The sequence below is a fragment of the Celeribacter sp. genome (assembly GCF_048270365.1).
Lineage (GTDB): Bacteria > Pseudomonadota > Alphaproteobacteria > Rhodobacterales > Rhodobacteraceae > Celeribacter.
In genome coordinates this window covers 111,070-222,863 of sequence record NZ_JBLWTA010000003.1, presented here as the reverse complement: position 1 = coordinate 222,863, position 111,794 = coordinate 111,070, and the positions used below count along the sequence as shown (strand labels likewise).

General features: G+C 59.8%; 106 protein-coding genes, 1 tRNA gene and 4 pseudogenes (2 of these 111 only partly in view). 63 read left to right on the top strand and 48 right to left on the bottom strand.

The window, feature by feature from the left end; translation table 11 throughout:
* Positions 1 to 918, top strand: the 3' portion of a protein-coding gene (ispG, locus tag ACN0X0_RS05845) for a flavodoxin-dependent (E)-4-hydroxy-3-methylbut-2-enyl-diphosphate synthase (RefSeq protein ID WP_417278388.1). The gene continues 210 nt to the left of window position 1, outside the view; only the last 918 of its 1,128 coding nucleotides appear in the window; the start codon falls outside the window, past its left edge; it ends in the stop codon at positions 916 to 918.
* Between the two features lie 90 nt (positions 919 to 1,008).
* Here ispG and ACN0X0_RS05840 read toward each other — a convergent pair whose 3' ends face one another.
* On the bottom strand, positions 1,009 to 1,803 hold the full coding sequence (locus ACN0X0_RS05840) for a DsbA family protein (protein ID WP_226553423.1): 795 nt from the start codon (positions 1,801 to 1,803) through the stop codon (positions 1,009 to 1,011).
* Between the two features lie 213 nt (positions 1,804 to 2,016).
* Here ACN0X0_RS05840 and ACN0X0_RS05835 point away from each other — a divergent pair, with 213 nt between their 5' ends.
* Both ACN0X0_RS05835 and ACN0X0_RS05830 read left to right on the top strand, forming a co-directional pair.
* The gene (locus tag ACN0X0_RS05835) at positions 2,017 to 3,156 is read left to right on the top strand and encodes a pyridoxal phosphate-dependent aminotransferase (RefSeq protein WP_417260958.1); all 1,140 of its coding nucleotides are present in this window, start codon (positions 2,017 to 2,019) and stop codon (positions 3,154 to 3,156) included.
* Positions 3,157 to 3,249: 93 nt separating this feature from the next.
* A complete protein-coding gene (locus ACN0X0_RS05830) occupies positions 3,250 to 4,491 on the top strand; it encodes an N-acetylmuramoyl-L-alanine amidase (RefSeq protein ID WP_417278387.1) in 1,242 nt (413 codons plus the stop codon).
* 36 nt (positions 4,492 to 4,527) lie between these two features.
* Here the strand turns inward: ACN0X0_RS05830 and ACN0X0_RS05825 are convergent, their stop codons facing one another.
* Entirely contained in the window at positions 4,528 to 5,199 is a 672-nt protein-coding gene (locus tag ACN0X0_RS05825; RefSeq protein WP_417278386.1) for a ZinT family metal-binding protein, read from the bottom strand.
* 162 nt (positions 5,200 to 5,361) lie between these two features.
* Complete coding sequence (locus tag ACN0X0_RS05820) at positions 5,362 to 5,970, bottom strand: class I SAM-dependent methyltransferase (RefSeq protein WP_167602928.1); 609 nt, start codon at positions 5,968 to 5,970, stop codon at positions 5,362 to 5,364.
* Between the two features lie 203 nt (positions 5,971 to 6,173).
* On the opposite strand from ACN0X0_RS05820, the gene ACN0X0_RS05815 reads away from it, so the two are divergent.
* Positions 6,174 to 8,681, top strand: coding sequence for a penicillin-binding protein 1A (locus tag ACN0X0_RS05815; RefSeq protein WP_417260961.1), 2,508 nt, complete (start codon positions 6,174 to 6,176; stop codon positions 8,679 to 8,681).
* A gap of 60 nt (positions 8,682 to 8,741) precedes the next feature.
* On the opposite strand, the gene ACN0X0_RS05810 is transcribed toward ACN0X0_RS05815, so the two are convergent.
* A complete protein-coding gene (locus ACN0X0_RS05810) occupies positions 8,742 to 9,218 on the bottom strand; it encodes a GNAT family N-acetyltransferase (protein ID WP_417278385.1) in 477 nt (158 codons plus the stop codon).
* 152 nt (positions 9,219 to 9,370) lie between these two features.
* On the opposite strand from ACN0X0_RS05810, the gene prfB reads away from it, so the two are divergent.
* The 7 genes from prfB (at position 9,371) to ACN0X0_RS05775 (ending at position 16,656) form a co-directional block, all read left to right on the top strand.
* Positions 9,371 to 10,492, top strand: coding sequence for a peptide chain release factor 2 (gene prfB / locus ACN0X0_RS05805; RefSeq protein WP_417260963.1), 1,122 nt, complete (start codon positions 9,371 to 9,373; stop codon positions 10,490 to 10,492).
* Between the two features lie 271 nt (positions 10,493 to 10,763).
* Positions 10,764 to 11,213: a YeeE/YedE family protein gene (locus tag ACN0X0_RS05800; RefSeq protein WP_417278384.1), complete on the top strand. Its 450-nt coding sequence runs from the start codon at positions 10,764 to 10,766 to the stop codon at positions 11,211 to 11,213.
* A 1-nt stretch (position 11,214) separates the two neighbouring features.
* Positions 11,215 to 11,658, top strand: a complete 444-nt coding sequence (locus tag ACN0X0_RS05795) for a DUF6691 family protein (RefSeq protein ID WP_417278383.1) — start codon at positions 11,215 to 11,217, stop codon at positions 11,656 to 11,658.
* A gap of 34 nt (positions 11,659 to 11,692) precedes the next feature.
* Positions 11,693 to 12,583, top strand: a complete 891-nt coding sequence (locus ACN0X0_RS05790; RefSeq protein ID WP_417278382.1) for an MBL fold metallo-hydrolase — start codon at positions 11,693 to 11,695, stop codon at positions 12,581 to 12,583.
* Positions 12,584 to 12,637: 54 nt separating this feature from the next.
* Positions 12,638 to 13,051, top strand: coding sequence for a TIGR01244 family sulfur transferase (locus ACN0X0_RS05785; RefSeq protein ID WP_417278381.1), 414 nt, complete (start codon positions 12,638 to 12,640; stop codon positions 13,049 to 13,051).
* A 99-nt stretch (positions 13,052 to 13,150) separates the two neighbouring features.
* Complete coding sequence (locus ACN0X0_RS05780) at positions 13,151 to 14,827, top strand: TIGR01244 family sulfur transferase (protein WP_417278380.1); 1,677 nt, start codon at positions 13,151 to 13,153, stop codon at positions 14,825 to 14,827.
* 62 nt (positions 14,828 to 14,889) lie between these two features.
* The gene (locus ACN0X0_RS05775) at positions 14,890 to 16,656 is read left to right on the top strand and encodes a SulP family inorganic anion transporter (protein WP_417278379.1); all 1,767 of its coding nucleotides are present in this window, start codon (positions 14,890 to 14,892) and stop codon (positions 16,654 to 16,656) included.
* A gap of 34 nt (positions 16,657 to 16,690) precedes the next feature.
* Here the strand turns inward: ACN0X0_RS05775 and ACN0X0_RS05770 are convergent, their stop codons facing one another.
* Positions 16,691 to 17,584, bottom strand: a complete 894-nt coding sequence (locus ACN0X0_RS05770; protein ID WP_417278378.1) for a DMT family transporter — start codon at positions 17,582 to 17,584, stop codon at positions 16,691 to 16,693.
* Between the two features lie 81 nt (positions 17,585 to 17,665).
* Here ACN0X0_RS05770 and ACN0X0_RS05765 point away from each other — a divergent pair, with 81 nt between their 5' ends.
* Entirely contained in the window at positions 17,666 to 18,157 is a 492-nt protein-coding gene (locus ACN0X0_RS05765) for a MarR family winged helix-turn-helix transcriptional regulator (protein WP_417278377.1), read from the top strand.
* On the opposite strand, the gene ACN0X0_RS05760 is transcribed toward ACN0X0_RS05765, so the two are convergent.
* The 3 genes from ACN0X0_RS05760 to ACN0X0_RS05750 are packed head-to-tail and all read right to left on the bottom strand — an operon-like array spanning position 18,154 to position 20,710.
* Complete coding sequence (locus ACN0X0_RS05760; RefSeq protein ID WP_417278376.1) at positions 18,154 to 18,867, bottom strand: phosphotransferase; 714 nt, start codon at positions 18,865 to 18,867, stop codon at positions 18,154 to 18,156. The genes ACN0X0_RS05765 and ACN0X0_RS05760 overlap by 4 nt on opposite strands.
* The gene (locus tag ACN0X0_RS05755) at positions 18,867 to 20,189 is read right to left on the bottom strand and encodes a TRAP transporter large permease (protein WP_417278375.1); all 1,323 of its coding nucleotides are present in this window, start codon (positions 20,187 to 20,189) and stop codon (positions 18,867 to 18,869) included. Before ACN0X0_RS05755 ends, ACN0X0_RS05760 begins: the two co-directional genes overlap by 1 nt.
* Positions 20,186 to 20,710 (bottom strand): TRAP transporter small permease, encoded by a 525-nt coding sequence (locus ACN0X0_RS05750; RefSeq protein ID WP_417278374.1) that lies wholly within the window; start codon positions 20,708 to 20,710, stop codon positions 20,186 to 20,188. The genes ACN0X0_RS05755 and ACN0X0_RS05750 overlap by 4 nt, the downstream gene beginning before the upstream one ends.
* 194 nt (positions 20,711 to 20,904) lie before the next feature.
* Here ACN0X0_RS05750 and ACN0X0_RS05745 point away from each other — a divergent pair.
* The 3 genes and pseudogenes from ACN0X0_RS05745 to ACN0X0_RS05735 all read left to right on the top strand — a co-directional run.
* Positions 20,905 to 21,003: pseudogene (locus ACN0X0_RS05745) on the top strand (D-lyxose/D-mannose family sugar isomerase); the annotation flags it as partial.
* A 64-nt stretch (positions 21,004 to 21,067) separates the two neighbouring features.
* A complete protein-coding gene (locus ACN0X0_RS05740; RefSeq protein WP_417278373.1) occupies positions 21,068 to 21,901 on the top strand; it encodes a TolB family protein in 834 nt (277 codons plus the stop codon).
* Positions 21,891 to 23,258 carry a cytochrome-c peroxidase gene (locus tag ACN0X0_RS05735; RefSeq protein ID WP_417278502.1) on the top strand — a complete coding sequence of 456 codons (1,368 nt, stop codon included), beginning with the start codon at positions 21,891 to 21,893 and terminating at the stop codon, positions 23,256 to 23,258. Before ACN0X0_RS05740 ends, ACN0X0_RS05735 begins: the two co-directional genes overlap by 11 nt.
* A gap of 2 nt (positions 23,259 to 23,260) precedes the next feature.
* Here ACN0X0_RS05735 and ACN0X0_RS05730 read toward each other — a convergent pair whose 3' ends face one another.
* The 3 genes from ACN0X0_RS05730 to ACN0X0_RS05720 all read right to left on the bottom strand — a co-directional run bounded on the left by ACN0X0_RS05730 (position 23,261) and on the right by ACN0X0_RS05720 (position 26,280).
* Positions 23,261 to 24,790, bottom strand: a complete 1,530-nt coding sequence (locus tag ACN0X0_RS05730) for a CRTAC1 family protein (RefSeq protein ID WP_417278372.1) — start codon at positions 24,788 to 24,790, stop codon at positions 23,261 to 23,263.
* Positions 24,787 to 26,025 carry an ROK family protein gene (locus ACN0X0_RS05725; RefSeq protein WP_417260979.1) on the bottom strand — a complete coding sequence of 413 codons (1,239 nt, stop codon included), beginning with the start codon at positions 26,023 to 26,025 and terminating at the stop codon, positions 24,787 to 24,789. The genes ACN0X0_RS05730 and ACN0X0_RS05725 overlap by 4 nt, the downstream gene beginning before the upstream one ends.
* A 78-nt stretch (positions 26,026 to 26,103) precedes the next feature.
* Positions 26,104 to 26,280: a hypothetical protein gene (locus ACN0X0_RS05720; RefSeq protein WP_226553447.1), complete on the bottom strand. Its 177-nt coding sequence runs from the start codon at positions 26,278 to 26,280 to the stop codon at positions 26,104 to 26,106.
* Between ACN0X0_RS05720 and xylF the strand changes: the two genes are divergently transcribed.
* The 5 genes from xylF (at position 26,279) to xylA (ending at position 32,228) form a co-directional block, all read left to right on the top strand.
* Complete coding sequence (xylF, locus tag ACN0X0_RS05715; RefSeq protein ID WP_417260981.1) at positions 26,279 to 27,307, top strand: D-xylose ABC transporter substrate-binding protein; 1,029 nt, start codon at positions 26,279 to 26,281, stop codon at positions 27,305 to 27,307. The genes ACN0X0_RS05720 and xylF overlap by 2 nt on opposite strands.
* Before the next feature lie 80 nt (positions 27,308 to 27,387).
* Entirely contained in the window at positions 27,388 to 28,695 is a 1,308-nt protein-coding gene (locus ACN0X0_RS05710; RefSeq protein WP_417278371.1) for a sugar ABC transporter permease, read from the top strand.
* Between the two features lie 12 nt (positions 28,696 to 28,707).
* Entirely contained in the window at positions 28,708 to 29,475 is a 768-nt protein-coding gene (locus ACN0X0_RS05705; protein WP_417278370.1) for an ATP-binding cassette domain-containing protein, read from the top strand.
* A 12-nt stretch (positions 29,476 to 29,487) separates the two neighbouring features.
* Positions 29,488 to 30,927, top strand: a complete 1,440-nt coding sequence (xylB, locus tag ACN0X0_RS05700) for a xylulokinase (RefSeq protein WP_417278369.1) — start codon at positions 29,488 to 29,490, stop codon at positions 30,925 to 30,927.
* On the top strand, positions 30,924 to 32,228 hold the full coding sequence (xylA, locus tag ACN0X0_RS05695; RefSeq protein WP_417278368.1) for a xylose isomerase: 1,305 nt from the start codon (positions 30,924 to 30,926) through the stop codon (positions 32,226 to 32,228). The genes xylB and xylA overlap by 4 nt, the downstream gene beginning before the upstream one ends.
* 291 nt (positions 32,229 to 32,519) lie before the next feature.
* Here xylA and ACN0X0_RS05690 read toward each other — a convergent pair.
* Positions 32,520 to 32,666, bottom strand: a pseudogene (locus ACN0X0_RS05690) (FAD-dependent oxidoreductase); the annotation flags it as partial.
* Positions 32,667 to 32,911: 245 nt separating this feature from the next.
* On the opposite strand from ACN0X0_RS05690, the gene ACN0X0_RS05685 reads away from it, so the two are divergent.
* The 3 genes from ACN0X0_RS05685 to ACN0X0_RS05675 all read left to right on the top strand — a co-directional run bounded on the left by ACN0X0_RS05685 (position 32,912) and on the right by ACN0X0_RS05675 (position 35,992).
* A complete protein-coding gene (locus tag ACN0X0_RS05685; RefSeq protein ID WP_417278367.1) occupies positions 32,912 to 33,901 on the top strand; it encodes an NAD(P)-dependent oxidoreductase in 990 nt (329 codons plus the stop codon).
* Between the two features lie 23 nt (positions 33,902 to 33,924).
* A complete protein-coding gene (gene ade, locus ACN0X0_RS05680) occupies positions 33,925 to 35,619 on the top strand; it encodes an adenine deaminase (protein ID WP_417278366.1) in 1,695 nt (564 codons plus the stop codon).
* Between the two features lie 178 nt (positions 35,620 to 35,797).
* Positions 35,798 to 35,992, top strand: coding sequence for a hypothetical protein (locus ACN0X0_RS05675; RefSeq protein WP_417260989.1), 195 nt, complete (start codon positions 35,798 to 35,800; stop codon positions 35,990 to 35,992).
* Positions 35,993 to 35,995: 3 nt separating this feature from the next.
* Here ACN0X0_RS05675 and ACN0X0_RS05670 read toward each other — a convergent pair whose 3' ends face one another.
* From ACN0X0_RS05670 to ACN0X0_RS05655, 4 genes are all read right to left on the bottom strand, one after another.
* The gene (locus ACN0X0_RS05670) at positions 35,996 to 36,937 is read right to left on the bottom strand and encodes an NAD(P)-dependent oxidoreductase (RefSeq protein WP_417278365.1); all 942 of its coding nucleotides are present in this window, start codon (positions 36,935 to 36,937) and stop codon (positions 35,996 to 35,998) included.
* Between the two features lie 65 nt (positions 36,938 to 37,002).
* Positions 37,003 to 37,689: an anti-sigma factor domain-containing protein gene (locus ACN0X0_RS05665; protein WP_417278364.1), complete on the bottom strand. Its 687-nt coding sequence runs from the start codon at positions 37,687 to 37,689 to the stop codon at positions 37,003 to 37,005.
* A 40-nt stretch (positions 37,690 to 37,729) separates the two neighbouring features.
* Positions 37,730 to 38,278 carry a sigma-70 family RNA polymerase sigma factor gene (locus ACN0X0_RS05660; RefSeq protein ID WP_417278363.1) on the bottom strand — a complete coding sequence of 183 codons (549 nt, stop codon included), beginning with the start codon at positions 38,276 to 38,278 and terminating at the stop codon, positions 37,730 to 37,732.
* 107 nt (positions 38,279 to 38,385) lie between these two features.
* Complete coding sequence (locus ACN0X0_RS05655) at positions 38,386 to 38,808, bottom strand: hypothetical protein (protein WP_417278362.1); 423 nt, start codon at positions 38,806 to 38,808, stop codon at positions 38,386 to 38,388.
* A gap of 256 nt (positions 38,809 to 39,064) precedes the next feature.
* Here ACN0X0_RS05655 and ACN0X0_RS05650 point away from each other — a divergent pair, with 256 nt between their 5' ends.
* Together ACN0X0_RS05650 and ACN0X0_RS05645 are read left to right on the top strand one after the other, a co-directional pair.
* Positions 39,065 to 40,723, top strand: coding sequence for a tetrathionate reductase family octaheme c-type cytochrome (locus tag ACN0X0_RS05650; protein ID WP_417278361.1), 1,659 nt, complete (start codon positions 39,065 to 39,067; stop codon positions 40,721 to 40,723).
* Positions 40,720 to 41,391, top strand: coding sequence for a cytochrome b/b6 domain-containing protein (locus ACN0X0_RS05645; protein WP_417278360.1), 672 nt, complete (start codon positions 40,720 to 40,722; stop codon positions 41,389 to 41,391). The genes ACN0X0_RS05650 and ACN0X0_RS05645 overlap by 4 nt, the downstream gene beginning before the upstream one ends.
* 118 nt (positions 41,392 to 41,509) lie before the next feature.
* Here the strand turns inward: ACN0X0_RS05645 and ACN0X0_RS05640 are convergent, their stop codons facing one another.
* Complete coding sequence (locus ACN0X0_RS05640) at positions 41,510 to 42,079, bottom strand: YcbK family protein (RefSeq protein WP_417278359.1); 570 nt, start codon at positions 42,077 to 42,079, stop codon at positions 41,510 to 41,512.
* A gap of 730 nt (positions 42,080 to 42,809) precedes the next feature.
* Here ACN0X0_RS05640 and ACN0X0_RS05635 point away from each other — a divergent pair.
* The 4 genes from ACN0X0_RS05635 (at position 42,810) to ACN0X0_RS05620 (ending at position 47,277) form a co-directional block, all read left to right on the top strand.
* Complete coding sequence (locus ACN0X0_RS05635) at positions 42,810 to 44,495, top strand: L,D-transpeptidase family protein (RefSeq protein ID WP_417278358.1); 1,686 nt, start codon at positions 42,810 to 42,812, stop codon at positions 44,493 to 44,495.
* A 130-nt stretch (positions 44,496 to 44,625) separates the two neighbouring features.
* Positions 44,626 to 45,687 carry a UDP-3-O-(3-hydroxymyristoyl)glucosamine N-acyltransferase gene (gene lpxD, locus ACN0X0_RS05630; protein ID WP_417278357.1) on the top strand — a complete coding sequence of 354 codons (1,062 nt, stop codon included), beginning with the start codon at positions 44,626 to 44,628 and terminating at the stop codon, positions 45,685 to 45,687.
* 118 nt (positions 45,688 to 45,805) lie between these two features.
* Positions 45,806 to 46,069: an acyl carrier protein gene (locus ACN0X0_RS05625; RefSeq protein WP_167602966.1), complete on the top strand. Its 264-nt coding sequence runs from the start codon at positions 45,806 to 45,808 to the stop codon at positions 46,067 to 46,069.
* Entirely contained in the window at positions 46,066 to 47,277 is a 1,212-nt protein-coding gene (locus ACN0X0_RS05620; protein WP_417278356.1) for a beta-ketoacyl-[acyl-carrier-protein] synthase family protein, read from the top strand. The genes ACN0X0_RS05625 and ACN0X0_RS05620 overlap by 4 nt, the downstream gene beginning before the upstream one ends.
* Before the next feature lie 75 nt (positions 47,278 to 47,352).
* On the opposite strand, the gene ACN0X0_RS05615 is transcribed toward ACN0X0_RS05620, so the two are convergent.
* Complete coding sequence (locus ACN0X0_RS05615) at positions 47,353 to 48,009, bottom strand: invasion associated locus B family protein (RefSeq protein WP_417278355.1); 657 nt, start codon at positions 48,007 to 48,009, stop codon at positions 47,353 to 47,355.
* A gap of 636 nt (positions 48,010 to 48,645) precedes the next feature.
* Between ACN0X0_RS05615 and ACN0X0_RS05610 the strand changes: the two genes are divergently transcribed.
* Positions 48,646 to 50,220 carry a helicase HerA-like domain-containing protein gene (locus ACN0X0_RS05610; protein ID WP_417278354.1) on the top strand — a complete coding sequence of 525 codons (1,575 nt, stop codon included), beginning with the start codon at positions 48,646 to 48,648 and terminating at the stop codon, positions 50,218 to 50,220.
* A gap of 54 nt (positions 50,221 to 50,274) precedes the next feature.
* Here ACN0X0_RS05610 and ACN0X0_RS05605 read toward each other — a convergent pair whose 3' ends face one another.
* The 6 genes from ACN0X0_RS05605 to ACN0X0_RS05580 all read right to left on the bottom strand — a co-directional run bounded on the left by ACN0X0_RS05605 (position 50,275) and on the right by ACN0X0_RS05580 (position 56,596).
* Entirely contained in the window at positions 50,275 to 51,570 is a 1,296-nt protein-coding gene (locus ACN0X0_RS05605) for a calcium-binding protein (RefSeq protein WP_417278353.1), read from the bottom strand.
* A 176-nt stretch (positions 51,571 to 51,746) separates the two neighbouring features.
* Positions 51,747 to 52,538: a 23S rRNA (adenine(2030)-N(6))-methyltransferase RlmJ gene (gene rlmJ / locus ACN0X0_RS05600; protein WP_417278352.1), complete on the bottom strand. Its 792-nt coding sequence runs from the start codon at positions 52,536 to 52,538 to the stop codon at positions 51,747 to 51,749.
* On the bottom strand, positions 52,538 to 53,863 hold the full coding sequence (locus ACN0X0_RS05595) for an HlyC/CorC family transporter (protein ID WP_417278351.1): 1,326 nt from the start codon (positions 53,861 to 53,863) through the stop codon (positions 52,538 to 52,540). The genes rlmJ and ACN0X0_RS05595 overlap by 1 nt, the downstream gene beginning before the upstream one ends.
* Positions 53,864 to 53,955: 92 nt before the next feature.
* Positions 53,956 to 54,885: a site-specific tyrosine recombinase XerD gene (locus ACN0X0_RS05590; RefSeq protein WP_417261005.1), complete on the bottom strand. Its 930-nt coding sequence runs from the start codon at positions 54,883 to 54,885 to the stop codon at positions 53,956 to 53,958.
* Complete coding sequence (locus ACN0X0_RS05585; protein WP_417278350.1) at positions 54,882 to 56,408, bottom strand: hypothetical protein; 1,527 nt, start codon at positions 56,406 to 56,408, stop codon at positions 54,882 to 54,884. Before ACN0X0_RS05585 ends, ACN0X0_RS05590 begins: the two co-directional genes overlap by 4 nt.
* Before the next feature lie 50 nt (positions 56,409 to 56,458).
* Positions 56,459 to 56,596, bottom strand: a complete 138-nt coding sequence (locus ACN0X0_RS05580; protein ID WP_167602974.1) for a hypothetical protein — start codon at positions 56,594 to 56,596, stop codon at positions 56,459 to 56,461.
* 248 nt (positions 56,597 to 56,844) lie between these two features.
* Between ACN0X0_RS05580 and ACN0X0_RS05575 the strand changes: the two genes are divergently transcribed.
* From ACN0X0_RS05575 to ACN0X0_RS05565, 3 genes are all read left to right on the top strand, one after another.
* Positions 56,845 to 57,411, top strand: a complete 567-nt coding sequence (locus tag ACN0X0_RS05575; RefSeq protein WP_417278501.1) for a shikimate kinase — start codon at positions 56,845 to 56,847, stop codon at positions 57,409 to 57,411.
* Positions 57,408 to 58,529 (top strand): 3-dehydroquinate synthase, encoded by a 1,122-nt coding sequence (gene aroB, locus ACN0X0_RS05570; protein ID WP_417278349.1) that lies wholly within the window; start codon positions 57,408 to 57,410, stop codon positions 58,527 to 58,529. Before ACN0X0_RS05575 ends, aroB begins: the two co-directional genes overlap by 4 nt.
* A 208-nt stretch (positions 58,530 to 58,737) precedes the next feature.
* On the top strand, positions 58,738 to 59,787 hold the full coding sequence (locus tag ACN0X0_RS05565; RefSeq protein WP_417278348.1) for a GGDEF domain-containing protein: 1,050 nt from the start codon (positions 58,738 to 58,740) through the stop codon (positions 59,785 to 59,787).
* Here the strand turns inward: ACN0X0_RS05565 and ACN0X0_RS05560 are convergent.
* Together ACN0X0_RS05560 and ssb are read right to left on the bottom strand one after the other, a co-directional pair.
* A complete protein-coding gene (locus ACN0X0_RS05560; RefSeq protein ID WP_417261009.1) occupies positions 59,732 to 60,559 on the bottom strand; it encodes a universal stress protein in 828 nt (275 codons plus the stop codon). The genes ACN0X0_RS05565 and ACN0X0_RS05560 overlap by 56 nt on opposite strands.
* Positions 60,560 to 60,763: 204 nt before the next feature.
* On the bottom strand, positions 60,764 to 61,297 hold the full coding sequence (gene ssb, locus ACN0X0_RS05555; RefSeq protein WP_417278347.1) for a single-stranded DNA-binding protein: 534 nt from the start codon (positions 61,295 to 61,297) through the stop codon (positions 60,764 to 60,766).
* 250 nt (positions 61,298 to 61,547) lie between these two features.
* Here ssb and ACN0X0_RS05550 point away from each other — a divergent pair, with 250 nt between their 5' ends.
* Both ACN0X0_RS05550 and ACN0X0_RS05545 read left to right on the top strand, forming a co-directional pair.
* Positions 61,548 to 62,132 carry a lytic transglycosylase domain-containing protein gene (locus ACN0X0_RS05550; protein ID WP_417278500.1) on the top strand — a complete coding sequence of 195 codons (585 nt, stop codon included), beginning with the start codon at positions 61,548 to 61,550 and terminating at the stop codon, positions 62,130 to 62,132.
* A gap of 96 nt (positions 62,133 to 62,228) precedes the next feature.
* Positions 62,229 to 62,783, top strand: a complete 555-nt coding sequence (locus ACN0X0_RS05545) for a hypothetical protein (protein WP_417261012.1) — start codon at positions 62,229 to 62,231, stop codon at positions 62,781 to 62,783.
* 54 nt (positions 62,784 to 62,837) lie between these two features.
* On the opposite strand, the gene ACN0X0_RS05540 is transcribed toward ACN0X0_RS05545, so the two are convergent.
* Both ACN0X0_RS05540 and miaA read right to left on the bottom strand, forming a co-directional pair.
* On the bottom strand, positions 62,838 to 63,806 hold the full coding sequence (locus tag ACN0X0_RS05540; RefSeq protein WP_417261013.1) for a helix-turn-helix domain-containing protein: 969 nt from the start codon (positions 63,804 to 63,806) through the stop codon (positions 62,838 to 62,840).
* A 124-nt stretch (positions 63,807 to 63,930) separates the two neighbouring features.
* Complete coding sequence (gene miaA / locus ACN0X0_RS05535; RefSeq protein ID WP_417278346.1) at positions 63,931 to 64,818, bottom strand: tRNA (adenosine(37)-N6)-dimethylallyltransferase MiaA; 888 nt, start codon at positions 64,816 to 64,818, stop codon at positions 63,931 to 63,933.
* Between the two features lie 131 nt (positions 64,819 to 64,949).
* Here miaA and pyrH point away from each other — a divergent pair, with 131 nt between their 5' ends.
* The 15 genes from pyrH (at position 64,950) to ACN0X0_RS05460 (ending at position 78,519) form a co-directional block, all read left to right on the top strand.
* The gene (gene pyrH, locus ACN0X0_RS05530) at positions 64,950 to 65,711 is read left to right on the top strand and encodes a UMP kinase (RefSeq protein ID WP_417278345.1); all 762 of its coding nucleotides are present in this window, start codon (positions 64,950 to 64,952) and stop codon (positions 65,709 to 65,711) included.
* Complete coding sequence (locus tag ACN0X0_RS05525; RefSeq protein WP_417278344.1) at positions 65,711 to 66,502, top strand: hypothetical protein; 792 nt, start codon at positions 65,711 to 65,713, stop codon at positions 66,500 to 66,502. Before pyrH ends, ACN0X0_RS05525 begins: the two co-directional genes overlap by 1 nt.
* 79 nt (positions 66,503 to 66,581) lie before the next feature.
* On the top strand, positions 66,582 to 67,142 hold the full coding sequence (gene frr, locus ACN0X0_RS05520; RefSeq protein WP_167602984.1) for a ribosome recycling factor: 561 nt from the start codon (positions 66,582 to 66,584) through the stop codon (positions 67,140 to 67,142).
* A 111-nt stretch (positions 67,143 to 67,253) separates the two neighbouring features.
* Positions 67,254 to 67,997 carry an isoprenyl transferase gene (locus tag ACN0X0_RS05515; RefSeq protein WP_417261017.1) on the top strand — a complete coding sequence of 248 codons (744 nt, stop codon included), beginning with the start codon at positions 67,254 to 67,256 and terminating at the stop codon, positions 67,995 to 67,997.
* A complete protein-coding gene (locus ACN0X0_RS05510; protein WP_417278343.1) occupies positions 67,994 to 68,686 on the top strand; it encodes a phosphatidate cytidylyltransferase in 693 nt (230 codons plus the stop codon). Before ACN0X0_RS05515 ends, ACN0X0_RS05510 begins: the two co-directional genes overlap by 4 nt.
* A gap of 7 nt (positions 68,687 to 68,693) precedes the next feature.
* Entirely contained in the window at positions 68,694 to 69,860 is a 1,167-nt protein-coding gene (gene dxr, locus ACN0X0_RS05505; protein WP_417278342.1) for a 1-deoxy-D-xylulose-5-phosphate reductoisomerase, read from the top strand.
* Positions 69,861 to 69,872: 12 nt separating this feature from the next.
* On the top strand, positions 69,873 to 71,231 hold the full coding sequence (gene rseP, locus ACN0X0_RS05500; RefSeq protein WP_417278341.1) for an RIP metalloprotease RseP: 1,359 nt from the start codon (positions 69,873 to 69,875) through the stop codon (positions 71,229 to 71,231).
* A gap of 192 nt (positions 71,232 to 71,423) precedes the next feature.
* Complete coding sequence (locus ACN0X0_RS05495; protein WP_417261021.1) at positions 71,424 to 71,555, top strand: hypothetical protein; 132 nt, start codon at positions 71,424 to 71,426, stop codon at positions 71,553 to 71,555.
* Between the two features lie 263 nt (positions 71,556 to 71,818).
* Positions 71,819 to 74,173, top strand: a complete 2,355-nt coding sequence (bamA, locus tag ACN0X0_RS05490) for an outer membrane protein assembly factor BamA (RefSeq protein ID WP_417278340.1) — start codon at positions 71,819 to 71,821, stop codon at positions 74,171 to 74,173.
* A gap of 1 nt (position 74,174) precedes the next feature.
* The gene (locus ACN0X0_RS05485) at positions 74,175 to 74,837 is read left to right on the top strand and encodes an OmpH family outer membrane protein (RefSeq protein ID WP_417278339.1); all 663 of its coding nucleotides are present in this window, start codon (positions 74,175 to 74,177) and stop codon (positions 74,835 to 74,837) included.
* A gap of 151 nt (positions 74,838 to 74,988) precedes the next feature.
* A complete protein-coding gene (gene fabZ / locus ACN0X0_RS05480; RefSeq protein WP_226553489.1) occupies positions 74,989 to 75,456 on the top strand; it encodes a 3-hydroxyacyl-ACP dehydratase FabZ in 468 nt (155 codons plus the stop codon).
* 13 nt (positions 75,457 to 75,469) lie between these two features.
* Positions 75,470 to 76,270 (top strand): acyl-ACP--UDP-N-acetylglucosamine O-acyltransferase, encoded by an 801-nt coding sequence (gene lpxA / locus ACN0X0_RS05475; RefSeq protein WP_417278338.1) that lies wholly within the window; start codon positions 75,470 to 75,472, stop codon positions 76,268 to 76,270.
* A gap of 4 nt (positions 76,271 to 76,274) precedes the next feature.
* A complete protein-coding gene (locus ACN0X0_RS05470; protein ID WP_417278337.1) occupies positions 76,275 to 77,057 on the top strand; it encodes an LpxI family protein in 783 nt (260 codons plus the stop codon).
* Positions 77,054 to 78,211, top strand: coding sequence for a lipid-A-disaccharide synthase (lpxB, locus tag ACN0X0_RS05465; protein ID WP_417278336.1), 1,158 nt, complete (start codon positions 77,054 to 77,056; stop codon positions 78,209 to 78,211). The genes ACN0X0_RS05470 and lpxB overlap by 4 nt, the downstream gene beginning before the upstream one ends.
* Positions 78,208 to 78,519, top strand: coding sequence for a hypothetical protein (locus tag ACN0X0_RS05460; RefSeq protein WP_417278335.1), 312 nt, complete (start codon positions 78,208 to 78,210; stop codon positions 78,517 to 78,519). The genes lpxB and ACN0X0_RS05460 overlap by 4 nt, the downstream gene beginning before the upstream one ends.
* Here the strand turns inward: ACN0X0_RS05460 and ACN0X0_RS05455 are convergent.
* Both ACN0X0_RS05455 and mnmA read right to left on the bottom strand, forming a co-directional pair.
* Positions 78,507 to 78,908 carry a lysozyme inhibitor LprI family protein gene (locus ACN0X0_RS05455; RefSeq protein WP_417278334.1) on the bottom strand — a complete coding sequence of 134 codons (402 nt, stop codon included), beginning with the start codon at positions 78,906 to 78,908 and terminating at the stop codon, positions 78,507 to 78,509. The genes ACN0X0_RS05460 and ACN0X0_RS05455 overlap by 13 nt on opposite strands.
* A gap of 1 nt (position 78,909) precedes the next feature.
* Complete coding sequence (gene mnmA / locus ACN0X0_RS05450) at positions 78,910 to 80,055, bottom strand: tRNA 2-thiouridine(34) synthase MnmA (protein ID WP_417278333.1); 1,146 nt, start codon at positions 80,053 to 80,055, stop codon at positions 78,910 to 78,912.
* A gap of 126 nt (positions 80,056 to 80,181) precedes the next feature.
* On the opposite strand from mnmA, the gene ACN0X0_RS05445 reads away from it, so the two are divergent.
* From ACN0X0_RS05445 to ACN0X0_RS05425, 5 genes are all read left to right on the top strand, one after another.
* On the top strand, positions 80,182 to 80,460 hold the full coding sequence (locus ACN0X0_RS05445; protein ID WP_167602997.1) for a DUF1153 domain-containing protein: 279 nt from the start codon (positions 80,182 to 80,184) through the stop codon (positions 80,458 to 80,460).
* 117 nt (positions 80,461 to 80,577) lie between these two features.
* Positions 80,578 to 81,297 (top strand): response regulator transcription factor CtrA, encoded by a 720-nt coding sequence (gene ctrA, locus ACN0X0_RS05440; protein ID WP_167602998.1) that lies wholly within the window; start codon positions 80,578 to 80,580, stop codon positions 81,295 to 81,297.
* Positions 81,298 to 81,461: 164 nt separating this feature from the next.
* Positions 81,462 to 83,600 (top strand): NAD-dependent DNA ligase LigA, encoded by a 2,139-nt coding sequence (gene ligA, locus ACN0X0_RS05435; RefSeq protein ID WP_417278332.1) that lies wholly within the window; start codon positions 81,462 to 81,464, stop codon positions 83,598 to 83,600.
* A 4-nt stretch (positions 83,601 to 83,604) separates the two neighbouring features.
* Positions 83,605 to 85,698, top strand: coding sequence for an ATP-dependent DNA helicase RecG (gene recG / locus ACN0X0_RS05430; protein WP_417278331.1), 2,094 nt, complete (start codon positions 83,605 to 83,607; stop codon positions 85,696 to 85,698).
* A gap of 121 nt (positions 85,699 to 85,819) precedes the next feature.
* Complete coding sequence (locus tag ACN0X0_RS05425) at positions 85,820 to 85,942, top strand: hypothetical protein (protein WP_303048550.1); 123 nt, start codon at positions 85,820 to 85,822, stop codon at positions 85,940 to 85,942.
* Positions 85,943 to 86,135: 193 nt separating this feature from the next.
* Here ACN0X0_RS05425 and ACN0X0_RS05420 read toward each other — a convergent pair whose 3' ends face one another.
* Entirely contained in the window at positions 86,136 to 87,494 is a 1,359-nt protein-coding gene (locus ACN0X0_RS05420) for a methyl-accepting chemotaxis protein (RefSeq protein ID WP_417278330.1), read from the bottom strand.
* 122 nt (positions 87,495 to 87,616) lie between these two features.
* Entirely contained in the window at positions 87,617 to 88,084 is a 468-nt protein-coding gene (locus tag ACN0X0_RS05415; protein ID WP_417278329.1) for an iron-sulfur cluster assembly scaffold protein, read from the bottom strand.
* 64 nt (positions 88,085 to 88,148) lie between these two features.
* On the opposite strand from ACN0X0_RS05415, the gene hisI reads away from it, so the two are divergent.
* The gene (gene hisI, locus ACN0X0_RS05410; RefSeq protein ID WP_417278328.1) at positions 88,149 to 88,529 is read left to right on the top strand and encodes a phosphoribosyl-AMP cyclohydrolase; all 381 of its coding nucleotides are present in this window, start codon (positions 88,149 to 88,151) and stop codon (positions 88,527 to 88,529) included.
* Positions 88,530 to 88,591: 62 nt separating this feature from the next.
* Here the strand turns inward: hisI and gluQRS are convergent, their stop codons facing one another.
* Both gluQRS and trmFO read right to left on the bottom strand, forming a co-directional pair.
* Positions 88,592 to 89,446 (bottom strand): tRNA glutamyl-Q(34) synthetase GluQRS, encoded by an 855-nt coding sequence (gluQRS, locus tag ACN0X0_RS05405; RefSeq protein WP_417278327.1) that lies wholly within the window; start codon positions 89,444 to 89,446, stop codon positions 88,592 to 88,594.
* Positions 89,446 to 90,792 (bottom strand): methylenetetrahydrofolate--tRNA-(uracil(54)-C(5))-methyltransferase (FADH(2)-oxidizing) TrmFO, encoded by a 1,347-nt coding sequence (gene trmFO, locus ACN0X0_RS05400; protein WP_417278326.1) that lies wholly within the window; start codon positions 90,790 to 90,792, stop codon positions 89,446 to 89,448. The genes gluQRS and trmFO overlap by 1 nt, the downstream gene beginning before the upstream one ends.
* 388 nt (positions 90,793 to 91,180) lie before the next feature.
* Here trmFO and ACN0X0_RS05395 point away from each other — a divergent pair, with 388 nt between their 5' ends.
* Both ACN0X0_RS05395 and ACN0X0_RS05390 read left to right on the top strand, forming a co-directional pair.
* The gene (locus ACN0X0_RS05395) at positions 91,181 to 92,029 is read left to right on the top strand and encodes a LysR family transcriptional regulator (RefSeq protein ID WP_417278325.1); all 849 of its coding nucleotides are present in this window, start codon (positions 91,181 to 91,183) and stop codon (positions 92,027 to 92,029) included.
* Positions 92,030 to 92,209: 180 nt separating this feature from the next.
* Positions 92,210 to 92,650: a hypothetical protein gene (locus ACN0X0_RS05390; RefSeq protein WP_417278324.1), complete on the top strand. Its 441-nt coding sequence runs from the start codon at positions 92,210 to 92,212 to the stop codon at positions 92,648 to 92,650.
* 104 nt (positions 92,651 to 92,754) lie between these two features.
* On the opposite strand, the gene ACN0X0_RS05385 is transcribed toward ACN0X0_RS05390, so the two are convergent.
* Positions 92,755 to 93,633, bottom strand: a complete 879-nt coding sequence (locus ACN0X0_RS05385; RefSeq protein ID WP_417278323.1) for a hypothetical protein — start codon at positions 93,631 to 93,633, stop codon at positions 92,755 to 92,757.
* A 218-nt stretch (positions 93,634 to 93,851) separates the two neighbouring features.
* Positions 93,852 to 96,593 carry a DNA gyrase subunit A gene (gene gyrA / locus ACN0X0_RS05380; RefSeq protein WP_417278322.1) on the bottom strand — a complete coding sequence of 914 codons (2,742 nt, stop codon included), beginning with the start codon at positions 96,591 to 96,593 and terminating at the stop codon, positions 93,852 to 93,854.
* Between the two features lie 232 nt (positions 96,594 to 96,825).
* On the opposite strand from gyrA, the gene ACN0X0_RS05375 reads away from it, so the two are divergent.
* The gene (locus ACN0X0_RS05375) at positions 96,826 to 97,113 is read left to right on the top strand and encodes an usg protein (protein WP_226553508.1); all 288 of its coding nucleotides are present in this window, start codon (positions 96,826 to 96,828) and stop codon (positions 97,111 to 97,113) included.
* Positions 97,114 to 97,119: 6 nt separating this feature from the next.
* On the opposite strand, the gene ACN0X0_RS05370 is transcribed toward ACN0X0_RS05375, so the two are convergent.
* Genes ACN0X0_RS05370 through ACN0X0_RS05360 form a run of 3 tightly spaced genes read right to left on the bottom strand, consistent with a single transcriptional unit; the run spans position 97,120 to position 98,426 of the window.
* Entirely contained in the window at positions 97,120 to 97,305 is a 186-nt protein-coding gene (locus ACN0X0_RS05370; protein WP_417278321.1) for a hypothetical protein, read from the bottom strand.
* Positions 97,306 to 97,347: 42 nt separating this feature from the next.
* Positions 97,348 to 97,851, bottom strand: coding sequence for a disulfide bond formation protein B (locus tag ACN0X0_RS05365; protein WP_417278320.1), 504 nt, complete (start codon positions 97,849 to 97,851; stop codon positions 97,348 to 97,350).
* Positions 97,848 to 98,426 (bottom strand): YqaA family protein, encoded by a 579-nt coding sequence (locus ACN0X0_RS05360; RefSeq protein WP_417278319.1) that lies wholly within the window; start codon positions 98,424 to 98,426, stop codon positions 97,848 to 97,850. Before ACN0X0_RS05360 ends, ACN0X0_RS05365 begins: the two co-directional genes overlap by 4 nt.
* 156 nt (positions 98,427 to 98,582) lie before the next feature.
* Between ACN0X0_RS05360 and ACN0X0_RS05355 the strand changes: the two genes are divergently transcribed.
* The 3 genes and pseudogenes from ACN0X0_RS05355 to ACN0X0_RS05345 all read left to right on the top strand — a co-directional run.
* Positions 98,583 to 99,446, top strand: coding sequence for a neutral zinc metallopeptidase (locus tag ACN0X0_RS05355; protein WP_417278499.1), 864 nt, complete (start codon positions 98,583 to 98,585; stop codon positions 99,444 to 99,446).
* Between the two features lie 133 nt (positions 99,447 to 99,579).
* Positions 99,580 to 99,666: transfer RNA gene (locus tag ACN0X0_RS05350), tRNA-Leu, on the top strand.
* Positions 99,667 to 99,956: 290 nt separating this feature from the next.
* Positions 99,957 to 100,286 (top strand): annotated as a pseudogene (locus tag ACN0X0_RS05345) (helix-turn-helix domain-containing protein); the annotation flags it as partial.
* On the opposite strand, the pseudogene ACN0X0_RS05340 reads toward ACN0X0_RS05345, so the two are convergent.
* Positions 100,285 to 100,597: pseudogene (locus ACN0X0_RS05340) on the bottom strand (transposase); the annotation flags it as partial. The pseudogenes ACN0X0_RS05345 and ACN0X0_RS05340 sit on opposite strands and share 2 nt — an antisense overlap.
* A gap of 42 nt (positions 100,598 to 100,639) precedes the next feature.
* Entirely contained in the window at positions 100,640 to 102,172 is a 1,533-nt protein-coding gene (locus ACN0X0_RS05335; protein ID WP_417278318.1) for a hypothetical protein, read from the bottom strand.
* Positions 102,173 to 103,206: 1,034 nt separating this feature from the next.
* Here ACN0X0_RS05335 and ACN0X0_RS05330 point away from each other — a divergent pair.
* A complete protein-coding gene (locus tag ACN0X0_RS05330; protein WP_417278317.1) occupies positions 103,207 to 105,987 on the top strand; it encodes a Hint domain-containing protein in 2,781 nt (926 codons plus the stop codon).
* A 181-nt stretch (positions 105,988 to 106,168) separates the two neighbouring features.
* Here the strand turns inward: ACN0X0_RS05330 and ACN0X0_RS05325 are convergent, their stop codons facing one another.
* The 7 genes from ACN0X0_RS05325 to ACN0X0_RS05295 all read right to left on the bottom strand — a co-directional run.
* Entirely contained in the window at positions 106,169 to 106,756 is a 588-nt protein-coding gene (locus ACN0X0_RS05325) for a nucleotidyltransferase family protein (protein ID WP_417278316.1), read from the bottom strand.
* Positions 106,757 to 106,941: 185 nt separating this feature from the next.
* Positions 106,942 to 108,207, bottom strand: coding sequence for a branched-chain amino acid ABC transporter permease (locus ACN0X0_RS05320; protein WP_417278498.1), 1,266 nt, complete (start codon positions 108,205 to 108,207; stop codon positions 106,942 to 106,944).
* Positions 108,208 to 108,278: 71 nt separating this feature from the next.
* Positions 108,279 to 109,289: a branched-chain amino acid ABC transporter permease gene (locus ACN0X0_RS05315; protein WP_417278315.1), complete on the bottom strand. Its 1,011-nt coding sequence runs from the start codon at positions 109,287 to 109,289 to the stop codon at positions 108,279 to 108,281.
* Complete coding sequence (locus ACN0X0_RS05310; RefSeq protein ID WP_417261052.1) at positions 109,289 to 109,663, bottom strand: hypothetical protein; 375 nt, start codon at positions 109,661 to 109,663, stop codon at positions 109,289 to 109,291. The genes ACN0X0_RS05315 and ACN0X0_RS05310 overlap by 1 nt, the downstream gene beginning before the upstream one ends.
* Positions 109,664 to 109,667: 4 nt before the next feature.
* Positions 109,668 to 110,375, bottom strand: a complete 708-nt coding sequence (locus ACN0X0_RS05305) for an ABC transporter ATP-binding protein (RefSeq protein WP_417278314.1) — start codon at positions 110,373 to 110,375, stop codon at positions 109,668 to 109,670.
* Positions 110,372 to 111,160, bottom strand: coding sequence for an ABC transporter ATP-binding protein (locus ACN0X0_RS05300; RefSeq protein ID WP_417261054.1), 789 nt, complete (start codon positions 111,158 to 111,160; stop codon positions 110,372 to 110,374). The genes ACN0X0_RS05305 and ACN0X0_RS05300 overlap by 4 nt, the downstream gene beginning before the upstream one ends.
* A gap of 108 nt (positions 111,161 to 111,268) precedes the next feature.
* On the bottom strand, positions 111,269 to 111,794 hold the final stretch of the coding sequence (locus tag ACN0X0_RS05295) for an ABC transporter substrate-binding protein (protein ID WP_417261055.1). The gene runs 650 nt beyond the window's last position; 526 of the gene's 1,176 nt are visible here — the last part of the coding sequence; its start codon lies off the right edge, out of view; the stop codon is at positions 111,269 to 111,271.

Genomic DNA, 111,794 nt, shown 5'->3' with positions numbered 1-111,794 from the left:
AAGGAAAGCTCTGCGGCCCTAAAAGAAATCTGCCGTGAAAGCCCGGTGCCGATCGTCGCCGACATCCATTTCCACTACATGCGCGGCATCGAGGCGGCAGAGGCGGGCGCCGCCTGCCTGCGCATCAACCCCGGCAACATCGGCGATGAGACGCGGGTCAAAGAGGTGCTCAAGGCGGCGCGCGATCACAATTGTTCGATCCGCATCGGCGTGAATGCGGGGTCTTTGGAAAAGCACCTCTTGGAGAAATACGGCGAACCGTGCCCCGACGCGATGGTCGAGAGCGGCATGGATCATATCAAGATCTTAGAGGAAAACGACTTCCACAATTTCAAAATCTCGGTGAAGGCCTCTGACGTCTTCATGGCCTCCGCCGCCTATCAGCAACTGGCCGAAGCTACCGACGCCCCCATTCACCTCGGCATCACCGAGGCGGGCGGGCTGATGTCCGGCACGATCAAATCCGCCATCGGCATGGGGCAGTTGTTGTGGATGGGCATCGGCGATACGCTGCGCGTGTCTTTGTCGGCTGATCCGGTCGAAGAGGTCAAGGTTGGCTATGAAATCCTCAAATCTTTGGGCCTGCGCCACCGTGGTGTGAATATCATTTCCTGCCCGTCCTGTGCGCGTCAGGGCTTTGACGTGATCAAAACTGTGGAGGAATTGGAGAAACGTCTTGAGCATATCAAGACGCCGATGAGCCTTTCCATTATTGGCTGCGTGGTGAACGGACCGGGCGAGGCCTTGATGACCGATGTCGGCTGGACCGGCGGCGGCGCAGGTCACGGCATGGTCTATCTGGGCGGCAAACAGGACCATAAAATGTCAAACGACCACATGGTCGAGCACATTGTCGAACAGGTCGAAAAGAAAGCCGCCGAGATCGAGGCCGCCGCCGCTCAGGATGCTGCGGAATAAAAGCTTCGCACTTTTCGTTTCCTTGGTGCTCCAAATACTCAAAACCCCGCCCAAAAGGCGGGGTTTGTTGTTTCAGACCTTCAAATGGCCTCAGCGGTTCGCGCGCACCTCGGCGACGATCTCCACCATGCCGTCATAGGGCACATAGCCGCGCAGCATCTGGTCGCCCAAGATGAACCCCGGCGTTCCGGAGATTTGCAATTCCTGCGCCAGCTGATGGTTCAGCGCCAGAATGGCGGTGACCTCATCGCTTTCCATCTCCGCGACCACCGCATCGGCGTCAATCTCAAGATCCTTGGCCAGACGCCGCAGCATGCCTTCGGAGACGTCGCCACGGGCCTGCATCAATTCGTCGTGCAGTTTGAGATAGGCCTCATTGCCCGCCACAATTTTCGTCGCCACGGCAAAGCGAGACGCCAGAACGGAGGCCTCGCCCAGAATGGGGAATTCCTTGACGATCAGTTTGATATTGCCGTCTTTTTCCAGCAAAGCCTGCACGTCCGGATAGGCTTTTTTGCAATAGCCACAGCGGTAATCGGAGAACTCGACCAACACGATATCGCCGTCCGGGTTGCCGTAAACCGCGTCGTTTTCGTCGTTGTAGATCACTTCGGAATAGGCCGCGATCAGATCGGCGTCATTGGCGACCTGCGCCTCGCTTTGTTGCTGCTGGTAGACCTCATAGGCCTCTTCCATGATCATCTCGGGGTTTTCCATGATGAACGCCCGGACCTCGGCGCGAAATGCCTCACGTTCGGCGTCTGACATGTTGGTGATGTCAAAGGCCTGCGCGGCCAGCGTGGTGGTCGCGGTCAAAAGGGCTGCGGTGCCGATACGCGTGCCGGATCGGATTAGGGGGCGCGCGAGGGCTTTGGCAAAATTCATCGGGTGTCTCTCCGTCTCAAACCTGTTCCGTCGCATGTATCACATCTTCGTGCCGGGGCCACCCAACAGTTGCGTGACCCAAGGCCGCATCCCCCGGCGTGGCGTGGTGACGCACAGGTTCTATGCACAGGCCATATACAGCCACTTCACTGCATTGCATTTCCCCCGTCTCGCTGGCATGGGAGGGCAGACTTTCAGGACAGGAGCCTCCCCATGAAAACCTCGAAACGATCCGTGGTCGATCCCTTCATCGTGATGGATGTCATGGAGGCGGCGCGGGCGGCCGAGGAGGCGGGGCGGCACATTATCCATATGGAAGTCGGCCAGCCCTCGACCGGCGCGCCCGCCAAGGCCCGCGCGCGGGTGGAGCAGGCGATGGAGGCCGATCCTTTGGGCTATACGGTCGCGCTTGGCCTGCCGGAGCTGCGCAAAGGCATCGCGGCGCTTTATAAGGATTGGTACGGCGTCGATCTCGACTGGCACCGCGTGGTGATCACGCCGGGCTCTTCGGGCGCTTTCATCCTCGCCTTCACCGCGCTCTTCGATGCGGGCGCCAAAGTGGGCATGGGCGAGCCGGGCTACCCGTCTTATCGCCAAATTCTGAGCGGCTTGGATATCACCCCCGTGGGACTGCCGACCAAGATGGAAAACCGCCTGCAACCGGTGCCCTCCGACATTCCCGATGGGCTGGATGGCTTGATCGTGGCCTCCCCCGGCAACCCCTCCGGCACAATGTTGGACCATGAGGCCATGGGCGCGCTGATCAAGACCTGTCAGGACAAGGGCATCGCCTATATCTCCGACGAGATTTACCACGGCATTCAATATGAAGGCCGGGCGGTGACCGCGTTGGAGCTGTCGGACGATGTTTATGTCATCAATTCGTTCTCGAAATTCTTCTCCATGACCGGTTGGCGCATCGGCTGGATGGTGGTGCCCGAAGATCATGTCCGGGTGATCGAACGCATCGCGCAGAACTTTTTCCTCTGCCCGCCGCACGCATCGCAGGTGGCGGCTTTGGGCGCATTGGAGGCCCGGCAGGAGTGCCAGGAAATGGTCGATGTCTATGCCGAGAACCGTCGGTTGATGCTCGAAGAACTGCCCAAAATCGGCTTTGACAAAATCGCGCCGCCGGACGGGGCGTTTTACATCTACGCCGATGTTTCCGAGCACACCGACGATAGCAAGGCGTTTTGCGATGAAATCCTCGCCGAAGCGGGCGTCGCCGTGACGCCGGGGCTGGATTTCGATCCGGTGCGCGGCGCGCAGACGCTTCGGTTTTCCTACGCGCGCTCGACCGAGGACATTCGCGAAGGTCTGGCGCGGCTCAAGGCGTTTATGGCCAATCGGTAACGTATCGCTTCACGCTTTGGTCAAACCGGCGATCCGTCATAGGCAAAGCGAAGCGGGCAGGGTAGGTATCGGTGAAATGTTTTTGAGGATGTCATGGTCAAGCTTTTCAAACCGCTGGTTTTCGCCACTCTTCTGGGCCTGTCTGCGAGCTTGCTTATGGGCGGTTCCGCCTCGGCGCAGAGCGGTCTGACGGCGCTTGCGCGTGCCGACAGCGGGGCGTCGGCGCTCGTGGATCAGGGGGAGCGCGTCGAGATGATGCTGCGCCTGAGCCAGCCGGTGCCGTTTCGCATTTTCACCCTCGACGAGCCGCGCCGCATGGTCATCGATTTCGCCGAGGTCGATTGGACCGGCTTTGACACCGAGCAATTTGATACTGCCGAGGGCATCACTGGCCTGCGGGTGGGCGGGTTCGTTCCGGGCTGGTCGCGGATGGTTCTGGATTTGGCCGGACCTTTCCGTCTGGTCCACGCCCAGATGTCGCGCGATGACAAAGGGGCGGTCTTGACGTTGACGCTCGATCCCACGGCCTCTGACGAATTTGCTTTGGGTGCTGGAACGCCGCCGGACGCGCAGCTTGTGCGCCCCTCCACGGACGACGCGCCCAAAGCCGCGCCCGCGCGCAAATTGGGCGAGGGGCCGCTGCGCGTGGTGCTCGATCCCGGTCATGGCGGTATCGATCCGGGGGCGGAACGGGACGGGGTGGTGGAAAAAGAGCTGACCCTGACATTCGCCCGCGAATTGCAGGATGTGCTCAATCGTGCGGGCGGGTTCGAGGTCACTCTGACCCGCGCCGAAGACCTCTTTGTGCCGCTGGAAACCCGTTTGACGCTGGCGCGGGAGGCAGGGGCCGATGTGTTCCTGTCGATCCACGCCGACGCGATTGCCGAGGGCCGGGCCGAAGGCGCGACGATCTACACTTTGGCGGCACGGGCCTCGGACGCGGCGTCGCAAAAGCTCGCGGAACGCCACGATCGTTCGGATTTGCTGTCTGGTGTGGATTTGACCGGGCAGGATGACGTGATCGCCACCGTACTCATGGATATGGCGCGCACGGAAACCACGCCGCGCACGGAGCGTCTGGCGGATGCCCTGGTGGAACAGCTCGACGAGAGCGTCGGCATGCACAAACGTCCGCGTCTGGAGGCCGGGTTTTCGGTCCTCAAAGCGCCCGACATGCCCTCTGTCCTGATCGAATTGGGCTTCCTGTCCTCGGCCAAGGACCGTGCAAAGTTGGTCGATCCGGCCTGGCGGACCAAAGCCGCCTGGGCGATCCGCGATGCCTTGTCGGCCTGGGAAGACGAAGAAATCTCGCTTCGGGATAAGCTCAGAAAGTGAGGGCGGCCAACTTCGCTGGCCGCCCCCAAAAAGCGCTTAATGCGCCATCATATCCGCGGCGATCTGATCTGCCGTCAGATCGACCGGGAAATAGGTCGGCCAGTTGGTCAGCTCTTCGAGCACGGCGGCGCGGTCATTGCCCCAGTAGAGGTGGTAGTGATCGGCTTTCGACGGGAAGATGCGGTGGTCGCTGAACTGGATGAACTGCGGCGCCGCGTCGTCGCCTGAGACCTTTTCAAACACAAAGCGCACACCACGGTTGCCTCGCGCGTAGGTCAGAACCTCATAGCCATCGTCTTCGTACACACCGGAGATTGCGCCGTCAGGCTGATGGAAGGTGACGGTGTCGCCCGTGATCTCGATCCGGTCGACGTCGGTCGCATAGCCGGTGGCGTAATAGGCGGTATAGGCCGCGGCGGATTTGTCGCCATGTTCGGCCTTATGTTCCATCACCGCGTCGAGTTTGCCGTCGTTCAACAGCGGGTAGACGGATTGCCAGTCGCCGGCCCAATCGGAGAGCGGGCGCGGGGCGATTTGGCTGTCTTCGAAGTAGCCTTCGTAGATAGGGTTGTCATGATCGTGGTCATGATCATGTGCGTGCTCTTCGGCGTGATCGTGGTCGTGATCATGAGACTCGGCTTGCGCCTGTGCGGTGAAGCTCAGCGTGGCGGCGAGGAGGGTCGCGAGGGCGAGAGATGTTTTTTGCATCCGGGTCTTTCCTTGTTGTTCCGTCCTGTGGATCTGTGATCCTCACATGGATACGTTATGAAATAACATAACAAAACGGACTTAGAAAAATGACGCCGAATTGGCAAGCATGAAAATTTTCGAAAACGCATCGCCTCCGGGATCACCTCAGGGGAGGTCAGTTCAACCGCTCTTGCGCGCCAACCACACGGAATGCCCGGTGCAACCGGGGTCCTCAGGCGTAAACGCGATCACTTCCATGCCCTCATTTGCCATCAACTGGCGGTATTCTTCGGGCGAAAGCGAGGCGTGGTAGACGGTCTCATGTTCGACATTGCCGATGGCTTCGCCCGCGTCAGGGCCGGAGGTGAAGAGCAACACGCCACGCGGGGCGAGGTGTTTGGCGAAGGTCGCAAACATCGCCCGCTGGTCCTCGGCGGTGAGGTGAAAAAAGCTGTCCCATGCGACCACGGCATCGAAGGTCTCGCCCAGATCAAGCCCCCGCATGTCGGCGCGAATGGCGCGCGCGCGTGGCAGGTTTTGTTGAAACAGCGCGACCATGGCGGCGGCACCATCGACGCCCGTCACCTCGCAACGCCGGTCATAGAGGTACTGCGCAATCGGCCGACCCGAGCCGCAGCCCAGATCAAGCACATGGCGTTTGCCTTCGGTCTGGGGCGTATAGCCCAGCATCCGGTCAAGCCAGGGGCGCTCGAACAGGGTCTTTGACCGCGCGATGTCGAAAGCGCGGGCCTGACGTTCATAGGTCGGAAGGATGTCTTCTGGTCTCATGCCTCGCAGATAGGCGGGACGCGCACATAGGGCAAGCGGCTCTGTTCACATCCACCTCACGAGTGGCGCCTTTCTGCTCACATTTGCGCGCGATCCGGCCGCGGATGTTTTGACCACGGCCTCCACGCTGTATAAGGAGAGGCAAACCCGGGCGGTTCCGATGCGAGTCAGCGCGGGTGTTGTGGTGTGGGAAAGGCTCTTCAGTGCTCAGATTTATCTTTTCGTTTTTTGGCACAATCTTCTCGTGGATCACCACGGGGCTGTTTTTGCTGGCGCTGGTCGTCGGCGGCATCTTTTGGATGTACGGTCGCGATTTGCCGAACCACGAAGCCCTGGCGCAATACCAACCGCCGACGATTTCGCGGATTTATTCGGGCGAAGGCCGGATCATCGACGAATTCGCCAAGGAACGTCGCCTCTACACGCCGCCCGAGGAAATCCCCGATCTGGTGAAACACGCCTTCATTTCCGCCGAGGATAAGAACTTTTACAAACACCATGGCTATGACCTGCGCGGCATGGTGGCGGCGGCTTTGACCGCAGCACAAGGCGGGCCTCTGCGCGGCGCTTCGACGATCACCCAGCAGGTGATGAAGAACTTCCTGCTCGACGGCTCGCGGTCTGCCGAGCGAAAGATCAAAGAATTGATCTTGGCCACGCGTCTCGAACAAACCCTGACCAAGGACGAAATCCTCGGGCTTTATCTCAACGAGATCGATTTGGGTGTGCGGTCCTTCGGGGTGACGGCGGCGGCGCAGAGCTATTTCAACAAAAGCCTGTCGGAACTGGCGCCTGAAGAGGCGGCGTTTCTCGCGATCCACCCGAAAGCGCCTTATTCCTATAACCCGGCGAAGAATTACGACGCCGCGCTGACGCGCCGCAACTACGTGCTGCGCGAGATGTATGAGAACGGCTATTTGACGCAGGAGGCCTATGAAACGGCCCGCGAAAAGCCGATCAAATCGGTGCAGACCGGCGATTATCCGAGCTACCGCGAGAGCCTGCCGACGCGCGATTACTTCACCGACGAAATCCGTCGCCAACTGTCGAAGAACTTCGGCGAAGAGGAGTTCTTCGAAGGCGGTCTGTCGATCCGGGCGACGATTGACCCGGAAATGCAGACCAACGCGGCGCATGCGCTTCAGAAGCGGCTCGAAGAGCTGGATCGCGGCATGGGCCAATGGCGCGGCACCGGCAAGACGATTGAAACCGCTGCGCTCGATGAGGGCACATGGGAGACCGCGCTGGCGCAGGTCCGTGTGGCACGCGATGTGACGCTCGACGGAAAATGGTATGTCGGCGCGGTCAATGAGGTGGGCGACAGTGCCATTTCGGTGATGGTCGAGGACGGCGTCGGCGAGGTCTCCGTGCCGCGCGAGGACATCAAATGGATGCGCGGCTCGTTCCGGGACAATTTCACCCGCGGCGACGTGGTCCACATCCGCCGCATGACGACGGGCAACAACGGCGAGGGCGATCTGATCCGCTGGTCGCTGCGTCAGGTGCCGGAAGTGCAGGGCGCTTTCATGGCGATGGACGTCAACACCGGCCGTGTGATCGCGATGCAGGGCGGGTTCTCCTATCAGAACTCGGTCTTCAACCGGGCCACCCAGGCGACGCGCCAGCCGGGCTCAAGCTTCAAGCCCTTCGTCTATGCCGCAGCGCTCGACAGTGGGTTTACCCCCGCGACCATCGTGGTTGACGCACCGATCGAGATCAACACACCACAAGGTGTCTGGCGCCCGAAAAACGCCTCGCGCCAATTCTACGGCCCGACGCCTCTTCGGACCGGGATCGAGCAATCGCGAAACCTGATGACCATCCGCCTCGCGCAAGAGGTCGGCATGGACACGGTCGCGCGCTACGCGGAACGCTTTGGTGTTTATGATCACATGGGGCAATATCTCGCCTCGTCTCTCGGCGCCGAAGAAACAACCGTGTTCAAGATGGTCTCTGCCTACGCCATGTTCGCCAACGGCGGCGAACGCGTCGAGCCGACGCTCGTCGACCGGGTGCAGGACCGCTACGGTCGGACGATCTATCGCCATGACCAACGGGTCTGCGAAGAATGCGAAGTGGCCTCTCTGGCCCCTGGCGTCGCGCCGAAGATCGTGTCGAACCGCGAACGCATGATCAACGCGATCACCGCCTATCAGCTGACGTCCATGATGCAGGGCGTGGTTCAGCGCGGCACGGCCGCCGGGCGGGTCAACCTTCCGGTGCCAGTGGCCGGCAAGACGGGCACGACGAACGACGGCAAGGACGCTTGGTTCATGGGCTTTACCTCGAACATCGTTGCGGGCTGTTACATCGGCTACGACACGCCGCGCGCGATGCGCGGGGCGTCGGGCGGCGGTTTCTGCGGTCCGGTGTTCAACGATTTCATGCAGGATGCCGTAAAAAAATACGGCGGCGGCAAATTCAAAGTGCCCCCGGGCGGCCATTTCATCAAGATCGACCGCTTTACTGGTGCGCGCCTCAATGACAGCGCCTCTGGTCCCAATGTGGTGGCAGAGTATTTCCGCGATGGCGAAGAGCCGATTTTTGGCCTGATGTATGACGGCGGCTTTGCCATGGGTGCCGACCTGCCTTTGTTCGAAGGTCAAACTAGCTCATCGGGCGAGCGCGAAGTGCAAACTTCGACAGGTCGAACGATCAGGGTGCCCGAGAAGGCGACGATCAACTCGCTGTCGTCAGGCGGCTTGTATTAAGGTTCAGATCGGATCGAAAAAAGAGGCCCAGAGATGGGCCTCTTTCTATGTGTAGATGCGTCAGGACAGACGAAGCCGAAACTTCTGAAACCGCTCCCCGTGAAGCTCCACATCACCTTCTTGCACCGCCCCCAGACGGAGGAGCGCGCCCGTGTGACGCCGGGTGGGCGGCAAGAGAAAGGTCACACTGTCGATGCGCGGGTCTCGTCGTGCGGTGTCCAAAGCGCGCTTTGTGATGGCGCGCCCGAGGCCGACCGCCTCGCGGGTGAGGACCAGACCGAAATCCCAGTCTTCGCCTTCGCGCTCGAACCCGCCCCAGCCCACATAAGCGCCGTGGTCGAGAAACGCCCAATGCCCAAGGCCATGCGTCGCCCAATGCGCCTCTTTGGCGGCCACCCAGTCCTGTGTCATCTCATCGGTCCAGGTGCCGGTCAAAAGCGGCATATGCGCCGCCACGAAAGGGTCGGACATATGGGCCGTGAGGCGCTCTGTGGGAATGTCGCTCAGGCGGGCAAATTGGATATTATGTGGTGTCATGGCGCGGAAAGGGCCAGAAAGCCGTGCCAGGGTCAAGACGGCAGGTGGCCGAACACGGAAGAGTGACGCCCCTTGCCTCCGGGCGCTGCAACGCGTATCTCTCGGCAAACGTTCAAAAGACCGACCCCAAGAGACCGATAAGGTGACCTGCCGTGCGCGCTGAAATCCAGAATACCGTTGCGAAAATCGAAAAATCCGTGGCCCTGCTCAAACAGCGCATGGATTGGGACACCGCGCCGCATCGCCTCGAAGAGTTCAACGCGATGATCGAGGACCCGACGTTGTGGGATGACCCGGAGCGCGCCCAGAAACTCATGCGCGATCGCCAGATGTTGATGGACGCGCTGAAAACCGCGACCTCCATCGAGCAGGACATGAAAGACAACATCGAGCTGATCGAATTGGGCGAGATGGAAGAGGACGAAGAGGTCGTCACCGAGGCCGAAGACACGCTCAAGGCGCTGGCGGAAACGGCGGCGGCGAAGGAGCTTGAGGCGTTGCTCGATGGCGAAGCGGATTCCAACGACACCTTCCTCGAGATCAACGCGGGCGCCGGCGGCACGGAGGCCTGTGACTGGGCCTCGATGTTGCAGCGTATGTATGTGCGGTGGGCAGAGAAGAAAGGCTACACCGTCGAGTTGCAGTCCGAAGAAGCGGGCTCCGAGGCTGGCATCAAATCCGTGGCCTATAAGATCACCGGTCACAATGCCTATGGCTGGCTGAAGTCTGAGTCGGGCGTGCACCGTCTGGTGCGCATCTCGCCGTTTGGCAAGGGCACACGCGAGACCTCTTTTGCCTCCGTCTGGGTCTATCCGGTGGTCGATGACAACATCGAGATCGAGGTGAACCCCGCCGACATTCGCATCGACACTTATCGCTCGTCTGGCGCGGGCGGCCAGCACGTGAACACCACCGACTCCGCCGTGCGGATCACCCACGCGCCCACGGGCATCGTGGTCACCAGCTCCGAGAAGTCGCAGCACCAGAACCGCGACATCGCCATGAAAGCGCTGAAATCGCGGCTTTATCAGTTGGAGTTGGACCGTCGCAATGCGGCGATCAACGAGGCCCATGAAAGCAAAGGCTCGGCAGGCTGGGGCAACCAGATCCGCTCTTACGTGATGCAGCCCTATCAGATGGTCAAAGACCTGCGCACCAATTTTGAGACCTCGGACACCCAAGGCGTGCTCGACGGCGATCTCGACAAATTCATGGCGGCGACGCTGGCGATGAATGTGGCGGGCAAATCGCGCGCAGATGCGCAAGGCGAGTGATCCGGAAGAGTATTCCGGGTGTATCATCCGGGATCGGAAAAGACATCAAAGGCCCCTGATCGGGGCCTTTTTTCATGAGGTGATCCTCTCTTCGCGGAAGACTTGCCGTAAGGTCGCTTTGCGCCAATGTGACAAACTCACCGACAGGCCCGCGCATGCTGGCATAAAGTGAGGGCCAAGTGGGACAACCTGCACAAAACAAGGAAACGCACATGATCAATCGGACCCAAGCTCGGGACCTTCCTCAGGCTTTTCGCGGAGGGCAGGCGACATGATGACCGAAATCGCGCCCACGGAGTTCACCCCCTTTGCCTCGCTCATCGGTGGTATGCTGATCGGCACCGCCGCTGTGCTCTTGATGGCCTTTCAGGGGCGTATCTTTGGCGCCACCGGCATTCTTGCGGGGTTTCTGACGCCTGTGAACTCGTCTGATTGGGCCTGGCGCGCCGTGCTTTTGGCAGGCATGGTCACCGGTCCGCTGGCCTACGCGCTGTTCACCGGCCATTTCCCCGCAGTGGATGTGCCCGTGACCAAAGGCGCACTGTTGATCGGTGGCTTCATCGTCGGCATCGGCGTGAGCTATGGCTCCGGCTGCACCTCCGGCCACGGGGTCTGCGGCATGGCGCGTTTGTCGCCGCGCTCCATCGTGGCAACGCTGTCCTTCATGGCCTCGACCGCGGTGACCGTTTTCGTCATTCGCCACATCTTTGGAGGGGCATGAGATGAAACTGATCATGACCTATGTGATCGGCCTCATTTTCGGTGTCGGCATTTCCATGTCCGGCATGGCCAATCCGGCAAAGGTTCTGAATTTCTTCGACTTTTTCGGCGTTTGGGATCCGTCCTTAATGTTTGTGATGGGGGGCGCCGTGGTGGTGTCCTTCTTTGGCTACCGCTTCGTGTTCAAACGCTACGAGACGCCCGCCTTTGAGCCGAAATTCATTGTGCCGACCTCGCGCGTCATCGACGCCAAGCTTGTCGGCGGTTCCTTGGTCTTCGGCGTTGGTTGGGGCATCGCGGGCTTTTGCCCGGGCGGCGCTTTGCCGGCTTTGGGCACCTTCAACCCGCAGGTCTGGCTGTTCTTTGTGGCCCTCGTGGCGGGCATCTTCGCGGCCAAAGTCCTGATGAAATACACCGCGGCCCGTGCCGCAAGGCGCGCGGCCTGAGAGTGGCGCGCCAGAGATGAGAGGAGAACATAACATGGCATCCAACTACCCCGTCGACCTGTCGGTCAAGCCCGAGGTCAAAGCCTTTTTCGATCCGGCCACTTGGACGATTTCCTATGTGGTGAAAGACCCGGCCTCGAACGCCTGCGCCATCGTGGACAGCGTCATGGACATCGACTACGCCGCCGGTCGCATCACCTATGAGTCCGCCGATGAGATCATCGCCTATGTGAAAGAGCAGGGGCTGAAACTCGAATGGTTGATCGAGACCCACGTCCACGCCGATCACCTCTCTGCCGCGCCCTATATTCAAGATGCGCTCGGCGGTAAGATCGGCATCGGCGAGCATATCGTCACGGTGCAGGAAACCTTTGGCAAGGTCTTCAACGAAGGCACCGAGTTTCAGCGTGACGGCTCGCAATTCGACCGCCTCTTCAAGGATGGCGACACCTATTCCGTGGGCTCCATGCACTGTTTTGCCATGCACACGCCGGGCCACACACCCGCCTGCATGGTGCATGTGATGGGGGATGCGACATTCACCGGCGACACGCTGTTCATGCCCGATGGTGGCTCCGCGCGCGCCGACTTTCCGGGCGGTGATGCGGGTGTCTTGTATGACTCGATCCAGAAAGTGCTTGCCCTGCCGGACGACATGCGTCTGTTCATGTGCCACGACTACGGTCCCAACGGGCGTGACATCGCCTGGGAGACCACTGTGGGCGCCGAGAAGGAACACAATATCCACGTCGGCGGCGGCAAAACCAAAGAGGATTTCGTCAAATTCCGCGAGGAACGCGACGCCCAATTGGCCATGCCGCGTCTGATTATTCCCTCTTTGCAGGTGAATATGCGCGCAGGCGAGTTGCCCCCGGCGGATCAAGATGGCAAGACATTCCTCAAAGTTCCGGTGAACGGCCTCTGATCGCATCTCTTGTTGCGTGGGGCCAGACTGGTTCCACGCACAGGAGACGCGACAATGGAATTCAACAAGATCAACGATCAGATCACGGTCAGCGGCCAAATCACCCCCGAGGAGGTGAGTATTCTCAAGGAAAAGGGCTTCAAGACACTGATCTGCAATCGCCCGGACATGGAGGTGGAGCCGGGGCTGGCGTCAGACGTTCTGGAACAGGCGGCGAAAGAGGCGGGTCTGAGCTTTGCCTATCTGCCGATCTTTCCCGGCCAGTTCACCGAAGAGCTGATCACTGAAACCGCCCGGGCGCTGTCTGAGCTGCCCGCTCCGGTTTACGCCTATTGCCGCTCCGGCACCCGCTCGACCACCGCTTGGGCCTTGGCGCAATCCGGTCAGATGGAACCGGAGACGATCATCAGCCAAGCCGCAGAGGCGGGCTATGACATGACGGGTCTGAGACCCTATCTGGCGGGATAACAAGCCAATTTCGTGCCTGTCCCGTCAACCACAACGGTTTTCGGGACATCTCGCCTGAGGGGGCGGAACCGTCCCCACATAAGCGAGGAGACGCACGGAATGGAGATTAAACGGATCACGGACGGCCTGTCCGTCTCGGGGCAGGTGCAGCCCGAGGACATGGCCAAACTCAAACGCCGCGGCTTTCGTGCGGTGGTCTGCAACCGCCCCGACGGCGAGGCGGGCGACCAACCCAGCCACGAAGAAATGGCCCGCGCGGCACAGGCCGAGGGGCTTGAGTTTCTGTACCTGCCGGTGACGCCCGGCATGGTGACCGAAGACACCGCCACCGCCTTTCGCCACGCTTTGACCGAATTGCCGGGGCCGGTCTTTGGCTATTGCCGCACAGGCACGCGCACGACGACGCTTTGGTCTTTGGCGATGGCCAAGGAGAAATCCGTAGTCGACATTTTGGCCGCCACCAAGGCCGCAGGCTACGACATGACCGGTGTGGCGCGCCGCATCGCCAATGGCGGCGTGACGCCCACGGATTCTGTCGAAGACGCGAAGCATGACGTAGTGATCGTCGGCGGGGGCGCGGCTGGCGTGGCCGTCGCGGCCTCATTGAAGGCCCGAAAACCCGATCTCGACATCGCGATCATCGACCCGGCGGACATCCACTATTACCAACCCGGTTGGACCATGGTCGGCGCAGGCGTGTTCGAACCCTCGACCACGGCAAAAACCATGGGGTCGCTCATTCCGCGCGGAGTGCATTGGCTCAAATCCGCCGTCGCGGCTTTCGAGCCGAAAAACAACGCGGTCATCCTCGACGGCTGCCGGGTGGTGAAATACGACCGGCTGATCGTCTGTCCGGGGCTCAAACTCGATTGGGACAAGATCGACGGCCTTGTGGAGACGCTGGGCAAGAACGGCGTGACCTCGAATTATCGTTATGATCTGGCCCCTTACACCTGGGAATTGGTCAAGGGGCTGAAAGGCGGCAAGGTCGTCTTCACCCAGCCGCCGATGCCGATCAAATGCGCCGGTGCGCCGCAAAAGGCGATGTACCTCTCGGCCAACACTTGGGAAGAAGCCGGGGTTCTCGGCAACATCGACATCCAGTTCATGAACGCGGGCGGGGTGCTGTTTGGCGTCAAGGATTACGTCCCGGCGCTGGAGAGCTATGTCGAACGCTACGGCGCCAACCTGAATTTCTTCCACAATCTGAAATCCATCGACGGCCCGGCGAAGAAAGCCACCTTCACCGTCGCGAAACCCGACAGCGAGCCCACGGAAGTGACAGTCGATTTCGACATAATCCATGTGGTGCCGCCGCAAAGCGCGCCGGATTTCATCAAGGTCTCGCCGCTCGCGGACGCCGCCGGTTGGGTCGATGTGGATCAGGTGACGCTGCGCCACAAGGAATTCGACAACATCTGGTCTCTGGGCGACGTGATGAACGCGCCCAATGCCAAAACCGCCGCCGCCGCCCGGATGCAGGCGCCGATCGTGGCCGAAAACGTCGCCGCCGACATCGACGGCAAAGGCCCGCAGGCGGGGTATAACGGCTACGGCTCCTGTCCGCTGACGGTGGAGAAGGGCAAGATCGTTCTGGCCGAGTTTGGCTATGGCGGCGTGCTGTTGCCGTCCTTCCCGAAATGGGTGCTCGACGGCACAAAACCGACCCGCAAGGCCTGGTGGCTCAAGGAACAGATCCTGCCGCCGATCTATTGGAAGGCCATGCTGCGCGGCAAGGAATGGATGATCAAACCCGAAAAAGTCTCGGCAAAATAAAGAGTTGGGGCGGCTTTTTGATCCGCCCCTCTTTTCCCGCAAGACCAGAAAGGACACCCCCCGTGTCGTCTAAACTGTCGTTCGACCCGCGTCTTTTGAAGCGCTACCTCCCCATTCTCGACTGGGGCTCGAAATACAACGCCAACGCCTTTGCCAATGACGGGGTGGCCGCGATCATCGTGACCATCATGCTGATTCCGCAATCCCTGGCCTACGCTCTGCTCGCGGGCCTGCCGCCCGAGGCGGGGCTTTATGCCTCCATCGTGCCGATCATGCTCTATACGGTGTTCGGCACCTCGCGCGCTCTGGCGGTCGGGCCGGTCGCCGTGGTCTCGCTGATGACCGCCGCGGCTGTCGGGCAGGTGGCCGAACAGGGCACAGCGGGCTATGCCACCGCCGCCATCACGCTGGCCTTCATGTCGGGCGCGATGTTGGTGACCTTGGGCGTGTTCCGGCTTGGCTTTCTGGCGAATTTCCTGTCGCACCCGGTCATCGCGGGGTTCATCACCGCCTCCGGCATCCTGATCGCCGCCTCTCAGCTCAAGCACATCCTCGGCGTCAGCGCGGGCGGGCATACGCTTTTGCACCTTCTCGAGAGTCTGTGGACGCATCTGTCCGAGATGAATTTCATCACTCTTGTGATTGGTGTTCTGGCCACCGCTTTCCTGTTCTGGGTCCGCAAGGGTTTGAAACCCCTGTTGAGAAAACTCGGCCTCGGCCCGCGCCTCGCCGATGTGATCACCAAAGCTGGCCCCGTCGCCGCAGTTTTCGTCACCACGCTGGTGGTCGGGGTCTTCCGCCTCGACGAACACGGCGTGCGCATCGTCGGCGAGGTGCCGCAAAGCCTGCCGCCCTTCACCTGGCCGATCAGCTCTCTGGCGCTGTTGAAGCAACTTTTCATCCCGGCGCTTCTGATATCGATCATCGGTTTCGTGGAATCCATCTCGGTCGCGCAAACCTTGGCCGCCAAAAAACGTCAACGTGTCGATCCCGATCAGGAATTGATCGGTCTGGGCGCCGCCAACCTTGGTGCGGCCTTCACCGGTGGTTTTCCGGTCACGGGCGGGTTCTCGCGCTCTGTCGTGAACTTTGATGCGGGGGCCGAGACCCCGGCAGCAGGCGCCTTCACCGCCATCGGCCTCGCCATCGCCGCGCTGTTTTTGACGCCACTGATCTACTTCCTGCCGCAGGCCACTTTGGCCGCGACCATCATCGTCGCCGTACTCTCGCTGGTGGATTTCAAAATCCTAAAGACCACCTGGGACTACTCGAAAGCCGATTTCACCGCCGTGATGGCGACCATCGTGCTGACGTTGGTCTCTGGCGTCGAAGTCGGTGTCTCGGCGGGGGTGATCCTGTCCATCGCGCTGCATCTCTATAAGACCTCGAAACCTCACATTGCTGAAGTCGGGCTGGTGCCGGGCACCGAGCATTTCCGCAACATCAACCGTCATGATGTGCTGACCACGCCCGACGTGGTGACGATCCGGGTCGATGAGAGCCTGTATTTTGCCAATGCGCGGTTCTTGGAGGATTACATTCTCGACCGGGTGGCGGGCGATGAGGCGCTCAAGCACATCGTGCTGATGTGCCCGGCGGTCAATGAGATCGACACTTCGGCCTTGGAAGCGCTCGAAGAGATCAACCGACGTCTGGCCGATGGCGGCATTCAGCTGCATCTCTCCGAGGTCAAAGGCCCGGTGATGGACCGTTTGCAGAAATCGCATTTCCTGCACGATCTGACGGGGCAGGTCTTCCTCAGCCAATTCGCGGCGATGAAGGCATTGGGCGATGTGACCTCGCCGACATCCGCCACTGACGCGGCTTAAACGGATGCGCCCTCCCAGATCGGGAGGGCGTTTTTCATTCGGCGGGCTGGACCTTGGCCGCCATCACAGGGCGCGATTGCGCATATTGCCCAAGCCAAACCGCGAAGAACACCAGCGCCATGCCGAGACTTTGCAACAGCGACAGGCTTTCGCCCGCAAAGATCAGCCCCAAAGCCACCGCCGTCACCGGGCTGAGAAACCCCAGCGGCGCGACCGTTGCCGGCCCAAGGCGGGCAATGCCCCGGAAGAAAAAGTAGTACGTCAAAGCGCCGCCGATCAGCCCGAGATAGGCGATGCCCGCCATGTTCGTGGCGGTAAAGGCGGGTGTGGGCGGATCAAGCCAGATCGCCAGCGGCACAAGCAACAGTCCGCCCGCCACCAACTGCCAGGCTGTGAAGGTCAAGGGCGGCACGGGCGGGGTCCATTTGCGGCTCAAGACGGTGCCAAGCGCCATGGAGACCGCGCCTCCGAAAGCGGCCAAAAGGCCAAAGCCATCGAGCTGCGCCGTGGGGGAGAGCACCAGCGCGCCCACACCGACGACGCCGATCAGCCCGGCGAGTACCGCCAAAGGTCGCATTGGTGTGCCAAGCAATACCTTTGAAAGCCCGAGAATGATCAGCATCTGTGTTGCGCCTAGGGTCGCGGCGACCCCGCCGGGCAGGCGGTAGGCGGCGACAAAAAGACAAATCCAGAACAGGGTGAAATTGAGTGCACCGAGCAGCAGAAGCCTCGGCACCCAAGTGAGAGGCGGCAGTTGTCGCAGGATCACCAAAAGCAAAATCCCGGCCGGAAGCGCGCGCAAGAGTGCGATGGTGACCGGGATGCCCTCGGGCAAAAAGCGCGTTGTGACGAGGTAGCTCGACCCCCAGATGGCGGGTGCGAGGCCGGTGAGGATCAGATCCGTTGTGCGGGATGTCGTGCGGGACATTTGGGGATTCTCCATTTATCTTGATGTCAAGATAGTTGGAGGCATCTTGACGTCAAGGTAAAATTTTGAGACATCAGAACCATGAGTGAAAAGACCCTTTCTCCCGACGATATTCGTGCGCAATGGGCCGTTGAACGCCCTGATCTGGCCACTGAACCGATGGCGCTCATTGGGCGGATGGGGCGGCTTGCACGTGTGCTGAGTGAGGCGATGGAGGCCACATTTGCCCGCCATGGCCTTAATTATGCAAGCTTTGATCTTTTGGCGACCCTGCGCCGCTCGGGCGATCCCTATGCGCTCACGGCGGGCGATTTGATGGCGCAGATGATGATCACCTCGGGCACGGTGACCAACCGGATCAACCGGCTTGAGGCGCAGGGGCTGGTTGTGCGGCGCAGCGACAAAGACGACGCGCGCCGGGCGATTGTGGCGCTGACCGAGGCTGGGTTTGCCGTGATCGACCGCGCGGTGGAGGATCACGTCGCGACGCAGAAACGGCTGACGGAAATGCTGAGCGCCGAGGAATTCGCGCAGCTCGATGGCCTGCTCGCCAACTGGCTCGATCGGCTTTAAATGCGGGTTCCCAACACGCGGGCGACGAGGGCGGCGTGTTCTGGTTCGACCTGCCAGCGACAAGCCACTTCCCATGCCAGTGCGGCGGTTTTCTCAGCGGCCGTTGCCGCCTCAGGCCGGGTGCGCAGCGTATCAAACGCCAGATCATCCACCCGCGCCTCATCCCAATCAATCAGGGCCGGGCCTTCTTCCGTATGGATCAGATTGCCTGCGGTCAGATCGCCATGAATGACGCCGATCTCGCCATCGAGGGCGCCCCAAGCCTTGCGGCACAGCGCGAGCAGATCGGCAGGCAGGGCGCAAAGATCGACATCGCCGCCGGAGGTCTCATGGAGCAAATCGGAAGACGACCGGAAGTCGGGTCTTTGTGGTAAGTCACTGGTATTGCGATGAAAGGCATCGATCTTGTCGGCAATTCGCGGCAGCTCTTCGGGCTGAAACGGACGGCCTTCGATCAGCAGCTCACAGGTCCAGCCTTCCGGTCCCAATCGTCCGTCCTGCGCGGGCATCAAGCGGGGCACAGTAAAGCGCGCCGCTTCGGCGGCGTCCTGGACGGGGGCCAGCCATCGGAGTTGCGCCTCAGAGCGGCGTGTGGATTTGAACACCACATCCTGCGCCAGTTCGGAGGTGCGAAAGACCGCATTGTGAGGACCGCCGCCAAGCGGCTCGAGAGGGGCGGAAAGACCCCAAAGATGAATGGGCGGCAGCATCAATAGACCAGCCGCACGAGACCGAGCGTGAGCACTGGAAAGGCCACAAGGATCGCCACCCGGATCAGGTCGGTGAGGACGAAAGGCAGCGTGCCTTTGAAGGTTTCCGAGATCGGAACGTCGGGGTCCAAAGCATTGATGATGAAGAGATTCATGCCAACCGGTGGCGTGATCAACCCGACCTCGACGACGATCAAGACGATGACCCCGAACCAGAGGCCGAACTCGCCGGGTGTGAAGCCGAAATCCAGCCCCGCCATGATCGGATAGAGGATCGGGATGGTGAGGAAAATCATCGAGAGACTGTCCATCACACAGCCGAAGGCGAGATACATCAAAAGGACCGCGATCAGGATCAGCCAGGGCGAGAGCGTCAGCCCCTCGGCCCAGCCGGCGGCGGCCATGGGGAGGCCCGAAAGCGCCAGGAAATTGTTGAACATCTTGGCGCCCAGAAGGATCAGAAAGATCATGCCGGTCGAGGCGGCGGTCTCGAATATCGCCTCTGCGACACCGCGCAAGGTGAGGTTGCCGGACAAAAGGGCCACGAGGCCGGTGCCCGCCGCGCCCACGGCGGCGCCTTCCGTGGGGGTGAAAATGCCTAGGTAAATCCCGCCCACGACAGAGCCGAAAATCGCGATCACAGGCCAGACGTTGAACAGTGCGGTGAAGCGCTCGGCCCAGCTTGCGGGCGCGCGGGAGCTACAGCAATCTGGGCGCAGGCGGACATAGATCGAGATGCAGATCATATAGCCGATGGCCGCCAAAATGCCCGGGACGAAGGCGGCGAGAAAGAGCTTGGCGATGTTTTCCTCGGCCAGCATGGCGTAGACCACGAGGATCAGCGAGGGCGGAATGAGGATGCCCAAAGTGCCGCCTGCCGCGAGCGAGGCGGTGGCGAGGCGGCCCGAATAGCCGTAGCGTTTCAACTCGGGGAGCGCGGTTTTGCCCATGGTTGCCGCCGTCGCGAGTGACGATCCGCAAATCGCGCCAAAGCCCGCGCAGGCGCCGACGGCGGCCATGGCGACGCCACCCTTGCGATGGCCAAGCCAGGTCTCGGCCGCCTTGAACAGCCCCGTCGACATGCCGCCCAGCGTGGCGAAATGACCCATCAGGAGAAACAGCGGGATGATCGAAAAGGAATAGGACGAGAACTCGCCATAAGTCAGATGCTTGAGCTGGCTCAGCATCATGATCGAGTTGCCGTTGAGCAAATAGGCGCCGCCAAAGCCCACGACCGCCATGGACACCCCAATCGGAATGCGCAGAAACAGCAAGAGGAGAAGGACGGGGAAGGACCAGAGGCCGATCTCGATGCGGCTCATGATTGGGCCTCCGTTTGCGTGTCCGGCCAGAGAAGCGCGAGGGCTGATCGAAAGACGCAGAACACCGCGACGACGCAGGCCACCACCATCACCGCCATGGCGGCGCGGTAACCCCAAACAAGCGGAATTTGCAGGATAAAGGTGGTTTCGTGATAGGCGGCCTTGTCGAGCATGCCGAGCCAGAGCCGCCAGCTCAGCCCCAGCGTGAGCGCGCACATCAACAGTTCGCCGATCAGATCGAGCAGCCGGTTGGGCCGCGCGCCAAAGGCCGGTTTGAACAGATCGACACGGGCGTGGGTGCGGAAAAACTGTGCGTAGGGCAGGGTCGAGAAGACGGCAAATCCAATGCCCATCTCCACGAGTTCAATGTCACCCGGCACGGGGCCAAGCCCCAAACCATCCAGCGCCCGGCCCGCGACAGAGACACAGGTGACTATGATCACCGCGAACAACCCGAGCCCGCCCAGAAGCGCCGTGATCTGCGCCAACTGGCCGATCCGCTTCGACACTGTGGTATACATATGTCCTGCCCTCAAAACCTATGTCGGGTTTAGCGGCTGCGCCTTTCCGGTCAACCGAAAATCACCGCTCTTATGCGCTTCCAATCGCTTTGAAAGAGGTTTGACTGGGGGGCAAATTTGCTTGTCGTGGGGGAGAGGAACAGGTTTCGGGCCCGTCTGTTTTGCCGTGGAGAGCCATAATGAAATGCACCGCCGACAATATCTTTCGCGATCCCATCGGGCGGTTCTCGGACATCGAAGAAGACGAGGCGCCGCTGCATCTTTTGGTCAGCGATTACGCGCGCTGGCTTTGAGGTGATTGTCGGCACTCAAGCCAAGGTGTAGCGTGGCTTTGAAAGAAGTGCCGGGAGGGGTGATATGTCGGGCTGGGTCTCACGTGTGATGATTTACGATCTCGAGGAGCAGGCGGCCTTTCCGGTGCTTGAAACCGACATGGAGATTGCGGCGCCCAATTGGGTGCCGGACGGCTCGGCGCTCATTGTGAATGGTGACGGAAGCCTGTTTTGGGTCGATCTCGACCAGCCGGAATTGCTCGAGATTGACACCGGGCTTTGCATCAATCTGAACAACGATCATGGTGTGTCGCCCGACGGCGAGACGCTCTATTTCACCGACCATTCCTTTGGTGGGGCGGCGCGCATTTGGCGGCAGGATTTAGGTGCAGACGATGATCCGGTCGAGGTCAGCCGTAAAGAACCGTCCTGGTTTCACGGCATTTCGCCAGACGGAGCCACGATCTGTTACACGGCCGTGCGTGAGGGGCTGTTCGGCATCTACACGGCGCACGCGGATGGCGGCCATGAGACCTGCGTGATCGCGGGCGCCCATCATTACGACGGGCCGGATTTCTCGGCGGACGGAAAATGGATCTGGTTCAATTCCGACCGCACCGGCGCCTCTGAGTTGTGGCGTGTGCGTCCTGATGGCTCTGGTTTGGAGCGGATGACCGAGGACGCCATGGTCAATTGGTTCCCGCATCCTTCACCTGATGGCGAGAGCGTGGTCTATCTTGCCTATCCCGAGGGCACGGTGGGCCATCCGCCGGGGATGCATGTGGAGCTGCGGCTCTGGACCGAGACAGATCGGCCGACGGAAACTCTGGTGCAGCTGACCGGTGGGCAAGGCACGATCAATTCGCCCTCATGGTCGCCCGATGGACAGGCTTTTGCCTATGTCGAATATGCACCATGAGAATATGCCCCGTGAGTATATGTACCGTGAGTATATGTGCCGTGATCTGATCCTCCTCAGCCTGTGTTTGGCAAGCCCCGCTGTGGCGGACGGGTTTGATCGTGCCCTGCTGCCCGATCCGATCACGGACGCCGATTACGTGACGATGAACCCGGCGGAGGCCGAGCTGGGCCAGCTGTTGTTCTTCGATCCGATCCTGTCGGGCAATGACAATATCTCCTGTTCGACCTGTCATCACCCGCGTCTGGGAACGTCCGATGGGCTGTCATTGGGCATGGGCGAGGGCGGTGTGGGATTGGCCCCGACCCGTGTCGCCAACCCTGACAATATGCCCGAAGATCGCATCCCTCGAAACGCGCCGGTGCTCTACAATCTCGGCGCGCGCGAATACGCGGTGATGTTTCATGACGGTCGGGTGGAGATGACTGGGGATGAGCTGCGTGTCCCCATCGAGGACGATTTCTTCGCCCGTGTGTCCGGCGTTTTGGCGACGCAGGCCGCGTTCCCCGTGCTTTCGCCCGATGAAATGGGCGGGCAGGTGAGTGAAAACCCGCTGTCCAAAGCCATCCGTCAGGGCCGGTTTTCGGGCGATGGCGGCGCTTGGGATATGATCGCCGCGAAGGTCGCTGCGATCCCCGACTATCAATCCCGATTCGAGCAGGTTTACCCGGAAATTGCCTTTGGTCGGAGGGTCCATTTTGCCGATATTTCCAACGCCATCGCCGCTTTCATGGCCTTTGAATATCGCTCGGACGACAGTGCCTTCGACCGCTATCTGCGCGGCGATGACGCGGCTTTGTCCGAGGCTGCACAAAAGGGCATGTCGCTGTTTTACGGCGAGGCGGGTTGCGCCACCTGTCACAGCGGTAAGTTCCAGACAGATCACGAGTTTCACGCCATGGGACAGCCGCAGCTTGGCCCCGGAAAGACGCTCGATTTCGAACGCGGCAACCGCGACGAGGGCCGCTACCGGGTGACCGGAAAAGCCGAGGACCTCTACGCCTTCCGCACGCCCGCGCTGCGCAATATCACCCTGAGCGCGCCCTATGGCCACGCTGGCGCCTATAGCGATCTGCGGTCTTTTGTGGTGGCTCATCTCGCGCCCGCCGACAGTCTCGCGCATTACGAAACCTTCCACGCCACGCTGCCAGAGGTGCCGGGGCTTGAAGAGGATTGGAGCGTGATGAACAGCGCCGAAGACCGCGCGGCGATCCTGGCCGCCATCGAGGTCGAAGATCGCATTTTGCCCAGCGCGGACATCGACGCGCTCATGGCGTTTTTGGCGGCGCTCGAAGACGATCCGCATCGGTTGGGCATTCCTGACAGCGTGCCCTCAGGTCTCGCTTTCGCGAAATAACCTTACCGCGCCAGCTCGACCCAGCGGTCAAACTGCGTGATCTCGACCCAGCCGGTTTCCTCGCCGTCGGGCCATGTCACCTTGACCTGCGCGACCTCGGCATCCGCCAGTCCGAAATGCAAAGGCACCGCCTTGCCGGAGGCATGTCCGCCGCCCACAGTGACGTCCTGCCGCTGCAACCCGCGATTGGTCAAAATCTCCACCGTGGCGCCCACGGCCGCCGGGTTCAGCCCCGGCTGGCGCAGGCTGACGGCCAGAGAGTGCCCCGCATTGGGCGTCACGTTCTGATACAACTCCATCGCGCTTTGTCGGTTCACCACCACCAAATCGAGCAAACCGTCGCCGTTCAGATCGACCAGATGGCCGCCGCGCGATTTCTCCATCGAGGCGACGCCCGCCGCTATCGAGACCTCGCGAAATGTGCCGTCGGGCTTTTGTTGCAACAGGTTGTTGGGGTCGTGGGCGGCGTTGTTGGGCATCTGTTCGACATTGCCCTTGGCGATGAACAGGTCGGCGCGGGCGTCATTGTCGACATCCCCCCAATCCGCCGACCAGCCGGTCGAGGGCCGCCCATCACCGCCCAGATGTGGCCGATGGGCATAGGTGCCGATCTCATAGGGCGCCGCTTTGTAATGGCCATCCTCTTGGCCGAATTGCAAAAGCTGATCGCCCATGGAGGTCAGCATCACATCCGGGATGGTGTCGCCGTCGATGTCGCGCTCGGCGATGCCCATGCCCCAGAGCGAGACCTTGTCCCAGCCGTCCGCATCATTCAGAAACCGGTTCTCTTGCAGGTCGTAAAGCTGCTCGTAGCCGCCTTTGACATAGTAATGCCGATCATTCGACAGCCGCAGGCTCTGTGTGCCCCGCGCGCCTTTCGAGATCAACGCCGAGAGCGTGCAAAACCCCGGCTCCAAGACGGTCTTCTCATAGCCGCCCGCAACAGGCCGGTGCAGCTCATTGACGTCACAGGCCTCGAACGGCCCGTCCGGGTTGTCGCGGTCCACGTAATTGCCGAAGAACAGCGTCGGGCGCGTTGCCCCCGCTTCCCATCCGGCCGTGAAGGCCGTGGTCCAGCGGTCGCCGCCGTCAAAGCCCCAATCCTCATTGGTGCGCTCAAAGGCACAGTCGCCCAAGCCCCGCAGCAACAGGTTTTCACCCACGCGCAGCACCGCCAGATCGGTCACCCCATTGCTGTCGATGTCCAAAGGATAGGCGCCGGTCACGCCGGTCATTTCCATGATTTCGCCCAGCTCAAAGGACAGGTCTTCGCCTTGAAAAGACCGGTTCAACATCAGGCTGGCCGGGTTTTCCCCGCCGGCTGCGAAAATCTCCGGCATGCCGTCGCCGTTACAGTCGAAAACCGCCAAACCGCCGCCGACAAAATGTTCCCAGCCGCCACCGTAAATATGTATGGGCAGGGCATCGGAGCGGTTCTGAAACTGCGGGATCGACTGTGCCCAAAGCGGCAGTGGCACAAGGCTCAAACAGGCAATCAACGCTTTGGCATTCAACACAACCGGGCGGCTCATCCCACACGCATCTCCGTCGCAAAATCAAGCGCCAAGGCCCCGGCACCGCGCGCCCAGACCAGATCGCCCCAGGCATGGATTTCCACCGGGGTCGGCGGGCGTCCGGGGCGATAGGTCAAGGCATGGGTCTCGCTGAGCACATCCTCGGCATAGAGATAGTCGTAGCGCAAGCGGTCGCCGGAGAGAAGGATCAATGCGGGATCATAGAGCGTCACGACATTCGCGAGCCCCGCCGCCAGATAGCGCCCGGCGCGGGCAAAGATCGTCCGCGCGAGCGCGTTGCCCTCCTTGGCCTGTGCGTAAAGCGTTTCCAGCATGACGTCGGCGCAGGTGCTTTGATGGCCGAGATTGAGCGCCGTGTGCGCCTCGCGCACAAGCGCATAGTCGGCCACATAAGCCTCAAGACAGCCGCGCTGCCCACAGCGACAGAGCGCGCCGTCGAGTTGCACCTTGGTGTGACCCAATTCCATGCCGTGGCCCATGCCGCCGCGGTGAAGCTGATTGCGGATCACCAGACCCATGCCAAGCCCGTGCTCAATCGAGACCACGGCAAAGTTGTCGAGCGCGCGGCCTTCGCCAAACCAAAGCTCGGCCAGCGCCAGAAGGTTGGCGTCATTGTCGATCCGCACGGGCCGGTGAAGCCGGTTCTGCAACAGATCGCGCAGCGGCACATCGGTTTCTTCCATAAAGGGACACCAGAGCACGCGCCCGGTGATGAAATCGACCATGCCGGGCAGGCCGAGCGCGATGGTCTGCGGTTCGATGCCCGGTCCTGCGTCGTCCAAAGCGGCCTGAATGATGGCTTCGGCCTCTGACAAAACCTCTTCCGTGCTGCGCGCGGTGGGCGGTGCGGGCAGGGTGGCCGATCCCAAAAGATTGCCCGCCATGTCCAGCACAACGGCGGAGTTCGACCGATCCGAGATTTTGATGCCGACAACCGTTGCCGCCGTGGCCTGAACCCGAAGACCCACGGGCGGACGCCCGCGCGGACTGTCGCCTTCTCGCGGCAATTCGCTTTCCTGAATGAGGCCTGCCTCGATCAGCTCCGTGGTGATTTGGGTCACCGTTGCGGGCGAGAGCGCGAGTTGGCGGGCCAATTCGACGCGGGGGATGATGCCGCTGGCCCGAACTGCCTCGAAGACCTGGCGCCGGTTGGATTTTGCCTGACTGTCCTGCTCGGGCAGCAGCGGGCCGCAGCCGTCCAAATCTTCGGTTTTGAGGTCCGTGTCGGGCATGGCACCTGCCTTTTTGTATAGTTTGTCTGCCTAATTAAATGCCGCCCCGCAGCATAAAATCAGAGGAGTTATATGAAGTTAATCATGGGTTTTCGATTCATTTACACCCAATATTTGAGCAAAAGCGAGATTATTTTTTTGACAGCCGAAATAAATATGCCATGATTTGAGCAGCCGACGATGAGTCGGCCCCGCCCTGCGCAGCTCTTGAGGAGGAGAGGCGGCATCGGCGTGGAGATTTGGGAGGATATTCATGCGTAAATCCATGTTGATGGCGGCCACGATCGTGGCGGCCGGTTTCACGACATCTGCGATGGCAGAGGGTCTCACGGTCGGCGTCAGCTGGTCCAATTTCCAAGAAGAACGCTGGAAAACCGACGAAGGCGCCATCAAGGCCGCGCTCGATGCGGCGGGCGCCACCTATGTCTCGGCGGACGCGCAGTCGTCCTCGGCCAAACAGCTTTCCGACATCGAAAGTCTGATCGCACAGGGCGTCGATGCGCTCATCGTGTTGGCCCAAGACACTCAGGCGGTGATCCCGGCGGTGCAAATGGCCACGGACGAAGACATTCCAGTGATCGCCTATGACCGCCTGATCGAAGACCCGCGCGCCTTCTATCTGACCTTCGACAACGTCGAGGTGGGCCGGCTTCAGGCACAGGCCGTGTTCGACGCCCAGCCGACCGGAAATTACGTCATGATCAAAGGCTCGCCGACCGACCCGAACGCAGACTTCCTGCGCGGCGGTCAGCAAGAGGTTCTGCAAGCTGCGATTGACGCGGGCGACATCACCATCGTGGGCGAGGCCTATACCGACGGCTGGCTTCCGGCCAATGCGCAGCGCAACATGGAATCGATCCTGACCGCCAATGACAACAATGTGGACGCGGTCGTGGCCTCCAACGATGGCACCGCTGGTGGCGCTGTGGCAGCACTTGCGGCGCAGGGCATGGCGGGCATTCCGGTCTCTGGTCAGGATGGCGACCACGCCGCTTTGAACCGCATCGCGCTTGGCACGCAAACTGTGTCGGTGTGGAAAGACTCCCGCGAGCTGGGCAAAAACGCTGCCGAGATCGCGCTGCAATTGGCCGGTGGCGATATGGCCTCTGACGTCGCGGATACGGTGAAATTCACCACGCCGGGCGGTCAGGAGATGGATGCGAAATTCCTCGGGCCCATTCCGATCACCGCCGACAATCTCGACGTGGTGGTAGACGCTGGCTGGATCACCCAAGAGGCGCTGTGCCAAGGCGTCACCGACGGTCCGTCGCCCTGTAATTGATCTGATCCGAAATCGGATTTTTCGCACGACCCGAACCATCCAACGGGCGCGGGTCGTGCCCCAAGAAAAAGGCAAATCTCATGTCAGATCAGGCAGATAGTAACCGGATCGAAACGGGTCAAAGCGGCAAGAGTCTGTTTGGCCAGCTCGAACTTGACATGCGGCTCATGGGGATGGTCGGGGCCTTCATCGCCATCGCGCTTGTGTTCAATTTTTTCACCGACGGGCGGTTCATCACGCCGCGCAACACCTTCAATTTGACGGTTCAAACCGTCTCCGTGGCGATCATGGCGACCGGTATGGTCTTCGTCATTGTCACGCGTCACATCGACCTTTCTGTCGGCGCCGTGCTGGCCATCGCCTCCGCTATGGGTGCGATGATGCAGGCGCGTTGGCTGCCGCAGGTGGTGGGTCTTGAGTATGGCAATCCGATGATCGCGCCGCTGGCGATTGTGACCTGTCTTGTTGTCGGCACCCTCATAGGCGCCTTCAACGGCTGGCTGATCGGGTATCAGGGCATCCCGGCCTTCATCGTCACCCTTGGCGGTCTGCTGATCTGGCGTTTTGTCGGCTGGTATGTGACCGACGGCCAGACGATTGCGCCTTTGGATCAGAACTTTCTCGTCTTGGGCGGGGCGGAGGGGACGCTTGGCGCCACCCTGTCCTGGATCATCTGTGCGCTGGCCGTGGCAGGCGCGGTCTTTGCCCTCTACAATGCCCGCAAGGCCAAGAAAAACCACGGGTTTCCGACGAAGCCGCTCTGGGCCGAATTCGCCGTCGGCGGTCTGATCGTCGCCGTCATCATCGGCTATGTCGCAACGCTTAATGCCTATGACATCCCAACCGGCAAGCTGCGCCGCCTCTTCGAAGCGCGTGGCGAGGTTCTGCCCGATGGTTACACCGAAGCCTACGGCCTGCCGATCTCTGTCCTCGTGCTGATCGTCGTGGCGATTGCCATGACCATGGTCGCCAAGAAGACGCGGCTCGGAAAATACATCTTCGCCACCGGTGGCAACCCGGATGCGGCGGAGTTGTCGGGGATCAACACCAAACTTCTGACGGTCAAAATCTTCGCGCTGATGGGCTTTCTTTGCGGCCTCTCTGCGGTGATTGCTTCGGCGCGTTTGTCGGTGCACTCCAATGACATCGGCACTCTGGACGAGCTGCGCGTGATCGCGGCGGCGGTGATCGGGGGGACGGCTTTGTCCGGTGGGATCGGCACCATTCACGGCGCCATTCTAGGCGCGCTGATCATGCAATCGCTGCAATCCGGCATGGCGATGGTGGGCGTCGATGCGCCTTTGCAAAACATCGTCGTCGGGTCTGTTCTGGTCTTCGCAGTCTGGATTGACATCCAATATCGCAAACGCCTCGGCATCAAAGTGTAAGGAGAGACGATCATGGGTAGCAATCCGAACACGGGAACGCCTCTTGTCGAGTTGAAAGACATTTCCATCGCCTTCGGCGGCGTCAAGGCGGTGGATCACGTGAGCATCGACCTCTATCCCGGCGAAGTTGTTGGGCTTTTGGGGCACAATGGCGCGGGGAAATCGACGCTGATCAAATGCCTCTCCGGTGCCTATCAAAAGGATGCGGGCGAGGTGGTGATCAACGGCGAGCATGCCGAGATCCGCAACACCCGCGACGCGCGCCGCTACAATGTCGAAACGATCTACCAGACGCTGGCGCTGGCGGACAATCTCGATGCGGCTTCGAACCTCTTTCTGGGCCGCGAATTGGTGACGCCTTTGGGCTTTGTCGATGAACCCGCGATGGAGGCCGAAACCCGCAAGATCATGGGGCGGCTCAATCCGAACTTCAAAAAGTTCAAAGTGCCGGTTTCCGCTCTGTCGGGCGGTCAGCGTCAGTCCGTAGCCATTGCCCGCGCGGTCTATTTTAACGCTAAAATCCTGATCATGGACGAACCCACCGCAGCCCTCGGGCCGCATGAGACCCAGATGGTCGCGGAGTTGATCGAGGAGCTGAAAGCCCAGGGCCTCGGCATCTTCCTAATCGAGCATGACATCCACAATGTGATGCGGCTGTGCGACCGGGCGATGGTGATGAAGAACGGCCAGAAGGTCGGCACGGTGAACGTGAATGAGGTCACGGACGAGGACATTCTCGGCATGATCATCATGGGAAAAAAGCCGCCTCAGGCCTATTGAAACGGATGATACATGTATATCGGACTTGATCTCGGGACCTCCGGTCTCAAAGCCTTGCTGATGGACGCGGATCAAAGCGTCGTTGCGGAGGCCAATGCAGCTCTCACCAATGAACGCCCATATGACGGGTGGTCTGAGCAGGACCCGGCCAGTTGGCTTGCGGCCTGCGACACGGTTATGGAGACGTTGAAAGCGCAGGCGGACCTGTCGGGCGTGACAGGCATTGGTCTGTCGGGCCAGATGCATGGCGCGACGCTTTTGGATGCCTCTGATCAGGTTTTGCGCCCCTGTATCCTGTGGAATGACACGCGGTCTTATCGCGAGGCGGCCGCGCTCGATGCCGATCCACAGTTCCGGGCCGTGACGGGTAACATCGTCTTTCCGGGCTTCACTGCGCCGAAGCTCTCTTGGGTCAAAAACAATGAGCCGGATATCTTCAAAGCGACCGCCAAGGTCTTGCTTCCAAAAGATTACCTGCGTCTCTATCTGACCGGTGAGTTCGTCGGCGAGATGTCCGACAGCGCGGGCACCGCCTGGTTCGACACCTCTGCGCGGGACTGGTCGGATGCGCTTTTGGCGGCCACCGATATGGACCGTAGCTACATGCCGCGTCTGGTTGAGGGCTCCGAAGTGTCCGGCCAATTGCGTCCGGAGCTTGCGGCGAAATGGGGTGTGTCCCCGTCCTGCGTGATTGCGGGCGGCGGCGGCGACAATGCCGCCTCGGCCATCGGGGTGGGTGTCGTCAAAGCCGGGCAGGCTTTCGTGTCGCTCGGCACCTCCGGCGTGTTGTTCGCCGCGAATGACGGCTATCAACCGGACGCCGACACGGCGGTTCACACATTTTGCCACGCGCTTCCCGACACCTGGCACCAGATGGGCGTGATCCTGGCCGCCACCGATGCTCTCAATTGGTACGGCCGGTTCGTGGGCAAGGGCGCGGCCGAACTGACCGCCAATCTCGGCGGGCTCAAAGCGCCCACCAAGACGCAATTTCTGCCCTATCTGGGCGGCGAACGCACGCCTTTGAACGATGCCGCGATCCGGGGCGCTTTCACGGGTCTCGAACACGCCACCGACACGGCGGCGGGGACCCGCGCGGTGCTCGAAGGGGTCACTTTCGCCATCAAGGACTGCGCCGAGGCGCTGGCCGCGACGGGCACCAAGATCGACCGGCTTTTGGCCGTCGGCGGGGGATCTAAATCGCACTATTGGCTGGAGGCCATCGCCACAGCCTTGGGCGTGCCGGTGGACTTGCCCGTCGCCGGTGATTTTGGCGGTGCCTTTGGGGCCGCGCGTCTGGGCATGATGGCCGCGACAGGTGGCGGGGCGGAGATCGCCACCGCGCCGCGTATCCAGGCCACCATTGATCCGATTTCCAATTTGACGGCGGCTTATGACGACGGGTTCGCCCGATTCAAATCCGCACAACATGCACTCAAGAGGCTGACATGACAGAGTTTTTCAAAAACATTCCGCAGATCAAATATGAAGGCCCCTCGAGTGCCAATGAATTTGCTTTCAAACATTACAACCCAGATGAGGTTGTGATGGGCAAGCGGATGGAGGACCATCTGCGCTTTGCCGTCGCCTATTGGCACAGCTTTGCCTATGAGGGCGGCGACCCCTTCGGCGGGCGGACCTTTGATCGACCGTGGTTCGGCGAGGGCATGGACAAGGCCAAAATGAAGGCCGATGTGGCGTTCGAGATGTTCGACATCCTGCAAGCGCCGTTTTTCTGTTTCCACGACCTCGATGTGCGTCCCGAAGGCGCGAGTTTTGCCGAGAGCAAACGCAACCTCGAAGAGATTGTCGACTATTTCGCCGAAAAAATGGAAGGGTCGAAAACCAAACTCTTGTGGGGCACCGCGAACCTCTTCACCCATCGCCGGTTCATGGCCGGATCTGCCACCAACCCGGATCCAGATGTGTTCGCCTATTCCGCTGCGACGATCAAGTCTTGCATGGATGCGACGATCAAGCTCGGCGGCCAGAACTACGTGCTTTGGGGCGGGCGCGAAGGCTATGAGACGCTCTTGAATACCGATCTCGGCAAAGAGGCGGATCAGGCGGCGAAGATGCTCGAAATGGTGGTCGATTATAAGCACAAAATGGGCTGGGACGGCGCCATTTTGGTCGAGCCGAAGCCGCAGGAACCCTCGAAGCACCAATATGATTTCGACGTGGCGACGGTTTATGGCTTTCTCAAGCGCTACGGGCTTGAGAATGAAGTCAAAATGAACATCGAACAGGGCCACGCCATTCTGGCCGGGCATTCCTTTGAGCATGAGCTGGCGCTGGCTGCCTCTTTGGGCATCCTCGGCTCCATCGACATGAACCGCAACGATTACCAATCCGGTTGGGATACCGACCAATTCCCCAATGCGCCGCATGAGGTGGCGCTGGCCTATTACGAGGTGCTCAAAGCGGGCGGGTTCACCACCGGCGGCACCAATTTTGACGCGCGCATTCGGCGGCAATCCTTGGACGCAGAGGACCTTATTTTGGCGCATGTCGGCGGCATGGATATGTGCGCGCGCGGGCTGAAAGCGGCGGCGGCTATGCTGGAAGACGGGCGTCTGGAAGAGGCGCGGACGGCGCGTTATGGCGATTGGGACAGCCCAGAAAACGCAGAAATGCTGAGAAACGGTGATCTGGAGAGCATTCAGTCGCGGGTTCTGGCCGAGGGCATCAACCCTGAGCCGCGCTCGGGGCGGCAGGAGCGGTTGGAAAATCTGGTCAGTTCGTTTGTCTGAAACAGAGTATCAGAAAGAAGGCGGGGAATTTCCCCGCCTTTTTTGAGTATTTGACCAGCCAAGGAAAACCCCTGTCCAAAACAAAGGCGCGACGTGCGGTCGACCTTGGCGGCATCACGCGCGCTGTTGTGGGCGCGGTTTTCATCCTTCGACAAGCAGAGGCACGTGTTGGCGCATCCCGTCGTCGATGGCGCCGACCACATCCTCGAAAATTGCCGCCTTATTGCGACCGTAGAGATGGACGAGGCGTTCGGCGGCGTCTGGGCTGAGAAACGGGAATTGCAGGATGAGAGAGGTCGCCTGCGCCAGATCGCCCATCTCGGCCAGCGTGACCTTAAGTCCGCGCCCCGCCGCATCGCGGGCAATGCCACACCCATTGACCCCGCCGCCGATGATGAAGAGGTCGAGGAGGTCGTCGTTTTCAGGTTCGAAATCCAGTTTGATTTTTTTGGGCTTGGGTCATGGGGAGGTCATGTCACGCTTTGCAAAATGAAACTTTTTTCTGTTGACGGTGACCCTGCACTGAAAATTGACAAGAAAGGGTTTTTTGACCAGAGATTTAGGCGGGTGCCGTCGCAAGATTGCGTAAAAGCAAAGTTAAACCCAGTGGGATGCCGAGACAGTCTTGTCATTTTGGGACCGATGGGAGACCCTACGCGAAAGTCCACAAAGAGGCCGCGCCTATGAAATTCTTCCCCATGTTCTTGCGCATGATCGAGCGCGATGTCGTCATCATCGGTGGCGGTGAAACGGCGGCGCAAAAGGCCCGCCTGATGCTCAAGACCGAAGCGCGGATCGTCTTGGTGGCGCCGGAGCTGGAGCCGGAACTGGCCGCTTTGGTGTCCGAAGGCCGTGCGGTGCAGCATGCGGGCGAGATCAATGACGACCTCTTTGCCAACGCCGCGCTGGTGTTCGTTTGCACCGAGGATGACGCACGCGATTCCGAGCTCTATCATGTGGTGCGGGCTGCGGGGGCCTTGGTCAATGTGGTCGACCGGCCGGATTTGTGCGAGGCGAACACGCCCTCTCTGGTGGACCGCGATCCCTTGGTGGTGGCGATCGGCACCGAAGGCGCAGCGCCGGTTTTGGCGCGTCAGATCAAGACCCGTCTGGAGGAGATGCTCGAGCCGCGTTTGGGCGATCTCGTGGCTCTTGGCGGGCGGCTCCGCGATCATGTGGCCGAAGAGGTGCCGCGCGCCAAACGTCGGGCGTTTTGGCGCTGGGTCTATGCGGAAACGCCGCGACGGCTCTTTGCCAAAGGCGCGGAACGTGAAGCCGCGAAAGTGATCAAGGCGGCGATTGCCGAGGGCGGTGCGCCGGAGATTGGCACAAAGGGCGGGCAGGGCGCCATCACGCTTTTGCCGGTCGGCAGTCTCGATCCGGACCTGATGACGTTGCGTGCGGTGCAGCGGCTGCAAGAGGCCGATCTGGTGATCTGTGCAGAGGCCGAGTTTGCGCCCATGCTGGAACTCGCGCGCCGCGATGCGGAGCGGGTCATTGTGGGGCAAAGTTACGGCACCGAAGAGTGGCTTTTGTCGGATCAGCGCAAGGTGATCACGGCGAAATGCGAGGCGGGCGGGCGCGTGGTCTGGCTGGTCAGCCGCAGAGACGCAGAGCGCGCGGCTTTGGGTCTGCCGGACGACATCGAACGCGTGCCCGCAGTCCGGGTCTAAGGCGTGAGTTTAAGGAGAAGATCATGAGCGATTTGGAACATCGGATTGCGGTGGCGCGCGGCGAGGCGCCTGCGGATATTGTGCTCAAGAACGGCTCGATCTTTGATCTCATGACCGGTGAGTTGATCGTGGGCGATGTGGCCATCGTGGGGGACAGGATCGCCGGTGTGTTTGAGCACTACGAGGGTCATCGCGAGATCGACGTGACGGGGCAGGTGATCGTGCCGGGCTTCATCGACACGCATCTGCATATCGAAAGCTCTCTGGTGACGCCCTTTGAGTTTGACCGCTGCGTCTTGCCGCGCGGTGTGACGACGGCGATTTGCGACCCGCATGAGATCGCCAATGTCATCGGCCTGCCGGGCATCCGCTATTTCCAAGAGGCCTCCGAGCACACGTTGATGTCGATCCGAGTGCAGCTTAGCTCCTGCGTGCCGTCAACGCATATGGAGACGGCGGGGGCCGAGCTTTTGGCTGAGGATTTGAAAGAGGTCTTGGGCCATCCCTCCGGCATCGGTCTGGCGGAATTCATGAATTATCCCGGCGTGATTTACCGAGACCCGGAGGCGATGAAGAAACTTCGCCTCTTTGAGGATGCTCATATCGACGGCCATTGTCCGCAGCTTTCAGGTCAGGACCTGAACGCCTATATCGCCGCAGGCATTCGCACCGAACACGAGGCGACCACCGTCGAGGAAGCGCGCGAAAAGCTGCGCAAAGGCATGCGGGTGCTGATCCGTGAGGGGTCTGTGTCGAAAGACATGCACGCGTTGCAGCCGCTTTTGACCCATCTCACCGCGCCCTACATGTGCCTCTGCACAGACGACCGCAACCCGCTGGACATCGGCGAGCATGGTCATCTGGATTACGTCATCCGCACTTTGATTGCGCTTGGCTGCCCGGCTCTGGCGGTTTATCGCGCGGCCACTTTGTCCGCCGCCGAGGCCTTTGGCCTCAAAGATCGTGGCATGATCGCGCCGGGCAAACGCGCCGACATTGTGGTGCTAGATAGTCTGGAAAATTGCAATGCGTCCATGGTCTTCGCGGGCGGGGTTGAAGTGACTGACGCGGCCTTCGCCGCACGCGGTCATGTGGCACCCGTGGCCCGTGGCTCAGTCAAAGCGCCCAAGGTCACGGCGGAACAGTTCCGCGCAGGAGGCAACCGCGAAGAGGTCGATGTGATCGGCATCATCGAAGGCAAAATCATCACCGAACACCTGCGTGAAACCGTGCCCATCGTCGATGGCGACAAGGCCCCGGACCCCGCGCGTGATCTGTCCCGGATCACCGTCATCGAACGCCATGGCAAGAACGGCAATATCGCCTCTGGCTTTGTCAAAGGCTTTGGCCTCAAAGCAGGCGCGATTGCCTCGACAGTTTGCCACGATCACCACAATATCGCCTGCGTTGGGGTCGATTACGCCGATATGGCGCTGGCCGCGAACCGCCTGTCTGAGATCGAAGGTGGCTTTGTCGTGGTGAAAGACGGCCACGTTCTGGCCGAGCTGGCGCTGCCTGTCGCGGGGCTGATGAGCCTTGAGCCATTTGAAGTGGTGCGTGATGATCTGGTCGATCTGCGCGCGGCGGCGGCCTCGCTTGGGGTCACGCTCGAAGAGCCGTTTTTGCAACTGGCCTTTCTGGCGCTTCCGGTCATTCCGGCGCTCAAAATCACCGACCGGGGCATGGTCGATGTGACGAAATTCGAGATCATCGCCTGACATTTCATGACGCAGGAAAAGCAGCCCGCCCTTTGCCAAGAGGGCGGGTTTTCCCATGTCAGAATGAGTGTCACAATAAGTGAACTATTCAGTTCACTTTTATGCACTATCCATATTGACGAAATCGTCAAAATGACCAAATTGAGAGCAAGACAGACGTTTTCGAAAGGAGAGATTCATGAAAAAGCTGATCCTTCCCGCCCTCCTTCCTATGGTGGTCCTGCTCACGCTTTCGGGCTGCGCAGACGGCAAATACCCGGTGTCGCAATGCACGACCTCGGATCACTATCCGGTGGCCTGCCAAAATATTGAAGAGGGGCAAAGCCCGGCCGATCTCGAACCGGTGCAAGTGCCGGCCTTTACCGGGGCTTAAATATCAGTAACCGCGCGCCAGATTGACCACATCGGACAGAGGTGCGCCGTCAAGCAAGGCGCTCAGATTGTTGAGCGTCTTCTGTTCGAACCGCCAGCGCTCCGCCGTGCCGCCTTTGTAGGATTCATGCGGGGTCAAAAGCACCTTCGGATGGCTCCAGATCGGATCATCGGCCTCGGGCGGTTCGGGATGGGTGACGTCGAGCGTCGCCTTGCTCAGCTGCCCCGCATCCAACGCCTGCAATAGTGCCGCCTGATCCACCAACGCCCCGCGCGCCACGTTGATCAGATGCAGCCCCAGCTTGGCGTGGGACAACAGAGCGTCATTCACCATCGCCTCGGTCTCCGGCGTGTGGGGCATCGCCAGAACAACGTGGTCCGAGCCCGCCATGACCTCCTCGGCAGTGGCGCAGGGGGTGATCCCCTCGGGCACCGCCTCCCAAACCCCACGCCGCGTGGCCAGCACCCGCATGTCAAAAGCCCGCGCCCGTTTCGCCACCGCATCGCCGATGGCGCCATAGCCGATGAGGCCCAGCGTCTTGCCCTCCAAAGTACCAAACTCCCGCGTACCCCAATCGTCCAAAGAGGTGGTGCGCGCCGCGAAAATATCCTTTTCCACCAAGAGCATCGCGGCCATGACATATTCGGCAATCTGCGGCGCGGTCAGGCCACGACCATTGGTCACGATCGGGTTCCGCATCAGCCAATCAGGATAAATCTCGATCCCGGCAGAAAAGGTCTGCACCCATTTGAGATGCGGATATTCCATCTGCGGCGCCTCAGCCCAAGTGCGAAACGCCCGCGTCACCAAGACCTCCGCCTCTGGCGAAAAATCCCAAGGGCGCTCGCGGTCGAAATGGTCGATCACGCGCGGCGCGCTTGGGTGCGCGGCGAGGATGCGGCCAAAGTCTTCGTCGATTTGGTTGACGATCACGGGGGAGGACATGCGAGGCTCTTTCTGTCGAGGTTTCAAAGCCTTGGTAGCGAGCCTTGCCCCCGGTTTCCAGCCTTTCAGAGTTCAAACACCGCCGCAGAGGCCAAAATGTCGCCCGTCGGTTGGCCTGTGGGCGAGCCGCCCGGAGGCTCATCAGAGACGGCCATGGTGGCGCCTTCGACCTGTGCCAAAAGCGCGGGCGGGATGGTCACACGGATTTCGCCGATTTCTGAGGGCACGAGACCCAAGGAGACGGGCGTCTCAGAGCCATCTGCGATGAGCCAAAGTTCGAGCACCCGACCGGGACGCGGCGCGCCTTGGTTCAATTGCACGATCATCACATCGGTCTCGGGGATAAAGCCCGCAGCCACGACCAGATCGCCGCTCACCAGATCGACGTGGAATTTTGGACCGGGAGCGTTCAGCACTGGCGCGAAGGCGAGAAAGCCCACCATGGCGACGGCGGCCGCCCCGGAGGCCCAAAGCCCGAAGATCGACCGTTTCGGGCCGGATGATGCGGGGGCGATCTGGGCCATGATCCGGGATTTCAACGCCTTGGACGGGCGCACTTCGGCCAGATCGCCCGCGAAAACCGCCAATTCGCGCTCCCATTCATGCACCATGCGCTGAAGCTTCGGGTCGTCTTTCAGACGCGCTTTGAACCGGGCCTCCTCGACCGCATCGAGCAGGCGCAGCACATATTCCCCGGCAAGGGCGGGGTCGTTGCTTTCCATGTGATCCATGTGATCGCTCTCATCGGTCATTGGGCTATCCTCGGTTAGAGGTTCAGGTTAAACGCTCAGGTTACGCCTTAAGGCAGTCGCGCAAGGAGATCAGGCTGCGCCGCAGCCAGGTGCGCATGGTGTTCAGTGGCACGCGAAATTTCTCGGCCAGATCGGCGTAGCTATGGCCCTCGAGATAGGCGCCGCGCACGGCGTCTTTGCGGTCGGGATCCAGCGCGTCGAGGCAAACGTTCAGCCGGGCATTTTCCGAGGCTGCGATGCTTTGCGCCTCAGGGCTTGGGCCGGGATCCGCCAGATCGGGCATCTCGCTCACGTCGCGCGGATTGCCCATGCGCTGTTTCGCGCGGAGCCGGTCGATCGCCAGATTGCGCGCCACGGTGACGAGCCAGGTGATCGGACTGTGACCCGTCACGGCATAGCGGTCCGCCCTGTGCCAAATGCGCAGATAGACCTCCTGCAACACATCCTCGGCCTCGGCGCGGTTGTTCAAGACGCGCAGCACGACGCCGAACAACTTGCCATTCGTGGCGTCATAAAGCTCTGAAAAGGCGTGACGATCCTTGAGCGCGATCCGTGCGATCATCTCTTCGATCTCTGCCCGTGTGCGCATCTTTGAATCCTGTACCAAACACCTGTTTCAGAGAGCATATAGCGTCCGGACACATAAAAACACCCGGCACGGATCACGCGCCGGGTGTTGTCACCGTTTGGCGCGGATTACATCGCGGTGATGGTGGTCATCACCAGCTTGTCGTCGACGCGGATCGGGCCGTCTTCCTTGGCGCCCAACGTGTATTCGAACACGCCGGTCTGCATGCCGCCGTCCTCGGCGTGGATCATCAGCATGAGCATCTCGCCCGGCTTGACCTCTTCGGTCAGGATCGCGGCGACGTCTTTCGTTTCGCCCGCACGCAGCGGCGCATAGGCGACGACCGGGCCGGGTTTCATTGTCTCATCGGTGCGGTGCACCACGAGCCAGCCGTTTTGCGCAGCGGTGATGCTGTCGGCGCTGACGATGCCGTTGGCGACGGACTGATCGGCGGCCTCGACCTTTTGCATCATGTCGTCGCCAGCGAAAGCGGCGGTTGCGGTCAGGCTCAGGCCCATCGTCATGGCGGCGGCGGTCATCAGGAATTTCATGGGTCGTCTCCGTATGTTTGTTTAGCGTTTCGAGCCAGCTCGTGAGCCGCTCTTGCCCAGAGTCACGACGGCGTTTCGGGAAAGTTTCAAAAAAATTTCAGACGGGGTGATTTTTTGAATGGAGCAAGGCCAAAGCCGCCCATCAAGTCGTTTTCAAAGTTGCATTTGCGATAAATCAATGCCGGGTTGGCGTGAATGTATTCAATAGGGTGAATTTATACCAAGCGCGAGGTGACTCGTGTGAAGGGAGGAACCCATGCAGGCCACAGCACTCAAAACCGCGCGCGCCAGCCTCGCTTTCGGCCTGTTTTTGGTCCTGAGCGCCAGCGTCGCCTTCGCTCAAGATGCGATGCCGCAGATGTCGGGTGACGGCTCGACGGCGGATCACTCGAAATTCGAGATCCTGCAACAGGAGTTCAAATCCGGCCCCGAAGTGACGACGGCCTGTCTGACGTGCCACACAGAGGCCGACGATCAGGTCATGCATTCGATCCATTTCCAATGGGAGTTCGACAATTCGGCCACCGGTCAGACGCTTGGTAAATCCAAGGTGATCAATGCGTTCTGTGGCAATGTCGTTGGCAATGAGCCGCGCTGCACCTCGTGCCACGCGGGCTATGGTTGGGACGACATGCATGATGCACCGCCGCAGCAATCGACTGCTGTGGACTGTCTCGTCTGTCATGACCAGTCCGGGCAATATGCCAAACTCTCGACCGGGGCAGGGCATCCGCCTCTGGGCGACATCCCCGGCCAGCCGGTCAAGGGGCAGACGATCACAGGCGCCGACGCCTGGGCGGTCGATCTGATGAAATCGGCGCAGTCTGTGGGCATGCCGACGCGCGAGAATTGCGGCCAGTGCCATTTCTACGGCGGCGGCGGCGACAATGTGAAACACGGCGATCTGAGTTCCGCGCTCTATGACCCGGACATCCACACCGACGTGCATATGTCGAAGGACGGCGCCAATATGGTCTGCTCCGATTGCCACAGGGAAGAGAGCCACAATTGGGCCGGATCGCGCTATCTGATGGACGCGAAGGACACGGTGGGGCTTGGGCATCCGGGCGAGGATCGGTTCTCGGCCTCTTGCGAAAGCTGCCATAGCGACAGCCCGCATGGGGGCGATCTCATGGCGATCAAGCTCAATGACCACGTCGATAAAGTCGCCTGTCAGACCTGTCACATCCCGGAATTCGCGCGCGGTGGCGTGGCGACGAAAACCTATTGGGACTGGTCCACGGCGGGGCGGCTCAATGAGGTCGGTCAACCGATTGCCGAACATCATTTCACCCAAAGCGACGGGCAGGAGTTGCACACCTACCTGACCATCAAAGGTGATTTCGACTGGGGTGAGAATGTCGAACCCTATTACGCTTGGTTTAACGGCGCGGTGGAATACACCCTGCCGGAAGAAGAGATCGACCCGACGGAGGTCGTCGAGATCAACAAGGTGTTGGGCACGCCCGACGGTGAAGACAGCCGCATCTGGCCGTTCAAACGCATGGTCGGGCGGCAGTCCTATGACGCAGGCTATAACAAACTGGCCTATTCCCATGTCTGGGGGCCGACCACGGACACGGCGTTTTGGACCAATTACGATTGGTCGAAGGCGATCGAGGCGGGGATGAAAGCGGCGGGGTCGCCATACTCCGGCGAATATGGTTTCATCGACACTTATATGTATTGGCCGATCACACATATGGTCGCGCCTGCCGATGAGGCGATGGATTGCGTGGAATGCCATTCTGAGGACGGGCGACTTCTGGGCCTTGCGGGCGTGGTGATGCCGGGCACCGATCCGAAGTCTCTGTTCGGTCGGCTGGGGCAGATTCTGGTCCTCTTGACCGCTCTGGGCGTCATCGGCCACGGCATTTTGCGCCTCATCACACGCAAAGGAGGGACCCACCCATGACCAAACGGATCGTCAAGGTTTACCCCCGGTTTGAACGGCTCTGGCATTGGACGCAGGCGCTTTTGATCGCGGTGCTGATGTTCACCGGCCTTCGGGTGAGCGGCGTGCATGCGTTCATTCCCTTTGGACCCGCCGTGATGCTCCATACGCTGGCCGCGCTCACGCTTCTGGTCGTGTGGATTTTCGCCACGTTTTGGCTCTTCACCACCGGCACATGGCGGCAATTCCTGCCGAAGGTCGAAGGCATGCTCGCCACCGCGCGCTACTATGCTTACGGCATCTTCAAAGGCGAGGAGGCGCCGTACCAAAAGCAATATTGGCGCAAACACAATCCGCTTCAGGCCGCGACCTATTTCGGGCTGAAATGGGTTGTCTTCCCGGCGATCTGGGTCACCGGCATCCTCTATCTGACCTACAATTTTTGGGACAGCGGGGCTGACAGCACCTTTGTGTTCGCAGTGGTGCGCAACATTCACCTCTTGGCGGCCTATGTGATCTTCGCCTTCGTCATCGCGCATATTTACCTTTTGACCACGGGCCACGGTTTCCGCGACCATGTTCGTCCAATGGTGACGGGCTATGAAGAGATTGACCTGACCCCGGAACAGGAGGCCTATTTCGAGGCCAACACGCCGGATCGGTTGAAACCTCTGGAACCCGCAGAATAACTCCCGTCAGTCGAAAACACGAAACGGCGCCGCAATCGGGCGCCGTTTTCATATCCTCCAAACAAAAAAGCCGCCCGGGATGGGGCGGCCTTCACGCTGTTCGGGATCAGCGACTGTCTTAACCGTTCCAAGAGCGGACCACGCCGCAATCCATGTGAACGAAGTTGGAGCCACGGTAGGTGCCAACGCCGCCTGCGGAACAGGCTTTCGCAGCAGAGGCCATTTGCGACACAGAGCGCGACTTGAGACGCAGGTCGGCGGCCTGGGCTTTCATGTGAAGCGAGTTCTTCGCAACACCGCGCGAGCGCGAACGCAGCATGGCGTTGGTCTCGGGCGAGCGGTAGCCGGACAGGAGCATATAGGGCTCGTCGGTTTCCATCAGGCGGTGCGCGGCGGTCATGATGTCGACGGTGCGCGCATCCACGGCCTTAATCTGCGAGTTGCGCCAGTCGCGGAAGAAATAGGTCACTTCCTTGAGCGCCTCGGGGATGTATTCGCCTTCGATCCAGTAGATGGTGTCGATGCTCTCACCCGTGCGGCCCGAATACATGTTGATCCGACGAATGTCGCCGGAGCCGCGCAGGAAGCCTGCTGCATTGGCATATACTGGAGCTGCGCTGATTGCGGTTGCTGCAAAACCGCGAAGAAGTCCACGGCGTGTGAGCACGCCACTTGCTTTCGTTGTCATTCTCTCAAAGCGTCCCGTCGCTTACCTGTTCCCGCCTCACGCGGCTGTTTGTGGATGTGCCGCCATTTGCGGCTTGTGCCGCTTGTTCCGGCATTCTTAACCAAGATTCTCAACAGAACAATGACTTAGATCAGACAAACTTGCCTTTTCCCGGTCTTTTGCCTTCTTTTTCAGCATCTTGATCCAAACACGCTCCCAAATCCTCCGGCCGTCACAAACATGTGATCCGGCAGTTTTGGGTGTTTCTGGACGCAAGCTGACGTCGAAACCCGTTAAAACCTCTTAGGCGAGCCACATCCCTGTCGCTCTGATGGGGTTATGGCATATTGTGATTCTTGGGCCAAGCACCGGTTTTGTCGCAGAGCTTAACAATGGGTGAAATCGGCGGGTTTTTGCGCAAAATATGATGTAAGACCTTACCTGCGGGAACAATTTCCATGGCTTCGAGTTGTGTGCGCCGGCCTGTCAGTGGCTCTCATGTCTGCGTGCGCGGGACTGATGCCAAGGCCGCCTGAGCGTTTTGGGCCTTTTGGGAAGCCCCCGGTTTTAAGGGGAAAAATCCGATTTTCTTCCCTTTTGTGTCAACTGTTGTGCATATGGCACAGGGGCGCCTCACTGCGTTCTTCCCCCCTGACGCCGCGCTCGGAACTCCTGTAACCTTTTCCGAACGACTGCTGAGCCATTCCGGGCCTATTCTGGCCTTTCCACCCCAAGTTTCCCGAGGACCGATATGTTTTTTTCACCGGTTTCCCCTGCTGCACATCGCGCCGCACATCATACTGACACCCTGCAAACCGCGCCTTTGCGCCGGAAAGCGCCCCTGTTGAAGGCCGGTCTCGTCGCCCTGAGTCTCGCCCTGACAAGCGCACCTCTGGCGCTCATGCCCGTGACCGCTCAGGCCCAGCAGGTCAGCGCTTTCATGCAATCGGTGGCCGAAGCGGCGTCCTCGTCCAAGGTTCTGTCGGACTTCTACCGCTCCAATGGCTACAAACCGGTCTTCGCCGATCAAAGCGCCAGTGCGAAAGCGCGGCGTCAGGCGCTCCTGCGCGCGGTTCAATCCGCGCCGGACAAAGGTCTCGCGCCCTATGACACCTCGCTCCTTGAGGCCAACCTGCGGGCGATCAAATCCGACCGCGATCTTGGCCGCGCCGAAGTCGCTCTGGCGCAGCTCTTTCTCGATTATGCCCGCGACGTGCAGACCGGCCAGCTGATCCCGTCCCGCATCGACGCAGGTCTCGTGCGTCAGGTGCCGTACCGCGACGGCCTTGAGGTGCTCACCAATTTCACCCAATCCAACCCTCAGGCCTATCTGCGCAAGCTCGAACCCAGCTCGCCGGAATATGCCCGCCTGTTGAAAGAAAAAGCCAAGCTCGAAGAGCTGATCGCTCATGGCGGCTGGGGCCAGACGGTGCCGGGTGGCAAATACGAACCCGGCGCGACGGGCAATGGCGTGATCCTTCTGCGCAACCGTCTGATGGCCATGGGCTATCTGCCGCGCTCGGCGGCGACCGGCTATGATGCGAAGATGGAAAAGGCTGTTCAGCAGTTCCAGATGGACCACGGTCTGACCTCTGACGGTGTGGCCGGGCAGGCGACGATTGACGAGATCAACCTCAGCCCGGAAAAACGCATGGCCTCCATTTTGGTCGCGCTGGAGCGTGAACGCTGGATCAACATGCCTTTGGGCGAGCGTCACATCTGGGTCAATCTGACGGATTTCTCCGCCAAGATCGTCGATCATGGCCGCGTGACCTTTGAAACCCGTTCGGTGATCGGTCAAAATTCCGGTGATCGCCGCAGCCCGGAGTTTTCCGACGAGATGGAGCATATGGTCATCAACCCGACCTGGCACGTGCCGCGCTCGATCGCCGTCAAGGAATACCTGCCGATGATGCAGCGGAACCCGAATGCCGCAGGTCACCTGCGTCTTGTGGACAGTCGCGGTCGCACGGTGAACCGCGCCAATGTGGACTTCTCGCAATACACGACCCGCAGCTTCCCGTTCAACCTCAAGCAACCGCCGTCGAACAGCAACGCCTTGGGTCTCGTGAAGTTCATGTTCCCGAACAAATACAATATCTACCTGCATGACACGCCCTCGAAGAGCCTCTTTGGCCGTGAGGTCCGCGCCTTCTCGCATGGCTGTATCCGTCTGCAACAACCCTTTGATTTCGCTTATGCTTTGCTCGCGAAACAGACCTCCGATCCGGAAGGTTTTTTCCAAGCCAAATTGCGCGCAGGCGTTGAGACCCTCGTGCCTTTGGAGCAACATGTGCCGGTGCACCTGATCTATCGCACCGCGGTGACCCTGCCGAAAGGCGGCATGGAATATCGTCGCGATGTCTATGGTCGGGACGCGAAAATCTGGGCCGCGCTGCAAGACAGAGGTGTGCAATCCTATTCTGTCGGCGGTTGAGCGCCACTCTCTTCAAGAGTTTGAAACAGAGCTGAAATATTGAGGCGTTCGGGGGAAACTTCGGACGCCTTCGCTTTGCAAAGCGGCGCAAAACACCTATGTCTTTGGCAAGATTGACGGAGACCCCCTAATGCCCATCACCATTGCCGAGCTTGCCGCCTCATTGAATGCCCCTTTCGAGGGGGACGGGGGCCTTGTCGTCGCGGCCGCGCGTGAACCGCAGGACGCGGGCAAAGGCGATCTGGCGCTGGCGATGGACCCGCGTTTTGCCGAGAATATCGCCAAGGGCGCGGCTCAGGCGGCTGTTCTCTGGGAGGGCGCGGATTGGCAGGCGCTGGGGCTGAAAGCTGCCATTCTCGTCAAACGCGCACGTCTGGCCATGGCGGGCATCACCGCAAGTTTCGATGCGGGGCTGGGGCTTGAACCGGGCATCCATCCCAGCGCCGTGATCCATGAAAGCGCCGAGATCGGTGAGAATGCCGCCATCGGCCCGCTCGTTGTGATCGGCAAAGGGGCGAAAATTGGCAAGAACGCCAAAATCGCTCAGCATGTGTCGATTGGCGCTGGTGTCACCATCGGCGACGACTCCCTCATTCATCCCGGCGTGAAAATTGGCGCGCGTGCCACGATTGGCGACCGGCTGATCGCCCAGCCCGGTGGTGTGGTCGGGGCTGACGGGTTCTCTTTCGTGACGCAGCAGAAGTCTGCCGTCGAGGAAGCCCGCGAAAGCCTTGGCGAAACGGTCGAGGCGGCGGGGCAAGAGTGGCTGCGCATCGCCTCCATCGGCTCCGTGGTGATCGGCGATGATGTCGAACTGGGCGCCAATGTCACGATTGACCAGGGCACGATCCGCGCGACCCGCATCGGCAACGGCACGAAACTCGACAATCAGGTCCACATCGGCCACAACGTCGTGGTCGGCAATCATTGCCTTTTGTGCGGTCAGGTCGGCATCGCCGGTTCCACGGTGATCGGCGATTATTGCGTCATGGGCGGGCAGGCGGGCGCCGCCGACAACCTGACCATCGGCGCGGGCGCGATCATCGGCGCGGGCACGGGCGTTTTGTCCAATGTGCCGAAAGGCAAGGCGATGATGGGCTACCCGGCGGTCGCGATGCAGACCCATGTCGAGATGTACAAGGCGCTCCGCCGTCTGCCGCGCATGCTGTCAAAGCTCAAATCCAAGGACTGACCCAGCCATGACGCGTGCAATTCGCAGCGTCACATCATACCAAACTGTCACAAAAACCTGTTTCCTAGGCGGGAAATTCGGACTAAAGCAGTCCACACGTTTCGATCGGAGGGATCACATGTCGGATGTGAAAGAGAAAATCATCGAGATCATCGCGGAACAGGCCGTTCTGGACCCAAGCGATGTGGCGATGGATCAATCTCTCGAAGAGCTGGGCATCGACAGCCTCGGCCTTGTCGAAAGCATTTTCGCCATCGAGGAAACCTTTGATATTTCCGTGCCGTTCAACGCCAATGAGCCGGACCAGTCGGATTTCGACATCTCTTCCGTGTCCGCCATCGTCAAAGCGGTCGAAGCCCTGATCGCAGACCAGAAATCATGAAGCGCGTCGTCATCACCGGCGCGGGCACGGTCAACGCGCTTGGCCTCGATGTGGCCTCGACGCTTGCGGCCATGGCCGAGGGCAAGAACGGCATTTCCGATCTGGAATTTCGCGATGTTGAACGCTTGGCGATCACCATTGGCGGGCAGATTCACGACTGGAACGCCGAAGGCCGGTTCAACCGTCAGCAAATGGCGCTTTATGACCGGTTCACCCAATTCACGCTGGCGGCGGCGCAACAGGCGATCGGGCAATCCGGCCTCGAATTCGTCGGCGATCTGGCGCTGCGTTCGGGCGTGGTTTTGGGCACCTCCGGCGGCGGCCTGACGACCCAGGATGACAATTACCGCATGGTCTATGAGGAGGGGAAGAACCGCGTTCACCCCTTTGTCGTGCCGAAGCTGATGAACAACGCGGCGACCAGCCACGTGTCGATGGAATACAACCTCAAAGGCCCGTGTTTCACCGTGGCGACCGCATGTGCCTCGTCGAACCACGCCATGGGCCAGGCGTTCAACATGATCCGTTCGGGCATGGCCACGGCCATGGTCACCGGCGGCTCTGAATCGATGCTCTGCTTTGGCGGCGTGAAAGCCTGGGAAGGGCTGCGCGTCATGTCGAAAGACGCTTGCCGTCCGTTCTCGATGAACCGCAACGGCATGGTGCAGGGCGAGGGCGCGGCCGTGTTCGTGTTCGAAGATTATGACCACGCCAAAGCGCGCGGCGCGGAAATCCTCGCGGAAGTTATCGGGTTTGCCATGACCTCGGATGCCTCCGACATTGTCATGCCCTCGAAACAGGGCGCGGCGCGGGCCATTTCCGGCGCCATGCAAGACGCGAGGATCAACGCCTCCGAGATCGGCTATATCAACGCCCATGGCACCGGCACGGCGGCCAATGACAAAACCGAATGCGCGGCGGTGGCCGACGCTTTGGGGGCACATGCCGACAACATCATGATCTCGTCGACGAAATCCATGCACGGTCACCTGATCGGTGGCACAGGGGCGGTCGAATTGCTGGCCTGTATCATGGCCTTGAAGGACGGCATCATCGCGCCGACCATCAATTACGAAGAGCCCGATCCGGAATGCGCCCTCGATGTGGTGCCCAATGAGGCGCGCGACGCGAAGGTCGATGTGGTGCTGTCGAACGCTTTTGCCTTTGGTGGGCTGAACGCGGTTTTGGCGCTCAGAAAAGCACCGTAAGTCTTTTATATCTCAAAAGAAAAACGCCGCATCTGTTTGATGCGGCGTTTTTTTGTTCGTGGGTTTTGCAGCGGATTATTCCGCTGGTGCCTCAGCCGGCGCCTCTTCCGTGGCCTCTTCCGGTGCGGACGGGCCTTCGCCATTCTTGGCGGCTTCGTTCAGCTCGGTCACCTTGGTGTAGGCTGCGGTAAAACCTGTGAGCGACAGTTTCAAACGCACCGGGTCATCCGTGCGGCCCAGCGGCACGATGCCAACCATGCCTTCAGAGCCTTTTTTCAACAAATCGACATCGGCGGTGGTCAGACCGGCCCGCACGAAACAGCCCACGCGGTTGCAGAACTGGAACGGATAGCGGCGACCGTTTTCGCCATCGACGAACAGCGCAAGCTGTGCGGTCAAAAGCGTCTCGAGCGGCGTGGTAAAGGTCGCGGCGGCCTCGATCTCTTCGCTGCCGACGTGAAACAGCGCCACTTCGGCGACTTCGGTGCCGTCTTCGTCTTTCAACAGCTGATACATGCTGCACGGATCGACCTGACCCTCAGGCGCGTTGATGCAGCGCACTTCCCAATCGCCTTGGGTCTCAAGCGTGTAAGCACGCCCGACATTGCTTTCCGGCGTGATCGGAGTGCCTGCGGAGAGGCCGGAATCCTGTGCCGCCAGCGGCAGGGCAGCAGCCAGCGTCAGAACGGTTGCAGAGGTGAGGGTCGTGATCTTGCGAGAGATGGAAAACATCATCTGTCCATATATTGTTGGTTTCTGTGCTCAATTCCCCCAACGATCTATCACGGGCACTTGGCGCTGTCAGGGGGGAGGAGAGAATATTTTCGTGAGATGTGAACGCGGACGGCAAAGGATGGCCGAGAGGTCTCAAAGATGTTTGCACTCAGGCGCAATCTGGGAGTCAAAATGCTGGCTATAAAATGACGAAAGCCCCGGTTGAACCGAGGCTTTCGCGGATCTCTTGGATCGCTCGAAATCTTGTGATTTCTCTGATTGTCTCCCTGCCGGACTTGGCCGACTTATTGCGACGACGGTATGACAGGTCATTTCGACCGTCAACGGGAATTTTGCGGTGAAAACCTGTATTCTACACCAAAAAGCAACAGGATGTGCGCTTGGTTGCGACAGCCTTGCACAGGCGGTGCGATCTTTGAATCTTCGGTCAAAAAAATGACCGCACCGGGGATGCCCCGGGCGGCCAGTCTGACAGGGAGGAAGTCAATCCGAACCGAAGAGGTGGTTCGGATAGCAATAGACTGGCACGAAGTGGTTAATTAAGTATTGTAGCGGCATACGGGATTGAATTGTCAGGGTTTTGAGCGGGAATCATGCGCGCGCAGTCTGACATAAATGACAGGGATGGCTGAGATGGACCGGATTTTCGTGGGCGGCGGCGGAGAGGCCTATGGCGAGGCGCAGGAGCTTTTGCTCAAATACGGCAACCGCCACGGGTTGATCGCGGGCGCCACCGGGACGGGCAAGACCGTCACGCTGCAAATCCTGGCCGAAGGCTTTGCAGCGGCGGGTGTGCCGGTGTTTCTGTCGGACGTCAAAGGCGACCTGTCGGGGCTTGCGAAATCCGGCAGTGCGGAGAGCAAATTGCACGAGGCCTTCACCTCGCGTGCGGAAACCATCGGGTTGGGCGAGCGCTACAGCTATGAGGCCTTTCCGGTCACCTTCTGGGATTTGTTCGGCGAACAGGGCCACCCGATCCGCACCACGGTGGCGGAGATGGGGCCGCTGCTGATCTCGCGGCTTCTGGGGCTTTCCGAGGCGCAAGAAGGCGTGGTCAACGTCGCGTTTCGCGTGGCGGACGAACAGGGCCTGCCGCTTTTGGATCTCAAGGACCTTCAGGCGCTTCTGGTCTGGTGCGGTGAGAATGCCGACGATCTGACGCTGCGCTACGGCAATATCTCGAAATCCTCCATCGGGGCGATCCAGCGCGATCTTCTGGTGCTGGAAAATCAGGGCGGGGATAAGCTGTTTGGCGAACCGGCGTTGGAGCTGTCGGATATTATTCGCACCGATAGTGACGGCCGGGGCAGAGTGAACATCCTCGCCGCCGACACGCTGATGTCCTCGCCGGGGCTCTATGCGACCTTCCTTCTGTGGCTCTTGTCCGAATTGTTCGAAGAGCTGCCGGAGATCGGCAACCCGGACAAACCGAAGCTGGTGTTCTTTTTCGACGAAGCGCACCTCTTGTTCGATGACGCGCCGAAAGCGCTGGTCGACAAGGTGGAACAGGTCGCGCGTCTCATCCGGTCGAAAGGCGTGGGCGTCTATTTCGTGACGCAAAACCCGGACGACATCCCCGAGGACATCTTGGGCCAGCTTGGCAACCGGGTGCAACACGCACTTCGGGCCTTTACCGCCCGCGATCAAAAGGCGCTGTCCCGCGCCGCCGAGACCTATCGTCCGAACCCGGCTTTCGAGGTGGAAACCGCGATCAAAGAGGTTGGCACCGGTGAGGCGGTGACCTCGTTTCTGGAGGCCAAGGGCGTGCCGGGCATTTCCCAACGCACCTTGATCCGCCCGCCGTCGTCGCAGCTTGGCCCGATCACGGTTGAGGAGCGGGCAGGGATCAATGCCGCCTCGCCGATTGCCGGGAAATACGAGGCGGTGCTGGACCGCGAAAGCGCCTTTGAGATGCTGAAAGCCCGCGCCGAGGCCGCAGCCAAGGCGGCCGAAGAGCTTGAGGCGAAAGAGGAAGCGCAGGAGGTCGCGGGACGCGAGGCCTTGGAGCGCGAGTTTTCCAAGGCGCGGCGCTATGACGGCACGCAATATAGCCGCAAATCCGCGCCCAAAACCACACCACGCAGCCGCAAGACCTCTGAGAAAACCATCACCGAACAGCTCGGCAAAATGGTGATGAAGGAACTGACTGGCACCACCGGAAAACGCATCGTGCGGGGCATTCTGGGCGGGTTGTTCAAAGCGCGTTGATAAAAAGACCGCCGGAGAAACATCCCCGGCGGTCCATGTCGCAGTCTTGATGCATCACATGTGCGACGCGCTGACATACTGGATTACAATGTCGCTTGCTGTGAGGGTATCTGCGCTGGCCGTCACGCCTTCTGCCAGATGGATCACGAAGGGGGTGTCTTCCGCCTCGTCCTCGTAGCTCAGATGGACCGTGTAGCTCCCTGCGTCGCTGTCGTAAGTAATATCGACGGCGCTGACGGGGGTGTCTTCGTCCACGTTGATTTGCAGCATGTCTTCGCCGGGTGTGAAATCCGTCACCGTCGCCAAAACCGGATCGGCGCTCTCCTCTGTGCCGGTGAGATCGGTGATGAAGGTGTCCGCGCCTTCGCCACCTTCAAGCGTGTCTTGGCCGTCGGTGACGATCAAAAGATCATCGCCAAAGCCTCCGACGAGCGTATCGTTGCCTGCGCCGCCAGAAAGTTCGTCGTTGCCACTGCCACCGGCGAGGTAGTCGTCGCCTTCACCGCCGTCCAGAATGTCGTTGCCGCCACCGCCGCTGATGATATCCGCACCGGCATCGCCGGAGAGGAGACTGTCGCCATCGCCGTCCCAGATGCGGTCGTCGCCGTCGCCGCCCGAAATGACATTTTCTCCGCCATAGTCGCGAATTGTGTCATCCCCTGCGCCTGCAAAGATTGCGTCATTGCCGGCGCTGTCCCAGATTTGGTCATCCCCTTCACCGCCGTCGAGGAAATCATCGCCGTAGCCGCCCTGCAAAACATCCGCGCCGTCCCCACCATACAGCAGGTCATCGCCTTCGCCACCGTTGAGCGTGTCGTCGTCATCGCCACCGGACAATGTGTCGTCGCCCGCGCCCCCTAAGAGGGTGTCGGCACCGGCATTGCCATAGAGAAAATCGTTGCCTTCGTTGCCTTCGATGGTGTCGTTACCGCCCCAGCCGAACAGCGTATCGTTGCCATCCTGCCCATAAACCAGATCGTCTCCGGCGCCGCCGATCACGGTGTCGTCGCCGGCACCGCCATAGATACGATCGTCGCCGTCGTTGCCGTTGAGCCTGTCATCCCCCGCATTGCCGTAGATCAGATCATTGCCCGCACCGCCACCGATCACATCGTCACCGCCCCAACCGGCGAGGGTGTCGTCGCCAGCATTGCCCCAAAGACGATCCGCCAAAGCGCCGCCATGGGTGCTGTCGTCGCCCTCTTCGCCGACGAAAACGGTGGCCGTGTCGGGCGCCTCGGGCTCCGGACCGTCGGGTTGCGATTGAGAGTGATCGTCGTCCGAGTCAAAAATCTCGGTAAAGGCGTAGACCATGGCCGATCCGGCCAGGACAGTGAAAAGAGACAGCATAATAAAACCCCACACATGGTCCGCGAAATAGCGGTTAACCTTTCGTTAACATATTCGTGTGTGGGACAGCGTCAACCTAGCAAAGCCCCGTCTGTGACAACGCGGCTGTGCAGATATATGTTCTTATACATCAATAGGTTGCGCAATATCAGTTCCCGTTGCGCACAGGTTGAAACTCAGAGCCGGTTGAACAACCCGCTTAGCCGGTTCGCCTCATCCGAAAGCCCATAAGGCGCGTTGATCACGAACATGCCGGAGCCGAACATGCCGTGGCCTTTTTGAGCGGGTTTGAACCGCACTTCGTGGTGCAAACACCCGGGGAAATTGGCATAGAGCATGCCCTCGACCAGCGGCAGATGCGTGCCGTTTTTCAGGATCGGATACCAAAGCGCTATGATGCCCACGTTCCATTTGCGGTGCAGCTTGTAGATCTGGCTCGGCAGCGTTTCGAAATCCGATTTGATCTCATAGGAGGGATCGATCAGCATCAGGCCGCGTTTGGGCTCTGGCGGACAGATCGACTGGGCGAATTGGATGCCGTCTTGTTGCTTGAGATGCAGCCCCGCAAAGCTGGGAGAGGCTTTGGTGTTGGCCGTCAGCTCCTCGAATTCGGTCGGGTGCAATTCCGCCAGATGCAGCTGATCGGTGTCGCGCAGCAAAGCCTGCGCAATCGCCGGAGAGCCGGGGTAGATGTTTTTGCCATGGGCCTCGGCAATCGCCTTGCGCGCGCGGGCGTAGGGGTGCGAGGGCTTGAACCAGCCATCGACCGCCTTGATCCCCTTCGTGGCCTCGCCGGTTTTTTGCGCCTGAGACCCCTCAAGATCATAAAGCGCGCGCCCCGCATGGGTCTCGATATAAGAGATCGGCTTGTCTTTGCGGGTCATGTAATCGAGCATCACCGACAAGAGCGCGTGTTTTTGCACATCGGCGAGATTTCCGGCGTGGAAACCGTGTTGGTAGGACAGCATCAGAGGTCTCCCAGAGGGCGAATTTTGAGTTTCGTGATCCGGTTGTCTTTGCGTTCGACGACTTCGAAACGATAGCCGTGGAAGGAAAAGACCTGGCCCGGATTGGGGATGGTTTGCGCTTCGTGGATCACCAGACCGGCCATGGTGTTGGCCTCTTCATCGGACAGGTTGCACTCGGTCCAGCGGTTGAAGTCGCGGATCGTCATGCCGCCGTCGACCTCCCATTCGCCGGTCTCGCCGGATTTTTTCGGCGCATCCTCGGAACGGTCGAATTCGTCGGTGATCTCGCCCACGATCTCTTCGAGAATATCTTCGAGCGTGATCAGACCCTGTAGCGAGCCATATTCATCCACCACCAGCGCAAAATGCGTGTGGCGTTTCAAAAACTGCCGCATCTGGTCGTCGAGCGTGGTGGTTTCTGGCACGAAATAGGGCTTCATCGCCACCGCCATCACGTCGAAATCGTGGAAATCCACCATCATATGCGGGTCTTCGCTCTCGTGTTCGACGCGTTTGGCATGCATGCCGCGCAGCAGGTCTTTGGAGTGCAAGACACCGACGATATTTTCAGGATCATCCCGAAACAGCGGCAGGCGCGTGTGCGGACTTTTCAAAGACAGCTCGAGGATTTCAGAGGCCGCAAGATCGGCATCAAGCATCTCGATTTGAGAGCGGTGCAGCATGATCTCCTCGACCGTGCGGTCGCCCAGATCGAGCGCGCCCAGCAAACGGTCGCGGTCCTCTTTCTCCACCACACCCTCGACATGGCCCAGAGCAATCGCGCCTGCGATCTCGTCGCGCACCGCCAAAACATCGGCTTCGGGGTCGGTCTGAACGCCAAACAGCCGCAAAATCCCGCGCACCAAAAGGCGCACAAATCCCACGACCGGGGCAAAGACCGTCACGACAATGGAAATCGGCCCGGCGACACGCGAGGCGGCGGATTCCGGGTTGGTGATCGCGTAGGTCTTAGGCAGCACCTCGGCAAAAATCAGCACCAGCACGGTCATGATCAGCGTCGCCAAAGCCACGCCGTTCTGGCCGAACAGTTTGGTGAACATCGCGGTCGCCAAAGACGTCGCCAGAATGTTCACAAGGTTGTTGCCCAAAAGCACCGAGCCGATCAGCCGCTCGCTGTCGTCGGTCACGCTCAACGCGCGTTCGGCGCCTTTGTCGCCCTTATCGGCCTGCGAGCGCAACTTGCCGCGCGAGGCGGCGGTCAAAGCGGTCTCGGAGCCCGAGAAAAAGCCGGACATCACCAAGAGCGCCACAATCGCGACGGCGGTGATCCAAAAGGCGGCATCAAGGAGGGTGGGATCGGTCATGGTCTCTGTCATACCCGTGGTTATGGGCACGCTCAGGGGGCTGCGCAAGAGGCACAGCCGCACAAGTGCCGTAAATCTAAGGGGAGGGGGCGCTAATCCTCCGCCAGCGGGTGATGCGTGAGCACCAATTCCCTCAGCCGCTCGTCCAAGACATGGGTGTAAATCTCGGTCGTCGACAGATCGGCATGGCCCAAAAGCGTCTGGATCGCCCGCAAATCCGCACCATGCGCCAAAAGATGCGTCGCAAAGGCGTGGCGCAGCGTGTGGGGCGTCACTTTAGAGGGGCTAACACCGGCGCGTACCGCGATGTCCTTGATCAGTTGGTAGAAGCGAATGCGGGTGAAATGCCCGGTCTTGCCGCGTGAGGGGAACAGAAAGGCCGAAGGTTTTTCGCCCTTTTCACGTTTGGCCAGCTCTTCGCCCGCGTCGCGGGTTTCCAACCAGGTCCTGAGTGCCGCGCGCGCCGGGTCGGACAGAGGCACCATGCGCTCCTTGCCGCCTTTGCCGAGGATCAACAGCATCCTCGGGTCGCCACGCGTGGCAGAGACGGGCAGGGACACAAGCTCCGACACCCGCATGCCGGTGGCGTACAAAAGCTCCATCAAGCAGATGTTGCGCTGCCGGTCGGCCTCGGTGCGGCCCACCTCTTGGACAGCCTCCAAAAGCCGAGAAACTTCTTCCTCAGACAGGGTTTTCGGCAGGCGTTTCGCACGACCCGGCCCCTTGATCTGGATCGCCGGATTGTCCTCGCGCCAGCCTTCCTCAAAGGCAAAACGGTAGAGCTGTTTGATGGATGAGAGCCGCCGCGCGCGGGTGGATTGCGCCAGCCCTTCGGCCTCGCAGGCCACGAGATAGGCCTCGATCTCGGCGCGCTCGGCGGCTGCGAAATCCTTGCCGCGCCGCGCAAGCCATTCGGAAAACCCCAACAAATCCCGCCCGTAAGATTCGCGCGTGTTCTCTGCGGCGCCCAATTCGGCCAGCTGCGCCTCGGCAAAGCGCGAAATCCAGCCGTGATCGCTCATCCGCGCCGCTCCAAAAGCAGGAGTTCCAGCGCCGCGCGCCGCGCCGTGGCCTCAAGCCCGATGGCACGAAAGAATTGGATCGCATCCGACAACTCGTCGAGATCGCCCGCCGCGCCACCTTCGAGAAGCTCAATCGCCCTCAGGATCGCCTCGCCCAGTCGCTTTTCGCTCACCAGAGACGACAGCCGCACCGGAATGCCGGTGCCTCGGAACCCTTGCGCAATGGCGCGGGCCTGCGCCTCGCTTTGCCGCTGCGTCGGCAGATCTCCCACGGCAATCCCATGCAACAGCAATTGATCCTTCGTGAGCGCCGGGCTCCATTTCAACGCGATGCGCTCATAATCCGGCGACAAAAGCGCGACTTCAAAAGCGATCTCGGAGGCCTTGCCCGTTAGGGGCAGGGTCGAAAGTGGCGTGGCAAAAAGTTCGGCGAAGACGCTTTGCAGACCGGAGGCGCGCATCGCATCCCAAACCGGCGGCAGGGTGCGGTTGAGACCGTCAACATCCTTGGCCAAAAGAGTTTTCTCGAAGTCCTGCAACACGTCGATCCGGTCCCAGATGCCGCCAGAGGCCGCCGGAAGATGCTCCGACCAGATGCCAAGCCAGCGGTTTGGCGAGAGCGCACCCACGCGGGCCAAGCGTTCGGCGGCGGTGGCGCGGGCCTTCCAACCGGAGCTGGCACGTAGATCGCTTTGCGCAAAGGCCAGCGGCAGCGCGGTCGTCGGCAGCGGCTCACCGATGGCCTCCATCAGGCGAAATGTCAGCGGCGTCGGATGCTCAGGTGTCGGCAGATGCGGTTCGCCCTCGAACAGCTCGGGATCCAAAAAACGTGCCAAAAGCTCGCCCTGATTGTCGCGAATGAGCCCAAGCGCCTCGCCGGTCTCCAAGGTGAGCGCCGCCGCGTCCCAATCGCCACTGCGTGCCAGACAGAAAATCCGCGCCTGCAAGGTGGGCGACAGCCCCGGCGTGTGGGTCAACCGCGCGCAGGCTTCGTCCTCGGTGCCGAGCAGCAGTTTGGTGTCAAAGGAACGGCGGAAAATCTCAGGCGTGCTGAGACCCGCCAGCGCCATCAGCGAATCCGCCTCGTCCAGCAGGCCTTGCGACAAGAGCGCGTCGATCCGGGCAAGGAACAGCCGCCCGTCGCGATCCGACAAGACCGGCGGGTCGAGCTCCGCCAGAACCAGCGTATTGAGCAGACGCCGCGAGGCGGGCAAAAGGTCCGGCCGTGTGGAAATCGTCCTGATCCGCCGCGCGATGTCGCTGGCGGTTGAGGCGCCCCAAAGCCCGCGCGGCAATCCGGTGACCGAACTGGGCAACAGCCCGGCCTGATCGGGATCGGGCGCGTCCAGGGGCAGGACGCTGACATCTTCGGGCAGGGCGCTCAACGCGATGTCGCCGGTCTTCGGCGGGGCCGCAGGGCGGGGTGCGTCCAACGTGTCGGACAGCCAATCGATGGCGGAAAGCGGCCGGTCGTCACCGTTTGTTTGTGCGGCACCCGGCTCTGCTGTGAGCACAAGAGCCAAACACAACGGCGCACAACTGATGAAAAACCGGGAAGAACCTGGGCGTTTGCTCACTTCAGTTCGATCTCCGTGGGCACCACCTGCTCGGACCGTTCGGGCGACAAATCGCCGACATAGGCAAAGCCGATAAAGCCAATGAGACCCAACAAAATAAGGATGGCCAAAAGGCGAAAGAGAAATTTACGCAAGGTCGACTGCCTCCAATCGCGCCCATTGTGGGCGGTTTTATTCCCGATCTTTGCCGGAGTTTGCCTCCGAACCGGGTTTCTTTGGCTTTATATATGGCATTTTTCGTGAGATCACGCCATTGAGAGAACGAAAATTTGATAAGCGGGATTTTGCCGTGTTGACGGCCTTGGACCTGTCCATGTCCTGCGGCAAAGGCAGTTGCGCGCAGGGCCGTGGCAGGGTAGGCGAAGACGGTGAGACAAGAGGGATGGAACAGGTGGCTGGAGGGGCCGGGGCATTGAAAAAAACCGTTGCACTGGTCGGCATGATGGGCGCCGGAAAAACTGCTGTGGGCAAGGCCTTGGCCGTGCGTCTTGGCGTGCCGTTTCTGGATTCGGATACCGAGATCGAAAAAGCCGCAGACCGCACCATCGCGGAGATTTTCACCGAGCATGGAGAGGCGTTTTTCCGCAGTCGTGAGACCGAGGTGATCGGGCGTTTGTTGGAAAACCACCGCGCGATCCTCTCGACCGGAGGCGGCGCGTTCCTGTCTGAGGCCAACCGCGAGATGATCGCCGAGAAAGGCGTAGCAGTTTGGCTCAAGGCCGATCTCGATTTGCTGTGGAACCGCGTGAAACACAAAAGCACCCGGCCGCTTTTACGCACCGAAAACCCTTACGAGACCTTGAAAGAGCTGGTCGCGGCGCGCGAGCCGCTTTACGCACAGGCCGGGATCGTGGTGGAGGCCGAGCCGAAGCTCTCGATCGAGGGCATGGCCGACAAAGTCGTCGAGGCTCTTAAGGCGCACGGCGGTATTCTGGAGGAAGATCAATGACCTATCAGGCTCAATTCGAGGCCGTCCACGTGCCTTTGGGGGATCGCGCCTATGATGTGCGGATCGGTGAGGGGCTTGTGGCCGAGGCGGGCGCCCATATCGCACCGCTTTTGGGCAAGAAGAAAAAGGTTTTTGTGCTGACCGATGAAACCGTTGCTGGGCTGCATCTCGATGCATTGCGCGCGGGGCTTGCGGTGTCCGGCATCGACATGGTGGCGCTTGCCTTGCCTGCGGGAGAAAGCACGAAGGCCTGGCCGCAATTCACCTGCGCGGTTGAATGGCTTTTGGAAGAGAAATGCGAGCGTCGCGACATCGTTGTCGCTTTCGGTGGCGGCGTGATCGGCGATCTGGCGGGGTTTGCGGCTTCTGTGCTGCGCCGAGGTGTGCGGTTTGTGCAGATCCCGACGACGCTTTTGGCGCAGGTCGACAGTTCGGTCGGTGGCAAAACCGGCATCAACGCGCCGCAGGGCAAGAACCTGATCGGCGCCTTTCACCAGCCTTCTCTGGTGCTCGCCGATATTTCCATTCTCGGCACGTTGACGGCGCGCGATTTCCTTGCGGGCTATGGCGAGGTCCAGAAATACGGTCTTTTGGGCGACGAGGCGTTCTTTGAATGGCTCGAATCCAACGGCCCCGCACTGGCCGCCGGTGATCTCGCGCTGCGGGCCGAGGCGGTGCGGCGGTCGGTGCAGATGAAGGCCGACATCGTCGAACGTGACGAGACCGAACAGGGCGACCGCGCGCTTTTGAACCTCGGGCATACGTTTTGTCACGTGCTGGAATCCGCGACCGGCTATTCCGACCGGCTATTGCATGGCGAAGGCGTGGCCATCGGCTGTGCTCTGGCGTTTGAACTGTCGGCGCGTTTGGGGCTTTGTTCGCAAGAGGCGCCTTCGCGTGTGCGTGAACACCTCCAAGCTATGGGGATGAAATGTGATCTCTCTGATATTGAGGGCGATTTGCCCTCCGCCGAAGAGCTTGTCGATCTCATGGCGCAGGACAAGAAAGTCGTTGATGGCCAGCTGCGTTTCATCCTGGCCCGCGGCATCGGGTCGGCTTTTGTGACCGCAGATGTGCCGCGTGAGGCTGTTCTCAAGTTGCTGAAAGATGCGCTTTAATATTCGGAAAAGACATTTTATTGCGCCTTGTTGCCGGTATGGTCGGGAAACGGCCGACGGTTAGCGCTATAGGCTTTGGCCGCGTCGCACCTTGGATCATAGTGATCTGGTGGTTAAAGATTTGGGCGATTCTATGCGCGGGCAACGTCGTATCAAAACGGGCTTTTCCGTCCCGACAGATTTGGGTGCGCCGAGGATCGCCAAGTTCATGGCGACGGTCAGCCTGCTGATCCTGCCGATTGCCATCGTGAAATATGCGATGAGCGGGCACTCTTGGCTTGCGGGCTATTACCTCTTTCTCTGTGGGCTCATCCTGTTTGATTTGCGCGCGTATTTGAGTGGCAAGCGCTTGCCGATTAATGCCGCCATTCTCTTGATCGCCGTTCAGATCGGCGATCTGATCCTGATCCGACATCATGGCACCTCTGCGGCCTTTTGGCTGTTTCCGATCACCGTGGCCGGGTTCTTTTACTGCGCGCTCTGGGTGGCAACCAGCATCGGGGTGGTCGCCATGGTGCTTGGGCCTGTCCTGAGCTATCTGGCGTCCCACGACCCTTGGTTCGCCTTTCGTTTGGGGGTCGCTCTTGGCACTGTGATCCTCTTTGTGCGGTTCATGTTGACCACGATGTGGGCCATGCAGGCCAATCTCGAACATGCGCTGGAGCGTGACGCCTTGACCGGTTGCTACAATCGCCGGGCCTTCATGCGGCTGATCCGTGGCGATGTGCCTGTGAGCAGCGGCGCCTTGTTGTTCGTCGACATCGATCATTTCAAAAAGATCAACGACCGCCACGGCCATATCGTCGGGGACAAGGTGTTGGTCGCCGTGGTCGAGGCGATGCGCGAGGTGTTGAAAGGGCAGGGCCATATCTACCGCATCGGCGGCGAGGAATTCGCCCTTTTGATGCCCAACACCCCCATCGAACTGGCCGCGATGATCGCGGAACGCATGCGGCGTCATATCAGCCAACAGGCCATGCCCGGCGAGGCGGGTGAGGCGGACAGGGAGGCGCAAGGCACGGTGAAGACCCGGGTCACCGTCTCAATCGGGGTCGAAAAATTCAGCTCGGGCGAAGAGATTGAAGCCGCCCTGTCACGGGCGGACAATCATCTCTACCGGGCCAAACAAGCCGGGCGGGACCGCGTGATGTCGTCCATGTCCGTCAGTGATGACGGTCCCGCGCGGGGTGAGCCGTCGCGCTTTAGCCGCGAACGACCAGAAGATCACAGCGCGGATCGCGAATCTGTGCTTCGGTAAACCCACCAAGCAGGCTGGGCGACAAAGGCATACGGCCATGTGCGCCAAGCGCGAAAAGATCGGCTCCGCTGTCAGCCAGAGCGGTGGTGAACACATCGTTCACACTTGCGGCGCTGATCTCGGGTTTCGGCAGACCTTCTGGAAGCTCGGCCACCTCCCACCAGCCGTCGAGATGGGCCTGAGCCTCTTTGACAAAAGGCGCGAGGTGTTTTGCGCTCTCATCCCGGGCGATCAGGCCGCGATAGGGCACATGGACCGCGTGAAACGTGGTGATCTTGGCCTCCGGGGCAAGCGCCATGGCCGTCCGCCCCGCCGCAAGACAGGATGGCGACAAATCGATACCACACAGGACCGAGCGATAGGGGGCCGTCACCGGGTCACGCACCAAAAGCACGGGGCAATTCAAGGCGCGCACCAGACGTTCCATCGTGGTGCCTGCAAACATGTCCCAAAACGGCCGCGGACGGTGGACGCCCAAGACCACCAGATCGGCGCCGATCGTGTCAGTCATCTCGGCGATGGTGCGCACCGGCTCGCCGGCCTCCACCGTGATCTCTGCATCCTCGGACGCATGGGCGGAGGTGAGCACGGCGCGCATCGTCTCTTCTGCCGTCTGGCGCATTTGCGCCACGACCGTCGAGGGCAAATCGTCGTCGATCACAGTCATGACCACGATTTTCGCCCCATGTTGGCCCGCCAATTGCACCGCGCGCTCCACGGCACGGTCAGACCGCGATGACAGGTCGCTGGCCACGAGAATACGTTTGATCATGATGGTCTCCTCTTTCGATATCACGTGAGGCCGCTCCTCTGCGGGCCTCATCGTATATGTAGGAATTCTAAACACATTTTCGAGAGTGGTGAGGCGAGTGGTCGCAGGTGAAATATCGTTTGCGGCTCAGAGTGTGCCGCCAGAACCAAAAATGCCCCGCACAGGGCAGGGCATTCTATCGAGTCTGGTCTGTAATCGTTTGGATTAGAACGGGATTTCGTCGTCATCCAAGGACGGGCGCGAGCCGCCGCCAGAGCCACCGCCCTGCGAGCCGCCGCCGTAACCGCCGTCATCGTAGCCCCCCGACGGACCTTGGTCATAGCCACCGCCGTAGCCACCACCGCCACCTTGGCCGCCGCCATAGCCACCACCGTCACCGCCGCCCGAGCGACCGTCGAGCATCACCATGGTCGAGGTGTAGGGGCGCAGCACGACTTCGGTGGAATAGCGGTCCTGACCGTTTTGATCCTGCCATTTGCGGGTCTCGAGCTGACCTTCGAGATAGACCTTGGAGCCTTTGCGCAGATATTGCTCTGCGGTGCGCGCCAGAGGTTCGGAGAAAATGGCGACCGTGTGCCACTGGGTGCGCTCTTTGCGCTCGCCGGTGTTGCGGTCTTTCCAGTTTTCCGAGGTGGCAATCCGCAGGTTGCAGACCTTGCCGCCGTTCTGGAAGGTGCGCACTTCCGGGTCGGCGCCCAGATTGCCCACGAGGATGACTTTGTTCACGGACCCGGCCATGCGATTTACTCCCTGAGATTCTTAAACTTGAGCGCACCTTACACCAAACCCACAAGGTGTTTGAAAGCGCAAAATCTGCCTGAGACGCCTATAGGCTTTGAAACTTCGGCTTTTGCCCCTATATTGCGCGCGAAGAATAGCGGTGATTGGTATTGCGCGCGAAGAATAGCGGTGATTGGATTTTCATATGCGTGCAGGGCTTGGGGTTTCGGTGGTCAAACGCCGGGAGAGCGGTGTTCGTCTGGGCTTTATGACATTTGGGGTGATCGCGGGGCTTTTGGGAACTGCGGTTTTGACGCCCACAGAAGCCGGGGCCGAGGATATTTTCTCCACACGAAACCGCATGGCGATCTTTGACTCGCAGCTTTCCGTCCTCGATGGCCGTGCCGCCGATCAATATTCCAACTCCGTGACCTATCAACCCGAGCGGTTCGGCGGCGAGACCGGCACCGCGCGCTACACCGGCGCTTATAAGGGCCAATGGTTGCCCGTGGCGGAGAAGATGGCCAACAAACACGGCATTCCGTCCGATCTTTTCCTGCGCCTTGTGCAGCAGGAAAGCGGCTGGAACCCGACCATTCGCAGTCCGAAAGGCGCCACAGGCCTGGCGCAACTCATGCCGGACACGGCGCGGCAACTGGGCGTGAACATCAACGATCCGCATCAGAACCTCGAGGGCGGCGCGCGCTATTTGCGCATGATGTACAACCGTTTCGGCAACTGGCGTCTGGCGCTTGCGGCCTATAACGCCGGGCCTCTGGCGGTCGAGAAATACGACGGCATTCCGCCCTACAAAGAGACGATGAATTACGTGCGGATCATCTACGGGTCGTAGGCCCAATAGGTCTTATTCGGAACTTTTCGCCCGGTGCCGGGTTGTTCTTTCAATGCATCGCGACGCCCCGCGTCGCTGATTGGAAAGGATAAGACCATGATGAACTCTGCGAAACTGACTGCGAAACGTACCGCTCTGTTGTCCCTGCTGGCTTCTGCGTCTTTGGCTGCGACGCCTCTGATGGCCGAACCGCTCGACATTTCCTCCGTTGAGGTGACTGCCAATCTCGAAGCCGTCGATTCCAACGCGCTCGACCGCTGGCCCGACATCGCCGAAGACCTGACGTTGATGATTTCCGCCGGTCTCGACGAGCAGATGTCCGAGGATGGCCCCTATGACGTCCGCGTCGATGTGACCGAGATTTCCAACCTCGGCACCACCTATCTCAGCGACGAAGGCGAGTTCAACACGCTCGAAGGCTGGGTTTATATCGACGGGCCGGATTCCGATGAGGCGCTGAAGAAAATGCATGTCATGCTCAAGGCCGAAGAGCTGGACGGTGTGACCGCGATCAACGCCACCATGGTGCCGCCGGACCGCGCCGCGTTCTATGATGCTCTGGTGATGGGCTTTGCGACACAGGTCGTGGGCGAAGTTTCGGAGCTTCAGACCCAATGGCTTGAACCGGATCAGGCCGAAGACAATTCGTAAGACAAAGAAGGCGGGGACAGTCCCCGCCTTTTTCTTTTTGGTCTTAGCAATGTTTTACGTTGCGCGCCGGAAATCGCGTGGCGAAATGCCGGTGTGTTTGTGAAAGGCCCGGCTGAAATAGGCCGCCGAATGAAAGCCGAGTTTTTCGGCGATCTGGTTGATCGGCAGATCGGTCTCCCGCAGCATCCGTCGGGCTTCATAATGCACCCGGTCACTCAAAATGGCCGAGGCCGACCGCCCACAGGCCACATTGCAGGCCCGCGTCAAATGGGTCGGGCTGACGCCCAGTTCCGCGGCGAAATGCGCCACCGTGCGCCCGTCGCGCAGCTCGTTTTCCACCAGCGCCGTGTAGGCGGCGGCCAGTCGGCGCGAGGCGTCCGGTGTCAGGTCGTACTCGGGCATGATCGACATTTGCCGCTCTAACCAAACCGCAATCATCCCGGCCTGAAACGCCATGGCGCGGTCACGCCCCGGGCGATCACCCTCGATCTCGCGTTGCAACCCTTCGATCAGGCCGGTGATCTCGTTTTGCTGGATCACCTCTCGAAACCGCATGTGCAACGGCTCCTCGGGCAGGGCGAGTGTCGGATCGTCGGGCAGGTGGACGGCAAAGCCCATGACCTGACCGACAGGTTCAAAAGCGTACATGGTGCGGGTCGGCAGGTAGACCAGATTGTGCGGCCCAAAGCCGCGCGTCACGCCCGCGACCGTGATCCGGCCTTGCCCACGGGTGAACCACAACAGCGTCGGGGTGCGGTGGCTGCGCATTGCTTCGGTGCGCCATTTGTTTTCGGTCGACAACGTGCCGGAACCGCGGCCCAGCGTGGTGACGCGATAGGCGTTTTGTAGCGGAATATCGGGAATGCTCGCCTCGCGACGTTTGCGCGGCTTGGCGGGTTTCGCGGTTTTGTCTTTCGTGGTTTCGACAGGGGCATTGGCAGGCTTTGAGAGACCTTGCGCGGGCTGACCCATTTCCCCCAGCGGTAGGGTTTGAAAAATTCTAAGGGGTTTGGACTCGGGCATGGCGGCACATTCTGTTCGGTTTGTACAATTCCGACAGAGACTAGCCATGGTTTGGGGTGAGTCAAAGAAAACATTGTGTTTTCAATAAGATATGCGTATCCTTTGGCGATTCCGCAAAGACTGCTCAGGGCAGCGATATCTTGTGGTAGGCTTTCATGCGCGCTCTAAACCAAGTGCGTTGCCGCTTGGCATATTGCCGTGTGGCGATGGTGGCGGCCTCTTTTGCCTCTTCAAGCGTCAGTTTGCCTTGCAGATAGGCAATCAATTCCGGCGCGCCGATGGCTTTTGACGCGGGCGCGGCGGGGTCCCAAGTGGCCAGATTGCCCTCCGCCTCCTCCAAAGCGCCTTTCGCCACCATGATCTCGAATCGCCGCGCGATCCGGTCGTTGAGCCATTCCTTGTGGGCATCGAGCACCACGGGAAAGGTCTTTGCGAGCGGCAAAAGCGGCGGCGGCGTGTCGGCCTGCCAGGCGGCCAGACCCCGACCCGTGGCCCGCAGCACTTCCCAGGCGCGTTGCACCCGCATCGGGTTCAGCCGGTCGATCTTTTGCGCGGTCTCGGGGTCCTCGGCGTCGAGATCGGCCAAAAGCCCGGCGTGTCCGTCTTCTTCGCTACGTCTCTGGTCGGCTTCTGCGCGAAGCTCCGCCGGTGTCTCGGGTATTTCGACCAACCCTTCGGTCAAGGCCGCAAAATAAAGCCCCGTGCCGCCGACGATAATCGGCCGATCCGGGCCGATGAGATGAGGTGCGACATCGCGCAGCCAATGGCCGACGGAATAGGCCTCGGTTCCCGGCACATGGCCGTAAAGCGCATGCGGCGCGCGGGATTCATCGACACAAGAGGGTCGCGCGGTCAAAACCCGCCAATTGTCAAAGACTTGCAAGGCATCCGCGTTGATGATCACACCGCCCTGACGCTCCGCAATCTCGAGCGCGAGAGCGGATTTACCGGAGGCGGTGGGGCCCGCGATCAACACGGGCTGATGAGGGGCTATATCAAAGGGCACGACCATGAAACTGCGGTGGCAAAGACTGCGGCATTTGTCCAGAGGGCAAAGGGGAAAAATATCTTGCTGCGTCCATTGATCCCGGCCCGGTTTTGGACCATTTTGCCCGCAATCACATTTCAGTTCGGGGACATCTGATGAGCGACGCGGAGCTTGAAACTGGCACGGGGCAAAATGTTGCGCACCCGGCCACGAAATATAAACGTGTGCTGTTGAAAATCTCGGGCGAGGCGCTGATGGGCGATCAGGGCTTTGGCCTGCACCCGCCGACGGTGGAGCGGATCGCCCGTGAGGTGAAATCCGTGCATGACCTCGGTGTCGAGATCTGCATGGTGATCGGGGGCGGCAACATCTTCCGCGGACTTCAGGGCTCGGCGCAGGGCATGGAGCGCACCACCGCCGACTATATGGGCATGCTTGCGACCGTGATGAACGCGCTCGGCATGCAGGCCGCTTTGGAGGCGCTCGGCATCCACACGCGGGTGATCTCCGCGATCACGATGAACGAGGTGGCCGAGCCCTACATCCGCCGCCGCGCCGTGCGTCACCTTGAAAAAGGCCGGATTTGCATCTTTGCGGCGGGCACGGGCAACCCCTATTTCACCACCGACACGGCGGCCACGCTGCGCGCCAATGAGATGGCCTGTGAGGCGATTTTCATGGGCAAGAACGGGGTGGACGGGGTCTACGACAAGGACCCGAAAACCAACCCGGATGCGAAACGCTACGACGAGGTCAGCTATGATGAGGTTCTGCGCAAGAACCTCAAAGTCATGGACGCCTCTGCCATCGCTCTGGCGCGCGACAATTCCTTGCCGCTGATCGTTTTTCCGCTCGATGCCCCGGGCGGGTTCCAGTCGATCCTCGCGGGTGAAGGCACCTATACATTGGTGAAATAATGCGGTTTTCGATGGGGTTTGGCGTGGTCTTGATCGCGGCTGCGTCGCCCGCGCTGTCTGAGACCTCCGTTTACACCGGATTTCTGGAGACCCATGGCTGCACCTATGGGCCAAAGCTCGACGCAGAGGTTCGTGCCGCCGGGTTGACGCCCGAAGGCTTGGCCAGCCATGCCCGCACAGCGGTGCAGGCGGGCACGGCGGAGCATAATGGCGATTGGGTGGTGTTTGATGCCTCTGTTTGCACGATCAAACTGCCGGAGATCACCAGCACCTACGAGATCACCGACGATGTCCTCGCGTCACACATTACCTCAGTGAGCGACCCTGCCTATGAGGCGGGGTGTTATCTCACGGATTGGCAGCAGGCCTTCGAGGCGACCGGACACGACGCCGATGCGGCCTTTGCCGAAGGGGTGGGGTTTCTCGCCTCCGAAATCACCGCTGGTCGGATGTCGTTCTATAGCGATAGCCCGCTCAGAACGCCCTTCGGTTTTCAGACCGTTGTGCCGGAAGGATGCGACCAAGGCGCGCGGGCCGAGGCCATTAAGGCGTCTTCCGGTGATCTGGCAGAGCTGTTCGACACCTATGTCCGCATGTCCTATGCGGCAAACACCTGTGGCGATGGCCAAAGTGGCGATATGGCCTTTGCCAAGACGGTAAAGGACAGGACCGACAATGCCTGGATGTTTATGGATGCGATGATGCTCACCCTCGCCGCCGGATGGCACGAGGGGATGACGGCGCAGGACAAGGGCATGCCACGCCCGCCTCTGTGTCACATCGCGCCATAAGTGGAGCCGCGCCTAAACACTGGCAGCCTGAAACCAAACCCGTTATAGCGGGGCAAAGACGATACAAAGGGGAACACCCATGTCCGAAGATTTCGAACTCGACACCGCCGATCTGTCCAAACGTATGGACGGCTCGCTGAGCAACCTGCGCACGGAATTTGCCTCGCTGCGTACGGGCCGAGCCTCGGGCTCGATGCTGGAGCCGATCATGGTGGACGCCTACGGCTCGATGACTCCGATCAACCAGGTTGGCACCGTCAACGTGCCGGAGCCGCGCATGGTGACGATCAACGTCTGGGACAAGGGTTTGGTGAACAAGGTCGAAAAAGCGATCCGCGAATCCGGTCTGGGCATCAACCCGCAGCTGAACGGGACTATTATTATGCTGCCGATCCCGGAGCTGAACGAAGAGCGCCGTCGCGAGTTGACCAAAGTGGCCGGCCAATATGCCGAACACGCCCGTGTCGCCGTGCGCAACGTGCGTCAGGACGGCATGCAGCAGATCAAGAAGAACAAGGACGGCATGTCCGACGACGATCAGAAATTCTGGGAATCCGAGGTCCAGGATCTGACCGACAAACATATCAAGCTGATCGACGATCTTCTGGCGCATAAACAAGAAGAGATCATGCAGGTCTGAGCGGGGCTTGGGCCTTTTACGGCCCTTTACCAACCCTGTGCGAGTGATTTGAAAGGGTTGCAGACGGAAACAAGAGCGTGTTTCATGAAGCAACCTGTTACGAGAGGCCCTATGAGCGACATGAGTCCAGCCACACCCGATGAGGTCATTTCCGGCGGACCGACCCATGTCGCGATGATCATGGATGGCAACGGTCGCTGGGCGCAGTCGCGGGGCAAACCGCGGCTGTTCGGCCATCACGCAGGCGCCAAGAGGGTCAAGGAAATCGTCCGGGCCTGTCCCGATCTGGGCGTCAAATACCTGACGATCTTTGCCTTTTCGACCGAGAACTGGAAACGCACCCAGACCGAGGTCTCCGGCCTCATGAGCCTGTTTCGGCGGTATATCCAGAACGAGATGAAGGGCCTTGTGGCGGAGGGCGTGCGGGTGCGCTTCATCGGCGACCGGGTGCGGCTCGACAAGAAACTGATCGCTTTGATGGACGATCTCGAAGAGGTCACGCAAGAGAACACCAAGGTGCATCTCACCATCGCGATCAACTATGGTGGGCGCGATGAGGTGTCGCGGGCTGTGAAAGATCTGGCCTGTGATGTTGCGCGGGGCGAATTGGACCCGGAGACGGTCGATGAGACCACGCTGACGCGCTACCTCGATACCAAAGTGCTGCCCGACCCCGATCTGGTGATCCGCACCTCGGGCGAGGCGCGGATTTCGAACTTTCTTCTGTGGCAATCTGCCTATGCCGAATATGAATTCATCGACACGCTCTGGCCGGATTTCACCGCAGAGGTCTTTGCCCAATGCGTGTCCCGCTACGCCGGGCGTGACCGTCGGTTTGGCGGGGTGAAAAAGTGACATCCAAGACATCTAAAAACGGCAAGTGGCGCGATCTGATGCCGCGTCTGCTCTCGGCTGTTGTCATGGTGGCGGTGGGGCTTGGCGCCGTGCTGTCCTCGCATCTGGCCTTCACAACGCTGGTCGTCGTGGTCGGCTGTATCGGGCTTTGGGAGCTTTGGCGCATGCGTCAGGTGAAACTGGCCGCTTCGGGCCTGAACACCGCAGACAGCCTCAACCTCGCCGCCTATCTCGCCGTTCTGGTTCTGGGCTGTCTGGGCCTCGTCACACTTTCTTCTGAGGGCGGCCGCGCGCTTTTGCTCTATGTCATCGGCCTTGTGGTGGTGACGGACAGCATGGGGTATCTGGTTGGCAAGACCTTCGGCGGCCCGAAATTCTGGGCGCGGATCAGCCCGAACAAGACCTGGTCCGGCGTGCTTGGCGGCTGGGTCGGGGCAGGGGTCTTGGCCTATTTTTGCCACCCCTTCATGCCCGAGGGCTTCGTGCGCCTGTGGTTCTTTGTGACCTCCTCGATGGTGCTGTCTTTCGCTTCGCAACTGGGCGATATGGCGGAAAGCGGCCTCAAGCGTCGGATGGGGGTCAAGGACAGCTCCAACATCATCCCCGGCCACGGCGGCGTGCTCGACCGGTTCGATGCGCTTTTGGCCTTGGGCGCGCTGGCCTATGTGCTTAATCTGATTTTCGGCTGAGGCAGACATGCGACGCATTTCCATTTTCGGCGCGACGGGCTCCATCGGGCAATCGACCATCGATCTGATCCGCCGGGATCGAAGCGCTTACGATGTGGTGGCGCTCACCGGGGGCGGCAATATCGATGTGCTGGCGAAAGATGCCATTGATCTGGGCGCAAAAGTGGCCGTCACCGCCTATGAGGATCGCCTCGCGGACCTCAAATCCGCGCTGTCCGGCACTGGCATTCAAGCCGCCGCGGGCGAGCACGCCCTCATTGAGGCGGCGGATCGCGAGGCGGATTGGATCATGTCGGCCATCGTCGGCTCCGCTGGCCTCGCACCCGGCCTTCATGCGCTGCGCCACGGCACCACGCTGGCGCTCGCGAATAAGGAGAGCCTCGTCACCGCCGGGCCGCTTCTGATGCGATCCGCTCAGAGCCACGGCGCCCGCGTTCTGCCCGTCGACAGCGAACATTCCGCCGTCTTCCAAGGCCTCGTGGGGGAGGATCAAGCGGAGGTCGAGCGCGTCATCATCACCGCTTCCGGAGGGCCGTTCCGCGACTGGTCGCTGGACCAGTTGAAAGGCGCGACACTGGCGCAGGCCTGTAAGCACCCGTCTTGGGACATGGGGCAGCGGATCACCATCGACAGTGCCTCGATGTTCAACAAGGCGCTCGAAATTATTGAGACCAAGGAATATTTTGGCTTCACGCCCGATCAGATCGAAGTATTGGTCCATCCCGGGTCCTACGTCCACGCCCTTGTGGGCTTTCGTGACGGGGCCTTGATGGCCCATCTCGGCGCGCCCGATATGCGTCACGCCATCGGCTATTCGCTGCACTGGCCCGAGCGGCGCGACCTGCCTGTCGAAAGGTTGGACCTCGCCAAAGTCGGTCAGCTTCGGTTCGAGGCGCCCGATGAGGTCCGTTTCCCGCCGCTGCGCCTTGCGCGTCAGGTGATGCAGATGGGCGGTTTGGCAGGTAGCGTGTTCAATGCCGCGAAAGAGGCCGCTTTGGACCTTTTCATCGCCCAAAAGATCGGGTTTCTCGACATGGCGCGCCTCACCGAAGAGGTGCTCAATCAGATGTCAACGGATGTGAGCCAGCCCCAGACCAACATGAGCTTGGACACGGTGCTCGCAGCCGATAAAGAAGCGCGGGCGCGTGTGATGGCGCTGCAAACGAAGCAATAAGGACGATCTCGAATGGATGTAACCAGCCTTCTCAGCAGCCTTGGCGGTACGGCCTTTACGCTGGTGTTTTTCATTGTCGCCTTGTCGATCATCGTCACGGTGCATGAATACGGCCATTACATCGTCGGGCGCTGGTCGGGTATCCGGGCGGATGTCTTCTCTTTGGGCTTCGGCAAACCGCTGTGGCAGCGCACCGACAAACGCGGCACGGTCTGGCAGATTGCTGCACTCCCCTTTGGCGGCTACGTGAAATTCGCAGGTGACGCCAACGCGGCGTCGGCGCCCGATGCGCACGCGGTCGAGGGCATGAGCCCCGAAGAAGCCCGCCACACCATGCCGGGCGCGCCTCTGTGGGCGCGGACCGCGACGGTGGCGGCGGGGCCGATCTTCAATTTCGTGTTTTCTTTCATCGTCTTCACCATCTTTGTGTTGATCGCGGGCAAGGCCGCGGACACCTTGGTGGTCGATGAGGTCGCGCCTGTGCCCTATGAAATCGGCCTGATGCCCGGCGATGAGATCACAGCCATCGCGGGGCAGGAGGTGCCGGAACCGGGCGCGCTTTTGGGCTTTTTGCAAGAGCTGCCGCGTGAAGGCGACGTGTCCTACACCGTCGCGCGCGAGGGGCAGGAGCTGACCGTCACGGGCCCCTATCCCTATCCGGTGATCGTCGCGGGCGTGTCGCCGAAATCCGCCGCACGCGATGCAGGCATCAAGACCGGCGATGTGATCACCCAGATCGATGGCGCGCCGATCACCACGTTTTGGGACCTTCAGGACTATGTCACCAGCCATGATGGCGCGCCGATGACGCTGACCGTCTGGCGGCCCAATGGTGAGACCTCTGCGGAGGGCGGCGAGACCTTTGAGACCACGCTTGAGCCGCGTCGTCGCGATCTTCCGACCGACGATGGCGGGTTCGAGACTCGTTGGCTGATCGGCATCACCGGCGGTCTGCTGTTCTCGGTCGGCACCGAACCGGTTGGCCTCGGCGCAGCGCTTTTGGCCGGTATCCAAGGCGTGTGGCAGATCATCACAATGTCGCTCTCGGGCATGGCGCATATGATCACCGGCGCGATCTCTGCCTGTAACCTCTCGGGGCCCGTGGGCATTGCCGAGGTGGTGTCGACCTCGGCTTCCGATGGTGTGGCGAGTTTCCTGTCCACCGTGGCGCTTCTGTCGACCGCAATTGGCCTGATGAACCTCTTCCCGATCCCGGTTCTGGATGGCGGGCATCTGGTGTTCTACGCCTATGAGGCGGTGCGCGGAAAACCTCTGCCGGATCGGGCGGTGAATGTCATGATGACCATCGGTCTGGCGGTGATCCTGGGCTTTATGGTGCTGGGACTGGGATCTGATTTGTTCTGTAAATAATCCCCCGTTTCCTCGGAGACTGTTGCCAAAATCCCGGCAAAATCCCTGCGTATTTTGCGGAAATACGCAGTCTTGGTCCAAATCTCGCCACAATCAAAGCGTATCTCCTGAACTCAGAGCGGTCGGCTTTTGCGGGCCGCAGAGGGTATGTGTGGCAGGGTGAGCCTGTCGATGACTGAGGAGGGCCTCGAGATGACCGCAATTCGTGCTGGATACCAAAGCCTGTCGCAACTGGCCGATCTCAACTGGGATCGTCTGCTCTATGCCGCAACCATCGTCGTCGCGCTGGTGGCCGGGTCGTTTTTCGGACAGCTTTTGCTCTAAGGGGCGCCACGTCGAGTTCTGACCCGTCGAGTTCTGAGCCACGAGTCTTTCTACCTGCCTTTCAAACGGTCGGTTCAATACCGAAAAAAGGCGAGGGCGGAAATCCGCTAAACACCTGACAAACGCTACAAGTAGGGCTTTCGCTTTCGGCGAAGGCCCTTATGCTGTGTCTCAAAGCCGTTTTTATGGTCGATCGCTTTTGACAAGGGGCGGTATTGCCGTTACTCAGCTAGGAACAAGTGGGGAATATCGAGAAAGCTGCCATGTTGCCATTGAATCACCGTTCGATCCGCGTGAAACCACGTTTTGTAGCACGTGCCTTTGCGCTGTCTTTTGCGGCTTTCGCAGTCACAACCGTATCTTACACCGCATTTCCGGCGCCGGCCGAGGCGCAGTCCTTCAATTTCACCAATGTGGTGGTCGAAGGCGCGCAGCGGGTGTCCGCAGGTACGATCCTGTCCTACGCGGGAATCACGCGCGGCCAGACGGTGTCCGGCGGCGAGTTGAACGACGCCTATCAGAACGTCTTGGGCACCGGGTTGTTCGAGACGGTGGAATTCACCCCGCGTGGCAACACGCTTGTGATCAAGGTCGCCGAATTCCCGGTCGTCTCGCGTATCGCCATCGAAGGCAACCGCAAGGTCAGCGATGACGCGCTGATGCCCGCGCTCACCACCAAGGTCCGTCAGGTCTATTCGCCCTCTGTTGCAGAGGCCGACGCCGCCACGCTGACGCAGATTTACGAGACCAGAGGCCAGCTGGTCGCCACCGTGACGCCGAAGATCATTCGCCGGTCCGACAACCGCGTCGATGTGGTGTTTGAGGTGACCGAGGGCAAAGGCGTTGAGATCGAGCGTCTTAGCTTTGTCGGCAACCGCGAATATTCGGATTCGCGCCTGCGTCGCGTGCTTGAAACCAAACAGGCAGGCGCGCTGCGCTTTATCATCGGGCGTGACACCTACACCGAGGATCGTCTCCAGTTCGACAAACGCGTGCTGACGGATTTCTACACTTCGCGTGGCTATATCGATTTCCAGGTGCTCAACGTCGCCGCCGAGTTTTCGCGTGAGCGCAACGCCTATTTCCTGACCTTCAACGTGCGTGAGGGCCAGAAATACGACTTTGGCAAAATCTCCATCTCCTCCGAGATGGCAGGCGTCGATGCCGCGGAGTTTACCAAGGTCACCAATATCCGCGCTGGCCAGACCTATTCGCCGCTGGCGGTAGACAATATGATCGACCGCATCGAAACGCTGGCAACCAAAAAAGGCATCGATTTCCTGCGCGCCGAGCCGCGTGTGACGCGCAATCCCCGCACGCAGACGCTCGATGTCGATTTCGTGCTGGTCCGCGGGCCGCGCATCTTTGTCGAACGCATCGACATCGAGGGCAACGCCACGACGCTCGACCGTGTGGTGCGTCAAAAATTCAAAACCGTCGAAGGCGACCCGTTCAACCCGCGCGAGATTCGCGCTGCCGCTGACCGCATCCGGGCGCTCGGGTTCTTCTCGAACGCCGATGTGAGCACGCGTCAGGGCTCCGCCGCCGATCAAATGATCGTCGATGTGAACGTCACCGAAAAACCGACAGGGTCTTTCACTTTCGGCGGCAACTACTCCGTGTCCGAAGGTGTCAACCTGATTGCCTCCTTCAGCGAGTCGAACTTCCTGGGCCGTGGCCAGCGGTTGTCCTTCAGCCTGACCACGGACGTCGAAGACGGCAGCCTGTCGTTGAATTTCGTCGAACCGGCCTTCCTGGGGCGCGATGTCGCCTTTGGGCTGAGCGCGGGTCTTGGGACCTCGCAACCGTCTTATGCCGAACATGAGCTGCGTCGCGCCTATATTTCGCCGCGCCTGACTTTCCCGGTCTCTGAGAATGGGGCTTTGACGGTGAACTATCGCGGTGAGATCGCTGAGACCGTCGAAGACAGCGATTATACCGATGGCGGCTACAGCTACCCTGTGCAAATTCAGAACGACATCGACGAAGGCCGCTATTCGACCCATTCTCTGGGCTATTCCTATAGCTACGACACGCGTCGCAACGGGTTGAACCCGAACGCGGGCATGCTGTTCAAGTTCGGTCAGGATTTCGCGGGTCTCATTGGTGGCGAGGCCGAGTATATCAAAACCTCCGCCGAACTGACCGGCGAGATGAAGGTCTGGAACGAAGAGGTGACCCTGCGGGCCACCGTCGAAGGCGGCGTGATTGACGCTGACGGCGACAGCCGCGTCTCCGAACGGTATTTCAACAGCACCTCGATCATGCGCGGCTTTGAGCCGGGCGGTATCGGTCCGCGTTCGAACAACAACGATCTGGCGCTTGGTGGCAATATGTATGCCGTGGCCCGTCTTGAGGCGAATTTCCCGCTGGGTCTGCCCGAAGAATACGGTCTCTCCGGGGGCCTGTTCTTTGACTACGGCTCGGTCTGGGGGCTCGATGACACCACGAATATCATCGCCGGCTCCGACGATCCGAACTGGCGCTCTGTCATTGGGGCTTCGGTGTTCTGGACCACGCCTCTGGGCCCGCTGCGCTTTAACTTCACCAAAGCGCTCGACAAAGAAGACTACGACAAGGAACAGAGTTTCGACCTGACCATCTCGTCGAGCTTCTGAGATGTCGCTTTTGCGTCCCCTTTGGATGGCAGGCCTGTTCAGCCTTTGTGCGACAGGCCTGTTTTCTCAAGATGCAACACAAGACCAGCCGACCTCGCAAGAGGCCGCGCCCGCTGCGCAACCGGGCCAGCGGACGTCTGAGCCGAAACTGGTGTTTCCGGTTCTGGTGTTCGACCGCGCCCGCGTGTTGAACCAAAGTCAGGTTGGCGCCGCCCTTGAGGCGGAAATCGACGACGCCCGCGCAGCACTTTTGACGGAAAACGACCAGATCTACGCCGATCTCGAGGCCGAGGAGCAAGAGATCTCCGACGCCAAACCCACGATGACCGAGGCGGACTTTCGCGCCCGCGCGCAGGCCTTTGACGAAAAAGTGACACAGGTCCGCCAACGTCAGGACGAGAAGGCGGGCGAGATTCAGACACTTTATGACGAAGGTCTGGCCGAGATTGAACAACAGATGAACACGATCCTTGCCCAGATCGCCCGCGATCTCGGGGCCGTCGTGGTCTTCGAACGCAACCAAGTTTATCTGATGAACGGCGCAATCGACATTTCGCGCATCGCGATTGAGAAACTCGATGACCAAGAGGGCGCACAGAGCAGCGAGACGATGCAGCCGTCGGACGGCGAAGGCACGCCGGAGACACCGCCCACCCAGGAGTGAGCTGGTGCGCCATTGCCTTGTCACCTCGGGCGGCGGTTGATAGGAAGGTGGCCAGAGATTTTACGCCTCATGTGGGGCATTGGATCGCATGGGCTTTAAGGGGTCCATCGGTCCACAATATAAAGAAGACCAAAAGGCCCAGGGACAAGATATGACCGAGACCACCAAACCCAGCATCGCCGACATCGACCTGATCCAGCGCATCCTGCCGCATCGCTATCCATTCCTTTTGGTGGACCGCGTGGTGGACATCGTCTGCCCCGAAAGCTGCACCGGCATCAAGAATGTGACCTATAACGAGCCGCATTTTCAGGGCCATTTCCCGGGCGAACCGGTGATGCCCGGCGTGACCATCGTCGAGGCGATGGCACAGACGGCGGCGGTCATGGTCGGCGTTCACATGGACCTGGCGGATAAGGAATTCAACGTCTATTTCATGAACATCGACGGCGTGAAATTCCGCCGCAAGGTGGTCCCCGGCGACCAGCTCAAGATGCATGTCACCGTGAAACGCGGCGGCGGCAAGGTTTGGAAATTCGACGGTCGCGCCGAGGTCGATGGCGAATTGGCCTGTCAGGCCGAATTCACCGCGATGATGGATCTGACGCCGAAATCCTGAGAGGATTCACACGATGAGCACAATTGATCCAAGCGCCAAAATTCACCCGTCTTCGGTGATCGAAGAGGGCGCCGTCATCGGCGCGGGCTGCGAGATTGGCCCGTTCTGCCTTGTCGGCCCGAAGGTGCGGCTTGCGGATCGCGTGACGCTCAAATCCCATGTCGTTGTCGCGGGCGCCACCGAGATCGGCGAGGACACCACGGTGTTCCAATTCGCCTCCATCGGGGAGATCCCGCAGGATCTTAAATTCAGGGGCGAAGAGACCAAACTGATCATCGGTAAGCGCAACCGCATCCGCGAGTATGTCACCATGAACACTGGCACAGAGGGCGGTGGCGGGGTGACGCGCGTGGGCGATGACGGGCTGTTCATGTCGTCCTGCCATGTGGCGCATGACGCCCAGATCGGCGACAGGGTGATTTTGGTGAACTCGGTGGCTGTCGCAGGCCATTGCCACATCGAGGACGATGTGATCATCGGCGGTCTGTCGGGCATCCACCAATGGGTGCGGATCGGGCAGGGCGCCATCGTGGGCGCGCTGTCCATGGTCACCGCCGATGTCTTGCCGCACGCTTTGGTGCAGGGGCCGCGTGCGGAACTCGATGGTCTCAACCTCGTCGGTCTCAAACGCAAAGGCGTGGCCCGCGACGACATCAATCAGCTCCGCGCGGCCTTCCAGATGCTCAAACAGGGCGAGGGCGCTTTCAAAGATCGCGCCGAGCGCCTCAAGGACGATTTCAACAGCGATTACGTCGCCCGTATGGTCGATTTCGTCATGGGCGACAGCGACCGCGGCTTTCTGACCCCGAAATAGCGCCATGACCCGGACCGCGATCATCGCCGGATCGGGCGCGCTGCCCCGGCTTTTGGCGGAGGCGCTTAACGATCCCGTCTATGTGACTTTTGACGACACGCCGGTGCCGGGCGGCCTGACGCATGTTCCTGCGCGGATCGAAAAGCTCGGGCGGTTGTTCAAGGAGCTGAAATCCCATGACGTGGGCGCGGTTACCTTTGCAGGCGCGATGAGCCGCCCGAAAGTGAACCCCGTGTTGATGGACCGCCACGCGCTGCGGCTCGCGATGGCGATGAAAAAAGGCGACGACGGACTTTTGCGTGAGGTGCTGGCGCTGTTCGAGGATCAAGGCTTTCTCATTCGCGGCGCGACCGAAATTCGCCCCGATCTGGTGCTGGAACCCGGCACGCTTTGGGGCCGCAAACCGACCCGCGAAGATTTGGACGACGCCACCCGCGCGCAAGCCGTTCTGGATGCTTTGGGGCCGCTCGACGTGGGCCAGGGCGCGGTCTGTGCGGGCGGGCTGGTTCTGGGCATCGAGACGCTTCAGGGCACCGACGCGATGCTGTCTTTTGTCAAAGCCACGCCGGACCGCCTGCGCCGTGCCAAGGGTGTTTTTGTCAAAGCGCCCAAGCCCGGACAAGACATGCGCATCGACGTGCCGACCATCGGCATGGCCACCATCGAGGCGGTGATCGACGCGGGTCTCGGCGGGCTGGTGATCCCGGCGGGCGAGGTGATCGTGCTGGATCGTGCCGCTGTGGAAGCGCGCATCAAGGAGGCAGGTCTCTTCCTGAAAGCGCAATGAGCCTCGCCACGAGATTTAAGGTCTTTGTCATCGCGGGCGAACCCTCCGGCGACCGTCTGGGCGGCGCGGCGATGGCGGGGCTCAAAGCCCTCACGGATGTTGAGTTTCGCGGCGTCGGCGGCGCGGCCATGGCGGAGCAGGGGCTCACCTCGCAATTCCCGATGTCCGAACTGTCGCTCATGGGGATCGCCGAGATTCTGCCGAAATATTTCCACCTCAAACGCCGCATTCGCGAGGTGGCTGAGGCGATATTGGACTGGAAACCGGACGTGGTTCTGACCATCGACAGTCCGGATTTCTGTCTGCGCGTGGCGGATATTGTCAAAGCGCGGAGTGACATCCGCATTTGCCACTACGTCGCGCCGACAGTGTGGGCCTGGCGGCCTGAGCGCGCGGCCAAGCTTGCGAAACGGGTGGATCAGGTGCTGGCGCTGTTTCCCTTTGAGCCGCCTTACTTTGAGAAAGAGGGGGTGCGCTGTGATTTCGTCGGCCATCCGGTGGTGACCGAAGCGGTCGCGACGGACACAGAGGTCGCAGCCTTCCGTGCCGCGCATGACATCGGCGACGCGCCTTTGATGCTCGTTCTGCCGGGCTCACGCCGGGGCGAGGTCACGCGTCTTGCGCCGATCTTTGGCGAGACGCTCGGGCATTTTGCAAAGCATCACCCGGAGGCGCGTTACGTTTTGCCGATGGCGCAAAATGTCGAGCCGCTGGTGCGTGAGGTGACGCGAGAGTGGAAGGTCGCGCCGATCCTGATCGAGGCGACGGACAAAGCGGGCAAAGCCGCCGCCTTCCGCGCCGCCGATGTGGCGCTGGCGGCCTCGGGAACGGTGTCTCTTGAGCTTGCGGCCAACGACACACCGATGGTGGTGGCCTATCGCATGGCCTGGCTCACCGAGCAGATCGTCAAACGCAAGCTGTTGATCGACACGGTGACACTGGTCAATCTGGTCTCTGAAACCCGAGTGGTGCCGGAATTTCTGGGCGCCGACTGTATCCCACAAAAGATCGCGGCAAGCCTGTCGCATGTGTTGAACGCGGGCGCGGATCAACATGCCGCCCTCGCTTTGACCATGGAGCGGCTGGGGCGGGGCGAAGAACCACCGGGCCTGCGGGCGGCGCGGGCTGTGTTGGATGGGATGGCTGAGACGTGAGTATTTGGCGCACAAAGGAAACGACGCGCAGATGCGGCTTTGCCTTTGTTGTTTTGCTCGGCTCCGCTGTTTCTTTGGGGGCAGGTGCTCTGACGGGCGATGCCGAGCAGGGAGCCGTGATCTACGCCGAGCGCTGCGCCCGCTGTCATGAGGTGTCGATCGACATGGTGGTGTCGCCGGAGGACGCGCCGCGTTTGGCTTCGTTTCTGGCCAGCCACAAAATCCGTTTTGACCCGATCCGCAGTGATCAGGACAACGCCGATCTTGCGGCCTATCTGGTCAGCCTCTCACCGCTTCAACGCAACTGAGATGCGATCTCTTTGGTCCGCGCTCGGGTCAACTCGACCTTACAGGACCGGATCGCAATCCCCGTACCCGAGCCGCCGCCAAAGCCCGCGCCGACATAGTCGCACTGCGCATCGCGGTAGGCTTCCCAAGCGGATTGAGAGGCTTCCAAGGCGGGCAGGGCAACGACGCGTCCGGTCATCTCATCAAGCTCCTGCGCCGAGCTTTTGGCGAACTCGAGCATCATCTCCATCGCGCGGGTGGCTTTGATCTCGGTGGCGGCCACGCAATCCGCTATCTCGACCTGAGAGCCGAGATCCAGCGCGCATTCCGAGGAGGCATCGGCGAAGGCCGTCAGAGGTGAGGACAGCGGAGACAGGGTCAAAAGCGCAACGAAGGCAAAGCGGTTCATCTCAGTTCCCTTTCCAGATCCACCCGCCGCCATAGATGCGCGAGCTTTCCGGATCGTAGAACACACAGGCCTGTCCTGGCGAGACCCCTTCTTCGGCCACGACCAATTCGACCTCGGCTTCGGTGTCCGAGATCGGGCGTACGATGGCTTCGCGCGGCGGGCGGGTGGAGCGGACTTTGACGTCCAGCACCCATTCATCGCGCGACGTAAACGGCTCATCGCCCAGCCAGTTGATTTCACGCACCGGGATTTTGCGGGTCGCAAGCATGTCTTTCGGGCCGACAACGACCTGACGATTGTCGACATCGAGTTTCACCACATAGAGCGGATCGGCAAGTCCACCGATGCCAAGCCCGCGGCGCTGGCCGATGGTGTAATGGATAACGCCTTTATGCGTCGCCAACACATTGCCATTGTGATCGACGATCTCGCCGGGTTCGGCGGCGCCGGGGCGCAGTTTCTCGATGACTTGCGCATAGTTGCCATTGGGCACGAAACAGATGTCTTGGCTGTCGGGCTTGTCCGCCACCGAGAGACCGTATTTCGCGGCCAGCGCGCGTGTGGCGTCTTTCGACGGCAGATGCCCGAGCGGGAAACGCAGGTAAGACAGCTGTTCGGGCGTGGTGGAGAACAGAAAATAGCTCTGGTCGCGGTTCGCATCGGCGGCCGAATGCAGCTCAGGCCCGGTGTCGCCCATCACGCGTTGAATATAATGTCCGGTCGCCATGCAATCGGCGTCGAGATCCTTGGCGGTGTTCAACAGATCCTTGAACTTCACGCGCTCGTTGCAGCGGATGCAAGGGACAGGCGTCGCCCCCGCGAGATAGCTGTCGGCGAATTCATCAATCACGGCGTCCTGAAAGATGTTCTCGTAATCCAGCACATAATGCGGGAAGCCCATCTCCTCGGCCACGCGGCGCGCGTCGTGAATGTCACGTCCGGCGCAACAGGCGCCTTTCTTGGCCAGAGCCGCACCGTGGTCGTAGAGCTGAAGCGTCACGCCGACCACGTCATAGCCCTCTTCGGCCAGCATGGCCGCGACGACAGACGAGTCGACGCCGCCGGACATGGCCACAACCACGCGGGTGTCTTTCGGGGCTTTCGCAAAGCCCAGGGAGTTCAGCGGGTGTACGCCGTCGTCAAACATGAACAAATCCTTTCGGGAACAGACCCGCTATATAAGAAAATTCGACCTATTCTCAAGGCCCAGCTTCACCCCCCATTAAGAGGATTGAGTCACAAAGGCTGTGCAATTCAAGACGAGGGTGAGCCCATGTATCTCAAAAAAGTCGATGGCCCGCGTGCCGTTACGCTTCCCGACGGATCGATCATGACCCGTGCCGACCTTCCGCCGAAGGAAACCCGCCGCTGGGTGGCCTCTCGCAAGGCCCTTGTGGTCAAGGGTGTGGTCTTTGGACTGATTCCCCTGACGGAGGCGCTCAAAATGTACGGATTGTCCGAAGAAGAGTTCAATTCGTGGAAAAATGCCATTTCCGAGCATGGTGAAGCGGCTTTAAAGGCCACTGCGGTGCAAAAATATAGACAACCTTGAGTTGAAAATGCGAAAAGGTTAAAACTGGTAACGTGTAGTTAACCATTTTTGACCATCTTCCTAATGAGCGAACGCAACAAGAACACATTTGGAAGAGAGCAACGGAGACCCACGGTTATGCGAATTTTGCTGGTCGAAGACGATCCCACCACCTCGAAAAGCATCGAGTTGATGCTGTCTCACGCCAACCTGAACGTCTATACGACGGATCTTGGCGAAGAGGGGATCGATCTCGCGAAACTTTATGATTACGATTTGATCCTTTTGGACCTCGGCCTGCCGGATATGAACGGCCACGATGTGCTGCGCCAGTTGCGACTGGCCCGTGTCGATACTCCGATCCTGATCCTCTCGGGCGCCGATGACACCGAGAACAAGATTAAAGGCTTCGGCTTTGGTGCCGATGACTATCTGACGAAACCCTTTCACCGCGAAGAGCTTGTGGCGCGTATTCACGCCATCATTCGCCGTTCCAAAGGGCATTCCCAATCCATCATCCGCACCGGCAAGATCGAGGTCAATCTCGATGCCAAAACCGTCTCCGTCGGTGGCAAGCCCGTGCATTTGACCGGCAAAGAATATCAGATGCTGGAGCTTCTGTCCCTGCGCAAGGGCACGACGCTCACCAAGGAAATGTTCCTCAACCACCTCTATGGCGGCATGGATGAGCCGGAACTCAAGATCATCGACGTGTTCATTTGTAAACTTCGCAAGAAACTCGCCAATGCGACCGACGGTGAAAACTACATCGAAACCGTCTGGGGCCGTGGCTATGTGCTGCGTGATCCGGAGCCTGGCAGTGGCCATGGCGACGAACAGATTGCGATCGGTGCCTGACCAAGACACATGAATTCCCTGTACCCGGCGACATCAGCGCCGCCGGTCTGTAACCCGTCGAGGCATTTTTTCCTCTTAGTTTTCCTACCCGTGGATATCTGAACTGGACCTCCCCGTGCGCCTCTCCTAAACCAAAGGAGAAGCATCCGCGGGGAGGTATTTTTATGGCTGACGCTCTGGACAACGCAAACCACGCTACACTTGACGTCGACGCGCTGACAGAGGCGCAGGCGCGTGCGGAGCTTGCCCGGCTGGCGGAGCTTTTGGACGGGGCCAACACCGCCTATCACACCGAAGATGCCCCGGTGATGTCGGATGCGGATTATGACGCGCTTAAGCAGCGCAACATGGCCATCGAGGCACGCTTTCCCGAGCTCAAACGCAGCGACAGCCCGACGGATCAGGTCGGCGCAACGCCCGCAGAGGGCTTTGGCAAAATTACCCATGCGGTGCGGATGATGTCGCTGGCAAACGCCTTCGATGACGAAGATGTCCGGGAATTCGACCGATCCGTACGCAAATATCTGGGCGCTCCGGGAGAGATTGCCTATACGGCTGAACCGAAAATTGACGGTCTCTCCCTGTCTTTGCGCTATGAACAGGGCAAACTGGTCTCCGCCGCCACCCGAGGTGATGGTCAGATCGGCGAAAACGTCACCGCCAATGCCCGCACCATCGACAATATTCCACAAGACCTCACCGGCGCGCCGGATGTGCTCGAAGTGCGCGGCGAGGTCTATATGTCCCACGCCGATTTCGAATCCTTGAATGCCCGCCATGCCGAACGCGGAGGCAAGACTTTTGCCAACCCACGCAACGCCGCCGCCGGGTCTTTGCGCCAACTCGACGCCGAGATCACCCGCGCGCGTCCGCTTAAATTTTTCGCCTACGCCTGGGGCGAGATTTCCGAACCGCTGTCGGACACGCAAATGGGTGCAATTCAACGTCTCGCGGCGCTCGGTTTCCAAACCAACCCGCTGACCGAGTGTTTCACCGACATCGACGATCTCATCACGCATTACCGCAAGATCGAGACCCAACGCGCCACGCTTGGCTATGACATCGACGGGGTGGTGTACAAGGTCGACACCCTCGAGCTGCAACGCCGTCTGGGTTTTCGTTCAACAACGCCGCGTTGGGCCATTGCCCATAAATTCCCTGCCGAATTGGCTTGGACCCGCTTGGAGGCTATCGACATTCAAGTGGGCCGCACCGGGGCCTTGTCGCCGGTCGCGCGGCTGACGCCCGTGACTGTTGGTGGCGTCGTCGTCTCAAACGCCACGCTGCACAATGAGGACTACATCAAAGGTCTCGATAGCAAAGGCGAAGAAATCCGCAGCGGCAAAGACATCCGCGTTGGTGACTGGGTGCAGGTCTACCGCGCGGGCGATGTCATCCCAAAGGTTGCCGATGTCGATTTGACCAAACGCGCGGCGGATAGCATCCCCTATGTCTTTCCAACGACCTGTCCCGAATGCGGGTCCGAGGCGATCCGCGAAGAGGGCGACGCCGTGCGCCGCTGTTCCGGCGGTCTGATTTGCCCCGCGCAAGCGGTTGAAAAACTCAAACATCTCGTCTCGCGCGGCGCTTTTGATATTGAGGGGCTGGGCTCCAAACAGGTCGAGCAATTCTACAAAGACGGGTGGGTCAAAGAACCCGCCGATATCTTTGATCTCAAAGAAAATTATGGCCCCGGAAAGTTGCAACAGCTCAAGAACCGAGAAGGCTGGGGCGAGAAATCCGCGCTCAACCTTTTCGACGCCATCGATGCCCGACGCGACATTCCTCTGGCCAAGCTCATCTTTGGCCTCGGCATCCGCCACGTTGGCGACAGCTCCGCCAATCTTTTGGCGACGCATTACGGCACGTGGGAGGCCTTTGAGACTGCCATGGCCTCAATGACCATCGGCGTGGGCGAAGCCTGGGACGACCTTTTGTCCATCGACGGCGTGGGCGAGGTCATGGCGACCTCCTTGGTCACCGCCTTTCATCAGGAGGCCGAACGCGAAAGCATTGCGCGGCTCGTCGCCCATCTGCGCCCGATCGAGGCCGAAAAGCCCAAAAATGACAGTCCGGTCAGTGGCAAAACCGTGGTGTTCACTGGCACATTGGAGAAAATGAGCCGATCCGAGGCCAAAGCCCGCGCCGAGGCGCTTGGCGCCAAGGTTTCCGGCTCCGTGTCGGCCAAAACCGATCTCGTTGTGGCTGGGCCCGGTGCCGGATCGAAAGAGAAGAAGGCCCGCGAATTGGGCATCGATCTCTTGGACGAAGACGGCTGGCTCGCCCTGATCGGAGACGCATGAGCGCATGAGCACGGGCCGCCCGGATATCCTCTTTCCGCTCTTTGCCGGACTTGAAACTCTGGCTGGCATCGGTCCGAAAACCGCCAAGCTCATGCCTGCGCTCGCGGTGGAACGCCCGCGCGATCTTTTGTTCACCCTGCCCAATGCGGTTGTGGATCGTCGGCGACGCGACAGCCTGCGCGAGGTCTCTCCCGGGATGATCGCCACGGTCGAAGTTACCGTGCTGCGTCACCAACCGCCTGCACGCAAAGGTCTGCCGTATCGCGTGATCGTTGAAGATCGCGAGATCGCCTTTCAGGTCGTGTTCTTTCGCGGTTCCCCGAAGTGGATCGAGGCGCAATTGCCCGTGGGCGAGCGGCGTTTGCTGTCCGGCAAAGTCGAGATGTATGACGGCCAATATCAGATGCCGCACCCGGATTATGTTCTGACGCTTGAGGAGGCTGACGATTTGCCGGGTTACGAGTCGGTCTATCCGTTGACAGCGGGCGTGACCCAGAAAACCATGGCCAAGGCGAGTGCAGCGGCGCTGGAATTGGTGCCCGATCTCGAAGAGTGGATCGATCCGGCGTTGAAAGCCCGCGAAGGTTGGCCGGATTTTACGGCGGCTTTGACGCAGGCACATCGTCCGCTGTCGCAAAATGAAATCGCGCCGACCAGTGCCGCGCGACAGCGCTTGGCCTATGACGAATTGTTCGCACATCAGGTGACACTGGCTCTGGCGCGGGCGCGGGTGCGGCGGGGCAAGGGGCGGGTGAACGAAGGCGACGGGAGCTTGCGCGGTAAGGTGTTGAAAAACCTGCCCTATCGCCCGACCGGCGCCCAGGCCCGCGCAATGGATGAGATCGCAACGGACATGGCCGCACCGCAGCGGATGAACCGGCTTTTGATGGGCGATGTCGGGTCCGGCAAGACCTTGGTCGCGCTGTTCGCGCTTTTGGTTGCGGTTGAAACGGGCGGGCAGGGAGTCATGATGGCGCCTACAGAAATCCTTGCGCGCCAACATCTTGAAGGCCTCAAACCTCTGGCCGAGGCTGTCGGTGTGGTGTTGGAGCTCTTGACCGGGCGCGATAAAGGCCGCGCGCGGGCGGAGAAATTGGCGGCTTTGAAACGCGGGGACATTCACATCCTTGTCGGCACCCATGCGGTGTTTCAAGACGATGTCGAATTTCATGATTTGCGTCTGTCGATCATCGACGAACAGCACCGTTTCGGCGTCACGCAGCGTCTGGCGTTGGCGCAAAAGGGCGAGGCGGTGGATGTTTTGGTGATGACCGCGACGCCGATCCCGCGGTCGCTTTCGCTGGCGCATTACGGCGACATGGATGTCTCCGTGTTGGACGAAAAACCGCCCGGGCGCACGCCCGTCAAGACAGCGCTGAGTTCTATTGAGCGGATGGATGAGGTCGTTGCGCATCTCAAAGATGCGATTGCGCAGGGGCGGCAGGCCTATTGGGTCTGTCCGCTGGTTGAAGAAAGCGAAGTGGTCGACATGATGGCCGCCGAAGAGCGGTTCAAAACGCTGCGCGCGGCCTTTGGCGAGGGGCATGTCGGCTTGGTGCACGGTCAGATGGCGGCTGAGGATAAAGACCGAACCATGGCGGATTTTGCCGCCGGGCGGCTGTCGGTTCTGGTCGCCACCACGGTGATCGAAGTGGGGGTCAATGTGCCGAATGCCTCGATCATGGTGATCGAACGGGCGGAACATTTCGGGCTGGCGCAGCTGCACCAGTTGCGGGGCCGGGTGGGGCGCGGCGATGTCGCCTCGACCTGTTTGTTGTTGTACAAACCGCCTCTGACAGAGACCGGCCGGAGGCGGTTGGAGATTTTGCGCGAGACCGAAGATGGATTTCGTATCGCCGAGGAAGATTTGGCGATGCGTGGGGCCGGCGATGTCTTGGGCACGGCGCAATCGGGGCTGCCGCGGTTTCGGGTCGCCGATCTGGAGCGCCAATCGGCGCTCATGGCGCTGGCGCAATCGGATGCGCGAAAACTGCTGCATGACGATCCGACATTGAAAACGGAACGGGGAGACCATGTGCGTGTTCTTCTTTGGCTCATGGGGAAAGATGAAGCAATCCGTTTGATTTCAGTGGGTTAAGATCAGGCCCACATTCTGTTCTCACTTTTGTTCACAAATGTTCTTAAAAAGTTCTTTACAGGCTGCGCGCAATATGAGAACAAATTAGCAACAAGTCATTAACCATACTGGTGAGGATGCTATGATCAAAGACCTGAAATCTGTTGTTGCCCGCTCCCAAGCGACGCTGTTCGAAGATATGTTGGGTGCCGTTGCTCTCTTGGTGATCCTTGTCGGTGGCTTGACACTGCCCGCTCTGGTTTGAGACCTCCCCAGTCTCAGGCTTTTTCTTTCTGCCTCCGATCTGACCCGACACACTTGGCTTTCTCTGAGCTTGTTCTGACGCTTTACCTGTTCCTGTCAGATGTGGCGCCCTCAACCGCCAATGCCTCTTGCCTATCCCCTGTGACATCAGATCATGCCTGCCGCCGCCTTCTTTCGAAGTGCGGCGGTTTTTTTTAAAAGGTATAGCCGAGACGCAATCCGCCCCAATGTTGGCCATCGACGAAGATCGGCGCGGAGAGATCTTTCATCATCACGAATTTTCCGGCTCCCATGTCGCGGCGATAGACCTGTAATAGGAATGGCTCCTTGTTGCGCCCGGCTTTCAGCCCCACGCGATCATCGAACATCCGACGATTGCGGGAATTGGCGGCATTCCAGGCCGGGTCTTTGCCCTGCGGTTGCGAGAATTTCTTGTTGTGGGTCGGCAAATAGCCGTTCGGGTCAATCGCGACACAGAACACGACTTTCGGATCGAAGGTGAGCATGGCTTCTTGCACGCTGGGCAAGACCTCATCCGTGAAACTGGTGAACCGCGCCATATGCTGTGCCGGGTCGGTGCCCGCAAGCGGCGTATAGGTTCGGTCGAAAAGATCGTTGCGACTGATCCGCCCGTTGCCAATCCCGGAACTGAACAGCTCAGAAATTTGCGATGCCGCCTCCTGCACTCGAGTGATAAACCCTTGATCCTCGCTCGCCCCGCCCAAAGCCACGGTGGTTTGAAAGATCGTCTCAGAGGTGTCGATAAGTTTCTCCACGCGCGTATTGGCGACATGGATGCCGTCCGCCGTGCCGCGTGCGGATTTTCCGATCTCGTCGAACGCCGGTTGAAAGTCTTCGACGGCCTGTTGCACCTTATCGGCCTCCGCCTCCATCACACGGGTTGCGCCATGGGTTTCCTGAACGCCCTGCGCGATCTCCGTCAGCGCCCGGTCGGCCTCAACGGAAGATTCGATCACATGGCTTGCGTCATTGGACACGCCAGAGGCCTCCTCACGCAGGCGCCCGACCCAGGACGAGAGGGTTTCGATGTTTTCCTCGATGCCCTCTGCGGCGCGGGCGGTCTTTTGCGACAGCTCATTGATCGCTTCGGCCACGACACCAAAGCCGCGGCCACTGTCGCCCGCGCGCGCGGCCTCGATTTTGGCATTGATGGCGAGGATGTTCACCTGACGGGCAATGTCGGCGATATTGGCATTGTTGGCCTCGACTGCCTCGAGGGAGGTCGCGACACGCTCCATCCGCGCCGCAAGTTCCTTGACCCATGAGGCGACGGTTTGTGACTTTTGCCCGGTTTCGCGCACGAAAGCGACCGATCCTTCGACACGCTCCAAAGTCCGGCTCGTGATGTCCGTCACACGGCCAAGCGCATCTCGCACGGCGCCATTGGCGATCATCACCTCGGAGGCAGAGGTTTGGACGCGCCCGAGGACGGAAATCTGATGCTGTGACTGTTGATCGACACTGTCGAGAAAGCCCGCAATATCGACCACTTCGAACCCAAGACGGCTGGCATATTCGGCCAGCTGCGTCATGCGTGGATCTGTCGACTGCGCGTCAGTAAATTCAGGATTTGGAATCATGCGCTCCTCCGATATGATCGCCAGTTTTACGCGGCGGGTCTTACGGGAGAGTTAAGCAAAACCTGAAAAATGGCCTATGCGCGTTGGCTTGCGAGCTCTTCAAAGCCGCGACACGTGGCCCGGAGCGCCAGGAGAATGGAATCGTGCCGGTTCTTGAAATCGCGCGCGGGCAGGAGGGCTTCAAACCCCTCAAAGGGCGCGGACGGCACGGGGCCGCTGTCTTTCAGAAACGCGGTCATGTCATCACGGGCGCGGATCATCTCGGCCTCTGTCCGACCGATGACATGACGCCCCAGAACTGACGCGGCCGCCTGACCCAAAGCGCAGGCTTTGACATCCTGCGCAAACCGCGTGATGCGCCCGTCCTCGACATCCATCTCGACCGTCACGGTAGAGCCACAGAGCGGCGCGCGCTCTTTGATCGACACCATCGGGTTCTCCAACCGTCCGGTCAGCGGAATATCGGCGGCCAGCGCCAGAAGCTTGCCGGAGTAGAGCTGCGCGAGGTCCGTGGTGGAGGGCGGCGACGATTGCGTGGACATGGTTTGCCTTTCGAGATCGGAGCTCATAGATAGGGCAAACACCCGCGCTTGGAAAGGACGGACCATGTGTTCCGAAGAGAGTTTTGGCACATTCGATGCCGCTCAATTGAAATTCGATGACAAGGGGTTGATCCCCGTGATCGCGCAGGATCATGAGAGCCGCGAGGTGCTCATGATGGCCTGGATGAACGAAGAGGCGGTGAAAAAGACGCTTGAGAGTGGCAAGGTGACCTATTGGTCGCGTTCGCGTCAGGCGTTCTGGATCAAGGGCGAGACCTCTGGCCATGTGCAAAAGCTGGTCGATTTCCGCTTTGATTGCGACAGCGATTGCATTCTCGTTCTGGTTGATCAAACTGGCCCCGCGTGTCACACCAACCGTCGGTCGTGCTTTTACCGTGCGGTTCGGGATGGCGCGGCTGTTGAACTTATGACGCCAATGGGCTGACAGAATTGAGTATTTTTCCAGCAAAGGACACGCGTTTCGTTTTCCTTTGCTGCCTCAAATACTCATAAGCCGATCAGGGCTTTGACCTCTTCAGAGCTCAGGCCCTCTTCGCGGAATTTCGATATTGCCTTGGCGTCCGCGCGTTTGGCAAGACGCTTGCCGTCGTTGTCGCGGATCAGCCTGTGATGGTAATAGGCAATCTCCGGCAGGTCCAGAAGCGCCTGCAACAGCCGGTGGATTTGCGTCGCCTCCATGAGATCCGCGCCGCGCACGGCCTCTGTGACGCCCTGGGCCGCGTCGTCGATCACCACGGAGAGGTGATAGGCGGCGGTGCCGATGTCCTTGCGGGCGAGCACGATGTCACCCACGCCATGGATCAGTTGATCGGCGTCGAGGTGGTGCGTTCCGGTCTCAAAAGGGCCGGTTTCCTGCCATGAGAAACGGCTCACATCTCCCAGAAATTCAACGGCTTTTGCCATGTTGAGGCGAATGGCCTCGCCGGGTTCAAAGCGGTCCATATCGCGGTGACGACAGGTGCCCGGATAGATTACGCCATCGGGGCCCATTGGGGCGCCTTCTTGCGGGGCGGAGAGCGCATTCATCACGTCGCGACGGGTGCAGGAACAGGGATAAATGAGGCCCAATTCTTCGAGCAATTGCAATGCACTTGCGTAGATGTCTTCACGCACCGTGACATGTAGGACGGGGTCCGGCCAAGTGATCCCGAGCCACCTGAGATCGGCATAGATCAGCGCCTCCCATTCTGGACGACAGCGACTGATGTCTCCATCCTCGATACGCAGGAGAAACGTGCCGGTCTGGTCTTGCGCACGGGTGTAAGCCGTGAGCGCGGAAAAGGCGTGACCCAGATGCAGAGGCCCTGTGGGGCTGGGGGCAAACCGGGTCACGTAGGTCATTAGGATTGACCCTCAAGCCATTGATTAAAATCTTCTTTGGCGCGATCTGTGTAGCCTTTGTACCGCTCTTTTCGGCCTTTGCGACCACCACGCAGACCGTCCAGCGGCGGGAAGAGGCCGAAGTTCACATTCATCGGCTGAAAGGTCTTGGCCTCCGCGCCACCGGTGATGTGGTTGATCAAGGCGCCCATGGCGGTGGTGAAGGGCGGCGGCGGCAGGTCGTGACCCAGCAGTTCGGCAGCAGCCATGCGACCGGCGAGCAAGCCCATGGCGGCGCTCTCCACATAGCCTTCGACGCCCGTCACCTGACCGGCAAAGCGGATGTTGGGACGCGTTTTCAACCGCATCTGATCGTCCAAAAGCGTCGGCGAATTGAGGAAGGTGTTGCGGTGAATGCCACCCAGACGGGCAAAGGAGGCATTCTCCAGACCGGGGATCATTTTGAACACCTCAGTCTGCGCGCCGTACTTCATTTTTGTCTGAAATCCGACGATGTTATAAAGCGTTCCTAACGCATTGTCGCGGCGCAGTTGCACCACCGCATAGGCCTTATCCTCGGGCTTATGCGCGTTGGTCAGACCGATGGGTTTCATCGGCCCGTGGCGCAGAGTTTCCCGCCCACGTTCAGCCATGACCTCGATCGGCAGGCACCCGTCGAAATATTTCGCGGTTTCGCCCTCGTGGAACTCGGTCTTGTCAGCCGCCAAAAGTGCGTCGATGAAGGCCTCGTATTGGTCCTTGGTCATCGGGCAGTTGAGATAGGCTTTCTGCTCTTCCTCGGTCTCGCCCTTGTCGTAGCGGCTTTGCAACCAGGCGACGTCCATATTGACGCTCTCGGCATAGACGATGGGCGCGATGGCATCAAAAAACGCCAGCCGGTCAGCGCCGGTCTCTTTGGCAATGGCCTCACCAAGCGCGGGAGAGGTCAGAGGGCCGGTGGCGAAAATCCACATGCCTTCTGAGGGCAGTTCGGTGATCTCGCCGTAGTCGACGGAGATGTTCGGATGCGCCTCAAGCGTGGCGGTGACCTGATCGGCGAAGGCCTCGCGATCCACGGCTAAAGCACCGCCTGCAGGCAGTTTGTGCTTGTCCGCCGTCGCCATGATCAAACCGTTGGCGGCGCGCATTTCCCAATGCAAAAGCCCCACGGCATTCTGTTCGTCGTCATCCGAGCGGAAGGAGTTGGAGCACACCATCTCGCCGAATTTGCCGCTTTGATGCGCGAAGGTTTCGACCTCGGGCCGCATCTCATGCAGCACGACGTTGAGGCCCAGATTTGCGGCCTGCCAAGCGGCTTCGGAGCCCGCCATGCCGCCGCCGACGATGTGAAGTGTGTTCTGTGTCATGTGCCGGGATGTAGCTTTTGTGAGGCAAGGAGGAAAGAGGAAAAGCTGAACTGTGATCTTCATGCGAGACCGTTTGAGCGCGGTGGGAATACCGCCGCATGGAGGGTCACTTTTTTGCAAAGTGGTATTGCATCAGTGGGACGCAGTCCTCTATGACTCATATATTACTCGTGCTCGACCTGACTCAATGCTCATAGCATTTTGGGCAGATGACCAAGGCCGGGCATGACGCCTGACGCTGTTAAGTCTCGCGCTGATAAACGATTTTACCCTATGTGAAAATGTACAAGTACGGCCCGTGCGTAGCAGGTTGTTGCCTTACTGTTTTGTCATACATGGTGATGGTTTCAACCGGAGATGGAGTCCTTAGGGAGGTGAAGGCGCGAACATGGATCGTTGGGATGATCTGAGATTCTTACTGGCCATCGACAAATACGGGACGATGGCGGCAGCGGCACGTATGCTTGGGACGAATCCTGCAACAGTGTCGCGCCGTATGGAGCGTATGGCGGATGAACTCGGGCTGAACCCTGTTATTAAGACGTCTATGGGGTGGGGACTCAACCCAGAGATGCGCGAATTGATCAAGGCTTCTGAGACCTTTGATGAGATTATTCGCGGGGAGCAGAACCGGTTGCGGATGCGTGCGGGGATGAAAAGCAGCGAGATCCGTGTTGCCTGCTCGCCAATGATGTTGCGCCGCATCCTTGCGCCAAACATGAAACATTATGCGACAGAATTGGCACATATCCGTCTGAGTTTTTCCAACCGGGCGCTGATCACAACATTGTCTGGGCACGACATCATCATCTCGGCGGCGCCTCCTGAAAGCGGGCGGATACTGTCGCGGAAAATTGGCATGTTCGCCCTGGAGGCCTATGTCCCGACTGAGGATAAGGACTGCCGTGAATGGGTGGGGCTGTCCCCCGATTATAAAGATTTTCCCATTATGAGAAAATGTGAGCAGCACTTCAAAGGGCCTGCAAGGATCGAAGTGGATACTTTGAGTCAGCTGTACGACGTGATGACATCAGCCCGTATCGGGGGATTTATTCCGGTGATGGCAGCGCAGAATCTTGAGGGATTTGATGCCATCGAGGGCAGCTATAGCACCACGGATATTTTCATGAGCTATCATGAAAGCCGTCGCGGTGATCCGGCGCTCACGGCAGTGACGGCATTTATCGTCGAGAGCTTCGGTCAATCCCCATGGGCTCAGGCACGTGCGGAGGTTTGAAGTCTTTGCCTGATCTGCGGCCACAAACCGAGCCTCGAGACGCCGTCTGGACGCGACAACTTGGTCAATACGGGGGCAGGTTTATATTTTTGCAAATCCGTAACGTCGAAAACAACTATAGGTAATACGCAAAGTCTTCGTCATGGTTGCCAAAAGACTTTAAAAAACTTGAGGCACATCATGATCAAATCCCCCTCAGTGACGCGGCAGCTGTCCGACGTTGGCTGTCTAGGGTTGCGTCTGGCACTTGCGGGCACACTTCTTCTTCATCCGGTGACGCTGGCTTTGCGTCTGGATGAATCGATGCGGGCCAATGCCAGTTCCTTCACCCCACGACCTGCGGCCTTCCTCCTGCAATTGAGCGACATCCGAAATCTTGTCGTGGCAATGTTGTTCGTTTTGATCGGGGTATGGATCATGTTTGGCATTCACACCCGCGTCATGGCGCTGATCTCGGCGGCTCTTCTCGTCACCTTCCATTTCGCAGTATCTCGCAATCCGATGATGCTGACACCTGAAACTCTGCAAGTGATGATCGCCGTTATCTTCGCCATTCCTCTTATTTTCCTTGGCGGCGGGAAGTTTTCGCTTTTGCGCGCGGGCTGGTCAAGATTGATCTGACTAGCATGAAACTATGCTGTTTTTCAGTTCAGAGGATATAAAAAGGCCCCGCGATTGCGGGGCCTTTTCTTTTTATGCCTGATATTTAACGAGAGAAGGTTGGATTAGAGCGAGCCGCCCAGATTCAGACCGTAGAGCGGGGAAACGTCGCTCACATAATCTTCGACCTGATCGATCACGCGCAGACGACGGGAACCGTTTTCCCAGGTCAGAGCGATGTTGAAGCCGTCGAGATCGTCGTCATAGCCGAAGGACTGACCGTAGTTGGCTTCGAGCGACACGGTTTCGGTGAAGTTATAGGTGCCGCCGATGGTGGCGATACCGTAGTCCCCGAAATCGTCGTTGAGGGTCATCAGCGACACGCCAAAAGTGAAGGCGTCGTTGAAGTCGTAGGTGGAGGCGATGTAGGTCGAACCATCATCGAAATCGTCGCCCCATTCGCTGGCCAGATCGACGTCCCAGTTGGAGGCCTCGTAGGTGTAACCCAGGAGGTATTCGTCTTCGTCGCCGGCAGCGGCGTCGATGTTGGAGTAGCGGGCGTAGACCGTGGATGCACCGAAGCCGTAGAAACCGGCGAGGGTTGCGACATCTACGTCGCTGTCATCCCAGGAGCGGTAGTCGACGGCGACACCGTAGTTGGCGGCTTGGTATTCGAGGCCGAGACCCAGAGCGGTATCGTCACCGTTATTGTCGGAGTCGACATAGTCGACAGCACCGTAAACGGTCAGGCCGGGGATGATGGCGTAGCCGACGGTCAGGTCAAGCGCGCTTGCATCGTCATTGTCGTCGGTCGCGTAACCGGCTGCACCGGTGAAGGACAGGTTGCCGGTCACATAGTCGAACGCGCCATAGAGGGCTTGCGCGTCGTTGCCGTCGATGTCGTAGTAGGTGCCTTCAACGGTGCTGTAGGTCAGACCGTTTGCGGAGGCTGCACCAGTGGCTGCCAAAAGAGCCAACGTGATTGCGGAAGTATGTTTCAGCATGGGGAGTTGCCTTTAATAAGTTGCTATAGCGCTGATCTAGATCCGCACAGAGAAGAGTTAAAGTTGTGCAGTTTGAGAAAAATTAACGCGTTACTTTTTTGTCACAAAACTTTTTGTGATGCCGCGTGAGGCAAAGAAAAACCGGACGGCGAAATCGCGCCATCCGGTTGATTTTAAATCCTAAAATTGTCTTCAGGCGATCACAAAACGAGGAGCGATCAGCTCTCGACCTCGTCCTCATCTTCACTTTCCGCGATCCAGGCGACGGAAACGACTTCTTCGCCCTTGCCCGTGTTGAACACCTTCACACCACCCGCGCCACGCGAGCGGAAAGAGATGCCATCGACAGGGCAGCGGATCGACTGGCCTTTCGAGGTGGCGAGCATGATCTGGTCTTCCATGCCGACCGGGAAACAGGCCACGATCGGACCGCCGCGCATGGTTTTCTCCATCGCGGTTACGCCCTGACCGCCACGGCCACGGACCGGGTAATCATGCGAGGAGGACAGCTTGCCGATGCCGCCCTTGGTGATGGTCACCAAAAGCTCCTCGGCGGCTTTCATCGCTTCGAACCGCTCCATGGAGATCGAGCCTTCTGCGACGTCTTCCTCCTCATCCGACACCTCGGCCTCATCTGCGCCGACCTGTTGGCGACGCATTTTGAGATAGGCCTGACGCTCATAGCTTTCCGCCTCGAAGTGACGGATCACGGACATGGAGACGACCTCGTCGCCCTCGTTGATCAACTTGATGCCACGCACCCCGGTGGAAGAGCGCGAGTTGAACACCCGCACATCAGGGACGGGGAAACGGATCGCGCGACCACTTGAAGTGACGAGCATCACGTCATCGTTTTCATCGCAAATCCGGGCGTTGATCAGGCGGGTTCCTTCGTCGTCGCCTTCGAATTTCATCGCGATCTTGCCGTTCGACTTCACATTGGTGAAATCCGACAGACGGTTACGACGCACCGAGCCTTTCGAGGTGGCGAAGACAATCTGGAGATCGTCCCAATCCTTCTCGTCGCGGTCCACCGGCAGGATCGCCGCGATGGACACGCCCTGCGGGATCGGCAGGATTTGCAGCAAAGGCTTGCCCTTCGCCGTCCGACCGCCCTGGGGCAGGCGCCAGGTCTTCATCTTGTAGGCCATGCCGTCGTCGGTGAAGACCAGAAGCTGGGTGTGGGTGTTCGCCACGAACAAGGTCGTGATCACATCCTCATCCTTGGTTGACATGCCCGACAGGCCTTTGCCGCCGCGTTTTTGCGCGCGGTAATCGGCCAGAGGCGTGCGTTTGGCCCAACCGGATTGAGTCACGGTCACCACCATGTCCTCTTTCTCGATCAGATCCTCGTCGTCCATATCGCCGGACCAATCGACAATCTCGGTGCGGCGCGGCACGGCGAATTGCGTTTTCACGTCGATCAGCTCATTCGAGATGATCTCCATGATCCGCTCGCGCGACGCGAGAATTTCGAGGAATTCCTTGATCTTGGCGGCCAGCTCTTGCAGCTCGTCGGTGACTTCTTTGACACCGATTTGCGTGAGGCGTTGCAGACGCAGATCGAGGATCGCGCGGGCCTGAACCTCGGACAGGTTATAGGTGCCGTCGTCGTTGGCCTTATGGTTCGGGTCATCAATGAGCAGGATGTAAGGCAGGATTTCCTGCGCCGGCCAGCGCCGCTCCATCAATTTGATCCGGGCCTCGGAGGCATCGGCAGAGGAGCGAATGGTCGCGACGACCTCGTCCACGTTGGACACAGCCACGGCCAAACCACAGAGAATATGTGCCCGATCGCGTGCCTTGCGCAGCTCAAAGGCGGTGCGGCGCGCCACCACTTCCTCGCGGAAGGTAATGAAATGCTCGAGGAAGTCGCGCAGCGTCAGCTGCTCCGGGCGACCACCGTTCAAAGCCAGCATGTTACAGCCGAAAGAGGTCTGCAAAGGCGTAAAGCGGAACAGCTGGTTCAGCACCACCTCCGCGGTCGCGTCACGTTTCAGCTCGACCACGACACGCACACCGTTGCGGTCGGATTCGTCCTGAATATGCGCGATGCCCTCGACGCGCTTCTCACGCACCAGCTCCGCGATCTTCTCGATCATCGTGGATTTGTTCACCTGATAGGGGATTTCCTCGACGATGATGGCGTAGCGATCCTTGCGGATTTCCTCGATCTTGGTCTTGGCCCGCATCACGACGGAGCCGCGGCTTTCCAGATAGGCTTTGCGAATGCCCGAGCGCCCGAGGATGGTTGCCCCCGTCGGGAAATCCGGCCCCGGGATGATCTCCATCAACCGCTCGGTCGACACATCCGGGTTCTCGATGAGCGCCAGAGTCGCATCCACGACCTCGCCCAAATTGTGCGGCGGAATGTTCGTCGCCATCCCGACCGCGATCCCGCCCGCGCCGTTGACCAGCATGTTCGGGAATTTGGCGGGCAAAACGGTAGGTTCGCGTTCCTTGCCGTCGTAGTTGTCCTGAAAATCGACGGTATCCTTGTCGAGATCGTCCAATAGTGCGCGGGCAGATTTCGCCAGACGCGATTCCGTATACCGCATCGCCGCAGGTGGATCGCCATCCATGGAACCGAAGTTGCCCTGACCGTCGATCAGCATCAATGACATGGAAAACGGCTGCGCCATCCGCACAAGCGCGTCATAAATCGCGCTATCGCCATGCGGGTGATAGCTGCCCATCACGTCGCCCACGGATTTCGCGGATTTGCGGTAGGACTTGTCGTGGGTGTAGCCGCCTTCTTGCATCGCAAAAAGAATGCGCCGGTGCACCGGCTTGAGCCCGTCGCGCAGATCGGGGATCGCGCGGGACACGATCACGGACATGGCGTAATCGAGGTAGGAGGTTTTCATCTCCTGCGTGATGGAGATTTTCGGCCCATCCCAAGCCATCGGCTGGCGCGGGTTTTCTTGTTCGTTTTCAGGGGTTTCGGGTGTATCGCTCACGTTGTCCGCCTGTTGTCTTTCATGTGACGGGGAAGCCCCCCGTATCTCGTTGTGTCACACTCTACCCCATACCGGATATGGGGTGCAATGGCGGATGCTCTCGCGCGATGGCAGCCAGAGAACAAGAGTGACAACATACTGTTTTTATTGACAGTTAACCAATCTGTGGCAGGATTTTTATGGGAGGCTCAAAAAAGGCCGAAAAACGGCCCCACCAACAGGAGACATGCACATGACACACACCACGTCGCAGGACATGAGCGAAATGGAGATGATGCTCTCGGGTTACGGGCTCACGCTTGCGGAATTCACCTATCGGATGCCGGATCACCAAAGCGTGCTGAACACGTTTTCATGGCAGCTTTTCGATCTGGCCCCGGATTACCCGAAGCTCTTCAAATTCATCGAATTCTGGCAGGAAAATATCGAAGGTCCGCTGCACCACGTCCGATTTACCCACCGCAAACTGATCGCGCCAGGTGAATGGCGCAATTGCGTGGGCGAATTTACGGTGCATTGAGAAGAGTTAAAACCGCTTCAACAGCTTTTTGAGCGGCGTGGTTGCATCGCCCGTTTGGCTGTCTTGTGACACTTTTTTAAAGCGTTGACGCAGCGCCTCGGCGCGGGCGTCTGCCAATGTGCCGCCAACCCGCTTGCGCGCGCGACGCGCGGTGGGAAAGGGGATGACGGATTTGATTTTACGCTGTGTCATGAACAAAAGATGGGGTGGATTTTCCCAAATCTCAAGCCTGTCTCAAGCCTGTTTCGCCGTTTTTCGCCAAGCGATGAACCAAAGTGCCGCGAAAACCAGCGAAAACACGAAATTCCAGCCCGCCATGGTGATGCCAAGCCCCCAGGTGTCCCAAACGATCTGATCGCAAAGCACAAGACCCGGATCGCCTGCGCCACCGGGCAAAAGATCCATGCCGGACAGACCAGACAGCGCGTCGCCGGAACCGGTGCAAGACGACGGACCCGGCCACCATTTTTGCTCGACGCCCGCGTGGTAAAGGCCGAGGCCCGCAGAGACCAGCATGGTGAGCATCCCCAGAAGCGTCAGGATGCGCAGCCGCACCACCGCAAAAAGAACACCGATCGCAATGGCGATGGCATGCGGCCAGCGCTGCCAAATGCACATGGGGCAGGGCGCAAATCCAAAGGCCTGAAACACGAAGGCACCCGACAGGATCGCCAGAGAGCCGACAGAGGCGGCAAGCGCAGGTTGGAGGGCGGCAAAATCGGAGGAAGCTTTGGTCATAGGTATTTCACGGCATAGAAGCCGCCCAGGAAGATGACGATGAGAAGGGTGAAGACGAGGCCCAGACGGCGCTCGATAAAGTCGCGGATCGGGTCGCCGAATTTCCACAGGAGCGCCGCGACAACAAAGAACCGAAGCGCGCGCGCCGTGATCGAGGCGACGATGAAGACCGGCAAAGACAGTCCGGTGGTGCCCGACAGGATGGTGATCACCTTATAGGGGAAGGGCGTGACGCCCGCGATCAACACGGCCCAGGCGCCATATTCGTTATATTTGACCGCGAAGTCGTCGAAATAGGCATCTTTGCCATAGAATTCCAACACCGGGCGGCCCAGCGTTTCAAAGGCGCTTGCGCCGATCCAATAGCCCAACATGCCGCCCAAAACAGAGGCTAAGGTGGCAATGCCCGCGATCTTGAAGGCCTCGCGCGGGCGGGCGACGATCAGCGGGATCATCAGGATGTCAGGCGGGATCGGAAAGACGGAGCTTTCTATAAAGGCCACCACAGCCAGTGCCCAAAGCGCATGCGGGCTTTCGGCCAGGGACATGGTCCAGTTGTAAAGCCGTCTGATCATCGCTGTCCCTATGTGCTGACGCGTCTTTGGCTCTTTAGGCCCCATTCCTGTCGCGGGGTCAAGCATGCCCCGGGTCGGATGAGGCGCTTTGATCTTGTCCCGTCGATTCCTGACGATATTGTGAGCACAGGTTTATCTTGGAACGGGGTGGTTGCGATGAAATGGCAGGGGCGGCGCGGATCGCGCAATATCGAGGATCGGCGGCGTTCGGGCGGCGGTGTGAGAGGCGGCAAGGCCGTCGGCGGCGTTGGTGGCGTCGGGCTTTTGGCCATTGTCGTGATCGGCTATTTCCTCGGCATCGATGTGACCCCTTTGCTCGAAGGCGCGGGCGACATTTCCAGTTCCTCGCAAACGGTTGAAATTACTCAAGCCGATGAGCAGGCGGCACAATTCGTCTCTGTCACGCTCGCGGACACCGAAGAGATCTGGACAGAAGTGTTTTCGGAGCAGCTCGGCGGCGAATATATCCCGCCCATTCTCGTGCTCTATAAAGGTGTGACGCAAAGCCCCTGTGGCTCGGCCTCGGGCGCCACAGGACCGTTCTACTGCCCCGGCGATCAAAAGGTCTATCTCGACACTGCGTTTTTCACCACCATGTCCCGGCAATTGGGCGCAGGTGGCGATTTCGCCCAGGCCTATGTCGTTGCCCATGAGGTCGCCCACCACGTGCAAAACGAGCTGGGCATTCTCGGTCAGGCCAACGCCTATCGCGCCAAGGCCTCTCAGGCCGAAAGCAACGCCGTCTCTGTGATGATCGAGCTTCAGGCCGATTGCTTTTCCGGCATCTGGGCGAAAATGGCGGATGAGAAATTCGGCTCCGTCGAGCATGGCGACATTCGCGAGGCTCTGAACGCGGCGAAACAGATCGGCGACGATACATTGCAACGGAACGCCGGCCGCGTGCCGCAGCCGCACACCTTTACCCATGGCACCGCCGAACAGCGCCAGCGCTGGTTTGCGACGGGGTATAAGACGGGCGCATTGGACGCCTGCGATACGTTTTCCGCCGACAGGCTTTAAGTCGGCGCAGGGGAAGTCTGTATAGTGGCGAAGGGGGAAGGAACGGATTTTTTCAAAAACCGTGACGATCCCTCTGGACGTCGCCCGCGCGCTTCGCTAAACGCCTTTTACTGCGCAGCTTTTGCGGCGCTCTGCCCGTGTGGTGGAATTGGTAGACACAGGGGATTCAAAATCCCCCGGCTTAACGGCCTTGCCGGTTCGAGTCCGGCCACGGGTACCAATTAAATCAAGGAGCTATCCACCAAGCTCCTGATCTGTGAAGGGTGTGTGTGAAAGTTGCTCACACACCTTACTCACACTTTCCCGTTTCATTCCGCTTCTGTTCTGCTTGATGATTTGGTTGGGGGTTGAGTTGAGGGCGGGGAGCGGACTTTCGCAGCATTTTTGACGAACGACAGCAGTGCGCAGATTGCGGACGCGCACTGAGCGAAACGCGCAAAGCGTGTAGATATACCATTACTCGCGGGACATTTTCTTTAACTTCCCAGATTTAGGAAAAGGAAGTTATCCATGACCAAAGATCAACGCGAAATCCAACGTAAATTGAGGATACTTCGATACGCGGAAGAGATCGGCCACGTCGCTAAAGTCTGCCGCTATTTTGGGATCGGCCGATCAAGCTTTTACCGATGGCGCCAAGCCTAGGCTGAACACGGCGAAGCTGGCCTGATCAATGTGCCGCCGATCCCCAAATGGCACGCCAACAGGACGTCGCCTGAGCGCGAGGAAAAGGTTCTTTATTGACGCCGCAAACATCATCTGGGGCCAATACGGATCGTGGAGCGTTACCATAACGTTAAGAGGTCTGAAGCGACGGTTTCAAGCATTCTGCGCCGTCATCGACTGTAACCGTCTCGATCTCTTCGCCGGTAGGGATCTGCATCATCAGTTCCGGCAGGATCGGGCTGTCGCCATGCCTGCTTGAAGAGAATTCGGCCGTGCGGATATCTCCAGTGGTTCTGTCCGTCGCAAGATGCCCCTTGTGCCAGTCACGTCGGCGCCTTGTGCCATGTTTGCGGACGAGCCATTCGCCCGTTGCCACGGAAGCAGATGCCGGTGCTGTCGATCCGCAGTTTCAGCAGCGCACCGGAGCGCCGAAACGGGATATGCGCCGAGATACACGCCTGACGCCGACACACCGTCGAATAGTCGAGCTCGGATCGAAGCAGAAGCAAAACGATCCTCGCAGATTCTCAATGAAAGTGACGTTGTACGCGGGCGTTTGCCTGATCATGCACACGCCAGAGCCACAGCATCAACATTACGCCAACGAAACATATTACGATCGGGAAATACGGCCAAATCACCGATTCTGCGCGCTTCAATTTATCGTATCTTACGCGGAATTCCGCGACCTGCTCGGTCGTGGCAATCTGGATTTTGTCGTCATGCATGAAGAAGGCTGGCTGCTCAAATCTCGCGTGGCTCTCCGGCGTAGCAAACTGGGCGTCGAGCGGCATGCAGTCAGCGTTGAAATACCAGTCCCAACCGAGAAGCACGACTGTGTCGTTCCATTTCCTGTCAGCACGGACCATAGGGACTTCGGGCCAATTCTTGTCGAGATAGGACGCGATCACACCGCAATATTGCAAGGTTTTGGAGTCCATGCTGGCCTCTGACGTAGATATTCCACGCACGATGGGTTCCTGTATCGGTGAACCTGCGGCCAAACGGAGCGCTGTTTCCTTCAGTTTCATACGAATCTGAGGTCGAACAGGTCGCTGGTCTGGGGAAAAACCGGGACCGAGAGCTACCCGAAATGTTGCGAGTTCGTCTTGTGTCAACAAAACAGGTATGTCTTCGCGGTGACGTGCTACACGGACGACTTCCAGTGGCTCATCGCTATGAACAAGCCTTGCCCCCAGTTCCGGATCGAGATGGAGGTCTCTGATACCGCGGGCCTCGAGCATTGATACAGGCAATTCGCCGTGGATATCAAAAATCTCCTCGATCTCGTAATTCAGAGATTTCAGATAGTCCTTATAGACGACGATAAAGGCGCCGCTGAAGAGCACCCCAAGTCCCAGAATATAAATGCCGTTGGCAGCCAGTTTAAAGACGCGGGAATGGGCTCGCAAAATTGGCAGCCGTGCTTTGATGTCTGCGGTGACGGAATAGTCCCCCAATCGCACGATATGGCTGCCGAAATCCGTGATGACAGCATCGGCTCGCGAAAGCATATCGCCGGTATTCTTGTGAGCTGTCTTCTGCCAGTAGATAGCGTCCGTCGCACCCGGAATGTAGGCGATCTCGAAATCTTGCTTGCTTTCCGCGCGCTCAACATCCTCGCGAAAAGAACTCATCCAATGGTCTGGCAGGTCGACATAGATCGGGTGTCCGTAGAATGTATATATATCGTTGTTCAGGGACCAGTGCAGATGCTGCATTGCAAGAATGTCGGATACGCCAAAAACCTCAATCTCGTCGGGGACCCGCAGAATCGGCCTGACTTTCAGAAATTGTGGGAATACCTGCCTCAGCCAGAGGACGGTTACAAAAATCATAAATGCGGCGAGCAAACCCATGAACACGCGAATCCCCAGATCCTGGCTATCGTCTAGCGAAATACCCACCAGGAGCCCGACGGGGGCCACAAAGGCAACAGTAAGAACCACCTGATAAAACCAGAACATCGCATAGCGTAGCAGCCTGATCCGGTTGAAACGGCGCAGATAAATGACTTCCTCCAGCGTTGCCAGCCTGTGAGTGGTGGCAATCTTGCGCAAGAGCTGTTCGACTGGTTGATCGGGCGCTATGACAGGCATAATGGGGGAAATGAGTGAGACTAGAAATGAATTGATATCTTTCGTCCTAAGGCAAGGCTGATCAGAATTCAACTTTGGGTATTGGTGTCAAACGGCTCTGATGCTGGTCGCGGCGAGGATCAGTCAATCCGAAGGAACAAAGGCCTGCGATTCATGAGTACGCAAACCGGATCATTATCTTGAGCGCCTTCTGTCACGCCCGACCTGCACGCAGGACGATGATCAAACTCTTCAAACTCGACCTGACGACAAAGGGCTGATCGGGTCCTGTGCCGCCATCCTGTCTGAAAACGTCTAAAAATGTGCGAGCGCAAACGGCTAAAGTCTCGATTCGGCTCAGCAATTTAGATTGTTCTCATCTCTTCCGAAATTTGACCCAAAAGCCTCGATTGGTTCCATCCCCAAGGGTGCGCCTTTATTTTGCCATATTTTAGGACAGTTCCTTAAGGGGTGCGCGGCGGAAACTTAACCTATGGTAAATAGCCACTCTAATGATCCCTAAAACAGATATAAAGGCTTTGTTAACATTGCATTTTTTCTTGAAATAATGGCGCTAAAAATTGCTCGAAAAACTGCAAAATCACACTGTTTTCCTGTGATGAAGGACACTTCATTGCCATATTTGATCACAATCCCGCCTTTTTCCCTGTTGCTTGGTCGCAATTTTGACTTATCCAGTAAGAGCCCACTGGGGGGCATTTAAAAGGCCACGGGGGCGGCCGCGTGAATCGAGTTCCGGGAAGGAGCCGACTTGTGCGTCCGTTGTGGAAATGGATTGACCTGCTGCGGGTCTGTCTGCTGCTGCATATTGAGACGATTGCGAGTGTTGCCACTGGCCTCTTAGGTCGTTTCTTTCCCTCACATATTCGGTCTGCGCGGACGCTTGTTTGGCCTCAAAAGGGTTGATTGAGCAGTTCGGGCGTATCCCGGGCGTATGGTTACCGTTGCACGGGGGGATGTATGCCCGCGTTAACGAGGTGTGAAGGAAAGAGACGATGACATATAATCACCATGATCATGATGGTTGCGATCCTTCCGATCCGACAGATCCGACGCTGGACGGGGTCGTTTCGGGGACATCCGGAGACGATCTGATCGACACCGCCTATACGGGTGATCCCGAAGGCGACATGATCGACGCGGGCGACAATGCGGCAGGCAATGACGACGACGTCGTGATTGCGGGCGGCGGGGATGATACTGTTTTTGCTGGCAACGGTGACGATATTGTCTATGGCGACGGCGGAGCGGGTTCCTCCTATGAGGCACAAGACGCTGATCCGCTGGTTCTGTCTTACAACAACTACCTCTATGGCAGCGACACGTCTTGGGGCAACAACAATGCAAAGTCGGGTGACAGCGCCATCTATAAGAACGTCACCACGCTCGAAGACGGCACCGTCGTCAACGCGCGTCTGGTCTTGGTCGAGACCTCTGATCCGAACCTCGATGTCGATCTTTCCGGTGGCAATGGCTCCGAGATCCTGTTGAACGGCAACAACTATTCCAGCCAGGGCGGCATGACCGCGACCTTCCGCATGGAATTCTACAACGCCGAAACCGGTGAGCCGGTCACGATCAACTCCACCGCGACCTTCAATGACATCGACAGCACGAACAGCGATGGCCTCGATCCTGAAGCAGTCACCGTGGATGGCGCCTCCTTCACCAATTTCGGCGTCAGCGGCGATAGCTCCCTGATCGTTACAAATGGGGACGGCACGGTCTCTGCGACCGGCACCGAGCCCAACGATCCGAGCGATCAGGACGCCTGGTTCTCCGCCTCATTCGAAGGTCAAAGCTCCATCACCTTCACGCTCACCTCGCGTGACGTGAATTCCGGCTATTCGATGAATGGCGATCTGATCGACGATGCGGTCGTGACCCCGATTGTCGAGGGCAACGATTACATCGATGGCGGCGCAGGCAATGACACGCTCTACGGCGAAGGCGGCGACGACACTTTGGTCGGCGGCACCGGCACAAACTACCTCTCGGGTGGCTCGGGCGACGATACCTTTATCGGGGGTGCGGGCGCGGACACCTTTAACGGCGGCGCTGGCCAGGACAATCTCGATTATTCCGGCTCCGACTCTGCGGTGAACGTCAACCTCTCCACCGGCGAGCTTTCCGGTGGCGATGCCGATAATGACACCATCCAGAGCGGCATCGACGGTGTGATCGGCTCCGAATATGACGACACCCTGACCGGGTTCGATCATCAGGGCACCCATCCGGATGACACCTACACCAATGAATTCTGGGGCATGGGCGGTGACGACACCATCTCTGGCGGGGGCGGCGACGACTACCTCAACGGCGGGGACGGTCAGGATTATATCGAAGGCGGCGACGGCGACGATGTCATCATCGGCGGCCCGGACGGCAGCCCGGATCGTGGCTATGGCCCCTATGTGCCCGACGACTCCGACCCGGAGAACGACAAGGATACGATCTTTGGCGGCGCGGGCAATGACACCATCTATGGTGGCGATGACGACGACTATATCGATGGCGGCGACGACAACGACTATATCGACGGCGGCTTCGACGATGACACCATCTTCGGCGGCAGCGGCAACGATACCATCATCGGCGGCGAAGGCTCCGACACCATTGACGGCGGCGACGGCGACGACACCATCTACGGTGGCCTCGATCCGGCCTATCCCGACAGCCTGAATGTCCCCGACGACGCGGGCGATCTCGAGGTCGAGAACGGCAAGGACATCATCTACGGCGGCGCTGGTAACGACACGATCTACGGTCAGGACGACGATGACCTGATCTTTGGCGGCGACGGCAATGACATCATTTACGGTGGCATCGACAACGATACCATCCACGCAGGTGCCGGAACCGACTATGTCTATGGTGGTGAAGACAATGACACCATCTATGGTGGCGGCGACAACGACGTTTTGGATGGCGGTGACGATCAGGATACGTTCTTTATCACCTTCAGCGATGTCACCTCGGGCGTCTATAACACCACCGTCCACGGTGGTGCGGGCGGCGTCGATTGGGACACGCTGAACCTCTCCGAGCTTTTGTCCAATGGCTGGGTGATCACCCACCACGTTCAGAACCCGGACAGCGATGGCAATGGCTATGACGGCCAGATTCAGCTCTACAATTCTGACACCGGCGAATACGCCAACGTCAACTACACCAACATCGAAGAGATCATTCCCTGCTTCACACCGGGCACTTTGATCGCCACGCCGAAAGGCGAGATGAAGGTCGAGGAGCTGAAGGTCGGCGATCGCGTCATCACCCGCGACAACGGCATTCAGGAAATCCGCTGGATCGGTCACAAGGTGCTCACCGGCGCCGAGCTGGCCGCCCGTCGCGCATTGATGCCGGTTCTGATCCGTCAGGGCGCGCTTGGCGCCGGTCTGCCGGAGCGTGACATGGTCGTCTCTCCGAACCACCGGATGCTGGTTTCCAACGAGAAAGCCGCGCTTCTGTTCGAAGAGCACGAGGTTCTCGTGGCCGCCAAACACCTGACCCGTCTGGAAGGTGTGGATGTGGTTGAGGCCTCTGGTGTGACCTACATCCACGTGATGTTCGACCGCCACGAAGTGGTTCTGTCGGACGGCACCTGGTCGGAAAGCTTCCAGCCGGGCGACTACACGCTCTCCGGCATCGGCGACGAGGCCCGCGAAGAGCTCTTCGCGCTTTTCCCGGAACTGGCCGAAGTGTCGACCCGTGGTGGCTTCTCCGCCGCGCGCCGCATCCTGCGCAAACATGAGGCGGAGCTTCTCGTCTCCTGATCTCAAAGGTTCGCTCTGATCGACGCGGTGGGGGTGCTTGGGCACAAAGCGTCGATCCTGACCGTCCCCCTCGGGAGTTTCCGGGGGAGACGATTTCGAGCATTTTTACGAGTTGTTTGGTTTTCAGAACATAAGAAACACCGCTCAGGGGGGCCTGAGCGGTGTTTTCTTTCAACAGTGCTCACATCTGGCGCCAGTCCTCCGGCGTGTTGACATGCCAACAGGGGGCTTCAGACGGCATCTCGACCCGTTTCGCGCCGTGCCGTTCGACCAAGACCGGCACGCCCTCGTCGCCGGTCAGAGCCTCGAATTCCGGCAGCACCGAGGCCGGGAAAATCACCGGATAGCCCTCACGCCCGCTTTGACATTGCGCCCGCACGATCCGCGTGCCGCCGAAGGTCTCAAACAGAATGACCAAAGTTTCCAAATGGCTGGCGGTGATAAACGGCATATCGGCCATGATCACTGCCAGCCCATCCGCTTGCCGCGCCATGGCCTCGCGGGCGAGGGCTTTGAGCGTTTCGGAAATCCCCAGATCGCTGTTATCCACCGTGATGAAATCATCATGCGGTCGCAGCACATCGCGTCGGTTCTGGTGATAGGGATGGCTTTGGGCGGGCAGGGCGACGACAAAGGGCTGGCCCCGCGCCGCGGAGACCGCCCGGCTCAACAACGTGTCCGGGGAATGCAAAGAGGGCGCGGTCGAGAGTTTGTCGAACCCCATCCGCGCCGAATTTCCGGCGGCACAAATGCCTGCGAGAAGTTTCATGTCGAATGCCTCATGGTGTGCGGTTTGGGCGCCGCTATAGAGTGGGAGAGAGAGACAGGGACGCCGAAAGGTTTTTCAGCACTGCGCCGTCTCATATCTGCGCGCATCTGCGCAACTTCGGGCAACCGTCCACACCATTACGGAAAAAAGACCCGCGCGCATGGAGTTGCGCGCGGGTCTTTTGCTTATTTCTCGGGCAACAAACCGCGCGGCGAGAACCGCAGCACGACCAACAAAATCACACCCATGGTCAGATAGCGCATATAGGCCACACGTTCCATCAACCCTGCCTTGAGCGCGGAATCTTCCGCCAGACCAGAGGTCAAAACGCTCACGATCCAACCGCCGATGGGTTCGACCTCGACCCAGAGGAACCAGATCAGCATCCCGCCCAGAACCGCGCCCCAGTTGTTGCCGGAGCCGCCCACGATCACCATGACCCAGACCAGAAACGTGTAGCGCAGCGGCTGGTAGGTGGTGGGCGTCAACTGGCCGTCGAGCGTGGTCATCATCGCACCGGCAAAGCCGATGATCGCAGCGCCAAGGACGAAAATCTGCAAGTGTCGCCCGGTGACATCCTTGCCCATGGCCTCGGAGGCCACTTCATTGTCGCGGATCGCCCGCATCATCCGGCCCCAAGGGCTTTTGAGCGCCAGCTCCATCGCCAGAACGATGATCCCGATGACCGCCAAAAAGAACCCGGCATAGAGCAGTTTCACGAAAATCGACGAGCCGATGACCGGGTCCGCGCCGATCTTGCCCATCAAGGACAGGAACCACTCGCTTTGCTGAAGGTCAATCTCATAGGGCACCGGACGCGGCAGGCCGTTGACGTTTTTCACCCCGCGCGACAGCCAATCCTCGTTCTTGAGCACGGCGAGAATGATCTCGGCGATGCCCAGGGTGGCAATGGCGAGATAGTCGGAGCGCAGGCCGAGGGCGGTCTTGGCCACGATCCACGCGGCACCCGCGGCCAACAGCGCACCGACCGGCCATGCCAGCAACACCGGAAGCCCCATTCCGCCAAGATAGCCCGCCGTGGAGGCATCCACCGCCTCGATCGCAGCAACCGCCGGATCAAAGAGCGTGCGGTAGATGAAAAACCCGACGACAAGAAACGCGGTGAGAAACAGCCCGCGCACACGGGTTTTCGGCAGACGCGGATAGATCAGAACCGCACCGACGATGGTGCCAAGCCCGACAAGCAGCGCAACGATCATGCGTCCGCCACCGGCAGCCCAAGCGGCTGGCACAGGCGGCATGGAGGTCAAGACCACGGCCAAACCACCCAGCGCGGTAAAGCCCATGATGCCGACGTTGAACAGACCCGCATAGCCCCATTGCAGGTTCACCCCCAAGGCCATGATGGCCGAGATCAGCCCCATGTTCAGAATGGCCAGCGCCGAGTTCCACGATTGCAAAACCCCGACCGCGATGATGAGCGCCGCCATCGCCGCGAAATAGAGAGGCGCACGGGGCAGGGGTTTGGGGGCCTGTTTGGAGGGCTGTGTCGATGCATGTGTCATATGTTTTGCCCCTTGAAGAGACCTGTCGGTTTGAACAGCAGGACGATGATCAGGATCGCGAAGGAGACGGCGAATTTGTAATCCGTCGACAGGAGCTGGACCAACCCATCGGGCGCCCAGCTGTCGGGGCCCAGATAGGTCACGACCTTTTTGAAGGCGTAGGTCAGGGTCACTTCCGAGAAGGCGATGACAAAGCCGCCCGCGATGGCGCCCAGCGGATTGCCGATGCCACCGACGATGGCCGCGGCGAAGACCGGCAGGAGAAGCTGTTGGAAGATGAAGGGTTTGAACGACTTGTCGAGGCCATAGAGAGCGCCTGCGATGGTCGCCAGAGCCGCCACCAAAAGCCAGGTGATCGTCACCACGCGCTCCGGGTTGATGCCCGAGAGAAGCGCGAGATCCTCGTTGTCGGAATAGGCCCGCATCGACTTGCCGGTACGGGTTTTGTTCAGGAACCAAAAAAGTGCGGCCACGGTGATCATCGCGACGACCACGGTGATGACCTGCGTCGTGCGGATCGCGAGCCCTTCGGACAGGCCCGACCAGGCCTTGAAATCGCGGGCATTGACCACGAACCGCGCACCATCGGCAAAGCGGCGATCCTCGGTGCCGACAATCATCCGCACCACGCCGTTGAGCACGAACATCACGCCGGTGGAAACGATCACAAGCATCACCGGCGCGGCTTTGACTTTGCGGTAGAACTTGTAGACCACCTTGTCGGTCGCCAGCACCAAAAGCGCTGTCGCCAAGATGCCAAAGGGCAGGGCCAAAAGCGCCGTGGGCAAGACGCCGAGCGAAATCCCCCAGCTTTGGAACAGCCCCGTGACCAGCACCACAACCATAGCCCCGAAGGACATGGTTTCGCCATGGGCAAAGTTCGAGAACCGCAACACGCCGTAAATCAGCGTGACGCCCAAAGCGCCAAGCGCCAGCTGCGCGCCATAGGTCGTGGCCGGGATTACGACGAAATTTGTAAACGCAACCAATGCGTTGAGAATATCCATCAGACAACCTCCTGACAGATGCCGCCAAAGGGCAGCATCTCTACCCCCGGCGTCGGATCTTGGGTGACAACATCGACATAGCCGGTCATCAGACCGTCTTCGCGCAGGTCCCAGAACCCCTTGCTGTCGAAATGTTGATAACGGTGGGTGGCGGGGGCCTCGGCCGCTGTCTCGACGAGACAGGTGGCCTCCTGAGCGCCTTCCTCGCGCAGATATTTCGCACAGCTCACGCCGTCGCCTTCCTCAAAGGAAAACCGCCAAGGCGCGCCGCCGCCTTGGACCATGACGGTACATTGCTCTGCGGCCATCGCGGTCGCGGGCAGGGCGGCGATCACGAGCGCGGCGCATGTCTTTTTCTTGGGAAAAATACTCATGCCCTCATCCCCCCAAGAACGTCCGGCGCACGTCCGGGTTCGCCAAAAGGTTCGCGCCGGTGTCGGTATAGGCATTGGCGCCCTGAACCAGAACATAACCTTTGTCCGCAATTTCAAGCGCTTGGCGGGCGTTCTGTTCCACCATGAGGATGGAAATCCCGGTCTTGGCGACCTCGATGATCCGGTCGAACAGCTCGTCCATCACGATGGGCGACACGCCCGCGGTCGGCTCATCGAGCATCAACAACTTCGGCTTGGTCATCAAAGCCCGCCCCACGGCGACCTGTTGGCGTTGCCCGCCGGACAGCTCGCCCGCGTTCTGATGGCGCTTCTCGAAGACCGCCGGGAAAAGCTCGTAGACCTGTTCAATAGTGGTCTCGATGTCGTCCTTGCGGATAAACGCCCCCATCTCGAGGTTCTCGCGCACCGTCATGGTCGGGAAAATATTGTGGGTCTGCGGCACAAAGCCCATGCCCTTGTAGACGCGCTCCTGTGGGCTGAGGCCGGTGATGTCCTCTCCATCGAGATGCACATGCCCCTCGCGCAGGTTCAGCATGCCGAAGACCGCCTTCATCGCGGTCGATTTGCCCGCGCCATTCGGCCCGACAATCACGGCAATCTCGCCCTTTTGCACGGTCAGCGTACAGCCGTGCAGAATATCTGCGCCTGCGCCATAGCCGCCGCGCATTTCATTGGCATGGAGGAAACTCATGCGCTCGCTCCCTCGGTTTTCTTATTTTTGACCCCGGTGCCGAGATAGGCCTCGATCACCGCTTCGTTTTGCATGATCTCGTCGGCGGTGCCGGTCGCCATGACCTGACCCTGCGCCATGACGATCACCGGATCGCAAAGCTGTTTGATGAACTCCATGTCATGTTCGATCATGCAGAATGTGTAGCCGCGCTCGACGTTCAGGCGTTTGATCGCGTCGCCGATCGTATAAAGCAGCGTGCGGTTCACGCCCGCGCCGACCTCGTCGAGGAAGACCATCTTGGCGTCGACCATCATGGTGCGGCCAAGCTCCAAAAGCTTTTTCTGGCCGCCGGAAATCTCGCCCGCTTTCAAATCCGCGATATGGGAAATCGTCAGGAACTCAAGCACTTCGTCCGCCTTGGCGCGCAGAGCCCGCTCTTCATTGGCGATGCGTTTGCGCCCGAACCAGGTGTTCCAAAGCGTCTCACCCGATTGGCCCGACGGCACCATCATCAGGTTCTCGCGACATGTCATAGAGCCGAACTCATGCGCGATTTGGAAAGTGCGCAGGATGCCCTTATGAAACAGCTCGTGCGGTTTCAGCCCGGTGATGTCCTCACCGTCGAACAGCACATGCCCCGAGGTCGGCGTCAAGACCCCCGCGATACAGTTGAAAAGCGACGTTTTCCCCGCGCCATTGGGCCCGATGAGCCCCGTGATCGAACCTTGCTCAAGCGTGAGCGAGGCGCCGTCAACCGCGCGAAAACCGCCGAAATGCATGTGCAAATCACGCACTTCGATCATTGTGATGTGTCCCCATAGATCGGCCCGATGTCTTTTGGTCTTTCGGGCCGAAAACGTGGGCCCGGGACGCCAAAACGCCCCGGGCCGTTACTTAAAGTTGGTCGCGTCTTAGCGAATGTCGACCGTCTCAAACGCACCATCGGTGATGGTGTAGTAGCGGTAGGAACCAGCGGCTTCGCCCGGTCCGATCAGCTCCACATTGGTGGCGCCGACATAGTCGATGTCGCCGCCTTCGGAGAGGATCTTGAGCGCCTTGTCCAGCTCACCCGGCAGGATCGGCTCGCCCGGTGCGTTGGCGACGTCCAGAACATTGGCCGCCACGGCTTCTTTCGTGGCTTCGCCGCCCTTGGCCATGGCCAGAGCGATCAGAGCCGCCGCGTCATAGCTTTCGCGGGTGTAGGCGGAGGAGACGTTGATGCCCGCGGCTTCGCCAAGTGCGTTGAACGCATCGGTGCCTTCGCCCTCGGCCCAGGGCACGATGCCCATGGAGCCTTCGACCACATCGCCCAGATCGGACAAGAGGCTGTCGCCATACATGCCGTCGCCCAGGAGGTAGGTGTCAAAGGCGCCGGTGTCGGCGGAAGCCTGAATGATGCCCTTGCCGCCTTGGTCGACATAGCCAAGCACGACAAGC

What these genes read in the sequence shown, in the direction of transcription:
- ACN0X0_RS05840 (WP_226553423.1), bottom strand. Translation starts at nt 1,803, where the DNA reads ATGAATTTTGCCAAAGCCCTCGCGCGCCCCCTAATCCGATCCGGCACG.
- ACN0X0_RS05835 (WP_417260958.1), top strand. Translation starts at nt 2,017, where the DNA reads ATGAAAACCTCGAAACGATCCGTGGTCGATCCCTTCATCGTGATGGAT.
- ACN0X0_RS05830 (WP_417278387.1), top strand. Translation starts at nt 3,250, where the DNA reads ATGGTCAAGCTTTTCAAACCGCTGGTTTTCGCCACTCTTCTGGGCCTG.
- ACN0X0_RS05825 (WP_417278386.1), bottom strand. Translation starts at nt 5,199, where the DNA reads ATGCAAAAAACATCTCTCGCCCTCGCGACCCTCCTCGCCGCCACGCTG.
- ACN0X0_RS05820 (WP_167602928.1), bottom strand. Translation starts at nt 5,970, where the DNA reads ATGAGACCAGAAGACATCCTTCCGACCTATGAACGTCAGGCCCGCGCT.
- ACN0X0_RS05810 (WP_417278385.1), bottom strand. Translation starts at nt 9,218, where the DNA reads ATGACACCACATAATATCCAATTTGCCCGCCTGAGCGACATTCCCACA.
- ACN0X0_RS05800 (WP_417278384.1), top strand. Translation starts at nt 10,764, where the DNA reads ATGATGACCGAAATCGCGCCCACGGAGTTCACCCCCTTTGCCTCGCTC.
- ACN0X0_RS05795 (WP_417278383.1), top strand. Translation starts at nt 11,215, where the DNA reads ATGAAACTGATCATGACCTATGTGATCGGCCTCATTTTCGGTGTCGGC.
- ACN0X0_RS05790 (WP_417278382.1), top strand. Translation starts at nt 11,693, where the DNA reads ATGGCATCCAACTACCCCGTCGACCTGTCGGTCAAGCCCGAGGTCAAA.
- ACN0X0_RS05785 (WP_417278381.1), top strand. Translation starts at nt 12,638, where the DNA reads ATGGAATTCAACAAGATCAACGATCAGATCACGGTCAGCGGCCAAATC.
- ACN0X0_RS05780 (WP_417278380.1), top strand. Translation starts at nt 13,151, where the DNA reads ATGGAGATTAAACGGATCACGGACGGCCTGTCCGTCTCGGGGCAGGTG.
- ACN0X0_RS05770 (WP_417278378.1), bottom strand. Translation starts at nt 17,584, where the DNA reads ATGTCCCGCACGACATCCCGCACAACGGATCTGATCCTCACCGGCCTC.
- ACN0X0_RS05765 (WP_417278377.1), top strand. Translation starts at nt 17,666, where the DNA reads ATGAGTGAAAAGACCCTTTCTCCCGACGATATTCGTGCGCAATGGGCC.
- ACN0X0_RS05760 (WP_417278376.1), bottom strand. Translation starts at nt 18,867, where the DNA reads ATGCTGCCGCCCATTCATCTTTGGGGTCTTTCCGCCCCTCTCGAGCCG.
- ACN0X0_RS05755 (WP_417278375.1), bottom strand. Translation starts at nt 20,189, where the DNA reads ATGAGCCGCATCGAGATCGGCCTCTGGTCCTTCCCCGTCCTTCTCCTC.
- ACN0X0_RS05750 (WP_417278374.1), bottom strand. Translation starts at nt 20,710, where the DNA reads ATGTATACCACAGTGTCGAAGCGGATCGGCCAGTTGGCGCAGATCACG.
- ACN0X0_RS05740 (WP_417278373.1), top strand. Translation starts at nt 21,068, where the DNA reads ATGTCGGGCTGGGTCTCACGTGTGATGATTTACGATCTCGAGGAGCAG.
- ACN0X0_RS05735 (WP_417278502.1), top strand. Translation starts at nt 21,891, where the DNA reads ATGCACCATGAGAATATGCCCCGTGAGTATATGTACCGTGAGTATATG.
- ACN0X0_RS05730 (WP_417278372.1), bottom strand. Translation starts at nt 24,790, where the DNA reads ATGAGCCGCCCGGTTGTGTTGAATGCCAAAGCGTTGATTGCCTGTTTG.
- ACN0X0_RS05725 (WP_417260979.1), bottom strand. Translation starts at nt 26,025, where the DNA reads ATGCCCGACACGGACCTCAAAACCGAAGATTTGGACGGCTGCGGCCCG.
- xylF (WP_417260981.1), top strand. Translation starts at nt 26,279, where the DNA reads ATGCGTAAATCCATGTTGATGGCGGCCACGATCGTGGCGGCCGGTTTC.
- ACN0X0_RS05720 (WP_226553447.1), bottom strand. Translation starts at nt 26,280, where the DNA reads ATGAATATCCTCCCAAATCTCCACGCCGATGCCGCCTCTCCTCCTCAA.
- ACN0X0_RS05710 (WP_417278371.1), top strand. Translation starts at nt 27,388, where the DNA reads ATGTCAGATCAGGCAGATAGTAACCGGATCGAAACGGGTCAAAGCGGC.
- ACN0X0_RS05705 (WP_417278370.1), top strand. Translation starts at nt 28,708, where the DNA reads ATGGGTAGCAATCCGAACACGGGAACGCCTCTTGTCGAGTTGAAAGAC.
- xylB (WP_417278369.1), top strand. Translation starts at nt 29,488, where the DNA reads ATGTATATCGGACTTGATCTCGGGACCTCCGGTCTCAAAGCCTTGCTG.
- xylA (WP_417278368.1), top strand. Translation starts at nt 30,924, where the DNA reads ATGACAGAGTTTTTCAAAAACATTCCGCAGATCAAATATGAAGGCCCC.
- ACN0X0_RS05685 (WP_417278367.1), top strand. Translation starts at nt 32,912, where the DNA reads ATGAAATTCTTCCCCATGTTCTTGCGCATGATCGAGCGCGATGTCGTC.
- ade (WP_417278366.1), top strand. Translation starts at nt 33,925, where the DNA reads ATGAGCGATTTGGAACATCGGATTGCGGTGGCGCGCGGCGAGGCGCCT.
- ACN0X0_RS05675 (WP_417260989.1), top strand. Translation starts at nt 35,798, where the DNA reads ATGAAAAAGCTGATCCTTCCCGCCCTCCTTCCTATGGTGGTCCTGCTC.
- ACN0X0_RS05670 (WP_417278365.1), bottom strand. Translation starts at nt 36,937, where the DNA reads ATGTCCTCCCCCGTGATCGTCAACCAAATCGACGAAGACTTTGGCCGC.
- ACN0X0_RS05665 (WP_417278364.1), bottom strand. Translation starts at nt 37,689, where the DNA reads ATGACCGATGAGAGCGATCACATGGATCACATGGAAAGCAACGACCCC.
- ACN0X0_RS05660 (WP_417278363.1), bottom strand. Translation starts at nt 38,278, where the DNA reads ATGCGCACACGGGCAGAGATCGAAGAGATGATCGCACGGATCGCGCTC.
- ACN0X0_RS05655 (WP_417278362.1), bottom strand. Translation starts at nt 38,808, where the DNA reads ATGAAATTCCTGATGACCGCCGCCGCCATGACGATGGGCCTGAGCCTG.
- ACN0X0_RS05650 (WP_417278361.1), top strand. Translation starts at nt 39,065, where the DNA reads ATGCAGGCCACAGCACTCAAAACCGCGCGCGCCAGCCTCGCTTTCGGC.
- ACN0X0_RS05645 (WP_417278360.1), top strand. Translation starts at nt 40,720, where the DNA reads ATGACCAAACGGATCGTCAAGGTTTACCCCCGGTTTGAACGGCTCTGG.
- ACN0X0_RS05640 (WP_417278359.1), bottom strand. Translation starts at nt 42,079, where the DNA reads ATGACAACGAAAGCAAGTGGCGTGCTCACACGCCGTGGACTTCTTCGC.
- ACN0X0_RS05635 (WP_417278358.1), top strand. Translation starts at nt 42,810, where the DNA reads ATGTTTTTTTCACCGGTTTCCCCTGCTGCACATCGCGCCGCACATCAT.
- lpxD (WP_417278357.1), top strand. Translation starts at nt 44,626, where the DNA reads ATGCCCATCACCATTGCCGAGCTTGCCGCCTCATTGAATGCCCCTTTC.
- ACN0X0_RS05625 (WP_167602966.1), top strand. Translation starts at nt 45,806, where the DNA reads ATGTCGGATGTGAAAGAGAAAATCATCGAGATCATCGCGGAACAGGCC.
- ACN0X0_RS05620 (WP_417278356.1), top strand. Translation starts at nt 46,066, where the DNA reads ATGAAGCGCGTCGTCATCACCGGCGCGGGCACGGTCAACGCGCTTGGC.
- ACN0X0_RS05615 (WP_417278355.1), bottom strand. Translation starts at nt 48,009, where the DNA reads ATGTTTTCCATCTCTCGCAAGATCACGACCCTCACCTCTGCAACCGTT.
- ACN0X0_RS05610 (WP_417278354.1), top strand. Translation starts at nt 48,646, where the DNA reads ATGGACCGGATTTTCGTGGGCGGCGGCGGAGAGGCCTATGGCGAGGCG.
- ACN0X0_RS05605 (WP_417278353.1), bottom strand. Translation starts at nt 51,570, where the DNA reads ATGCTGTCTCTTTTCACTGTCCTGGCCGGATCGGCCATGGTCTACGCC.
- rlmJ (WP_417278352.1), bottom strand. Translation starts at nt 52,538, where the DNA reads ATGCTGTCCTACCAACACGGTTTCCACGCCGGAAATCTCGCCGATGTG.
- ACN0X0_RS05595 (WP_417278351.1), bottom strand. Translation starts at nt 53,863, where the DNA reads ATGACCGATCCCACCCTCCTTGATGCCGCCTTTTGGATCACCGCCGTC.
- ACN0X0_RS05590 (WP_417261005.1), bottom strand. Translation starts at nt 54,885, where the DNA reads ATGAGCGATCACGGCTGGATTTCGCGCTTTGCCGAGGCGCAGCTGGCC.
- ACN0X0_RS05575 (WP_417278501.1), top strand. Translation starts at nt 56,845, where the DNA reads ATGGAACAGGTGGCTGGAGGGGCCGGGGCATTGAAAAAAACCGTTGCA.
- aroB (WP_417278349.1), top strand. Translation starts at nt 57,408, where the DNA reads ATGACCTATCAGGCTCAATTCGAGGCCGTCCACGTGCCTTTGGGGGAT.
- ACN0X0_RS05565 (WP_417278348.1), top strand. Translation starts at nt 58,738, where the DNA reads ATGGCGACGGTCAGCCTGCTGATCCTGCCGATTGCCATCGTGAAATAT.
- ACN0X0_RS05560 (WP_417261009.1), bottom strand. Translation starts at nt 60,559, where the DNA reads ATGATCAAACGTATTCTCGTGGCCAGCGACCTGTCATCGCGGTCTGAC.
- ssb (WP_417278347.1), bottom strand. Translation starts at nt 61,297, where the DNA reads ATGGCCGGGTCCGTGAACAAAGTCATCCTCGTGGGCAATCTGGGCGCC.
- ACN0X0_RS05550 (WP_417278500.1), top strand. Translation starts at nt 61,548, where the DNA reads ATGACATTTGGGGTGATCGCGGGGCTTTTGGGAACTGCGGTTTTGACG.
- ACN0X0_RS05545 (WP_417261012.1), top strand. Translation starts at nt 62,229, where the DNA reads ATGATGAACTCTGCGAAACTGACTGCGAAACGTACCGCTCTGTTGTCC.
- ACN0X0_RS05540 (WP_417261013.1), bottom strand. Translation starts at nt 63,806, where the DNA reads ATGCCCGAGTCCAAACCCCTTAGAATTTTTCAAACCCTACCGCTGGGG.
- miaA (WP_417278346.1), bottom strand. Translation starts at nt 64,818, where the DNA reads ATGGTCGTGCCCTTTGATATAGCCCCTCATCAGCCCGTGTTGATCGCG.
- pyrH (WP_417278345.1), top strand. Translation starts at nt 64,950, where the DNA reads ATGAGCGACGCGGAGCTTGAAACTGGCACGGGGCAAAATGTTGCGCAC.
- ACN0X0_RS05525 (WP_417278344.1), top strand. Translation starts at nt 65,711, where the DNA reads ATGCGGTTTTCGATGGGGTTTGGCGTGGTCTTGATCGCGGCTGCGTCG.
- frr (WP_167602984.1), top strand. Translation starts at nt 66,582, where the DNA reads ATGTCCGAAGATTTCGAACTCGACACCGCCGATCTGTCCAAACGTATG.
- ACN0X0_RS05515 (WP_417261017.1), top strand. Translation starts at nt 67,254, where the DNA reads ATGAGCGACATGAGTCCAGCCACACCCGATGAGGTCATTTCCGGCGGA.
- dxr (WP_417278342.1), top strand. Translation starts at nt 68,694, where the DNA reads ATGCGACGCATTTCCATTTTCGGCGCGACGGGCTCCATCGGGCAATCG.
- rseP (WP_417278341.1), top strand. Translation starts at nt 69,873, where the DNA reads ATGGATGTAACCAGCCTTCTCAGCAGCCTTGGCGGTACGGCCTTTACG.
- ACN0X0_RS05495 (WP_417261021.1), top strand. Translation starts at nt 71,424, where the DNA reads ATGACCGCAATTCGTGCTGGATACCAAAGCCTGTCGCAACTGGCCGAT.
- bamA (WP_417278340.1), top strand. Translation starts at nt 71,819, where the DNA reads ATGTTGCCATTGAATCACCGTTCGATCCGCGTGAAACCACGTTTTGTA.
- ACN0X0_RS05485 (WP_417278339.1), top strand. Translation starts at nt 74,175, where the DNA reads ATGTCGCTTTTGCGTCCCCTTTGGATGGCAGGCCTGTTCAGCCTTTGT.
- fabZ (WP_226553489.1), top strand. Translation starts at nt 74,989, where the DNA reads ATGACCGAGACCACCAAACCCAGCATCGCCGACATCGACCTGATCCAG.
- lpxA (WP_417278338.1), top strand. Translation starts at nt 75,470, where the DNA reads ATGAGCACAATTGATCCAAGCGCCAAAATTCACCCGTCTTCGGTGATC.
- ACN0X0_RS05470 (WP_417278337.1), top strand. Translation starts at nt 76,275, where the DNA reads ATGACCCGGACCGCGATCATCGCCGGATCGGGCGCGCTGCCCCGGCTT.
- lpxB (WP_417278336.1), top strand. Translation starts at nt 77,054, where the DNA reads ATGAGCCTCGCCACGAGATTTAAGGTCTTTGTCATCGCGGGCGAACCC.
- ACN0X0_RS05455 (WP_417278334.1), bottom strand. Translation starts at nt 78,908, where the DNA reads ATGAACCGCTTTGCCTTCGTTGCGCTTTTGACCCTGTCTCCGCTGTCC.
- mnmA (WP_417278333.1), bottom strand. Translation starts at nt 80,055, where the DNA reads ATGTTTGACGACGGCGTACACCCGCTGAACTCCCTGGGCTTTGCGAAA.
- ACN0X0_RS05445 (WP_167602997.1), top strand. Translation starts at nt 80,182, where the DNA reads ATGTATCTCAAAAAAGTCGATGGCCCGCGTGCCGTTACGCTTCCCGAC.
- ctrA (WP_167602998.1), top strand. Translation starts at nt 80,578, where the DNA reads ATGCGAATTTTGCTGGTCGAAGACGATCCCACCACCTCGAAAAGCATC.
- ligA (WP_417278332.1), top strand. Translation starts at nt 81,462, where the DNA reads ATGGCTGACGCTCTGGACAACGCAAACCACGCTACACTTGACGTCGAC.
- recG (WP_417278331.1), top strand. Translation starts at nt 83,605, where the DNA reads ATGAGCACGGGCCGCCCGGATATCCTCTTTCCGCTCTTTGCCGGACTT.
- ACN0X0_RS05425 (WP_303048550.1), top strand. Translation starts at nt 85,820, where the DNA reads ATGATCAAAGACCTGAAATCTGTTGTTGCCCGCTCCCAAGCGACGCTG.
- ACN0X0_RS05420 (WP_417278330.1), bottom strand. Translation starts at nt 87,494, where the DNA reads ATGACGCAGCTGGCCGAATATGCCAGCCGTCTTGGGTTCGAAGTGGTC.
- ACN0X0_RS05415 (WP_417278329.1), bottom strand. Translation starts at nt 88,084, where the DNA reads ATGTCCACGCAATCGTCGCCGCCCTCCACCACGGACCTCGCGCAGCTC.
- hisI (WP_417278328.1), top strand. Translation starts at nt 88,149, where the DNA reads ATGTGTTCCGAAGAGAGTTTTGGCACATTCGATGCCGCTCAATTGAAA.
- gluQRS (WP_417278327.1), bottom strand. Translation starts at nt 89,446, where the DNA reads ATGACCTACGTGACCCGGTTTGCCCCCAGCCCCACAGGGCCTCTGCAT.
- trmFO (WP_417278326.1), bottom strand. Translation starts at nt 90,792, where the DNA reads ATGACACAGAACACACTTCACATCGTCGGCGGCGGCATGGCGGGCTCC.
- ACN0X0_RS05395 (WP_417278325.1), top strand. Translation starts at nt 91,181, where the DNA reads ATGGATCGTTGGGATGATCTGAGATTCTTACTGGCCATCGACAAATAC.
- ACN0X0_RS05390 (WP_417278324.1), top strand. Translation starts at nt 92,210, where the DNA reads ATGATCAAATCCCCCTCAGTGACGCGGCAGCTGTCCGACGTTGGCTGT.
- ACN0X0_RS05385 (WP_417278323.1), bottom strand. Translation starts at nt 93,633, where the DNA reads ATGCTGAAACATACTTCCGCAATCACGTTGGCTCTTTTGGCAGCCACT.
- ACN0X0_RS05375 (WP_226553508.1), top strand. Translation starts at nt 96,826, where the DNA reads ATGACACACACCACGTCGCAGGACATGAGCGAAATGGAGATGATGCTC.
- ACN0X0_RS05370 (WP_417278321.1), bottom strand. Translation starts at nt 97,305, where the DNA reads ATGACACAGCGTAAAATCAAATCCGTCATCCCCTTTCCCACCGCGCGT.
- ACN0X0_RS05365 (WP_417278320.1), bottom strand. Translation starts at nt 97,851, where the DNA reads ATGACCAAAGCTTCCTCCGATTTTGCCGCCCTCCAACCTGCGCTTGCC.
- ACN0X0_RS05360 (WP_417278319.1), bottom strand. Translation starts at nt 98,426, where the DNA reads ATGATCAGACGGCTTTACAACTGGACCATGTCCCTGGCCGAAAGCCCG.
- ACN0X0_RS05355 (WP_417278499.1), top strand. Translation starts at nt 98,583, where the DNA reads ATGAAATGGCAGGGGCGGCGCGGATCGCGCAATATCGAGGATCGGCGG.
- ACN0X0_RS05330 (WP_417278317.1), top strand. Translation starts at nt 103,207, where the DNA reads ATGACATATAATCACCATGATCATGATGGTTGCGATCCTTCCGATCCG.
- ACN0X0_RS05325 (WP_417278316.1), bottom strand. Translation starts at nt 106,756, where the DNA reads ATGAAACTTCTCGCAGGCATTTGTGCCGCCGGAAATTCGGCGCGGATG.
- ACN0X0_RS05320 (WP_417278498.1), bottom strand. Translation starts at nt 108,207, where the DNA reads ATGGCGGCGCTCATCATCGCGGTCGGGGTTTTGCAATCGTGGAACTCG.
- ACN0X0_RS05315 (WP_417278315.1), bottom strand. Translation starts at nt 109,289, where the DNA reads ATGGATATTCTCAACGCATTGGTTGCGTTTACAAATTTCGTCGTAATC.
- ACN0X0_RS05310 (WP_417261052.1), bottom strand. Translation starts at nt 109,663, where the DNA reads ATGAGTATTTTTCCCAAGAAAAAGACATGCGCCGCGCTCGTGATCGCC.
- ACN0X0_RS05305 (WP_417278314.1), bottom strand. Translation starts at nt 110,375, where the DNA reads ATGAGTTTCCTCCATGCCAATGAAATGCGCGGCGGCTATGGCGCAGGC.
- ACN0X0_RS05300 (WP_417261054.1), bottom strand. Translation starts at nt 111,160, where the DNA reads ATGATCGAAGTGCGTGATTTGCACATGCATTTCGGCGGTTTTCGCGCG.